At 31.0% G+C, this 115,343-nt stretch carries 112 protein-coding genes, 1 tRNA gene and 1 pseudogene (2 of these 114 running past the window's edge); 47 read left to right on the forward strand and 67 right to left on the reverse strand.

Going from position 1 to position 115,343, the window contains the following annotated elements:
* Window positions 1–1,543, reverse strand: the 5' portion of a protein-coding gene (locus FBF06_RS06630) for a heavy metal translocating P-type ATPase (protein WP_079460376.1). It extends 815 nt beyond the left edge of the window; the window shows 1,543 of its 2,358 coding nt (coding positions 1–1,543); it begins with the start codon at window positions 1,541–1,543; its stop codon lies beyond the left edge, outside the window.
* A gap of 108 nt (window positions 1,544–1,651) precedes the next feature.
* Here FBF06_RS06630 and rho point away from each other — a divergent pair, with 108 nt between their 5' ends.
* Complete coding sequence (gene rho, locus FBF06_RS06635) at window positions 1,652–2,950, forward strand: transcription termination factor Rho (RefSeq protein ID WP_002852852.1); 1,299 nt, start codon at window positions 1,652–1,654, stop codon at window positions 2,948–2,950.
* Between the two features lie 3 nt (window positions 2,951–2,953).
* A complete protein-coding gene (locus tag FBF06_RS06640) occupies window positions 2,954–4,483 on the forward strand; it encodes a DNA polymerase III subunit gamma/tau (RefSeq protein WP_052805599.1) in 1,530 nt (509 codons plus the stop codon).
* Here FBF06_RS06640 and FBF06_RS10040 read toward each other — a convergent pair.
* The 8 genes from FBF06_RS10040 to FBF06_RS06680 all read right to left on the reverse strand — a co-directional run bounded on the left by FBF06_RS10040 (window position 4,480) and on the right by FBF06_RS06680 (window position 9,983).
* Window positions 4,480–4,809 carry a DUF2165 family protein gene (locus FBF06_RS10040; RefSeq protein WP_074471058.1) on the reverse strand — a complete coding sequence of 110 codons (330 nt, stop codon included), beginning with the start codon at window positions 4,807–4,809 and terminating at the stop codon, window positions 4,480–4,482. The two genes, FBF06_RS06640 and FBF06_RS10040, sit on opposite strands and share 4 nt — an antisense overlap.
* 13 nt (window positions 4,810–4,822) lie before the next feature.
* Window positions 4,823–5,002, reverse strand: a complete 180-nt coding sequence (locus tag FBF06_RS10045) for a DUF2165 family protein (RefSeq protein WP_074471059.1) — start codon at window positions 5,000–5,002, stop codon at window positions 4,823–4,825.
* 71 nt (window positions 5,003–5,073) lie between these two features.
* Window positions 5,074–7,173, reverse strand: a complete 2,100-nt coding sequence (gene copA, locus FBF06_RS06655; RefSeq protein WP_052775081.1) for a copper-translocating P-type ATPase CopA — start codon at window positions 7,171–7,173, stop codon at window positions 5,074–5,076.
* Window positions 7,173–7,367 (reverse strand): cation transporter, encoded by a 195-nt coding sequence (locus tag FBF06_RS06660; protein WP_002852760.1) that lies wholly within the window; start codon window positions 7,365–7,367, stop codon window positions 7,173–7,175. The genes copA and FBF06_RS06660 overlap by 1 nt, the downstream gene beginning before the upstream one ends.
* The gene (czcD, locus tag FBF06_RS06665; protein ID WP_002873526.1) at window positions 7,357–8,307 is read right to left on the reverse strand and encodes a CDF family cation-efflux transporter CzcD; all 951 of its coding nucleotides are present in this window, start codon (window positions 8,305–8,307) and stop codon (window positions 7,357–7,359) included. Before czcD ends, FBF06_RS06660 begins: the two co-directional genes overlap by 11 nt.
* A 75-nt stretch (window positions 8,308–8,382) precedes the next feature.
* A complete protein-coding gene (locus tag FBF06_RS06670; protein ID WP_002831611.1) occupies window positions 8,383–8,646 on the reverse strand; it encodes a zf-TFIIB domain-containing protein in 264 nt (87 codons plus the stop codon).
* Between the two features lie 69 nt (window positions 8,647–8,715).
* Window positions 8,716–9,210 (reverse strand): threonine/serine exporter family protein, encoded by a 495-nt coding sequence (locus FBF06_RS06675; protein ID WP_002831613.1) that lies wholly within the window; start codon window positions 9,208–9,210, stop codon window positions 8,716–8,718.
* Entirely contained in the window at window positions 9,207–9,983 is a 777-nt protein-coding gene (locus FBF06_RS06680; RefSeq protein ID WP_002858457.1) for a threonine/serine exporter ThrE family protein, read from the reverse strand. The genes FBF06_RS06675 and FBF06_RS06680 overlap by 4 nt, the downstream gene beginning before the upstream one ends.
* 66 nt (window positions 9,984–10,049) lie before the next feature.
* On the opposite strand from FBF06_RS06680, the gene FBF06_RS06685 reads away from it, so the two are divergent.
* Complete coding sequence (locus FBF06_RS06685; protein ID WP_070317345.1) at window positions 10,050–10,976, forward strand: L-lactate dehydrogenase; 927 nt, start codon at window positions 10,050–10,052, stop codon at window positions 10,974–10,976.
* Here FBF06_RS06685 and FBF06_RS06690 read toward each other — a convergent pair.
* The 5 genes from FBF06_RS06690 to FBF06_RS06710 all read right to left on the reverse strand — a co-directional run bounded on the left by FBF06_RS06690 (window position 10,973) and on the right by FBF06_RS06710 (window position 14,667).
* Window positions 10,973–11,575 carry a DedA family protein gene (locus tag FBF06_RS06690; protein ID WP_002842592.1) on the reverse strand — a complete coding sequence of 201 codons (603 nt, stop codon included), beginning with the start codon at window positions 11,573–11,575 and terminating at the stop codon, window positions 10,973–10,975. The two genes, FBF06_RS06685 and FBF06_RS06690, sit on opposite strands and share 4 nt — an antisense overlap.
* Window positions 11,576–11,655: 80 nt before the next feature.
* Window positions 11,656–11,883 carry a hypothetical protein gene (locus FBF06_RS06695; protein WP_002822505.1) on the reverse strand — a complete coding sequence of 76 codons (228 nt, stop codon included), beginning with the start codon at window positions 11,881–11,883 and terminating at the stop codon, window positions 11,656–11,658.
* A 10-nt stretch (window positions 11,884–11,893) separates the two neighbouring features.
* Entirely contained in the window at window positions 11,894–13,312 is a 1,419-nt protein-coding gene (locus tag FBF06_RS06700; RefSeq protein ID WP_057040579.1) for a DUF3373 family protein, read from the reverse strand.
* Between the two features lie 155 nt (window positions 13,313–13,467).
* A complete protein-coding gene (locus FBF06_RS06705) occupies window positions 13,468–13,950 on the reverse strand; it encodes a peptidylprolyl isomerase (RefSeq protein WP_002822502.1) in 483 nt (160 codons plus the stop codon).
* 9 nt (window positions 13,951–13,959) lie between these two features.
* The gene (locus FBF06_RS06710; protein WP_002787769.1) at window positions 13,960–14,667 is read right to left on the reverse strand and encodes a YebC/PmpR family DNA-binding transcriptional regulator; all 708 of its coding nucleotides are present in this window, start codon (window positions 14,665–14,667) and stop codon (window positions 13,960–13,962) included.
* 108 nt (window positions 14,668–14,775) lie between these two features.
* Between FBF06_RS06710 and FBF06_RS06715 the strand changes: the two genes are divergently transcribed.
* Both FBF06_RS06715 and FBF06_RS06720 read left to right on the forward strand, forming a co-directional pair.
* Window positions 14,776–15,117 carry a multidrug efflux SMR transporter gene (locus FBF06_RS06715; protein ID WP_002777281.1) on the forward strand — a complete coding sequence of 114 codons (342 nt, stop codon included), beginning with the start codon at window positions 14,776–14,778 and terminating at the stop codon, window positions 15,115–15,117.
* A complete protein-coding gene (locus FBF06_RS06720) occupies window positions 15,117–15,425 on the forward strand; it encodes a multidrug efflux SMR transporter (RefSeq protein ID WP_002777309.1) in 309 nt (102 codons plus the stop codon). Before FBF06_RS06715 ends, FBF06_RS06720 begins: the two co-directional genes overlap by 1 nt.
* 17 nt (window positions 15,426–15,442) lie before the next feature.
* On the opposite strand, the gene argS is transcribed toward FBF06_RS06720, so the two are convergent.
* The 17 genes from argS to cetC all read right to left on the reverse strand — a co-directional run bounded on the left by argS (window position 15,443) and on the right by cetC (window position 32,975).
* The gene (gene argS, locus FBF06_RS06725; protein WP_002852838.1) at window positions 15,443–17,035 is read right to left on the reverse strand and encodes an arginine--tRNA ligase; all 1,593 of its coding nucleotides are present in this window, start codon (window positions 17,033–17,035) and stop codon (window positions 15,443–15,445) included.
* 11 nt (window positions 17,036–17,046) lie between these two features.
* Window positions 17,047–17,286: a twin-arginine translocase TatA/TatE family subunit gene (locus tag FBF06_RS06730; protein WP_002852866.1), complete on the reverse strand. Its 240-nt coding sequence runs from the start codon at window positions 17,284–17,286 to the stop codon at window positions 17,047–17,049.
* A 1-nt stretch (window position 17,287) separates the two neighbouring features.
* The gene (gene gmk, locus FBF06_RS06735; RefSeq protein WP_002860253.1) at window positions 17,288–17,911 is read right to left on the reverse strand and encodes a guanylate kinase; all 624 of its coding nucleotides are present in this window, start codon (window positions 17,909–17,911) and stop codon (window positions 17,288–17,290) included.
* Window positions 17,908–19,536: a highly acidic protein gene (locus tag FBF06_RS06740; protein ID WP_168977594.1), complete on the reverse strand. Its 1,629-nt coding sequence runs from the start codon at window positions 19,534–19,536 to the stop codon at window positions 17,908–17,910. Before FBF06_RS06740 ends, gmk begins: the two co-directional genes overlap by 4 nt.
* Before the next feature lie 56 nt (window positions 19,537–19,592).
* Window positions 19,593–20,360: a flagellar biosynthetic protein FliR gene (fliR, locus tag FBF06_RS06745; RefSeq protein WP_032591452.1), complete on the reverse strand. Its 768-nt coding sequence runs from the start codon at window positions 20,358–20,360 to the stop codon at window positions 19,593–19,595.
* On the reverse strand, window positions 20,347–20,982 hold the full coding sequence (locus FBF06_RS06750) for an ABC transporter ATP-binding protein (RefSeq protein WP_002852807.1): 636 nt from the start codon (window positions 20,980–20,982) through the stop codon (window positions 20,347–20,349). The genes fliR and FBF06_RS06750 overlap by 14 nt, the downstream gene beginning before the upstream one ends.
* A 12-nt stretch (window positions 20,983–20,994) precedes the next feature.
* Window positions 20,995–22,068: a translation elongation factor Ts gene (gene tsf, locus FBF06_RS06755; protein ID WP_002852901.1), complete on the reverse strand. Its 1,074-nt coding sequence runs from the start codon at window positions 22,066–22,068 to the stop codon at window positions 20,995–20,997.
* A complete protein-coding gene (rpsB, locus tag FBF06_RS06760; protein ID WP_052795922.1) occupies window positions 22,068–22,859 on the reverse strand; it encodes a 30S ribosomal protein S2 in 792 nt (263 codons plus the stop codon). The genes tsf and rpsB overlap by 1 nt, the downstream gene beginning before the upstream one ends.
* 115 nt (window positions 22,860–22,974) lie before the next feature.
* Window positions 22,975–24,138: a cyclopropane-fatty-acyl-phospholipid synthase family protein gene (locus tag FBF06_RS06765; protein WP_002852655.1), complete on the reverse strand. Its 1,164-nt coding sequence runs from the start codon at window positions 24,136–24,138 to the stop codon at window positions 22,975–22,977.
* Between the two features lie 127 nt (window positions 24,139–24,265).
* Window positions 24,266–25,390, reverse strand: coding sequence for a cytochrome c1 (locus tag FBF06_RS06770; RefSeq protein ID WP_168977595.1), 1,125 nt, complete (start codon window positions 25,388–25,390; stop codon window positions 24,266–24,268).
* On the reverse strand, window positions 25,387–26,637 hold the full coding sequence (locus FBF06_RS06775; protein ID WP_002852758.1) for a cytochrome bc complex cytochrome b subunit: 1,251 nt from the start codon (window positions 26,635–26,637) through the stop codon (window positions 25,387–25,389). The genes FBF06_RS06770 and FBF06_RS06775 overlap by 4 nt, the downstream gene beginning before the upstream one ends.
* Before the next feature lies 1 nt (window position 26,638).
* Entirely contained in the window at window positions 26,639–27,142 is a 504-nt protein-coding gene (gene petA / locus FBF06_RS06780) for a ubiquinol-cytochrome c reductase iron-sulfur subunit (protein WP_002852880.1), read from the reverse strand.
* 90 nt (window positions 27,143–27,232) lie between these two features.
* Window positions 27,233–28,519, reverse strand: a complete 1,287-nt coding sequence (locus tag FBF06_RS06785) for an arsenic transporter (RefSeq protein WP_168977596.1) — start codon at window positions 28,517–28,519, stop codon at window positions 27,233–27,235.
* Window positions 28,520–30,379 carry a tRNA uridine-5-carboxymethylaminomethyl(34) synthesis enzyme MnmG gene (gene mnmG, locus FBF06_RS06790; RefSeq protein ID WP_002854088.1) on the reverse strand — a complete coding sequence of 620 codons (1,860 nt, stop codon included), beginning with the start codon at window positions 30,377–30,379 and terminating at the stop codon, window positions 28,520–28,522.
* A gap of 87 nt (window positions 30,380–30,466) precedes the next feature.
* The gene (gene cetB, locus FBF06_RS06795; protein ID WP_002777340.1) at window positions 30,467–30,964 is read right to left on the reverse strand and encodes a bipartate energy taxis response protein CetB; all 498 of its coding nucleotides are present in this window, start codon (window positions 30,962–30,964) and stop codon (window positions 30,467–30,469) included.
* Between the two features lie 17 nt (window positions 30,965–30,981).
* Complete coding sequence (cetA, locus tag FBF06_RS06800) at window positions 30,982–32,361, reverse strand: bipartate energy taxis response protein CetA (protein ID WP_002859272.1); 1,380 nt, start codon at window positions 32,359–32,361, stop codon at window positions 30,982–30,984.
* 119 nt (window positions 32,362–32,480) lie between these two features.
* Window positions 32,481–32,975 carry an energy taxis response protein CetC gene (gene cetC / locus FBF06_RS06805; protein WP_002852821.1) on the reverse strand — a complete coding sequence of 165 codons (495 nt, stop codon included), beginning with the start codon at window positions 32,973–32,975 and terminating at the stop codon, window positions 32,481–32,483.
* Between the two features lie 268 nt (window positions 32,976–33,243).
* On the opposite strand from cetC, the gene FBF06_RS06810 reads away from it, so the two are divergent.
* Window positions 33,244–34,620 carry a cation:dicarboxylase symporter family transporter gene (locus tag FBF06_RS06810; RefSeq protein WP_002852850.1) on the forward strand — a complete coding sequence of 459 codons (1,377 nt, stop codon included), beginning with the start codon at window positions 33,244–33,246 and terminating at the stop codon, window positions 34,618–34,620.
* Here FBF06_RS06810 and FBF06_RS06815 read toward each other — a convergent pair.
* Window positions 34,617–35,423 carry an inverse autotransporter beta-barrel domain-containing protein gene (locus FBF06_RS06815; protein ID WP_002864547.1) on the reverse strand — a complete coding sequence of 269 codons (807 nt, stop codon included), beginning with the start codon at window positions 35,421–35,423 and terminating at the stop codon, window positions 34,617–34,619. The genes FBF06_RS06810 and FBF06_RS06815 overlap by 4 nt on opposite strands.
* Before the next feature lie 141 nt (window positions 35,424–35,564).
* Here FBF06_RS06815 and FBF06_RS06820 point away from each other — a divergent pair, with 141 nt between their 5' ends.
* A complete protein-coding gene (locus FBF06_RS06820; protein WP_002852729.1) occupies window positions 35,565–37,091 on the forward strand; it encodes an inorganic phosphate transporter in 1,527 nt (508 codons plus the stop codon).
* 7 nt (window positions 37,092–37,098) lie between these two features.
* Here the strand turns inward: FBF06_RS06820 and FBF06_RS06825 are convergent, their stop codons facing one another.
* From FBF06_RS06825 to gatB, 3 genes are read right to left on the reverse strand one after another with little or no spacing between them, the layout of a single operon-like run.
* A complete protein-coding gene (locus tag FBF06_RS06825; RefSeq protein WP_002859276.1) occupies window positions 37,099–38,277 on the reverse strand; it encodes a metal-dependent hydrolase in 1,179 nt (392 codons plus the stop codon).
* Between the two features lie 9 nt (window positions 38,278–38,286).
* Window positions 38,287–39,183 (reverse strand): NAD(P)H-dependent glycerol-3-phosphate dehydrogenase, encoded by an 897-nt coding sequence (locus FBF06_RS06830; RefSeq protein WP_002859277.1) that lies wholly within the window; start codon window positions 39,181–39,183, stop codon window positions 38,287–38,289.
* Window positions 39,180–40,598: an Asp-tRNA(Asn)/Glu-tRNA(Gln) amidotransferase subunit GatB gene (gene gatB / locus FBF06_RS06835; protein WP_002869634.1), complete on the reverse strand. Its 1,419-nt coding sequence runs from the start codon at window positions 40,596–40,598 to the stop codon at window positions 39,180–39,182. Before gatB ends, FBF06_RS06830 begins: the two co-directional genes overlap by 4 nt.
* Window positions 40,599–40,712: 114 nt before the next feature.
* Between gatB and luxS the strand changes: the two genes are divergently transcribed.
* From luxS to metF, 5 genes are all read left to right on the forward strand, one after another.
* Complete coding sequence (luxS, locus tag FBF06_RS06840; RefSeq protein ID WP_032583788.1) at window positions 40,713–41,207, forward strand: S-ribosylhomocysteine lyase; 495 nt, start codon at window positions 40,713–40,715, stop codon at window positions 41,205–41,207.
* Between the two features lie 310 nt (window positions 41,208–41,517).
* Window positions 41,518–42,510, forward strand: a complete 993-nt coding sequence (locus FBF06_RS06845; RefSeq protein WP_002858100.1) for an isopenicillin N synthase family oxygenase — start codon at window positions 41,518–41,520, stop codon at window positions 42,508–42,510.
* A gap of 10 nt (window positions 42,511–42,520) precedes the next feature.
* Window positions 42,521–43,291 carry a MetQ/NlpA family ABC transporter substrate-binding protein gene (locus tag FBF06_RS06850; protein WP_002855781.1) on the forward strand — a complete coding sequence of 257 codons (771 nt, stop codon included), beginning with the start codon at window positions 42,521–42,523 and terminating at the stop codon, window positions 43,289–43,291.
* 11 nt (window positions 43,292–43,302) lie between these two features.
* On the forward strand, window positions 43,303–45,567 hold the full coding sequence (gene metE, locus FBF06_RS06855; RefSeq protein ID WP_044277889.1) for a 5-methyltetrahydropteroyltriglutamate--homocysteine S-methyltransferase: 2,265 nt from the start codon (window positions 43,303–43,305) through the stop codon (window positions 45,565–45,567).
* A 9-nt stretch (window positions 45,568–45,576) separates the two neighbouring features.
* Window positions 45,577–46,425 carry a methylenetetrahydrofolate reductase [NAD(P)H] gene (gene metF / locus FBF06_RS06860; protein WP_032583796.1) on the forward strand — a complete coding sequence of 283 codons (849 nt, stop codon included), beginning with the start codon at window positions 45,577–45,579 and terminating at the stop codon, window positions 46,423–46,425.
* A gap of 21 nt (window positions 46,426–46,446) precedes the next feature.
* Here metF and FBF06_RS06865 read toward each other — a convergent pair whose 3' ends face one another.
* From FBF06_RS06865 to FBF06_RS06885, 5 genes are all read right to left on the reverse strand, one after another.
* Window positions 46,447–46,638 carry a hypothetical protein gene (locus tag FBF06_RS06865; protein ID WP_032583798.1) on the reverse strand — a complete coding sequence of 64 codons (192 nt, stop codon included), beginning with the start codon at window positions 46,636–46,638 and terminating at the stop codon, window positions 46,447–46,449.
* Entirely contained in the window at window positions 46,635–47,315 is a 681-nt protein-coding gene (locus FBF06_RS06870) for a F0F1 ATP synthase subunit A (protein ID WP_002852750.1), read from the reverse strand. The genes FBF06_RS06865 and FBF06_RS06870 overlap by 4 nt, the downstream gene beginning before the upstream one ends.
* 68 nt (window positions 47,316–47,383) lie before the next feature.
* Window positions 47,384–48,724, reverse strand: a complete 1,341-nt coding sequence (gene radA / locus FBF06_RS06875; protein ID WP_002852872.1) for a DNA repair protein RadA — start codon at window positions 48,722–48,724, stop codon at window positions 47,384–47,386.
* Complete coding sequence (ftsY, locus tag FBF06_RS06880) at window positions 48,724–49,590, reverse strand: signal recognition particle-docking protein FtsY (protein ID WP_002852840.1); 867 nt, start codon at window positions 49,588–49,590, stop codon at window positions 48,724–48,726. Before ftsY ends, radA begins: the two co-directional genes overlap by 1 nt.
* A complete protein-coding gene (locus FBF06_RS06885) occupies window positions 49,590–50,147 on the reverse strand; it encodes a TlpA disulfide reductase family protein (RefSeq protein ID WP_002852864.1) in 558 nt (185 codons plus the stop codon). The genes ftsY and FBF06_RS06885 overlap by 1 nt, the downstream gene beginning before the upstream one ends.
* An 82-nt stretch (window positions 50,148–50,229) precedes the next feature.
* Between FBF06_RS06885 and FBF06_RS06890 the strand changes: the two genes are divergently transcribed.
* The 4 genes from FBF06_RS06890 to FBF06_RS06905 are packed head-to-tail and all read left to right on the forward strand — an operon-like array spanning window position 50,230 to window position 54,155.
* A complete protein-coding gene (locus FBF06_RS06890; RefSeq protein ID WP_002860439.1) occupies window positions 50,230–50,856 on the forward strand; it encodes a 5-formyltetrahydrofolate cyclo-ligase in 627 nt (208 codons plus the stop codon).
* On the forward strand, window positions 50,777–52,330 hold the full coding sequence (gene rny / locus FBF06_RS06895; RefSeq protein WP_002852704.1) for a ribonuclease Y: 1,554 nt from the start codon (window positions 50,777–50,779) through the stop codon (window positions 52,328–52,330). Before FBF06_RS06890 ends, rny begins: the two co-directional genes overlap by 80 nt.
* 8 nt (window positions 52,331–52,338) lie before the next feature.
* Window positions 52,339–52,896 (forward strand): DedA family protein, encoded by a 558-nt coding sequence (locus tag FBF06_RS06900; RefSeq protein WP_002852823.1) that lies wholly within the window; start codon window positions 52,339–52,341, stop codon window positions 52,894–52,896.
* On the forward strand, window positions 52,896–54,155 hold the full coding sequence (locus tag FBF06_RS06905; RefSeq protein WP_002873165.1) for a ComEC/Rec2 family competence protein: 1,260 nt from the start codon (window positions 52,896–52,898) through the stop codon (window positions 54,153–54,155). Before FBF06_RS06900 ends, FBF06_RS06905 begins: the two co-directional genes overlap by 1 nt.
* Here FBF06_RS06905 and FBF06_RS06910 read toward each other — a convergent pair.
* From FBF06_RS06910 to FBF06_RS06920, 3 genes are read right to left on the reverse strand one after another with little or no spacing between them, the layout of a single operon-like run.
* Window positions 54,099–54,905: a YihY/virulence factor BrkB family protein gene (locus FBF06_RS06910; protein WP_002852725.1), complete on the reverse strand. Its 807-nt coding sequence runs from the start codon at window positions 54,903–54,905 to the stop codon at window positions 54,099–54,101. The genes FBF06_RS06905 and FBF06_RS06910 overlap by 57 nt on opposite strands.
* Before the next feature lie 3 nt (window positions 54,906–54,908).
* Window positions 54,909–56,291, reverse strand: a complete 1,383-nt coding sequence (locus FBF06_RS06915) for an FAD-linked oxidase C-terminal domain-containing protein (protein ID WP_002855885.1) — start codon at window positions 56,289–56,291, stop codon at window positions 54,909–54,911.
* 11 nt (window positions 56,292–56,302) lie between these two features.
* On the reverse strand, window positions 56,303–57,019 hold the full coding sequence (locus tag FBF06_RS06920; RefSeq protein ID WP_002914241.1) for a plasminogen-binding N-terminal domain-containing protein: 717 nt from the start codon (window positions 57,017–57,019) through the stop codon (window positions 56,303–56,305).
* Window positions 57,020–57,140: 121 nt separating this feature from the next.
* Here FBF06_RS06920 and FBF06_RS06925 point away from each other — a divergent pair, with 121 nt between their 5' ends.
* Window positions 57,141–58,301, forward strand: coding sequence for a M23 family metallopeptidase (locus FBF06_RS06925; RefSeq protein WP_168977597.1), 1,161 nt, complete (start codon window positions 57,141–57,143; stop codon window positions 58,299–58,301).
* Here the strand turns inward: FBF06_RS06925 and FBF06_RS06930 are convergent.
* From FBF06_RS06930 to FBF06_RS06945, 4 genes are read right to left on the reverse strand one after another with little or no spacing between them, the layout of a single operon-like run.
* Entirely contained in the window at window positions 58,298–58,501 is a 204-nt protein-coding gene (locus FBF06_RS06930) for a hypothetical protein (RefSeq protein WP_002859287.1), read from the reverse strand. The two genes, FBF06_RS06925 and FBF06_RS06930, sit on opposite strands and share 4 nt — an antisense overlap.
* Window position 58,502: 1 nt before the next feature.
* Window positions 58,503–59,183 carry a polyphenol oxidase family protein gene (locus tag FBF06_RS06935; RefSeq protein WP_002859288.1) on the reverse strand — a complete coding sequence of 227 codons (681 nt, stop codon included), beginning with the start codon at window positions 59,181–59,183 and terminating at the stop codon, window positions 58,503–58,505.
* Window positions 59,147–59,758 carry a riboflavin synthase gene (locus FBF06_RS06940; RefSeq protein ID WP_002859289.1) on the reverse strand — a complete coding sequence of 204 codons (612 nt, stop codon included), beginning with the start codon at window positions 59,756–59,758 and terminating at the stop codon, window positions 59,147–59,149. The genes FBF06_RS06935 and FBF06_RS06940 overlap by 37 nt, the downstream gene beginning before the upstream one ends.
* An 8-nt stretch (window positions 59,759–59,766) precedes the next feature.
* A complete protein-coding gene (locus FBF06_RS06945) occupies window positions 59,767–62,307 on the reverse strand; it encodes a hypothetical protein (protein ID WP_168977598.1) in 2,541 nt (846 codons plus the stop codon).
* 161 nt (window positions 62,308–62,468) lie between these two features.
* Between FBF06_RS06945 and groES the strand changes: the two genes are divergently transcribed.
* Both groES and groL read left to right on the forward strand, forming a co-directional pair.
* Window positions 62,469–62,729: a co-chaperone GroES gene (gene groES, locus FBF06_RS06950; RefSeq protein WP_002825273.1), complete on the forward strand. Its 261-nt coding sequence runs from the start codon at window positions 62,469–62,471 to the stop codon at window positions 62,727–62,729.
* A gap of 20 nt (window positions 62,730–62,749) precedes the next feature.
* On the forward strand, window positions 62,750–64,387 hold the full coding sequence (gene groL, locus FBF06_RS06955; protein ID WP_002860445.1) for a chaperonin GroEL: 1,638 nt from the start codon (window positions 62,750–62,752) through the stop codon (window positions 64,385–64,387).
* 42 nt (window positions 64,388–64,429) lie between these two features.
* Here the strand turns inward: groL and dccS are convergent, their stop codons facing one another.
* Both dccS and dccR read right to left on the reverse strand, forming a co-directional pair.
* Complete coding sequence (gene dccS / locus FBF06_RS06960) at window positions 64,430–65,620, reverse strand: two-component system sensor histidine kinase DccS (RefSeq protein WP_032586718.1); 1,191 nt, start codon at window positions 65,618–65,620, stop codon at window positions 64,430–64,432.
* The gene (dccR, locus tag FBF06_RS06965; RefSeq protein ID WP_002884392.1) at window positions 65,613–66,278 is read right to left on the reverse strand and encodes a two-component system response regulator DccR; all 666 of its coding nucleotides are present in this window, start codon (window positions 66,276–66,278) and stop codon (window positions 65,613–65,615) included. The genes dccS and dccR overlap by 8 nt, the downstream gene beginning before the upstream one ends.
* A gap of 147 nt (window positions 66,279–66,425) precedes the next feature.
* Here dccR and FBF06_RS06970 point away from each other — a divergent pair, with 147 nt between their 5' ends.
* A complete protein-coding gene (locus FBF06_RS06970; RefSeq protein WP_002859294.1) occupies window positions 66,426–67,025 on the forward strand; it encodes a bacteriohemerythrin in 600 nt (199 codons plus the stop codon).
* Window positions 67,026–67,035: 10 nt separating this feature from the next.
* The gene (locus tag FBF06_RS06975; RefSeq protein ID WP_002853192.1) at window positions 67,036–67,284 is read left to right on the forward strand and encodes a ribbon-helix-helix domain-containing protein; all 249 of its coding nucleotides are present in this window, start codon (window positions 67,036–67,038) and stop codon (window positions 67,282–67,284) included.
* A gap of 91 nt (window positions 67,285–67,375) precedes the next feature.
* Here the strand turns inward: FBF06_RS06975 and FBF06_RS06980 are convergent.
* The 4 genes from FBF06_RS06980 to htrA all read right to left on the reverse strand — a co-directional run bounded on the left by FBF06_RS06980 (window position 67,376) and on the right by htrA (window position 70,955).
* Window positions 67,376–67,450: transfer RNA gene (locus FBF06_RS06980), tRNA-Asn, on the reverse strand.
* 92 nt (window positions 67,451–67,542) lie between these two features.
* Entirely contained in the window at window positions 67,543–68,790 is a 1,248-nt protein-coding gene (locus FBF06_RS06985) for an ArsS family sensor histidine kinase (RefSeq protein ID WP_002853241.1), read from the reverse strand.
* Window positions 68,787–69,461, reverse strand: a complete 675-nt coding sequence (locus FBF06_RS06990; RefSeq protein ID WP_002853196.1) for a response regulator transcription factor — start codon at window positions 69,459–69,461, stop codon at window positions 68,787–68,789. Before FBF06_RS06990 ends, FBF06_RS06985 begins: the two co-directional genes overlap by 4 nt.
* Before the next feature lie 75 nt (window positions 69,462–69,536).
* A complete protein-coding gene (gene htrA / locus FBF06_RS06995) occupies window positions 69,537–70,955 on the reverse strand; it encodes a serine protease HtrA (protein WP_002860448.1) in 1,419 nt (472 codons plus the stop codon).
* A 199-nt stretch (window positions 70,956–71,154) separates the two neighbouring features.
* On the opposite strand from htrA, the gene FBF06_RS07000 reads away from it, so the two are divergent.
* Genes FBF06_RS07000 through FBF06_RS07035 form a run of 8 tightly spaced genes read left to right on the forward strand, consistent with a single transcriptional unit; the run spans window position 71,155 to window position 78,844 of the window.
* A complete protein-coding gene (locus tag FBF06_RS07000; RefSeq protein ID WP_052795923.1) occupies window positions 71,155–72,048 on the forward strand; it encodes a DnaJ family protein in 894 nt (297 codons plus the stop codon).
* Between the two features lie 15 nt (window positions 72,049–72,063).
* The gene (gene hspR, locus FBF06_RS07005) at window positions 72,064–72,438 is read left to right on the forward strand and encodes a heat shock transcriptional regulator HspR (RefSeq protein WP_002853230.1); all 375 of its coding nucleotides are present in this window, start codon (window positions 72,064–72,066) and stop codon (window positions 72,436–72,438) included.
* 6 nt (window positions 72,439–72,444) lie between these two features.
* Window positions 72,445–74,070 carry a cation:proton antiporter gene (locus FBF06_RS07010; protein WP_002859297.1) on the forward strand — a complete coding sequence of 542 codons (1,626 nt, stop codon included), beginning with the start codon at window positions 72,445–72,447 and terminating at the stop codon, window positions 74,068–74,070.
* A 9-nt stretch (window positions 74,071–74,079) separates the two neighbouring features.
* Window positions 74,080–74,412: a hypothetical protein gene (locus FBF06_RS07015; RefSeq protein ID WP_002867367.1), complete on the forward strand. Its 333-nt coding sequence runs from the start codon at window positions 74,080–74,082 to the stop codon at window positions 74,410–74,412.
* Window positions 74,409–75,029 (forward strand): HAD family hydrolase, encoded by a 621-nt coding sequence (locus FBF06_RS07020; protein WP_002853160.1) that lies wholly within the window; start codon window positions 74,409–74,411, stop codon window positions 75,027–75,029. Before FBF06_RS07015 ends, FBF06_RS07020 begins: the two co-directional genes overlap by 4 nt.
* Before the next feature lie 55 nt (window positions 75,030–75,084).
* Window positions 75,085–77,079, forward strand: coding sequence for a glycine--tRNA ligase subunit beta (gene glyS / locus FBF06_RS07025; RefSeq protein ID WP_002887855.1), 1,995 nt, complete (start codon window positions 75,085–75,087; stop codon window positions 77,077–77,079).
* Window positions 77,076–77,897 (forward strand): M23 family metallopeptidase, encoded by an 822-nt coding sequence (locus tag FBF06_RS07030; protein WP_070317207.1) that lies wholly within the window; start codon window positions 77,076–77,078, stop codon window positions 77,895–77,897. Before glyS ends, FBF06_RS07030 begins: the two co-directional genes overlap by 4 nt.
* Window positions 77,894–78,844 (forward strand): SAM-dependent methyltransferase, encoded by a 951-nt coding sequence (locus FBF06_RS07035; RefSeq protein ID WP_070318250.1) that lies wholly within the window; start codon window positions 77,894–77,896, stop codon window positions 78,842–78,844. Before FBF06_RS07030 ends, FBF06_RS07035 begins: the two co-directional genes overlap by 4 nt.
* Here FBF06_RS07035 and FBF06_RS07040 read toward each other — a convergent pair.
* Window positions 78,841–79,815, reverse strand: coding sequence for an exopolyphosphatase (locus FBF06_RS07040; RefSeq protein ID WP_071311293.1), 975 nt, complete (start codon window positions 79,813–79,815; stop codon window positions 78,841–78,843). The genes FBF06_RS07035 and FBF06_RS07040 overlap by 4 nt on opposite strands.
* A gap of 55 nt (window positions 79,816–79,870) precedes the next feature.
* Between FBF06_RS07040 and FBF06_RS07045 the strand changes: the two genes are divergently transcribed.
* On the forward strand, window positions 79,871–80,644 hold the full coding sequence (locus FBF06_RS07045; RefSeq protein ID WP_002868556.1) for a pyridoxine 5'-phosphate synthase: 774 nt from the start codon (window positions 79,871–79,873) through the stop codon (window positions 80,642–80,644).
* Complete coding sequence (gene pdxA / locus FBF06_RS07050; protein ID WP_168977599.1) at window positions 80,641–81,735, forward strand: 4-hydroxythreonine-4-phosphate dehydrogenase; 1,095 nt, start codon at window positions 80,641–80,643, stop codon at window positions 81,733–81,735. Before FBF06_RS07045 ends, pdxA begins: the two co-directional genes overlap by 4 nt.
* Here pdxA and FBF06_RS07055 read toward each other — a convergent pair.
* A pseudogene (locus tag FBF06_RS07055) lies at window positions 81,725–82,328 on the reverse strand (hypothetical protein). The gene pdxA and the pseudogene FBF06_RS07055 sit on opposite strands and share 11 nt — an antisense overlap.
* A 112-nt stretch (window positions 82,329–82,440) precedes the next feature.
* On the opposite strand from FBF06_RS07055, the gene FBF06_RS07060 reads away from it, so the two are divergent.
* From FBF06_RS07060 to FBF06_RS07075, 4 genes are all read left to right on the forward strand, one after another.
* Entirely contained in the window at window positions 82,441–83,640 is a 1,200-nt protein-coding gene (locus FBF06_RS07060; protein ID WP_002853994.1) for an MFS transporter, read from the forward strand.
* A gap of 55 nt (window positions 83,641–83,695) precedes the next feature.
* Window positions 83,696–84,016 carry an invasion antigen CiaC gene (gene ciaC, locus FBF06_RS07065; RefSeq protein WP_002853224.1) on the forward strand — a complete coding sequence of 107 codons (321 nt, stop codon included), beginning with the start codon at window positions 83,696–83,698 and terminating at the stop codon, window positions 84,014–84,016.
* A 183-nt stretch (window positions 84,017–84,199) separates the two neighbouring features.
* On the forward strand, window positions 84,200–85,222 hold the full coding sequence (gene hemE / locus FBF06_RS07070; protein WP_057036975.1) for a uroporphyrinogen decarboxylase: 1,023 nt from the start codon (window positions 84,200–84,202) through the stop codon (window positions 85,220–85,222).
* Entirely contained in the window at window positions 85,219–86,121 is a 903-nt protein-coding gene (locus FBF06_RS07075; RefSeq protein WP_002884374.1) for a radical SAM protein, read from the forward strand. Before hemE ends, FBF06_RS07075 begins: the two co-directional genes overlap by 4 nt.
* Here FBF06_RS07075 and FBF06_RS07080 read toward each other — a convergent pair.
* Genes FBF06_RS07080 through FBF06_RS07090 form a run of 3 tightly spaced genes read right to left on the reverse strand, consistent with a single transcriptional unit; the run spans window position 86,118 to window position 89,605 of the window.
* Entirely contained in the window at window positions 86,118–87,314 is a 1,197-nt protein-coding gene (locus FBF06_RS07080) for a hypothetical protein (protein ID WP_002854153.1), read from the reverse strand. The two genes, FBF06_RS07075 and FBF06_RS07080, sit on opposite strands and share 4 nt — an antisense overlap.
* A 1-nt stretch (window position 87,315) precedes the next feature.
* Window positions 87,316–89,118 carry an excinuclease ABC subunit UvrC gene (gene uvrC / locus FBF06_RS07085; RefSeq protein WP_002884371.1) on the reverse strand — a complete coding sequence of 601 codons (1,803 nt, stop codon included), beginning with the start codon at window positions 89,116–89,118 and terminating at the stop codon, window positions 87,316–87,318.
* Window positions 89,111–89,605: a hypothetical protein gene (locus FBF06_RS07090; RefSeq protein WP_002859309.1), complete on the reverse strand. Its 495-nt coding sequence runs from the start codon at window positions 89,603–89,605 to the stop codon at window positions 89,111–89,113. Before FBF06_RS07090 ends, uvrC begins: the two co-directional genes overlap by 8 nt.
* Before the next feature lie 138 nt (window positions 89,606–89,743).
* Between FBF06_RS07090 and guaA the strand changes: the two genes are divergently transcribed.
* From guaA to FBF06_RS07125, 7 genes are all read left to right on the forward strand, one after another.
* Window positions 89,744–91,279 carry a glutamine-hydrolyzing GMP synthase gene (gene guaA / locus FBF06_RS07095; protein ID WP_002859310.1) on the forward strand — a complete coding sequence of 512 codons (1,536 nt, stop codon included), beginning with the start codon at window positions 89,744–89,746 and terminating at the stop codon, window positions 91,277–91,279.
* Window positions 91,280–91,365: 86 nt separating this feature from the next.
* Window positions 91,366–92,826 carry a hypothetical protein gene (locus FBF06_RS07100; RefSeq protein WP_002875858.1) on the forward strand — a complete coding sequence of 487 codons (1,461 nt, stop codon included), beginning with the start codon at window positions 91,366–91,368 and terminating at the stop codon, window positions 92,824–92,826.
* Window positions 92,827–93,065: 239 nt separating this feature from the next.
* Window positions 93,066–94,316, forward strand: a complete 1,251-nt coding sequence (purD, locus tag FBF06_RS07105) for a phosphoribosylamine--glycine ligase (protein ID WP_002853212.1) — start codon at window positions 93,066–93,068, stop codon at window positions 94,314–94,316.
* Window positions 94,313–94,765, forward strand: coding sequence for an RDD family protein (locus tag FBF06_RS07110; RefSeq protein ID WP_002853161.1), 453 nt, complete (start codon window positions 94,313–94,315; stop codon window positions 94,763–94,765). Before purD ends, FBF06_RS07110 begins: the two co-directional genes overlap by 4 nt.
* Window positions 94,755–96,803, forward strand: a complete 2,049-nt coding sequence (locus tag FBF06_RS07115; RefSeq protein WP_002869655.1) for an LPS-assembly protein LptD — start codon at window positions 94,755–94,757, stop codon at window positions 96,801–96,803. The genes FBF06_RS07110 and FBF06_RS07115 overlap by 11 nt, the downstream gene beginning before the upstream one ends.
* Window positions 96,804–96,872: 69 nt before the next feature.
* Window positions 96,873–99,032 carry a polyribonucleotide nucleotidyltransferase gene (locus FBF06_RS07120; protein WP_069360718.1) on the forward strand — a complete coding sequence of 720 codons (2,160 nt, stop codon included), beginning with the start codon at window positions 96,873–96,875 and terminating at the stop codon, window positions 99,030–99,032.
* Complete coding sequence (locus tag FBF06_RS07125) at window positions 99,029–99,511, forward strand: DNA-deoxyinosine glycosylase (protein ID WP_168977600.1); 483 nt, start codon at window positions 99,029–99,031, stop codon at window positions 99,509–99,511. Before FBF06_RS07120 ends, FBF06_RS07125 begins: the two co-directional genes overlap by 4 nt.
* Before the next feature lie 42 nt (window positions 99,512–99,553).
* Here the strand turns inward: FBF06_RS07125 and FBF06_RS07130 are convergent, their stop codons facing one another.
* Window positions 99,554–100,216 carry a DUF4230 domain-containing protein gene (locus FBF06_RS07130; protein ID WP_002859315.1) on the reverse strand — a complete coding sequence of 221 codons (663 nt, stop codon included), beginning with the start codon at window positions 100,214–100,216 and terminating at the stop codon, window positions 99,554–99,556.
* A 17-nt stretch (window positions 100,217–100,233) separates the two neighbouring features.
* Window positions 100,234–101,418, reverse strand: coding sequence for an MFS transporter (locus FBF06_RS07135; protein WP_002878587.1), 1,185 nt, complete (start codon window positions 101,416–101,418; stop codon window positions 100,234–100,236).
* 53 nt (window positions 101,419–101,471) lie between these two features.
* Between FBF06_RS07135 and FBF06_RS07140 the strand changes: the two genes are divergently transcribed.
* Both FBF06_RS07140 and FBF06_RS07145 read left to right on the forward strand, forming a co-directional pair.
* Complete coding sequence (locus FBF06_RS07140; RefSeq protein WP_002853170.1) at window positions 101,472–101,927, forward strand: low molecular weight protein-tyrosine-phosphatase; 456 nt, start codon at window positions 101,472–101,474, stop codon at window positions 101,925–101,927.
* Between the two features lie 251 nt (window positions 101,928–102,178).
* Complete coding sequence (locus FBF06_RS07145; RefSeq protein ID WP_057036974.1) at window positions 102,179–103,453, forward strand: major outer membrane protein; 1,275 nt, start codon at window positions 102,179–102,181, stop codon at window positions 103,451–103,453.
* 115 nt (window positions 103,454–103,568) lie between these two features.
* Here the strand turns inward: FBF06_RS07145 and dnaJ are convergent, their stop codons facing one another.
* Window positions 103,569–104,690, reverse strand: a complete 1,122-nt coding sequence (gene dnaJ, locus FBF06_RS07150) for a molecular chaperone DnaJ (protein WP_002879671.1) — start codon at window positions 104,688–104,690, stop codon at window positions 103,569–103,571.
* Window positions 104,691–104,846: 156 nt separating this feature from the next.
* Here dnaJ and FBF06_RS07155 point away from each other — a divergent pair, with 156 nt between their 5' ends.
* The 3 genes from FBF06_RS07155 to recR are packed head-to-tail and all read left to right on the forward strand — an operon-like array spanning window position 104,847 to window position 107,322.
* Window positions 104,847–105,518, forward strand: coding sequence for a response regulator transcription factor (locus FBF06_RS07155; protein ID WP_002853168.1), 672 nt, complete (start codon window positions 104,847–104,849; stop codon window positions 105,516–105,518).
* On the forward strand, window positions 105,515–106,750 hold the full coding sequence (locus FBF06_RS07160; protein ID WP_002853970.1) for an ArsS family sensor histidine kinase: 1,236 nt from the start codon (window positions 105,515–105,517) through the stop codon (window positions 106,748–106,750). The genes FBF06_RS07155 and FBF06_RS07160 overlap by 4 nt, the downstream gene beginning before the upstream one ends.
* The gene (recR, locus tag FBF06_RS07165) at window positions 106,750–107,322 is read left to right on the forward strand and encodes a recombination mediator RecR (protein ID WP_002853446.1); all 573 of its coding nucleotides are present in this window, start codon (window positions 106,750–106,752) and stop codon (window positions 107,320–107,322) included. Before FBF06_RS07160 ends, recR begins: the two co-directional genes overlap by 1 nt.
* Here the strand turns inward: recR and FBF06_RS07170 are convergent.
* The 6 genes from FBF06_RS07170 to FBF06_RS07195 all read right to left on the reverse strand — a co-directional run.
* The gene (locus FBF06_RS07170) at window positions 107,319–107,855 is read right to left on the reverse strand and encodes a HyaD/HybD family hydrogenase maturation endopeptidase (RefSeq protein ID WP_002859319.1); all 537 of its coding nucleotides are present in this window, start codon (window positions 107,853–107,855) and stop codon (window positions 107,319–107,321) included. The two genes, recR and FBF06_RS07170, sit on opposite strands and share 4 nt — an antisense overlap.
* A complete protein-coding gene (gene cybH / locus FBF06_RS07175; RefSeq protein ID WP_002853700.1) occupies window positions 107,852–108,544 on the reverse strand; it encodes a Ni/Fe-hydrogenase, b-type cytochrome subunit in 693 nt (230 codons plus the stop codon). The genes FBF06_RS07170 and cybH overlap by 4 nt, the downstream gene beginning before the upstream one ends.
* A gap of 10 nt (window positions 108,545–108,554) precedes the next feature.
* Entirely contained in the window at window positions 108,555–110,270 is a 1,716-nt protein-coding gene (locus FBF06_RS07180; protein ID WP_168977601.1) for a nickel-dependent hydrogenase large subunit, read from the reverse strand.
* Between the two features lie 2 nt (window positions 110,271–110,272).
* A complete protein-coding gene (locus FBF06_RS07185) occupies window positions 110,273–111,412 on the reverse strand; it encodes a hydrogenase small subunit (protein WP_052805622.1) in 1,140 nt (379 codons plus the stop codon).
* Between the two features lie 119 nt (window positions 111,413–111,531).
* On the reverse strand, window positions 111,532–113,373 hold the full coding sequence (mnmC, locus tag FBF06_RS07190; protein ID WP_002853748.1) for a bifunctional tRNA (5-methylaminomethyl-2-thiouridine)(34)-methyltransferase MnmD/FAD-dependent 5-carboxymethylaminomethyl-2-thiouridine(34) oxidoreductase MnmC: 1,842 nt from the start codon (window positions 113,371–113,373) through the stop codon (window positions 111,532–111,534).
* On the reverse strand, window positions 113,370–115,343 hold the 3' portion of the coding sequence (locus FBF06_RS07195) for an N-acetylmuramoyl-L-alanine amidase (RefSeq protein WP_168977602.1). It continues 6 nt past the right edge of the window; 1,974 of the gene's 1,980 nt are visible here — the last part of the coding sequence; the start codon falls outside the window, past its right edge; the stop codon is at window positions 113,370–113,372. Before FBF06_RS07195 ends, mnmC begins: the two co-directional genes overlap by 4 nt.

Consider the following 115,343-nt stretch of genomic DNA (forward strand, 5'->3'; position numbering starts at 1 on the left):
CTAAAAAAACCTCTTTAAGTTCAAGCTCTATTTTGGTTAAAATACCCGTTTTATCAAATACCACGCAATCACATTTGCTTAAATCTTCTATCACACTAGAACTTTTAAACAAAATATGCTTTTTTAAAGCCCTACCTAAGGCCACAAGATTGCTCACTGGCGTTGCTAAAGCCAAAGCACAAGGACAAGCGATAATCAAAACTGCAATCGCATTGACTAAAGAAATTTCAAAACTTGCATCTTTATAAAAAAACCAAAAAGCAAAACAAATAAAAGCGATCAATAAAACCGTTCTAGAAAAATAAGCCAAAAGACTATTGACCAAACTTTCAAGTTTTGCTTTTTTAGAACTCGCAAGTTCTAAAAGCTGGATAATTTGACTGAGTTTTGAATCTTTGTAAAGCTTTGTTGCTTCATACTCCACACTTCCATCAAGCACTATACAAGCTGAAAAAATTTCATTTTCTTTTTGTATGAGTTTTGGAATACTTTCTCCATTTAAAGAAGAGGTATCCACACTCATTTCACCACTTTTACAAATCCCATCGATTAAAATTTTATCTCCAGTTTTAAGTAAAATTCTATCTCCTAAACAAACCTTTTGCACTTCTTTAGAAACAAATTCTTTACCATCAAAAACCAAAACTTCATTTTGCAAAAAATCATTAAGCCCATCTATGGTATCTAAAGCACGCTTTTTGCTAAACATCTCAAGATATTTACCTATAAATACAAAGCAAATTATCATCGCCACAGAGTCAAAATACACTTCCCCCACCCTAAAAAACATAGCCCATAAAGAATAAACATAAGCCAAACTCGCTCCGCTAATCACCAATACATCCATATTTAAACTATGCATTTTTAAAGTTTTAAAAGCGCTTTTATAAAAATGAGATCCCGTATAAAAAAGCACAGGAGAACAAAGGATAAATTCAGCAAAATTTAAAATATCCTTAGTGTCCTTATCCATACCGCTAAAAAATCCTGCGTATTTTGCCACTGCTATCCACATGATATTCATCACACAAGCTATAGCCACAACAAGCTTAGAATAAAATTCCCTTTTTAGTAAATCCGCTTTTTTTGAAGCCTTGCTCGCATCATAAGCACTCGCTTTATAGCCTATGCTTTCAATAAGTCTTAAAATTTGCACCAAAGAAATGCTTTGCTCATCAAAAACAATGCGTGCTTTATGGTTTAAATGATTAATATCAAGTTCTAAAATTCCTTCTTGTTTGGTTAAAATTTTCTCATTAAGCCACACACAAGCTGCGCATTCTATACCGTGTATCATGAGATAAATTTCACTAAATCCTTCTTTGGTTTTAGTGATAAACTCATCATAATTTTTCATTTCATTTTGAAAATTTACAGGGCTTAAAGTTTGATTTCCAAGCTTTTCATAAAACTCATCTAATCCACTTTCATGCAAAATTTCCCAAACGCTCTTGCAACCTTTACAACAAAAAAATTTACCCTTATACTCTATCATTTGGGCTTGTTTATAATCAAGTTTGCAATGTTCACATTTCATAATCATTCTTTAAAAAAATATTTTTTATAATTATAAACAAATTTGACAAAAAGTGCATTTTTTTATTAAAATCACATTTTACAAAAATTATTCTGCTAAATCTTACGAGGACTTATGGAAAAAGAAAAAAAACAACATCAAAGAACCCACGTTCCAGTGGAAGGTTATAAAATCGAAGAATTAAAATTATTAGATTTAGAAAATCTAGTTAAAATCGCCAATGAATGTGAAATCGAAAACCCAAGAGAATTTCGCCGCCAAGAACTTATTTTTGAAATTTTAAAAGCACAAACAAAAAAAGGCGGTTTTATACTTTTTACAGGGATTTTAGAAATTTCTTCCGAAGGTTATGGCTTTTTAAGAGGTATGGACTCTAATCTTAGCGATAGTGTTAATGACGCTTATGTTTCAAATTCACAAATTAAAAAATTTGCTCTGCGTGTAGGCGATATCGTTACAGGACAAGTTAGAGAACCAAAAGATCAAGAAAAATACTACGCTCTTTTAAAAATCGAAGCGATCAATTATCTGCCTTTACAAGAAGCCAAAGAAAGACCTTTGTTTGATAACTTAACCCCTATTTTTCCAACAGAAAAAATCAAACTCGAATACGATGCAATGAAGCTTACAGGTCGTGTTTTGGATCTTTTTACTCCTATAGGAAAAGGACAACGCGGGCTTATCGTTGCTCCACCACGCACAGGTAAAACAGAGCTTATGAAAGAACTTGCTACTGCTATTGCAAAAAACCACCCAGAAATGCATTTAATCGTACTTTTAGTCGATGAAAGGCCTGAAGAAGTTACCGATATGCAAAGATGTGTAAAAGGCGAAGTTTTTAGTTCTACTTTTGATTTACCTGCTTATAATCATGTGCGTGTAGCTGAACTCGTGATAGAAAAAGCCAAAAGAATGGTAGAAACAGGCAAAGATGTTATCATCTTGCTTGATAGTATCACAAGACTGGCACGTGCTTATAACACCGCAACTCCAAGCAGCGGAAAAGTCCTAAGCGGCGGGGTGGATGCTAATGCCCTACACAAACCAAAACGCTTCTTTGGTGCAGCTAGAAATATAGAAAATGGAGGCTCTTTAACTATAGTTGCTACAGCTTTAATTGATACAGGTTCAAGAATGGATGATGTGATTTTTGAAGAATTTAAAGGCACAGGAAATAGCGAAATAGTTCTTGATAGAAATATCGCCGATAGAAGAATTTATCCTGCGATTAATATCATCAAATCAGGAACAAGAAAAGAAGAATTACTCCAAGGCGTAGCAAATCTTCAAAAAATTTGGGCGATCCGTTCAGCGATTTCTCAAATGGATGATGTTGAAGCGTTGAAATTTTTATATTCTAAAATGCTTAAAACCAAAGACAATGTAGAACTTTTATCTATAATGAACGAGTAAAAAATGCTTCAAGCTTTAGCGATTAAATACAGACCAAAAACTTTTGATGAACTTATAGGACAAAAGACAGTTAGCGTAAGTTTAAAATACGCCCTAAATCATAATCGCTTAGCTCATGCTTATCTTTTTTCAGGACTTAGAGGAAGTGGAAAAACTTCAAGTGCTAGAATTTTTTCTCGTGCTTTAGTTTGCGAACAAGGACCAAGTGATACTCCATGTGGCACTTGCAAACACTGTCTTGCAGCACTTGAAGGCAAACATATAGACATTATAGAAATGGATGCTGCAAGCAACCGTGGGCTTGAAGATATACAAGCCTTAATCGAACAAACCAAATACACCCCTTCTATGGCAAGATTTAAAATTTTCATCATTGATGAAGTACATATGCTTACCCCACAGGCTGCAAATGCGCTTTTAAAAACCTTAGAAGAACCCCCAAGTTATGTTAAATTTATACTTGCAACCACAGATCCTTTAAAACTTCCAGCTACTGTGCTTTCAAGAACACAACATTTTCGCTTTAAACAAATTCCACAGAGTGAAATTTTAAATCATCTTAAAGAAATTTTACTTAAAGAAAATGTTAAATTTGAAGAAGAAGCTTTAAAATTTATAGCAAGAAGCGGCAATGGATCTTTAAGAGATACTTTAACCTTGCTTGATCAAGCCATTATTTTTTGTCAAAATGAAATCAGCATTAGTAAAATTACAGATATGTTAGGCTTTTTAGATCCTGAAAAAATCAAAGCCTTTTATCAGGCTATCTTAACAAAAGACAAGGAAAAAGTTTTTGCATACTTAGAAGAATTACAAGACTATGAAGCCTCAAGCGTGATTGATGAAATGCTTTTTTATTTAAAAGAAAGCTTTTTTGCAAAAAGTACGGAATTTTCTATTTTAATTTATGAAAGATTTTTCCGTATTTTATCAAAAGCTAAAAATATGCTTTGCGATGATGATAGCTTTACGCTTTGTGTTATGGCTTTTATGATGATGGAAGCAAGCCATTTAAAAGAAATTGATGCACAAATCCAAGAAATCAAACAAGAAAATATAACAAATATTACACCTAGGATCACACCTTCTCCTATCATACCTCATCTTGAGAAAAAAATAGAAAAAAATGCTTATGAAATCTTGCTTGATAGTATTTATGATAGGGATTTTGATCTTGCAGAATGCTTTAAACAAAGCACGAAATTTATTAGTTTTGAAAACAATACTTTAAATATAAACTCAAACGCACAAGGACAAAATCGCGATACGCTCAATAAAGGTTTTAAACTCATACAAGAACTTTTTAAAGCTAAATTTGGAGAAAATGCTAAAATTAATGTGCAAAAAGCACTAACAATTGATGAAAATAAGCTTCAATCCTTAACTCAAGAATTACCAAACAATGAAAATAAAAACATAGATATTCAAAGTTCTATTAATATGCTTAAAGAAGGGGCCAAAAAATTTGACCTACAAGAAGATCTTAAAGAGGCTCTTAAAGATTGTTTTGGAGAGCCTAGTATAGAAAATTAATCATCATTTTTAAGAGAGATGAAAATCAAAGCTAAAAACATATAAGTTACCAATCTTGTAGCATCAGGTAAACCGTTCCAAACCTTGCTCATCCACATTCCAAACCATTCTGCAGCAACTACTTGGAAGGCAAAAAACCATAAAATACAACAACAAGTTAAAGAAATAATCCCAAAAATCTTAGCATTATGAAAGCTTTGGGCATCTAAATTTCTAGCTTTAAACATATCATAAGCACCTTTTAGAGCTGTTAAGGTAATAAAAGTTTCAAAAAGAATAATTGCTATATAGCCTATATGATGAATCACAGGAGAAGTAATAGCCATATAAACTACAGCATTACCTAAATAAATCAGGCTTTGTATCCATACTCATCACATGCGAAACAAATTGGAAATTAGAATTGTAATCTGTCACATTTCCAAAAACCACTATACCTGCTAACGATACAACGGTAAGCAAAATAATAATTTTTGAAAATCTAATTATTTTGCTTATGCAAAAACATTTTTGTTGCATTTATACTCTTTTAATAATATATTTTAGTAATATTAATTATATATAATATATTATTAATAAAAATTAAATTTTTAAATTCTTTTAAGTCTTAAAGAATTAAGCACTACAGTAATAGAACTAAAACACATTGCAAGTGCTGCTATATGAGGACTTAAAGAGATAAAAGGTATAAATCCTGCCGCGATAGGAATGCAAAGCACATTATAAATAAAAGCCCAAAAAAGATTTAGCTTAATAATACCGCGTGTTTTTTTAGCAAGTTTAAAACATTTAAAAATCGCTGATAAATCATCTTTTATCAAGATAAAATCTCCTGTTTTTTTAGCAAGTTCATTTGCCTTTGAAAAACTCATACTCACACTTGCAGCAGATAAAGCCGCCGCATCATTGATCCCATCTCCTACAAAAAGAGTTTTTTTAAATTTTTGAATGATTTGTAGTTTTTCTTCACTCTTAAGCTGAGCGTGAAATTCGTCTATTTGTAATTCTTTGGCTATTTTTTCTACATTTTTTACATGATCGCCGCTTAAAATAAAAGTTTTAAGATTTTGCTTTTTTAAATTTAACACAAGCTCTTTGGCTCCATCTTTTAAAGCATTGCTTAACAAAACACCGCCTAAACACTTTTTATTCTTAGCAAAATACACCCTAACATATTCTTTAAAAGTATCAAAAAAGATATCACTTTCTTTTGTGTCAATTTCATTTTCGTGCAAAAACTGTGCATTGCCTACGAGATAATTATCATTATCTTCTTTGTATTTTATACCAGAACCCACAATCACTCTTCCCTCACCCTTTAAATCAAAAAAATGATCTTTATGTAAAGCCTTAGCTATAGGATGAGAGCTTAAACTTTCAATTTGACATAATTTATCAAAATCATCTTTAGAAAGATTGTGTTTAAAAATACTCAAATTTTCCTTTGTTAATGTACCCGTTTTATCAAAAAAAGCATACTTAACTAAGGCTAATTTTTCTAAAGCAGCAGGATTTTTAATAAGAATGAAATTTTTTGCCGCATTTGCACTTGCCACAACCAAAGCTATAGGCGTTGCAAGACCTAAAGCACAAGGACAAGAGATCAAAAGCACAGCACAAGAGTGTAAAAAAGCTGTATTTAAATCTGCTTTTAGCGCCCAAAAAACAAAAACTAAAAAAGCAAAAAATATTATACCCCCTACAAAGTATTTAGAAATTTGATCTGCTAAATTTGCCAAAGGACTTTTGATATTTCCTGCTTCAAAAACTAGATTTTTGATTTGTTCTAAAGTACTATCCATAGCCTTTTTATTTGCCTTAATCCTTAAAGCACCATTTAAAACCACTCCTCCTGCTTGAACTTCATCGCCTTCTTTTTTTAAAACAGGTAAAAACTCCCCATTTAAAAAACTCATATCAAGCTCTGCACTTCCTAAAAGCACCACTCCATCTGCGACAATGCTTTCTCCTTCTTTTACCAAAAGCACATCACCACTTTTGACAAAAGAACTTGGAATTTCTTTGATACTTTCATCTTCAAGCAAAATTTTTGTCTTTTTTGTGTCTATATTTTCTAAAATTCTTTGATAATCTTGTGCCTTAAATTTAGCCTTACTTTCAAGATATTTTCCTAAAAGCACAAAGGAAATAATCATCATTGCACCACTAAAATACAAATCTTCTTCTTTGAAAATTTGCAAATACACCAAAAAAGAATACACAAAAGCACTCAAAGTCCCCAAAGCTACAAGGGTATTCATATCTAAATTTTTGCTTTTAAAGCCTAAAAAAGCATGAGAAAAAAAGTCTCTCCCACAATAAAATATCCCAAAAAAACTCAAAGCCATTTGGATATTTTGAGAAAAAGAACTTTTAACAAACATTTCAAAATACATAATAATCACACTCAAAACTATACTTAAGAGCAAATTTTTTCTTAATTCTAAGTGTTTTTTTGCCTTGTATGCGTTCAAGCTTTGTTCATCTTCTAAAATTTCAAAGCCTAAATTTTGAATTTTTGCGATGATATCCTTGCGTTTTTCTTGATCTTCAAGTAAAAAAACCCCGCTAGAATTCACATAAGAAACACTAGCATCTTTAACACCATCAATTTTTTTACAAGCTCTTTCTATAGCATTAGAACAATTAACGCAAGTCATTTTGCCTATTTTTATACGCAATTCTTCCATTATAAACGCTCTACGATCTCGAAACCTAAATCTTGAAATTCTTTTGTAAAATTTGATACTTGATTTTCTTCTAAATTTAAACTTAAAATTTTTTGCTCCAAATCCACTTCTATATTTCCAAATTCATCTTCAAGAGAATTTTTGATCAAATTTACACAATTCATGCAATTAACATTTTTTACTTTAAATTTCATTTTCACTCCTTATAGGTTGTATGGTAATGTGCCCGATTTCAAATTCATGCAATAACTTATGAGATAAATCCTGAGATAGTTTTTCAAATTCCTTTAGATTGCAAACTCTTACTTTTAAATGCATAGAGGCTACTAGCATTTTATTAGTGATTTGAGTAATATGCAAATCCACTACTTCATCCACACTAGGATTTAAAAGCAAAACTTGTCTTACTTTTTCTATATCCACAGGAGAACTTTCAAGCAAGACATTAGCGCTTTGTTTAAGCAAGATAATCGCCCATCTTAAAAGCAAGATTGATAATACAATAGCTAAAATCGTATCTATATAAACAATACCGCTAAAATACACCACGATCCCACCTATAATAACCGCTAAAGAACCCAATAAATCGCTCATCATATGCAAAAAAGCGGACTTCATATTGACATTTTCTAAATTTGCACCCTTAAACATCATCAAAGCATTAATCCCATTTACCAAAAAGCCCAAAATAGCTACAATTATCATGGTTTTAGCGTCAATTTCTTTTGGATTGATAAATTTTTCTATAGCCTCATAAATGATAAATAAAGCCGATAAAATAATGGTTAAAGCATTGATAAAAGCCACTAAAACTTCAAGACGAAAATACCCAAAGGTCTTTTGATGATCTTGCCATTTTTCTACGGCTATAATGGCTAAAAAACTAAGAGCTAAGGCAAAAACATCAGAAAACATATGCAAAGTATCGCTTAAAAGTGCCAAAGAATTTGAAAGGATTGAATAAATAAATTGCACAAGCATCATAGAAAAAGTCATTAAAAGAGAAATTTTTAAAATCTTTTTATCCATACTCCTTGCATCAGCATGGGAATGATGATGTTCATGAGAATGTTCTTCGTGATTATGATGACAAGATTTGTTAGCTAAAGGCTCGTGTGATAAAAATTTATACATCTTATATCCTTTTTTGCTTGACATTTTAAGATATTAAGCTAAAAAGGATATAAATATTTGTTATTTTTATAAAAATTAAAAGTCAAAAAGCTCGCCTAGCCAACTTTCTTTCTTTTTCTTTTTATAATAGTCATTGTGCTGATGATAAGCTGAGTCATTATATCTTGACTCTTGTCTTGGAGCTTGGTTAAAATTTGCTGTATTAGGGACACTGCGTTCTATGATTTTGTCAAGCTCTCCACGATCAAGCCAAACGCCACGACACTTTGGACAATAATCAATCTCAACTCCACTCCTATCACTCATAACCAAATCTACATTACAAACTGGACATAACATACAATACCTTTTTTTAAATTTTTGACTTAAAATTATAAAAAGAAATATTAAACAAATTTACAACAAGTTTTAATGTTTTTTTGCATGTCTAGTCATCATAAAACTTTGTTCAAAAAATATAAGCAAGGTAACACTCACTCCTATAGCTAGAGCCAAAGTCACAGAAACAGTTGTAAAAAAATAATCAAAAAATTGAACTAAAAATTCAGACTTAGCCTTCAAATCATCACTGCGTATAAAAGAAATAAGATACAAAATCGCTTTATAAGCATAAATTCCAGGTATCATAGGAATAAGAGCAGGGAAAGCGATAATTTCAGCAGGAGTTTTGATGATTTTTGCTAAAACAATTCCTAAACATCCTATGCAAAATGAAGCAACAAAAGTTGCAATTGCTAAAGTTTGAAAATGAAAATATTCCACCAAGGTAAAACGAAGTCCATGTGCAATTGCCGCTAAAAGAGCAGATAAAATAAGGGTTTTTAAAGGTGGATTACAAGCATAAGCAAAGCCAAATCCCGCCACAGCAGCAAAAAACATATCTCTTAAAATAAATTCAATCATCTTAAAATCCCAAAATCCGAAATACTAAGCGTCATGTAAATTCCAAGTGCTATACAACAAATCAAAATAGCCACGCTGATAATACGGCTAAGCCCCATTAAAATATGATCTTTTAATATATCAATCACAGAATTTATAAAAAATACCCCTGGTATAAGATACAAGATACTAGAACCCAAAGCCACATCAGAAGTATTGGTATATCCCATATCCAGTCCAAAAAATACAAACCATGATGAGATAAAAGAACAAAGGATGTATTGAATTCTTAAATCAATCTTTGCTTTAGTTAAAATATATCTTAATAACAATCCCACAAAAGTTGCAAAAAATACTAAATTTCCAGCACCAAAATCACCACCAAAAAGCCTGCAAAAAGCCGAATTTGCCATAGAAACAAATAAAAGATTAAGCAAATAAGAATGCTTTTTTTGTTGAGAAATTTGCCCAAAAACGACTTTTGCTTTTTCAAGATCGTATTTGTGATCATATATAGCCCAGCTTAAAGCACTTAAATCAAAAATAAGTTTAAAATTAACATGGGCATGATGATTGGGTATAACATAAGTTCTTTGAATGGAGTTATCATCCATATCTACAACATTTAAAGTAATATGATGAAAAAAGAAATTGATATTTATCTCATAGCCATAAACCTCAGCTATTCTTCCTACGCATTTTGCCACCCTAGCTGTATAAGTTCCAGCACCTAGCAAAGTTTTAGTATATACGATTAAAAAATTAGTTAATCTTTGTATATCAGGTTTTTCCATATTTTAATAATCTTTGATTGAATTTGTTATAATTATAGCAAATTTTAAAATAAATAAGGAGAAAAAATGGCAAAAATCGGTATAGTTGGTTTAGGTTATGTAGGAGCTGCTAGTGCTTATAGCATAGTTACTCAAGGAATTTGTTCAGAACTTTACTTATATGATATAAGGCAAGACTTAGCTCTAGCTCATGCAAGAGATTTGGAAGATATGTCAGCCATTGATTTTTCTTATACAAAAATTTTTCATGTGCCAAATTTAGAAAATTTAGCTTCTTGCGATATTATCATTTTAGCTTTTAGAAAAGAAAGCTTAAAAGAATTACCTAGTCGCTTAGTAGAACTTCAAAACAATATCCTCGAACTTAAAGACATTGTCTTAACCTTAAAAAATGCTAATTTTAAAGGCAAATACATTGTCGCAACAAATCCAAATGACACCATAACTTACTACACTCAAGTATTAAGCCAATTACCTAAAAATCATGTTTTTGGTAGTGGAACAAATTTAGATAGTTCAAGACTTAAGAAATTTTTAGCCAAAGATTTAAACATAAATTCAAAAGATATTTTTGCTTGTATGATTGGCGAACATGGAGATTCTCAGTTTGCAGCACTTTCTAATGCAAGCGTTTTAGGACAAAATTTATTAAATTTTTATAAGCAAAAATTAGGCAAAGATTTAGACATACAAGAACTCGAAAAAGCCGTGATTAGCGAGGGATATTTCATCTATGAACGCAAAGGAAGAACAGAATTTGGCATAGGAACTTCTTGTGCAAATTTAGCCAAAGCCATCCTAGAAGATAGAAAAAGTTTACATCCTGTAAGTGTGGTTTTTGATGATATAGCTTTTTCAATGCCCGCTATCATAGGAAAAGATGGTATAGAAAAGGTTTTTGAATTAAAATTCAATGAAAAAGAAAAAATAAAATTAGAAAATTCAAAACAACAAATCAAAAACGCCATACAAAGCGTAAAAGATAAAATTTAAGCCTTTTTAAAAGGCTTTTTGATTTTAATATAAATTAAACTTGCTAAAATCACAAAAACAATTATAATAATTAAAATTTGAGTTAAATAAGTTTTAATCAACTCTTCATTTTGTCCTATATAATAACCCAAAAATACAAGTATAGCCACCCAAATAGCACTACCAAGTGCAGTAAAAAGTATAAAATTTACAAGTTTCATTTTTACCAAACCTGCAGGCATAGAGATGTACTGACGAATCCCTGGTAAAAGACGACAAGTAAAGGTTGAAAATTCCCCATGTTTGTTGAAAAATTCTTCAAATTTAGCAAATTTGGCTTCGTTTATACCAAAATACTTACCCCATTTTAATACAAAATTTTTACCCCAAAAAAAGCAAATATAATAATTAATCAAAGCCCCTAAAACAGAACCTAAAGTCCCACTAAGTATACAAAGAGTGATATCAAGTTCGCCTTTATGTGCCAAATATCCAGCAGGTATCATAACAACTTCACTTGGAAAAGGTATAAAACAACTCTCTAAGGTCATTAAGATAATAATACCCAAATACCCCCAAGCACTAGCCGTCTCAACAATAAAAGAAATGATTTCTTGCATATTAGCCTTATTTGAAGAAAATTTTAAAAAATTGTAGCTTAAAAGATTAAACAGTAAAAAGCGGTTTTACACCGCTTTTTTTATTTACCTGCAACTGAAACTTGATTTGGATTGTCCGCTGCACGAGCGATCATACACTCTTTTAAAACAGCAGCATCAGCTGGATCGCTAACTTTTTTATTAATCCAGCGTTCAACTTGTTTCATTGTTTTTGACTCTGGCTCTGGAGCTTCGTATTTTGCCATCAAACTTGCACAATCAGCCAAAGCAATGATAGGTAATAAACTTGCAAAAAGTATTTTTCTCATCTTTTGCTCCTTAGAATTTTACATTATACATTAACATGATATTATCAGCTCTTGATTTTTCTTTTTTAGCTCCCATTAATGGAATTCCACGATTTCCCCATTTGTTTTGGATATTGGTATAGCTTAAGCGTAAGAATTGATATCTGTCAAGTTGATAAATCACATAAAAATCATGAGCTGTTCCTCTTGTCATTCTTATATTAAGCGGATCATTGATACTTGGACGGCTCATAGTATACCAGTATCTACTTCCCCAGAAAAACTCATAACCTACTTTTAAAGCCTTGGTAAAATCATAGCGTCCGCCTACATGCACAGCATAACCATCTTCTTCATTGAATTTTAAATTATTTGCGAAACTACTGGCAGCAGGTATCCAGAAAGCATTAGCATTGCTTCCATTGTAGTATCCTAAAGAAGCAAACCAGTTAAAATTTGTTCCAAAAGCTTTGTAGTTTTCAAAATGGATATTTGCTATAGTAGCATCACCAAGATTTTTAACACCGGCACCACCAATTAAATTATTAATTATTGCTCCACCATCAATAGGAAGTGAAAAGTCGCTAATATAAGCTACATTAAGAAGTAATAAGTTATCCCCCATACCCTCTATAGGAAGTTCTCCTTCTACTGCAGCATAGTAAAGATTTGCATCAGCATCTTTTTGATCGCTCATCCAGTCTCTTACCTTACCCTCTTCATCCCATTGATAAGTTTTACCATAAGCTGCACGGATGGCTACCTTATGATCTTGTAAACTTTCAGGTTTATAAGTGATTACTGCTGCATCACCTAAAGCATTAATTGCTAAGGCTGGATAAGTGGATTGTCTTAAAGCATTGTTTCTAAGATTACTTCCTGGACCATCGGTTCCTGGCTGTCTTCCTATGGTTGCAATCCACTCAGGTGTGATATAGTAGTCAAGATAAGCTCTATCTACATAAAGTACAGGCCCACTTGTTCTTGTGTTTCTTCCTGCATCTAAGTCAAGTGGACTTCCACTCCAACCCATTTGAGACCAATTTTTAGCCATAGATAAACGACCATAGAATTTGGTTTTATCATTAATATCAGCATTCATATTTAAATGAAGCTCATTCATCCATTTGTTATTGGCACTATAATCTTGTCCGTCAACTTTATAGTTTGTATTTGAAACCGCTGTTGAAAACTCAAGTCCAAATTTAACCTTGCTCAAAGCTGCTTGAAATTCTGTTTCATCAGCTCTATCGTTAAGATCAGCAAGTTCAGCTTTTACAGCTTCATTTTGCTTAGCTTGAGCTTCCCTTTCTTTTCTGATTTCTGCAAGTTCAGCTTGAATTTGCGCAAGCTGTTTTTGAAGCTTGGTTATTTCATCATCTGTATTTTTAGCAAAAAGTGAAGATGAAAGAAGACAAGCACTTAAAATAAGTGAAAACTTAGTTTTCATAATCATAACTCCTTGTAATTTTGTTACATTTAGTAAATTAAAATTGTGATTATAGAAAAAAAAGTTTAAAAAAAAATTATACATTAATTATTTTTAGCTAGTCAAACTTATGACTAGCTTTGTAAATATTGTAGTTTCAAAAAAGTTTTAAAATTTTAAATTTTATCACAAATTTTTATGTCTAAAATTTTATCTCCTTGGCGTATAGAGTCTAAAACTTCCAAACTTTCTTCATCTTTTGGATCAATTTGCCCAAAAACAGTATGAACTCCATCTAAATGAGCTTGAGGGCTGTGACAAATAAAAAATTGAGAGCCACCCGTATCGCGTCCTGCGTGTGCCATAGATAAGGTTCCACGCTCATGTTTATGTTCTTGATCATCACATTCGCAAATGATTTCATATCCAGGCCCACCTACACCATTGCCGTGTGGACAACCTCCCTGTATGACAAAATTTGGGATCACACGATGAAAATTTAAATCTTTATAAAATCCCTCATTAGCCAAAGTAGCAAAATTACAAACCGTTTGCGGAGCCTCATCGCCAAAAAGTTTTAATTTCATTGTGCCTTTTTCAGTTTCTATAAGAGCAAATTTGTATTCATTTACTTTGCTTGTGTCGATTGTTTTTATCATTATTTCTCCTTAATCTATATTTGTATAAACAGCTTGAACATCATCATCATCTTCTAACTTATCTAAAAGTTTTTCTATATCGCTAAGCTGTTCTTCGCTAAAGCTTACAGGATTGTTTGGTATATACTCAAGTCCTGCTTTTTTAAGAACTAAACCCTTAGTCTCTATAGCAGAACTTAGCTCACCAAAGGCAGTATAATCACCGCTAATTACTAACTCTTCTTCATTTTGTTCTAATTCTTCAAGCCCTGCATCGATCAAATCAAGTTCTAATTCTTCTAAATCTCCTGCAAATTTTTCAAGATGAAAAACCGCTTTTCTAGTAAACATAAAGCCTAAAGATCCATTTTGTAAAACTTCTCCACCATTTTTGCTAAAAATGGCTTTAACATTAGCCACGGTGCGCGTAGGGTTATCGCTCATACATTCAACTATAACCAAAGCTCCATGTGCAGCTTTTCCTTCATAATGAATGTTTTTAATATCTGCGCTATCTTTTCCACTCGCACGCTTAATAGCCGCATCTATATTATCTTTTGGCATATTATTTGCTTTTGCTGTGGCTATAGCACTTCTTAATTTTGGATTCATATCAGGATCAGTGCCACCTTCTTTAGCAGCTACTTGTATGGCTTTAGCAAGCTTAGGAAAAAGCTTACTCATTTTATCCCATCTAGCCTCTTTAGAAGCTCTTCGGTATTCAAACGCTCGTCCCATAAATTCTCACTTTCTTTAAAGATTTTTAAACTTAAAAGTATAAACTAAAAAGGCTAATTAAAGCTTTAAATGGTATGATTTTACCATTTATTTTTAGGGAGAAGCTTTTTGAATATCGCAAAAAAAGAACTTTTTGTTGCTTGGTTTTTCTTGATTGCTGCTATTGTATTTGAAGTTTTAGGTACTAGTTTTTTAAAAATGGAAAATCAAATTTTAGGCTATATATTTATGGCTTTATTTATAGCTTTTTCTTATTTTTTTATGGGCAAGGCGATTAAAAAAATTCAAGTAGGCATAGCCTATGCCGTATGGGAACTTTTAGGGATTATTCTTATACTTTTAGTTTCTTTTATAGTTTTTAAAGAGAGTTTAACCTTAACTCAAATTTTAGGCATTGTTCTTTCTATCGTTGGAATTATCATGATTAATATAGGCGAGGTTAAAGAATAATGTATATTTTTATTATTGTTCTATCGGCATTGTTAGATATCGTAGCAAATTTATTGCTAAAAAAATCAGATGGTTTTAAGAATAAAATTTGGGGCTTAGCTGCGATTGTCAATGCTATACTTGCTTTTTTTCTACTTTCTTTTTCTTTAAAATATGTTCCTTTAAGCATAGCTTACTCAACTTGGGGTGCTATAGGCATCATAGGAACTTGTCTTGGTGGATGGATTTTATATAAAGAAAAATTAAACAAAATAGGAATTTTAGGTATCATTATCGTGATAATAGCAGTATTTTTACTAAACTATTAAAACAGCAAAATGCGGTTTTAATGTTCCATTTTGTTTTTTGCTTCAATACCCATTAAAGAAAATGCGGTTTTAATACTAAGAGCAACCAAAGAAAATAATTTAAGCAAATCATTTTCATTTGCAGAGCCTACAACTTTATTTTCATTGTAGAATTTATGAAAATTTGCAGCTAAATTTTTAAGATAATCAGGAATTTTTTGCAAAGCTCTAGCCTCAAAAGCATCGTTTAAAACAGCCTTTAAATTCAAAGCTTCAAAAAGCAAATTTACGCCATCTTGATTTAAACTTTGCAAATCAGCTTTCATTACATCATCGATTTTTTTACCAGCTTTAGCAAACACTTGATGAATTCTAGCGTGTGCATAGTTGATATAGTATACAGGATTAGAGCTATCTTCTTTTTGCAAATCACTAATATCAAATTCCAAATGAGTATCGCATTTTTTACTCAAAAAGATATAACGCAAAGCATCACTTCCTATCTCATCAACCACATCGCTCATCAAGATAAAATTTCCTGCTCTTTTACTCATTTTATAAGGTTCTCCATCTTTAAGTAGGGAAACCATTTGTGCTAAAATAATCTCAAGATTATTAGAGTCAAATCCCAAAAATTCCATCGCAGCTTTCATTCTAGGGATATAACCATGATGATCTGCTCCCCAGATATTAATACACTTTCCATAACCACGACTCATTTTATCTTTATGATAAACAATATCTGCTGCCAAATAAGTCCCGCGTCCATCTTCACGGATAATTACCCTATCTTTTTCATCGCCTTTTTGCGAAGAAGCAAGCCAAATTTTACCTTCTTGCTCGTAAATTCCTTTATGCTCTTTTAAAGATTCTAAAGTTGCATTTAAAGCATCATAATACGATCTTTCGCTTACATAGCTGTCAATTTTAATCTTTGCTTGTTCTAAATTTTGTTTAATCAAAACAAGCATTTTATCTTTTGCCCAATCAGCCAAACTAGGGATATTTTCTTCGCTAAAAAATTCTTTACCAAATTTTTCAAAAGCTTCTTTTGCTAAATCCGCTATATACTCGCCTTTATAATATTGCTCTGGATATTCAACATTTTCATGAAGTATATTTTCTTTCACACTTAGTAAAATAGAAAGCCCTAGTAAATAAATTTGATTACCCGCATCATTGACATAGTATTCTGTATCGAATTTATAGCCCAAATGTCTTGCAAGTCTTGTTAAGGTGTCTCCAAAAACAGCGCCTCTTGCATGTCCTATGTGTAAAGGCCCAGTAGGATTTGCACTCACATATTCAAGCAAAAAACTTTCTTGTTTTTTTTCTCCTTTAGTAAAATCATTTGGATTTGTTAAAGCCTGATTTGCAAGTTCATTTAAAAAAGTTTTGGAAATTCTAAAATTTAAATACCCATTTACAGCTTCAACTAATTCAAAACAATCATGATTTTGAAATTTGCTCGCTAAGTCGCTAGCGATCAACATAGGGGATTTTTTTAATTCCTTAGCCAGTGAAAAAGCCAAAGGGGTAGCAAAATGTGCTAAATTTTTATCCTTTGGATTTTCAAGCGCAAAATCACACTCTAAAATCTTTTTAATTTCATTAAAAATAATACTTTTCAAAAGACTAAACCTTAAGCTTTTTTTGTTTCGTCTATACTTGCATCAGCATTTGTATTATTAGTTGTGTTTTTGTTTTCTTCTATTTTTTGAGTATTTTTTGCTACTTCATCATCATTATTCATTTCATCTTTAAAAGTTTTAATACCTTTGCCTAAACCCTTTGCAAGTTCTGGAATTTTTTTTGCTCCAAAAAGCAATACAACAATCAATAAAATAATCAACCAATGACTTGGACTTGACCAACCACCCATTTTATTCTCCTTCATTCCAAATATTCTGAATTTGCCCTAGATTCTGCCCTTTGGTTCTAAATTTATGGGCGATTAAAATCGCTCGCAATGCTTCATAACTTTGCTTTAACTCATCGTTAATGATAAGATAATCATACTCGCTAAGCTCTTTCATTTCATCACTAGCGTTTTGTAATCTTTTTTCTAGTTGTATTATTGTATCAGTATTTCGCTTAATAAGTCTTTTTTTTAACTCATCTTTATTTTTTGTAGTAATAAAAACAGAAACAATCTTATCAGCCATTTTTTTTCTGGCTATTTTAAATCCTTGCACATCAATATCAAAAACAACTATTTTTCCATTATCTAAAGCATTTTGAGTGTGCTTTAAAGAAGTACCATAAAAATTTTCATGCACTCTAGCCCATTCTAAAAAATGATCACTATCTATACCTTTTTGAAATTCTTCATGGGATATAAAATGATAATGTATTCCATTTTTTTCACCCTCTCTTGGTTTGCGAGTTGTTGAAGAAATAGAAAAATAAAGCTCATCTTCAAATTCATCAAAAAGTTTTTTTAAAAGAGTTGATTTTCCAGCACCACTAGGACCTGAAATCAACAAAACAAAACCTTGCAATTTCAATCCTCTTTAAAACTAATGTTTATATTTATATTCATATTCATACCCTTAAGAGCAGCTTTTAAGGTATCATCTTTAATACTTGAAGTGATCGCTCCTACTATGCTTTGGCTAAGCTCATTAACTATCTCTTCGCTATTATCATCTTTAGTTACATCACTTACTATAGGCTCTTCATTTTTTTCTAAGATTTCCTCTCCAAGAGCTTCTTGTATATCACTTTCTTTCAATGTATCAAAATCACTTATATTTAAATTTGGCACAACCACTTCCTCTTCATTTGTTCCTAATTCTTTATCGTCTAAAATTGGTTCATCTTTAAAATCTTCTAAGACCTTGCTACTATTGTCACTATCAATACCATAATCAAGCTCATCAAGTTGAGCTAGTTCTTCTTTGATTTGATCTTGAGTACTCAAATTTGAAGCAAAATCATCTATTTCATCTTGAATATCTTCTTCCACAACAGGAGCAAACTCCTCTAAATTTTCCTCTGATTCTTCATTATATTTTGCTTGACCTAAAAATTCAGCATCCTCAGGAAGATCATCAAAATCCATTTCTTTTTCTTGCTCTTCAACCTCAGGAAGATCATCAAAATCGCTTATATTAGCTTGTAATTCTTTATTATCTTCTAAATCTTCATCATTTTTATCATCTAGCTCATCTAAACTAGGCTCAGTATCCAAAGCTGTATGTTCTTGGCTTAAGTCTTCTTTTTCACTTTCGCCATCTTCTAAAGTTAAATCTAAATCAATTTGAGTGTCTTCTTGAGTCTGTTCTTTAATTGTTTCTTGTTCTAAATTGTCATGTTCTAAATTTTGAGTTTCTAAAGTTTTGTTTGAATTATCATCTTGAGATTCGCTAAGCTCTTCTTGCATTTCTAATGTATTTGTTTTAGAATCGTCTAATAATTCTTGCTTTTCTATTTCTTCATTTTTATCATCTTCTTTGATTTCTAAATCTTCATCATTTTTATCATCTAGCTCATCTAAACTAGGCTCAGTATCCAAAGCTGTATGTTCTTGGCTTAAGTCTTCTTTTTCACTTTCGCCATCTTCTAAAGTTAAATCTAAATCAATTTGAGTGTCTTCTTGAGTCTGTTCTTTAATTGTTTCATGTTCTAAATTTTGAGTTTCTAAAGTTTTGTTTGCATTATCATCTTGAGCATCATCATCAAAACTCAAATCTTCCATTCCCTCTGAATTTATATCTAAAGAATTTTCATCAGGCAAATCATCTAAATTTAAATTATCTAAATCCAAGCTTATATCAGCATAAGGATTTTCATCATTGCTTAACATTGGCAAATCAATAGATGTATGCTTGTTCGCATCTTTATTATTAAGTAAATTTAAAAAATCTGTAGGTAAAAAAGGTTTTTGTAAAATTTGCGCATCTATATCTTCTACATTTTGATTTCGCGGGGCTAAAAAAATCAATCTATCGCATTTTTCTTTAAGAATTTTTAAAGGTGCTGGAGTATCACTATCTACAACAATCACATCATAATTACCCAAATTTTCACTATAAGCATTAAGTTCTTCAAAATCATAAGACATTTTTTTAGCACTAAGGCTTACAAGTCTTGAAACTACAGGGTTTTCATTTAAAAGTAAAATTTTCATCACTTTAATCCTTAAAAAATAATCGCTATTTTACGATAATTTCATTTATCCTTTCCTTAGGAGAAAAAAAGAGTTTGTATATGAGTAAAAAGTTCTAAAATTAAATTTTTAAAATATTGCATCATAACTAGTAAAATAGCAATCAAAACTACAAAACCTAGAGCTATCTTTATAGGATAGCCAATAACTAAAAGATTAAATTGTGGCATTGTTTTCATCAAAAGTCCAAAAATAACATCGGCTAAAAGTGAAATTCCAAGTATAGGAAAGCTCATAGCAAAACCTATGATGAAAATATTAAACATACCCATATTTAAATAATGCATTAAATTCTCATGCGGATAAAATCCACCTAAACTAATATAACCCAAAGAATGACTTAAAAACAAAAGCATTAAATGATGGCCATCAAAAGCAAGAAAAAACATCAAAGCAAGTAAATTTAAAATTTGAGATGTGATAGGCATACTCGTTCCAGAACTTGGATCTAATATACTTGCCATAGTAAATCCCATAGTAAAAGCAATCTGCTCACCTGCCATCATAATAATAGCAAAAATAATTTGAAGCATTAATCCTGCTATCATTCCAAAAATCACTTCACTAATAAGCTGTAAAACAAAAAAACTATCTAAATGCAAAGATTCTAATCTAGCCAAAGGATATAAATACATAGTCAAAAATAAAACTATAGTACTTTTTATCACCATAGGAATAGAATTATGTGAAAAAAAAGGAAAAAAAACTATAAGACCACTCATTCTAGCAAGAAGCAACATAAAAGTTACAACATTTTTATCACCTAAATAATTAACAAATTCCATTGGCGTTTATAGTATAAGTTTTATCACAAAAACTTGCAAGCTTGCTATCGTGAGTTACAAAAAATAAAGCTGCATCATTTTCTTTAACATAGGAAATTAAAAGCTCGATAACATTTTTAGCATTATCAAAATCCAAATTTCCAGTTGCTTCATCAGCAAAAATAATCTTTGGTTTTTTACAAAGCACACGTGCGATACTCACACGCTGTTGTTGTCCGCCGCTAAGCTTTCCTATTTTTTGATGTAAAAGCGTATCAATACCTAACCTTTTTAAAATTTTCTCATCTAAATCTTGACCCGATAAAACACTAGCAAGTTCGATATTTTCTAAAGCCGAAAAACCTTTAAAAAGATAATGTGTCTGAAAAATAATACCAAAATCATAACGGCGAATTTTTAATCTTTCGTTTTCATCTATCTGATAAAGACTAGAACCTTTAAAAAAAACTTCACCTTTTTTTGGAATCAATAAAGAAGAAAGTATATGCAAAAGAGTAGATTTACCACAACCGCTACTCCCTTGAATAGCAATGCAATCTTTGGTATTTAAAGTAAGATTTAAACCCTCAAAAAGCGGATAATCAAAACTATGGCTTAAATTTTCCGCTCTTAAGAGTTCCATTTTTAACCGTTTTTAAAGTTGTGCAGCAACTTCAGCCGCAAAATCTTCAGTTTTCTTTTCTAAACCTTCGCCAACTTCAAAGCAAATAAATTCAACAATTTTAATTTTTCCGCCAAATTCTTTTTCTTTTTCAGCAATTACTTGTTCTACAGTTTTTTTATCATCCATTACATAAAACTGACCCATTAAAGTAAGTTTGCTATCGAGTTGAGAATTATCAGCTATAAAACTATTCATTTTACCTGGAATGATATTATCCCAAATTTTTTCAGGTTTACCTTGAGCTTTAAGTTCTTCTTTGATTTTTTCTTCAGCTTCTTTTAAAATTGCATCGCTTAATTGTTTGCGACTTGCAAATTGAGGAATTTTATGTTCAGGTTTATTTGGATCTTTAAGTCTGCGTCTTTCTTCATTTTCTTTTTCAAGTTCAGCAACCAAAGCTTTGTATTCATTTTCAACAAAAGTCATATCCAAATCTTCATAACTTAAATAACTTGGTCTCATTGCTGCAATATGCATACAAATTTGTCTTAATAAATCTCTTGATTTTGAAGCTACTTCAGCACTATCACAAGCTGCAGCGATCACAACACCAACACGGCCATTTGTATGAATATAACCATTTACAACGCCGTTAGCACCTGCTTTTAAAGTTGCAAATCTTCTTACAACTAAGTTTTCTCCTATAGTTGCAATTTGACTTTTTAAATATTCTTCAAATTTTACACCATTAATCGTACTTGAGTGAAGCTCTTCCACACTTTGCAAGCTATTGCTTTGAATATGAGCTGTAGTATCTTTTGTTAAAGCGATAAACTGATCATTTTTTGCCACAAAATCTGTTTCGGAATTAATCTCACTTACAGTTGCGCTTGTAAAATCATCACTTACTTTTACACTTACTAAACCTTCTGCAGCAAGTCTATCTGCTTTTTTAGCAGCCTTACCTAAACCTTTTTCTCTTAAAAGTTGTACTGCTTTATCAAAATCTCCATTAGTTTCACTCAAAGCATTTTTACAATCCATCATCCCCGCGCCTGTACTTTCGCGGAGTTCTTTTACCATTGCAGCAGTAATTTCAGCCATTATTCTTGCTCCTCACCGAAGTCTTCTTCGCTCATCGCTTCATCTAAAACTTCTTTTTTCTCTTCATCGGTGATTTCTTTTTCTTCATTTGCTAAAGGTTCGCCATCTTGTTCTCTTAAAGCTTTTCCTTCATTAATCGCTTCAGCCATTTCTTGGCAGAAAAGTTGCACTGAACGAATTGCATCATCATTTCCTGGAATAGGATAAGTTACCAAGTCAGGATCGCAGTTTGTATCTAGTGGAGCTACAACAGGAATTCTTAATCTATTTGCTTCTTGAACAGCAATTTTTTCTTTTACTGTGTCAATAACAAAAATCATATCAGGTTGAGTTTTCATATAACGAATTCCACCTAAATAAGCTAATAATTTTTCTTTTTTTCTTGTAAGCATTAAAGCTTCTTTTTTAGTTAAAAGTTTAATACTTCCATCTTCTTCCATTTTTTCAATTACTTCTAATTTTCTAATTGATTGGCGAATGGTACCAAAATTTGTCATCATACCGCCAAGCCATCTATGATTTACATAAGGCATACCGCATTTTTCAGCGTATTCTTTAATCGCTCCACCTGCTTGTTTTTTTGTCCCGACAAAAAGTATAGTTTTTCCTTCGGCAGCAGCGTCACGAACGATATTATAGGTATATCTAAAATATCTTAAAGTTTTTTGTAAATCAATTACATAAATACCTTTTCTCTCGCCAAAAATGAATTTTTTCATCTTTGGATTCCAGCGTCTTGTTTGGTGTCCAAAATGCACACCGCATTCTAATAAATCTCTCATACTAACCATGAGTTTCTCCTTATAAATTTAGCTTTATTCCTCCACATCCCTTAATTTACACAAGCTAAAAAGGATTGATGCGTGTGAAATGAAGCTAAGATTTTATCAAATTTAAGTTTAGTTTTTACTTATATATGTAGTCCTTGGTAAGGCTTAGATTATTATTGATTTCTTTTGTGATTAAAAATTGAAACAAATCCACGCTTCCAACACGAAAAGCAGAGGCACAAGAACGAAGGTATAAATCCCACATTCTTATAAATTCTTCATCATATTTTTCCCTTACCTTGTCCAATACTTTGTTAAAATTTTCATCCCATAAATCTAAAGTTTTTGCATAGTGCATTCTTAAACTTTCTGCTAAAAGAAGATGAAAATCCCACTCACTCATAGCACTTACAACCTCTCTTAAAGAAGGTAAATATCCTCCTGGAAAAATATATTTATCTATCCAAGCATTTGTTTTTCCTTCAAACATGGCTAAAATAGAATGTAAAAGCATAGAACCTCCAGGTTTTAACACTTGTTTTACTTTCATGAAATAAAGTCCTAAATTCTCTTTGCCTACATGTTCAAACATACCCACAGAAACAACTTTATCAAAATAATTTTCAAATTCTAAATCTTGATAATTTTGAAGTCTTATTTCTATTTTATCTTCAAGACCAAGTTCTTTTACTCTTTCCTTAGCTTTTTTACACTGCTCCTCTGAAATAGTAATTCCAACAACCTTAACTCCATACTTTTGAGCCGCCATAATAGAAAGCCAACCCCAGCCACAACCTATATCTAAAAGCTTTTCTCCTTCTTTTAAATCAAGTTTTTTAAGAGTATGTTCTATTTTGTTAATTTGAGCTTCATAAAGAGTATTATTAGGCTCTTTAAAATAAGCGCAAGAATAGCTCATAGTATCATCAAGCCAAAGCTTATAAAAATCATTACCTATATCATAATGACTTTTGATATTTTTACTTTCCTGTTTTTGGGCTATTTTACTCAAGATATCCTCTGTATTTTTTAAAAAACGCTTATTTGAAAAATAATACAAAACTTTAGCTATTTCATCATAATCACCTTCTATTTCTAGTTTAGACTCCATATAATGTTTTGCAAAAACTAAACTCGTATCACTAAATAATTTTAAAAAAGGTATTTTTTCTTTGAAAATTAAAGAAAATTTAGCAGGCTGATTACCCACATGAAATTCTTCTTGATCCCAAAATACAATTCTAAAATTTCCATAATTCCATTTTGAAAGAATAAATTTAATCATTTGTTTTTCAAGCATGACATACTCCAACTAATAAAAATTATTATTTGATAGTATCTCTTAATTATGTTTAAAATTTGATAAAATTGAAGAAAAGATAGAATTTTTGCCACAGATATAAAATAGTGGCAAAAATTTTATAATACTAATGTAATTTAGACCAAACAGAACGCTTCCAACCTATAGCAAAAATACTTAAAATTACAAAGAATATCATTACATAAATTCCTGTAGTTTTTCTTTCTTCTTTTTTGCTATCACCCACTTGATCAATATAAGATACAACCTTAGCCTGTGCAGCTTCTGTTAAACCTACTCTTGGCATAGCGGTTCCTGGAAGAAGTTTTTGAGTATTATTAATAAAATCATGTAAATATTGCTCACCACGAGATCTTATCATCATAGAAAGATCAGGTGGAATAGAACCTAAATAAGTTTTTAAATCATTTTGATTTGATGGAGTAAAAAAGCTATCGTATTTCATATCATGACAACGTCCGCAAGCCTCAATAAAAGTTGCTTTATCTTTAGCAAATTTTATATCTTTTTCCATTAAAGCTGCTTTTTGAGCACTATTTTCCATTTTAGCATATTTTGCCTCAACATCTTTCTTAATAGTAGCATCTTCATTGGCTTCAAATTTAACACTCACATCTTTAAGATAAGCAATTACATTGGCTATATTTGCATTTGTAGCTTCTTCACTTTCTCCTGAAGTATCTTTATTGTAAGCTGTCATAATAAAAGCATCACCAAATTTATGATCTACTTTTAAAGCAAGCGCAGGATGCATAATCAAAGCTGCTAAAAATTTTTCATCAAAAATAGCACCAGCTGCACTAAGATCAGGCGGTATTACTCCCATAGAAGAATCAGTAATATTAGCTGCTATTCCATCTTCTTTTACACCATGACATGCAAAACAGTTATTTTCAAAAAATTCTTTACCTTTTTTTGCATCACCCTTAGCAAAATCGATCTTTGCAACATCTGCCCAAAGTGTTTCAACCTTGCTTAATTCTTCTTTTGCTTTTTCAAGTTCTTTGTTTGCACTCTCTATTCTTTTAGCATCTCCTGAAGCTTGCGCATCTTTTAGAGCTAATTCTTTAGCTTCAACTATACCTTTTGCAAAAGTAGTATCTTCAACAGCAAAATCAAAATTTGCAGGAGCAACATGAGGCTTCATCACTGAATGAGCATAAGGCTCTACCCCCCAATATACAAGTGCAGTAAAAACTACTACAACTAAAAATATTTTTATTTCTCTCATTGTTTAGCTCCTTTTCTCTCCATAATAGTAATAACCGGTAAAACTACAATAAGTAAAAGTAAAAATACTATAGAAGCGTAAAATCCTACCCAAGCATTTACACCTGTTGGAGGTAATTTTCCATAAACTGTTAAAACAATTAAATCGATAAGCAATATCCAAAACCAAATGAAAAATAAAGGTCTTTCATGAGCTGGTTTTACCACATCACTTCTATCAAGCCAAGGAAGCAAGAAGAAAATCACTTGAGCAATACCAAATGCAGCCAAACCTATATCAAAAGCTTTAATACCTGCAATATCAAAGAAAAATCCTCTTAAAACTTCATAACTCCATAAGAAATACCACTCAGGATAAATATGAGCTGGTGTTTTAAGCGCATTAGCTGGATCAAAATTAATTGGATCCATTGCAAATTCAAATTTAAAACAGACCAAATAAAAGAAGAAAATCATAAAAAAGCTTATATACATAAAATCTTTTGATAAAAATCCTGGCCAAAAAGGAATCACTTTAGAACCCTTTGTGTCACCTGCCATGTATTTTTCAGCCTCTAAATCAAAGTCAAGTTCTTCAGAAATTTCATTATTAACATGAGGAATTCTTAAAGAATAGAAGTGAAATGCTATAATAGCAATGATAACTATAGGAAGCAAGCACACATGAAGCATAAAAAATCTTGTTAAAGTTGGATCAGAAACCGCATAATCTCCACGAATCCAAATCACAAGCTCAGGGCCAATAAATGGTATCCCTCCAAAAAGATTAGTGATTACTTGAGCTGCCCAATAACTCATTTGTCCCCAAGGAAGCATATACCCACTAAAAGCTTCAGCAGAAAATACAACAAACAAAAGCATACCGCTAACCCAAATCATCTCACGACCTTTTTTATAAGAACCGTAATAAATTCCTGTTAGCATATGTATGTATATAATCAAAAATACAACAGAAGCGGCAACACCATGCATGTGACGCCAAAGCCATCCATAGTCCACCTCTTGCATAATAGTCTTATTCACACTATCAAAAGCAAGTGCAGTATCTGGTTTATAATACATCACAAGTAAAAGTCCTGTAACAAAAAGCACTGCAAAAAGAGTGGTTAAAATAACCCCCATTGCCCAAAGAAAGTTAATTTGCTTTGGTATCCAATACTTTACCATTAAAACATCAAGCAGTTTATGTACCGCAAGTCTTTGATCAAGCCAATCTACAAGACCATTAGCTTTTCTAATTTGTGCCATCTTAAGCCTCCGCTATCATTTTTTTATATTCAGGACCCTCTTCACCTAAAACAAGCTTGGTTCCATCAATTTTAAAAGGAGGAATTTCAAGAGGCTTTGGAGGAGGTCCAAAGACATTTTTTCCACTTGTGTCAAATTCTCCACCATGACAGGCGCATTTAAACAATTGCTCACTTGGTTGGTAAGCAGGTATACAACCCAAATGTGTACAAAGTCCTATAACCACAGTATAAGCTGCGTTATCTACCACAACATCACGTTTTTCATCTTTTGGCATACTCGCATCTTTTTTTAATATAAAAATAGGCTTTTTACGCCATTCTATAGTTCTAAGCTCTCCATCTTGCATTCCTGATAAATCTACTGTAGTAAAACCTGCAGCTTTAACACTTGGAAGCGGATCCCAAGTTTTTTTCATCGCAACAAGTGAGAAAACACCGCCTACAGCAGCTACGCTTCCAAATGCAAAGCCCATAAAGCTTCGTCTACTCTCAGATGTAGCCATAACTTGCTCCTTTCGATTTTATTTTTTAACCAAGTTAAAAGTTTATCGAAATTAAAATAAATTTTTTCTTTGTTTAACAAGTTTTGATATTTAGACAATAAGAGCAAAAAGAGAAAAAACAAGCACAGGTAAAGTTATCAAAAAGCCAAATTTACAATATTGCCAAAAAGAAATATTAATGCCTTTTCTAGCCAAAACTCCAAGCCAAAGCAAAGTTGCTAAAGAACCTATTGGCGTAAGTTTTGGACCTATATTTACACCTAAAAGATGTGCATAAATCATCAAAGAATCAAAAGAAAAATTCTCAAAATATTCTTTTAATGCCAAATCTCCGATTAAAACCATAGGCAAATTATTAAACACAGAAGATCCAAAAGCTGAAATCAAAGCCACACCAAAAATTCCACTCTTATCTTGCATCAAAAAAACATAGCTTTTAACCAAAATTTCACTCACACCTATTTTATGTAAAGCAAAAACCACCATATAAAGCCCAAAACTAAAAAGCAAAACTCCATAAGGTGCTTCAAAAAGAATTTTAATACTTTTTTTACCTTGAATTTTTAAAATAATAAGCCAAAAAATTCCCGCCCAAAGCAAAGCAAAAAAACTTATTTTAATATTAAAAATTTCACCTATAAAAAAACTGATAACAAAAAGAAATAAAAATACTATGCAAAGAAAAAACAATTTCAATGAAATTTGCTCTTTTTTGATTAATTTAAATTCAAGCCTTTTAGGTAAAACTCTCACATAAAGCACAAAAACCGTAACTATAGTAGAAAGCAAAACAAAAAAATTTGGCAAAAACATATTTTTAGCAAATTCTAAAAATTCTATCTTAAAATAATTTGCTGTGATGATATTGGTTAAATTTGAAATAACCAAAGCGTTTGAACTTGCATCACATAAAAAAGAAAGGCTAAGTAAAAAAGAACTTAAAATAAAAGCATGATTTTTACAATCTTTAAGAGTTGAAAATAAAGCTATAATAATAGGTGTAATGATTAAAATCGCTCCATCGTTAGCAAAAAATGCAGAAAGAAAAAATACAAAAATCAACAAAAATAACATCATTTTTTTTGTACTGATATAAATTTTTTCTTGATTTTTCTCTCTAGAAAAATACAAAATTTTACTCGCAATAAAATCAAAAAATCCCAAAGCTTCCAAGCTAAAAGAAAGGATAATCAACCCAACCAAAGTTAAAGAACTATCCCAAACCAAAGAAAAAACAAAACAAGCATCTTTAAAATCTACCAATTGAAAAATAAAAACAAAAAAAGCCCCCAAGCTAGAAAATACCCAAATAGGTAAATTCCATGGACGCCAAAAAAGTAAAACTAAAGTAGATAAAAAAATAAAAAAAGCAAGCATTTAAGCTTTTTTCTTTTGCATTTTGATATAAATTTGCAAAATATCCAACGCTGCAGGAGTGATTCCACTGATTTGACTTGCAGCAAAAATGGTTGGAGGTTTATGATGATTAAGCTTTTCTACAACCTCATTACTCAAACCACTTACACTTTTAAAATCAAAATTTTCAGGAATTTTAAGCTCACTAAGATTTTTCATTTTTTCTACTTGAGCTTTTTGCATACTAATGTAATGATAATACTTTGCCTCATTTAAAATCTCTCTTAAGGAGTAATGATCCATGGTTTCAAATATAGGGTCAAGTTTTTTTAATTTTTCTATATCAAAACTTGCTCTTGCAACAATTTTTTGAAGATTGACTATAGAAGAAATTTTATCTTCTCCTAAACTCTCTAAAAAAGCATTATTTTGGTTGTTAGGCGTAAATTCTTTAGAAAGTAAAAATTCAAGTCCTTTTTGAAGATTGTTTGCGATATTTTGTATATAAGTAAAATCTTGCTCGCTTAAAAGCCCTAAATCATAGCCATATTTTCCAAGTCTAAGTATAGCATTTTCTTCCCTTAAAAGCAGTCTAAATTCCGCTCTTGAAGTAAACATTCTATAAGGTTCTTTTGTGCCTTTTACTACCAAATCATCGATTAAAACTCCTATATAAGCTTCATCACGCCTTAAAATCAAAGGCTCTTTCATATCTATGCTTAAGCTTGCATTGATTCCCGCCATAAAGCCTTGTGCTGCAGCCTCTTCATAACCTGTAGTTCCATTAATCTGTCCTGCACAATAAAGATTTTTAATCTTTTTAAGTTCTAAAGTATGCTTAAGTTCAGTTGGCTCTATATAGTCATATTCTATAGCATAACCAAAACGGGTTATTTTAGCATTTTCAAAACCCTTTACAGAACGCAACATTTGAGTTTGTACTTCATAAGGTAAAGAAGTAGAAAAACCATTGATATAATACTCCGTCGCATCGATAGTTTGAGGCTCTATAAAAAGATGATGGCTTTCTTTGTCGCTAAAACGATTGATCTTATCTTCTATAGAAGGACAATACCTTGGCCCCACACCTTCAATCTGTCCTGTAAAAAGCGGAGCACGATAAAAATTATTCTTAATAATCTCATGTGTAGTTGTATTAGTGCGTGCGATATAACAAGGAAGTTGAGTAGGATTGAAATTTCTTGAACGAAAACTAAAAGCTTTAGGATTTACATCACCATCTTGAATTTCAAGCACGCTAAAATCAATGCTTTTTGCATCCACTCTTGGGCAAGTTCCTGTTTTTAAACGTCCCATTTTTAAACCCAAAGTTTGCAGATAATTTCCTAAATTTACCGAAGCAAGCTCCCCTACCCTTCCTGCTTGAAGTTTATTTTCACCTACGTGAATAAGTCCATTTAAAAAAGTTCCTGTTGTTAGGATGACTTTTTTGGCAAAATATATATTTTCTAAATTTGTTTTTACGCCTTTAACTTCATCATTTTCTACGATTAAAACACTCGCTTGTTCTTGAGAAATTTCTAAATTTGGAAGTTTTAAAAGTTTATTACGTGCAATGATACGGTATTTATCCATATCAATTTGTGCCCTACTTCCTTGAACGGCTACACCCTTACTTTCATTTAAAATGCGAAATTGTATCCCTGCTTCATCGGTGATTTCACCCATAAGACCACCCATGGCATCAAGTTCTTTTACCAAATGCCCTTTAGCAAGTCCACCTATGGCTGGATTACAACTTGCCGCTCCTATTTGCTCAATCAATGTAGTTAAAAGTAAGGTTTTTTTACCCATTCTAGCAGCAGCAGCACTTGCTTCAACACCTGCATGTCCACCACCTATAACAATGACATCAAACATATTTTGCCTTGAAAAATGTGAATTTTTAAAAGAAAGATTATATAATATTTAGACTTAAAACAAACTCGTTTTAAGTCTAACAAAAATTTATTTAGCTTCTTGAAGAGAAAAGATTAGCTCATTATAAGTTTTATCTGCATCTTTGCAGAAATTTTTAAGCATCTCAACACCCTTATTTAAGCCTTGTTGCTGTTCTGCTCTTAAAAGATCGCTATAAAGACTTTCTATTGTAGAAATAGCGCTTTTATTTGGCATACGACGAACGGAATAATAGCCTATGATATTATTATTAACATCTATTGATGGGGTTACATTTGCAAAAACCCAATAGTAATTGTTATCTTTGGTTTTATTTTTTACGTAAGCAAAAATTTCTTTGCCTTCTTTCATATAATCCCATAAATATTTAAAAACAGTTTTTGGCATCTCTTCATGTCTTACTATGTTATGAGGTTTATTTAAAACTTCACCCATGGTATAACCTGCATACTTTAAAAAATCATCATTTGCATAAACTATTTTACCTTTTAAATCTGTTTTAGAAGTAATTAAACTATCTTCTTGTAAAAAAATTTCTCTTGACATTTTCCCACCCTCTTAATTTATATTTTTAATTTTGCTAAGATTTCAGCACTTCTTTGCTCTAGTGATTTAATATCATTTACAATCGCATCATAAGCTTTTTGATCGATATAATCTTGACTTGATTCTTCTATTGCTTTTTTAGCGTTATCTTTTATAAATTCTTTAGCTAATTTTAACTCAGTTTCAGAACTAAGCTCATTAATAACACCTTGAGCTCTCTCATCTTGACAAAGATTAGAAATTGGATCTACACTTTCAAGATTGAAATTTTGAGCCCCATTTAAATTTAAATATATATTTGATTTATAAAGAATATGATCGATTTTAACCACAGACAAAATCAATCTCTTTGCAAAGGATCCAAAATTAACACCAAGAGCACTACTATTTTCTTCTAGACGTTTAAAAGCTTGAGAAAATTTATTAATTCTTTCTTCAGATTCACTAACAATGTTAAAAACTTGCTCACTGCCACTTTGGATATTTACAAAATCTTGTTGCATAGTCTGAATTGCAATAGAAATTTCGCTTGTAGATCTTTGAGTTCTTTCTGCTAACTTTCTAACTTCATCAGCCACAACCGCAAAGCCCCTACCATGCTCTCCTGCACGCGCAGCTTCAATAGCAGCATTTAAAGCTAGAAGATTGGTTTGATCGGCTATATCACGTATTACTTCAACCACTGAAGTGATATTTTGTGAATTAGCCACAAAAGTTTGTACTGTCTCCTTGCTCGAATTTACAACATCCATTAAAGAACCCATAGCACTTTGAAGAGAATCCACCTCTGAACCATTTTCTGTAGCTGTATGAGAAATGGCATCCACTGTATCATATACATTTTTCATCATGCTAATATCTTGATTTAATGAGCTAGAAATTTGAGACATGTCTTTATTTTGATTTCCAAGGCTTAAATCCATTAAAGTTCTTGATAAAGCATTTTTAAAAGTAGATCTTGCTGTCACTTCTATGTTTGCTAAAGCTTTATTTATAAATTCGATATTATGAGCAAAAATTCCTTTTAAACCTTCAGGCAAAGCCTTGCGATAAAATTCACCTTTTTGAGAACAAGAAATAGAAGTATTAATTTCCCTTAAGTAAGCTTCTAGCCCATCAATAGTATTGTTAAGATTATCTGCTATTTCGGCTAATTTTTTGCTTTTTGTTTTTACATAGATAATTCTATTGTCAAAATTTCCTTCTTTTAACTCTCTACAAAGAACCAAAAGTTTATCTATCATTATTTGCTCATCTTTGTGTTGTCTAAGCAAATAAATCATTAAAACAGCGATTAAAACAAAAATTATCGCTCCAACAAAAATATGAATAAAAATGACACCTAAAACACCGATAACACTTAGAAAAATAGTTGATAATAATCCATTTTTCACCATAAATTTACCCCTTTTATTGAAAATTTTTTGAAATCATAAATCAAAACAATACTTTAATAATATATTACTTTAATTTTTAGGCGAAAATTATACAATAAAAAAGATTAAATATATCTTATTTAGTTATTTTCTTGTAAGTTAAAAATAAGTTCATTATAAGTCATTTTATAAGAACTTACAATATCCATTAAAGCTGAAACTCCAGCATTAATGCCTGATTTTTGCTCTTTTTCAAGTAAAATTTTATAAACTTCTTCAATTATAGAAAGAGATTTTCTATTGGGTGCACGACGAACAGAATAATAATTGATGATATCTCCATTAGCATCAAATGAAGCACTTACATTTGCAAAAACCCAGTAAAAATTACCATCTTTGGATTTATTTTTCACAAATGCAAAAATTTCATCTCCTTTTTGAATATAATCCCAAAGACATTTAAATACAGTGCGTGGCATATCTTCATGTCTTACTATATTATGAGATTTATATAAAAGCTCATCGACTTTATAACCTGCGTATTTTAAAAAGTCATTATTGGCATAAATGATATTCCCCTTAAGATCTGTTTTGGAAGTAATTAAAGCATTTTCAGACAAAACTATTTCTTTCATAATTTAAAACATCCCAATAAAACAAATAAATCAAAAATAGAATTATTACCAATAATAAATAACAAAAAGCAAACTGAATTACAAAATTATAAAATTTTCAAAAATATTTTAAATTTTATAATGCAAATAATGAGAAATTTTGTAACGTTTATATAAAAAATTATCATATCATATAAAAGAAAGTATTTCTAGATTTGTTTTTTTGTTAAAATTTACGATACACATTGTTAAAATTATATTTTACAAAGATCAAAAGGAGTGAATAAACTTGGAAACTTTAAGTCAAACTTTAGCTGAAAGAAAACCGCCTTTATATAAACGTATTATAAAAAGTCTTGGATTTTGGGTGATTATAGGCATTATTACAGGTATTGTACTTGGCTATACAGATAAAGAATTAGCCATTGCTAGCAAACCAGGAGTTGATTATTTTATAGGTGCTTTAAAGGTTCTTATAGGCCCTATTATTTTTGTTACTTTGGTTTTGGGCATCATTAGTCTTGAAAGTTTAAAAAAAGTAGGTAGCATTGGTGCTAAAGCGGTTATTTACTTTGAAGTTGTAAGTACTTTAGCACTTGCTATAGGTATTTTTATGGCAAATGTTATGCAACCAGGCCATGGAATGAATCTTGATCCAAGTCAACTTGATACAAAAAGCGTTCAAAAATACATTTCTCAAACCACAGAAGTAAGTGCGAGCTCTGAGATTATGCATATTTTAAAAGATGCTATGCCTACTGATATTATCACACCTTTTACAGAAGGAAAAACCATACAAGTTTTAGTTATTGCTATAATTACTGCTTTGATTATTTCTTTAATGAGAATAGAAGACAAACAGGCAATTCAAAGAGTTTTTGAAGTGGTACAAAATTTTGTTTTTAAAATTCTACAAATCATTATGTATTTTAGTCCTATTGCCGCCTTTTCAGCAATGGCTGTACTCATAGCTCAATACGGAATTGGCTCTTTGATCAACTTAGCATATTTACTTTTAGTAATGCTGATTTCATGTCTTGTTTTTATATTTGGAATCTTAGGTCTGATTTGTTATTTTGCAAAAGTAAATATCTTCAAATTTATGAGATTTATCTCAAGAGAAGTATTGATCGTTTTTGCAACCAGTTCAAGCGAGTCTGCACTTGCTCCTTTAATGAGAAAACTAGAAAAAGCAGGACTTTCTAAAGCAACAGTCGGACTTGTTTTACCAACGGGATATAGTTTTAATCTTGATTGTACAAATATTTATCTAGCTATGAGCTTAATCTTTCTAGCACAAGCTTTCAATGTAAATTTAAGTTTAGCACACGAAATCAGTATTTTAATAGTATTAATGATAGCCTCAAAAGGTGCAGTAGGTGTAACTGGATCAGGTTTTATAGTGCTTGGAAGTACGCTTGCGGCTCTAGGAAATATGGAAATTTCAGAAGCAAATGCAACCTTAGCACAAGTTCTACCAGTAGCTGCTATAGGTGTTCTTTTAGGTGTTGATAAATTTATGTCTGAAATGAGAGCGGTTGGAAATCTTTGCGGAAATTCAGTAGCAGCTTTAATCGTTGCTATCTGGGATAAACAAATTGATTGGGAAAAATTCCGCTACGCTATGGACAATCCAGAAAAATTTCATAATGCTGGAATGAACTAATGAGTTCTTTGGAGGAAATCATATCGATTAACCTCCTCTAAAGTATTATCTTTTTTTCTAAATTGCTTTAAAAAACTTTCATTGAAATTAAAACTAAATCCAACTTGAACAACAGTATCATCAACAGTCTCTCTTGCACTATAATCACGACGCAATAAATTTAAACTAAATACACTATAAGGAGAGTAAGATACTTGATAATTAGTTTTATCATTATCCTTACTTATATCAAAAGCAAAAGCGGTATAAGTTGGAATTACAAAACTCATTCCAAGCTGTAATTTTTTTTCTGCTTCATTGGGTATATAATAATTACTATAAGCCTTTATAAATTTACTATAACCAAACTCTGTACCAAAGCTTTTAGTATCTTTTTGTTCTTTTTGTTTATCAATAAAACCATTAACTCCAAATAAAAAATCATCTTTTTCATAACGATTGATTAAACCCCCTGAGTAATTATAATTATCTTGAGCCACAAAAAGTTCTTTTTGAAAAAGCAAAGAATTATTCTCCCCCTCATAAAGAGAACTTAAATTTTTAACCTGCGCGTTTTCATTTTGAAAATCTAAATTCCCATCTGTTTTATCTATACCATTATTATTTTCTAAAGTTTTTGAAAGTAAGCTATCAAAAGTGCTTTTAAAATCCACATTCTCTTCTTGAATTTTTGGAGCTTCTTTGGTATTTTTATAATCAAAGTGCTCCCAAGAATTTTGATTATTATTTTTTGCTAAAGCCTCTGTAAGTTCATCGCCATTGAGTAAAGAAAACAATGCTATTATATAAAAAATACCTCTCATTATTCTTATATTCCTTATTATTTCTTATTTAAGTATTTATTATAAAAAAATAATATAAATAAAAATTCCACAAAGACTAAAAAATAAAATTAGCAATTTTAAAGTAAATAAGTGTATAATTAAAATAAAAAAGGGTTATTAATGCAAAAAGACAACCTCATAGCTTTTGTTATTTTTATTATCAGTACTATCGCATTTGTTATTTGGGGATTTGGTTATATTTCGCAACATCAATTGATTCTTTTTATTCTTGCTTCTATATTTGGCATTTTTATGGCATTTAATATAGGTGGAAATGATGTAGCCAATTCTTTTGGAACAAGCGTTGGCGCAAAAACAGTAACCATTAAACAAGCTTTAATTATAGCAGCTGTTTTTGAGCTAAGCGGGGCAATCTTCGCAGGCGCAGAAGTTACTAAGACCATACGCAGCGGTATTGTTATTTTTCCAAATTCTTTAGATCCTATGCTTTTTGTTATCATTATGCTTGCTGCACTTTTAAGCTCTGGGGTTTGGATTTTTATTGCAACCAAGAAAGGCTTACCTGTATCAACCACACACAGTATAGTTGGTGGGATTGTAGGTGCTAGCATTATGATGGGGCTTTTAAAATTTGATGGAATCCAAACACTCTCTATGGTTAAATGGAGTGAAATTTTAAGAATAGCTATTTCTTGGGTAGCTTCGCCTCTTTTAGGGGGTATTGTAGCTTATATTATTTATTCATATATTGATAAGAAAATTTTAAAACCATCAGAAAAACTAAATGATGATTTGAAAAATATCAAAAAAGAAAGAAAAAAATTCAAAGAAGAATATTTTTTAAATTTAAAAACAAAATCCCAAGAAGAACAAATCAAAGAACTTTCCGCTATAGCTTTGGATGAAGAAGAACAAGAAAATAATTTCTATAGAAATAAAATGAAGGAATTTAAGGATCAAGAAAAAGATATAGATATTTACTCTATTTTAAAAACTCATATGCCAATCATTGCTTGTATTGCTGCTGCTATCATTTCGGCAATGTTTTTATTTAAAGGTTTAAATAATGTTAGCACTTTGGATATTTTACAAAACTTTTGGATTATCGGAATTATAGGAACTATAAGTTATGTTGTAACATTTGCTATAGTCAAAATCGTTAAAAAAACAGAACTTAATAAAACTACTGATAGAATTTTCTCATGGTTTCAAATATTTACAGCCTCTAGTTTTGCATTTTCACACGGAGCCAATGATATAGCCAATGCTATAGGTCCTTTTGCAGCGATTTTAGATGTCTTAAAAAACGGCACAATTAACGCGACTTCTCCTGTACCTTTTGCTGCTTTAGCTATGTTTGGAGTTGCTCTAGTTGTAGGACTTTGGTTTTTAGGTAAAGAAGTGATTACTACAGTGGGTTCAAAACTTGCAACCATACGGCCTACTACTGGATTTTCTGCAGAACTTGGTGCAAGCATAGTTATACTCTTAGCTACACAATTTGGAATTCCTGTTAGCTCCACCCATATACTCATAGGTGCTATCTTGGGTATAGGAGTGTATAATAAAAACGCAAATTGGATTATGATGAAGCCTATAGGATTGGCTTGGATTATCACTTTACCAGCCGCTGGTATTATGGCAGCACTTGTATTTTTAGGATTTAAACTATCTTTAGGAATTTAAGTAAAGCTTATTTTTCTAAAATATTTTTTCCTTTAATTATATGCATCTTAATCTTTCCAAAAAGTTTATCCTCAGAATAAAGAGAACTTTTTGGAGCAAAAATTTCTTCATTCTCATCAAAAAGAACTAGATTAGCTTCTTTGCCAACTTCTATAACTCCACTATTTAAACCTAAAAATTCACTAGGATTTTTACTTGTAAATTGACAAAGCTCTTGCCAATTTAAAAATCCTTCTTTGATTAAAAAAGTATAACAAAGACTTATAAATTCGCATACGCTATGAATTCCAAAAGCCGCTTCATCAAAAGCTAAATCTTTTAAAGAAATTGATTTTGCACTATGCAGGGAGGTTAAAAAGCTAATCTTTCCTTCTTTTAAAGCCTCTCTTAAAGCCAAAACATCTTCTTTGCTTCTTAAAGGTGGCATAAGTTTCGCAGCCGTATTAAAATCTTCACAAGCACTATCATCTTTGATAAGATGATGAATGCTTACAAGTTTTAAATCCTTTTCATCTAATAATACTAAAGAATCTTTCAAACTTAAAAGATCAAAAATAACTTTATTTTTATAAAATTTAGCCAATTCTTTCATTTTAGCTATCTGGCTAGTTTCAGCGATTTTACTCATGCCTATAAGCCCTAGCTCAAAACTCATTTCACAATCATTCATCACTCCATTATCATCAAAATCCTTATCATAACAACGCACAAAAATTGGAGAGTCTTTCATAAAAGCATATTGTGAACTTACTTTTAAAGTATTTGCATCTAAAGAGCTGTCAAGCTCTAAAGCACAAGCACCTTTATTTAAAAGAGTGGCTAAATTTTTAAGCTTGCCGTTTGTATCCTTAACCCGCACACTTGAAAAAATTTGCATCTTTCTTTGAGCTAAATTTTGTAAAAATAAAGCAAAACTTTCTTCATCAAAATCCATGCAATCACGCAAAACTATACTAGAAATTCCTCCTTTTAGACACTCATTTTCTAAAAGCTCTAAATTAGCTAAAGAAAATTTATCGTTTTTTAAACTCACACACAAATCCACAAAAGATGGAAGTAAAGTCATACCTTTAGCATCTAAAATTTCTTCGCCTTGTAAATTAGAACCAATATTGGTAATTTTTCCTTCTTTAATCTCTATATCTTGTAAAGAATCTCCATAAATTTTTGCATTTTTAATTATCATGATTTTTCCTTAATCATTTTGCTTTAATAAATTCTGCGTTGCTTCTTGCACGCTTTTACCCTTAAAAATTGCCACTACTTCATTTACAATAGGTGTATAAATTCCTTTCATTTTTGCTAGTTTTTCTATAGCATAAGCAGTTTTTACACCTTCTGCTACTTCATTAAGTTCGGCTAAAATACTATCTAATTTTTGATTTTGCGCCAGTTTTAAACCCACTCTATAATTTCTTGATAAAACACTCGTTGCAGTTAAAAACAAATCCCCTGCCCCACTCAATCCTAAAAAAGTTTCTTCTTTAGTGCCAAAAAATTTACCAAAACGATGCATTTCTATAAGTCCTCTTGAAATCAGTGCTGCTCTTGCATTATTACCAAGTTTTAACCCATCACTAATCCCACTTGCAATTGCTAAAACATTCTTATAAGCACCACAAATTTCAGCACCACGAACATCATTATCAATATAAGTTTTAATAAAATCAGGGAAAAAACTTGCAAATTTTTTACAAAGCTCTTGATTTATCCCGCTAATCATCAAAGCAGTAGGAAGTTTTTGCATCACTTCAGCAGCAAAAGAAGGACCGCTTAAAACACAAAAATTTTCTTTTGGTACAAAATCTAAAAAAATTTCATCTAAAAATTGACAACTTTGATCTTCTATACCTTTTGAAGCAATTAAAATTTTTTGTCCCTTGTTGATGAAATTTTCTTTAAGCCAAGCACGCATCCCTTGAGAACTTAAAGCAAAAACAAGATATTCACATTCTAAAGCTTCTTTTATGCTAACAAAATCTTCTAAATCACGCTGATGCAAAGAACTGATAAAACAATTGTGATTTTCTTTTAAGGCTAGATGTAAAGCACTGCCCCATTTTCCCGCACCAATAACCGCTATACGCATCAACCAAGCTTTGTTTTTAAAATTTCATTTACTTTTGCAGGATTAAAAGCTCCTTTGCCTTCTTTCATGGTTTGACCTACAAAGAATCCAAAAAGCTTCTCTTTACCACTTTTATACTCTGCAACCTTATCGGCATTTGCATTTAAAATTTGTTCAATCACCGCTTCTATGGCTGAGTCATCACTTACTTGTTTAAGTCCTAGCTTTTCTATAGCTTCATCAATTTCCACGCTAGTATTTTCAAATACAAAAGCCAAAACATCTTTAGCCGCTTTTGCACTGATAGTGCCATCTTCTATGCGTTTAATTAAAACTCCAAGCTTTTGAGCATCTACGGGAGAATTTTCTATAGTCAATTCTCCTTTTAAAAGTCCCATAAGTTCAGTATTTAACCAATTTACACAAAGTTTAGGATTTAAATTTTGAGAAATAAGACTTTCAAAAAAACGACTCATTTCTAAAGAACTGATTAAAACCTCAGCATCACTTTCTTTTATACCAAGCTCGTCTATAAAGCGTGCTTTCTTCTCATCAGGAAGTTCAGGGATTTTAATATCCAAAAACTCATCTTTTAATAAAACAGGCAATAAATCAGGATCAGGAAAATAGCGATATTCTGCCGCTTCTTCTTTGCCACGCATACTTCTTGTAACTAAATTTGTCGTATCAAAAAGTCTAGTTTCTTGAACTACTTCTTGTTCGTAAGTTCCATCTTCCCAAGCCTCACTTTGTCTTTTTACCTCATATTCTATAGCTTTTTGGATAAAACGAAAAGAATTAAGATTTTTAATCTCTACTCTAGTATAAAGTTTTGTATCGCCCTTAGGTCTTATACTAACATTTGCATCGCATCTAAAACTTCCTTCTTGCATATTTGCATCTGAAATGTCTAAAAAGCGTATAATAGAATGAAGTTTTTTAAGATAAGCTACTGCCTCATCGCTACTTCTAAGCTCAGGTTCGCTGACAATCTCAAGCAAAGGAGTTCCTGCACGATTTAAGTCCACTTTAGAAAAATTATTTTCGTGGATATTTTTACCTGCATCTTCTTCTAAGTGTGCTCTTGTAATACCTATGCGTTTATTTTCACCCTTTACATTGATAAAAAGCTCACCCTTTTCTACTATAGGGATATCAAATTGTGAAATTTGATAGGCTTTAGGTAAATCTGGATAAAAATAATTCTTACGATTAAAAACACTTTTTTTATTAATTGTTGCATTGACAGCTTTTCCAAAAGCTATAGCTTTTTTTACAGCCTCTTCATTTAAAACAGGCAAAGCTCCTGGTAAGGCCAAACAAGCGGGACAAACATTGGTATTTGGAGCTTCTCCAAAAGAAGTTGCACATGAGCAAAAGATTTTTGTTTTTGTATTTAACTGAGTATGAACTTCAAGACCTATAACTACTTCAAACATAAAATTTCCTTGAATTTTTAAATGTTTTATTTTATCTTTTTTTCTTTTAGAAAGGCTTTAAATATTAACTTTAAATGCTATAATTCTTAGACAATTTATATTTAAGGAGTTAAAATGCCATTATTAGACAGCTTTAAAGTTGACCATACTAAAATGCCAGCTCCTGCTGTGCGTTTAGCTAAAGTTATGAAAACACCTAAGGGTGATGATATTAGCGTGTTTGATTTGCGTTTTTGCATACCAAATAAAGACATTATGAGCGAAAAAGGTACTCATACCTTAGAACATTTATTTGCAGGATTTATGAGAGATCATCTTAATTCAAATTCAGTTGAAATTATTGATATTTCACCTATGGGTTGTCGCACGGGTTTTTATATGAGTTTAATTGGAACACCTGATGAGAAAAGTATTGCAAAAGCTTGGGAAGCAGCCATGAAAGATGTTTTAAGCGTAAGCGATCAAAGCAAAATTCCTGAACTTAATATCTATCAATGCGGAACTTGTGCAATGCATTCTTTAGATGAAGCCAAACAAATTGCCCAAAAGGTTTTAAATCTAGGTATTAGCATAATGAATAACAAAGAATTAAAACTCGAGAATGCTTAAAAAGAATCTTTATTTTTTAAACGATTAAGCTTTAATTAATATATTTTTATATATGATTTTGAAATTTTATTATTTTAAAAGGAGAAAAAATGAAACTGATGTGCGAGATGTGTAGTATCTAGTGCGTCCTTTGGCTTAACATTATGTTTCCAAAGGTCCAAAAAGTGGATAAGGAGATATAATGTGTAAGAAAGTCAAAAAAGTTTATTTTTTCAAAATACTCATTTAAAATCTTAACTTACAAAAATTTCTCTAATAAAATTTAATTCAAAATATCTTCTTATCCTTAATTTTAATTTAAGGAGCAAAAATGAACTTACCTATACTTGATTTACAAGCTTATGAAAAAGATAAAAGCACTTTTCTTAAAAATTTAAGAGAAATTGCTTCTAAAATAGGTTTTTTTTATCTTATCAATACCAGTATAGATAAAAATTTAAACGAGAAATTATTCAAACTTGGCAAAGAATTTTTTAATCTTTCTAGAAGTTCGAAAGAGCTTATTTCTATGGTACATTCTCCTCAATTTAGAGGTTATACTAGCGAAGGTTTTGAATACACAGCAGGATCTAAGGATTATAGAGAACAACTGGATATAGGCACAGAAAGAGATGCTTTAAACTGGAATTTAAACTCACCCTTATGGCAAAGACTAGAAGGTCCTAATCTTTGGCCTAGTGAAATTCCAGAACTTAAAAAAACTTTCTTAACTTGGCACAAACAAACCAAAAAAGCTTGTTTAAAGCTTTTAAAAGCCTTCGCTCAAGCTCTTGATCTACCTAACAATGCTTTTGATAAACTTTATGGAGAAAATTCTTACGAACATTGTAAAATCATACATTATCCAAAAAGCTCAAAAAATATCACTCAAGGCGTAGGTTCACATAAAGATGGTGGGCTTATCACTTTTGTTTTTCAAGAAAAACAAAGCGGATTTGAAGCTTTTATAGATGGTAAATGGCTTAGTATACCCCCACTTGAAAATAGCGTTGTAGTTAATATAGGAGAATTTTTAGAACTAGCTACCAATGGCTATTTAAAAGCTACTATTCACCGCGTGAATTTAAGCCCAAAAGAACGCTTTAGCATAGCTTATTTTCTTGGAGTGCAGCTTGATAAGGATATACCTATTTTTAAGTTAAATCCAGAGCTTGCTAAAGAAAGTAAAGGTGTGGATACTGATCCTAAAAATCCACTTTTAAGAAATGTTGCAAGTAATTATTTTAAAAGAATGATACGCTCTCATCCTGATGTAGCAAGTATTTATCATAGTGATTTGATAGAAAAATTTAGTTTTGCATAAAGGAGAAAAAATGACTTTATTTACTAAAGCTTTTTGCGTCGCTACTCTTTTTACCGGTTTTGCATGGGCAAATGAAGAACTTAAAGTTGGCTCTTCTATAACACCTCATGCAGATATTTTAAGATTTATAAAATCAGCACTTCAAAAACAAGGTTATGATTTAAAAATTTATGAATTTAATGATGGGGTAATCCCTAATGTAATGGTTGAAAATGGTGAGTTAGATGCTAATTATTTTCAGCATGAACCTTATTTAAAAGAATTCAATCAAAGGCAAGGCACCCATCTTGTAAAAGTTGCCAGTATCCATATAGAACCTATGGCAGTGTATTCAAAAAAATATAAAGAATTTAACCCAGAGGAAGGACAAAGCATTTCTATACCCAATAATCCTACAAATGAAAGCCGTGCTTTACGCATTGTAGCAAGCAAAGGACTTATAGAAGTTAAGGATAATGAGCTCATCACTCCTTTAGATATCACTAAAAATCCTAAGAAGCTTAAATTTGTAGAGTTAAAAGACGCTCAACTTACAAGGAGTTTAAATGATGTAGATTATTCTCTTATTAATAGCAATTTTGCTATTTTAGCAGGTTTAAACCCTGTAAAAGATGGGCTTTATACAGAAAGTAAATATAGTGAATATGGCAATATCATCGCCGTTAAAGAAGGTAATGAAAACCTTCCTAAAATCAAAGCCCTAGTAAAGGCCTTGCAAAGCGATGAAGTTAAAAAATTTATAGAAGAAAAATATCAGGGTGCTTTAATCCCTACATTTTAAGGAGAACAAATATGAAAAATTCAATCATTTCTTACCCAAGAATAGGTGCAAATAGAGAATTAAAATTTGCTATTGAAAAATACTTTAAAAACCAAAGTTCAAAAGAGGAGCTTTTAAAAAGTGCTAAGGATTTAAGGATTAGACACTGGCAAGAAATTCAAAAAGCTGGCATTGATTTTATCCCTAGTAATGATTTTTCACTTTATGATAATGTCTTAGATGCAGCTGTGCTTTTTAATATTGTTCATACAAAGTATAAAAATTTAAATTTAGATGCTTTAGATGAATACTTTGCTCAAAGTCGAGGTTATCAAGGAGAAAATGGAGATGTTACAGCCTTAGCAATGAAAAAATGGTTCAATACAAATTATCATTATTTGGTGCCTGAGTGCGATAATGCTGATATTATAGCTTTAACAGGGGATAAAATTTTTAAAGAATATCTCGAAGCTAAAGAGCTTGGCATAGAAAGCAAGCCTGTTTTAATAGGCATTTTCACACTTTTTAAACTCATTGCCTTTAAAGATGAAAAAACTCAAAAACTCGCTAAAGAAAAGCTTTTAAACGCTTACATAGAGCTTTTTGATAAACTAAATGAACTTAAAGTGACATGGCTTGAACTTGATGAGCCTTATTTGGTTTATGATTTAAGCAAGGAAGATATCGCTTTGTTTGAAGAATTTTACCAAGAACTTTTAAATCACAAAAAAGATCTTAAAATTTTACTTCAAAGCTATTTTGGAGACTTAAGAGATATTTATCCTAAACTTTTAGAAAGCAAATTTGATGCTTTGGGTCTTGATTTTATCGAAGGTAAACAAAGCTTAGCCTTGGTTCAAAAATACGGCTTTGCTAAAGATAAAATCCTTTTTGCAGGTCTTATTAACGGCAAAAATATCTATGCTAATGATTATGCTAAAAGTCTAAAGCTTGTTAAAGAGCTTCAAAAATATACACAAAATATCGTCTTAAACACCTCTTGTTCGCTTTTGCATGTGCCTTATAGCACTGAATTTGAAAGCAAATTAGATTCAAACTATCTTAAACTTTTTGCCTTTGCTAAAGAAAAACTTCAAGAACTTAAAGATTTAAAAGAAATCTTAAATTCTAGCGAAGAAAATCCGCTCTTTAGAGCCAATCAAGAGCTTTTTAAAAATATCCCGGAGCGTTTAGATGAAAAAGTCAAAGCAAGGCTTAAGGCTTTAAAAAAAGAAGATTTTACCAGAACGCCTAGTTTTAAAGAACGCGCCTTAATCCAAAAAGAATTTTTAAAACTCCCTCTTTTACCAACCACAACCATAGGTTCCTTTCCTCAAAGTGCCGATGTAAGATCTAATCGCCTTGCCTTTAAGCAAGAAAAAATTTCAGCTCAAAACTACACTGAATTTAACCAACAAAAAATCAAAGAATGCATACAAATTCAAGAAGAAATAGGACTTGATGTTTTAGTGCATGGAGAATTTGAAAGAAATGATATGGTGGAGTATTTTGGAGAGAATCTAAAGGGCTTTTTATTTACTCAAAATGGTTGGGTGCAAAGCTATGGCACAAGGTGCGTTAAACCTCCTGTGATTTGGGGTGATGTATCACGCACAAAGCCTATCACCTTAGCTTGGTCTAAATTTGCACAAAGTTTAAGTCAAAAAATCGTAAAAGGTATGCTAACTGGACCTGTAACCATACTTAATTGGTCCTTTCCAAGAGAAGACATTAGTCTAAAAGAAAGCACTGAGCAAATTGCCTTAGCTATAAGAGATGAAGTATTAGATCTTGAAAATGCAGGTATAAAAATCATACAAATTGATGAAGCGGCTTTGCGTGAAAAACTGCCTTTAAGAAAAAGTGATTGGCATAGTGAGTATTTAAATTGGGCTATTCCTGCTTTTAATCTTGTGCATAGCGGGGTAAAAGCTAAAACTCAAATTCACACTCATATGTGTTATAGTGAATTTAGTGATATCTTAAAAGAAATTGACGCTATGGATGCTGATGTGATTTCTTTTGAAGCTTCAAGATCAAACTTAAGTCTTTTAGATACTCTAAAAGCTGTTCATTTTAAAACTGAAGTAGGGCCAGGAGTTTATGATATACATAGCCCTAGAGTTCCAAGCGTAGAAGAACTAAGTTTAACTATAGAAAAAATTTTAAACAAATTACCTAAAGAACAAATTTGGATCAATCCAGACTGTGGGCTTAAAACAAGAGCCTATGAAGAAGTCATAGGCTCTCTTAAAAATTTAGTTACGGCTACGCAAAAAATACGAAAACAATTATAAGGAGTTTTTATGTGCAATTTTTCTTTTGAAGTTTTTCCACCAAGAAAGGATGAAAATATCAAAAATCTTCATGCTATCTTAGATGATTTAGGGCAATTAAGCCCTAATTTTATCAGCGTAACCTTTGGCGCAGCAGGCTCTATTAACTCACAAAATACTTTAGAAGTTGCAAGCTTAATCCAGGAAGAATATCAAATTCCTAGCATAGTACATTTACCTTGCATCCATTCTAGTAAAGAAAAAATCACTCAGATACTTCAAAAATGCAAAGAAAAAAATCTTAATCAAATTCTTGCCCTAAGAGGCGATATATGTGAAAATTTAGAAAAAAGCAAAGATTTTTCTTATGCTAGTGATTTAATTTCTTTTATAAAAAAACAAGAATACTTTGAAATTTATGCCGCATGCTATCCTGAAAAACATAATGAATCTAAAAATTTCATCGAGGATATACACCATCTTAAAACTAAGGTAAATGCAGGAACAGATAAGCTCATTACTCAACTTTTTTACGATAATGAAGATTTTTATACTTTTAAACAAAATTGTGCTTTAGCAGGTATTGACATACCTATTTACGCAGGTATTATGCCTATTACTAACAAAAGACAGGTTTTAAAAATTTCTCAACTTTGCGGAGCTAAAATCCCTCCTAAATTTGTTAAAATTTTAGAAAAATATGAAAATAATGCTTTGGCTTTAGAAGATGCAGGTATCACGTATGCTTGCGATCAAATTGTCGATTTAATCACAAGTGGTGTAGATGGAATTCATCTTTATACTATGAATAAATCCAAAGCGGCTATTAAAATTTATGAAGCTGTAAAGCATTTGCTTAAAGAAGAGCTTCATGCTTAGAAAATAAACTATTTTTTGCTTTTATCTTAACTTATCTTCATTTTTTAGCTTATGGTTTTCTATAAGTAAAACAAAAATTAAAGATAAAAGCAAACCTGGTATAATACCCAAGCAAAGATAGAAAAAAGAATTATATTTAAAAAAGAAGAAAAGTGCACCAAAAAGCATTAAAGCTAAAGATACACCTTTAAAAAATTCTAAAATATAGATCAATGACCTTCCTCAACAACAGTTGCACCCGCTAAATATACATAAGTTAAAATCATAAAAATAAAAGCTTGTAAAAATGCCATAAAAGTTAAAAGCACATAAGCAGGAAGCGGAGCTATATAAGGAACTAAAGCTAAAATTACCATCAAAAATAAATCGTCACCTTTAATATTTCCAAACAAACGGAAGGACAAAGAAACCACACGAGAAAGATGAGAGACTATCTCTATAGGAAACATCAAAGGAGCTAAAAGTTTAATAGGTCCCATGAAATGAGCAAAATACTTTACAAAACCTTGTGCCCTAATACCCTCAAAATGATAATATACAAAAACTATAATAGCCAAGGACAAAGTCAAATTTAAACTTGCAGTTGGAGAGTGAAAACCAGGTATTATGCCTATAATATTACTAAAAAACACTATAATCCCCAAAGTTGCAACCAAAGGAAGATATTTTCTTGCACCTTTTTCACTTCCCATGGTATCTCTACCCATAGATAAAACTCCCTCTAAAAAAGCCTCACCTAAATTTTGCATACCGCGGGGAACAAGTTGCATAGAACGAGTAGCCATCATAGCCACTATAACAGCAATTAAAGCTACCAAACCTATGTGAAAAAAATAAGAAAAAGTATGACTTGCATCAAGCAAAGAGCTAAATAAAAATAAATCTTTCATGGTTTCCTCAAAAATTTTATTCTAAACTCGGAATTTTAGCAAAATCTTACTTATATTTTAATGAAAATTTACATCCATTCTAAAACTTGTGAAAGTTCTTTAGCAACAAAACACTTAAGCCCTATATCTTCCAAAGGCTTAGAAGGAACAATAGCATTTTTAAATTTTTGCATTTTAGCTTCTTTTAAACGCGTATCAAGGCTAAAAACCTCTCTAATTTCTCCATTTAAACTAAGTTCTCCTATAAAAATACTATCTTTACTCAAAGGGCGATTTTTAAAACTTGAAATAATAGCTGCAACCACAGCTAAATCCGCAGCAGTTTCACTTACTTTTACTCCGCCGCTAATATTTACAAATACATCATAATGCCCTAAAGGAATTTCAAGTTTTCTTTCAAGCAAAGCCAAAAGCATATCTAAGCGATTTTTTTCATACCCTGTAGCGCTGCGTTTTGGATAAGAACTTTCACACACTAAAGCTTGAACTTCTAAAACCAAAGCACGAGATCCTTCCATCACAACACCTAAAGCACTTCCTGAAATAGCCTTTCCACGAGTAAAAAAACGATTTGCCAAATCTTTTGCACTGATCAAACCCTTAGTAGTCATCTCAAAAATACCTACTTCATTCGTTCCACCAAAACGATTTTTAAAGCCTCTTAAAAGTCTAATTTCTTTAGTGGCATCTCCTTCAAAATAAAGCACCACATCCACCATATGTTCAAGAACCCTAGGTCCTGCTATAGCACCTTCTTTAGTAATGTGCCCTATGATAAAAGTACTGATATTATAAGCCTTGCTAACACGCATAAGTTCAAAAGTAATCTCACGCACCTGAGTGATGCTTCCTGCTGCTGAAGTGACTTTATTTGAATATAGAGTTTGTATAGAATCAATGATAAGAATACTATAATCCTTTTTGTGTAATTCTTCTAAAATATTTTCAAGGCAAAGTTCAGTAAGTAAAAATAAATTCGGAGTATTAGCCTCAAGGCGATCAGCTCTTAATTTAATCTGAGCTTTACTTTCTTCGCCACTGACATAAAGCACTTTTTTACCCTGTTTGGCTAAATTTGAAGCAATTTTTAACAAAAGCGTAGATTTTCCCACACCTGGACTTCCGCCTATAAGCACTAAAGAACCTTCAACAAGCCCTCCGCCTAAAACCAAATCAAGCTCATTATCATCTGTGCTGTATCTTGTAAAATGTTCTAATTCCACATCTTCAATACAAACAGCTTCACTTGTTTTCATACTAACTTGCGCAAGCTCTTTTAAAACTTTAATTTGCTCAGCTTTTAATTCTACAAAACTATCCCAAGCTCCACAATCAGGACATTTTCCAAGCCATTTGCTTTGTTGATTTCCACAAGCTTGACATTCAAAAAGTGCTTTATTTTTTGCCATTATTCAAAAATAGGATCTAATAAAGTATCTAAATAAGCACTTGCATTAAATTCTTGCAAATCCGTCATTTGCTCACCCACGCCTACATAAAAAATAGGAAGCTCAAGCTCTCTTGCTATACTAAAAAGTGCACCCCCTTTAGCTGTCCCATCAAGCTTTGTGATAATCACACCATCAAGTTTTACAAGCTCATTAAAAGCTTTAGCTTGTAAAATTCCAGCATTTCCCTGTGTTCCATCTAAAACTAAAATTTTTCTATGGGGTGCACCTTCTAAAGCTTTGTTTGAAATTCTCACAATTTTTTCAAGCTCATGGGCTAAATTTTTTTGATTTTGCAAACGCCCTGCTGTATCGATAATAACTCTATCAAAATCCTTTGCTTTTGCTTTAGAAATGGTATCAAAAGCAACCGCTGAAGGATCATGCCCTTGTGCAGTTAAAACTATATCTACATCCACTTTTTGCGCCCAAAGTTTTAATTGTTCAATCGCACCTGCTCTAAAAGTATCACACGCTCCTAAAATCACTTTTTGATTTTGGTTTTTATATAAATAAGCAAGTTTGGCAATACTTGTTGTTTTTCCTGCTCCATTTACTCCTAAAATAAGCTCTACAAAAGGTTTTTCTTGATTGGTTTCTTTTTTTTCATAAAGAAAATAAGAACCCATAACACGCTTTAAATCTTCTTTTTTTACTTCATTTTGAGGTGGTAAATAATAAATTATCTCTTCAACTATTTCATAACTTACATCTGCTTCAAGCAAAATTTCTTCAAGCAAATCTTTGGTTATCTTTTTATTCTCTCCTTTAATCCCAACAATATTTTCAAGAGTTTTTGCAAGTCCTTTTTTAAAAAAATTAAACATTAAAGTATAGCCTTTTGTATATCAATTTCTAGCATTTCTTCAGGAATAAGCCCTAAATACTGATTAATCAATTTAGAATGCTTGTTGTAAAGAAACATGGTAGGAATTCCATTTACCCCACCTAAAGCTTTAGCTAAAAGATAGTTATTTTCACCATTAGCGACTTTATAAGATATTTTATGCTGTTCTATAAATTTTTGAATCTCATCGTTAGATTTATCTTCTAATAAAACCCCAACTATATTAAAATCATTATTATACTTTTCTTGTAATTTATTAAGATGAGGGATTTCAGCAATGCAAGGGGTACACCAAGTGGTAAAAAATACAAACAAAGTTGCCTTATCTTCATCGTTGAAATTTAAAACGGCATTTTCTTTTTTAATTGAAATTGATCCTCCATCAATCAAATTAAGTTTAAAATTCATATCATCACTTTGATTTATACTTGCCTCGGTGCTTAAATTTACATCATTTTGCTGCTTTTCTTTATCATTGCTACAAGCAACAAACAAACAAGATATTGCCACTAGTAAAAGTATTTTTTTAATCTTCATTATTTATCAATCCTTTATTCTTCTTTATAAAAATGCTAAAATTATAACATACATAAGATAATATTTTTTTAAAGGCATATTAATGGAAAAAACAGATTTTAGGGCATTGCAAAAAATACGCCTTTTCAAACATTCAAAACTAAATTTCAAACAAGATTATAAAATATTTAAAGAATGTCTTAAAATAATAAAACTATTTAAAGCTAAAAATATTTTAATTTTTATTCCTTTGCATTATGAACCAAACTTAATAAAATTTCGCCATATTCTTAATAAAAATTACAAACTTTTTGTTCCATTTATGCAAGATAAAAGTTTAAAAATTGTAAAATTAAGATTGCCTTTTATTAAAAAAAGGTTTGGGGTTTTAGAGCCTATAGATTCTTTTTTTAAAGCAAAAATTGATTTAGCTATTGTGCCTGTAATTGGCGTCGATAAAAATTTAAAAAGAATAGGACATGGGCAAGGTTTTTATGATAGATTTTTTGAAAATTTAAATTACAAACCTCATATAATATTTGTCCAAAGTATAGATGCTTTAAGTCAAAATAATCTAACACAAAAGCATGATATTTCAGGAAAATTATACATAAACCCTTATAAAAAATATTACAAGAAAGAAAGAAAAAATGATAGAATCACTTATCGCACTTATAGCCGCTATAGTCGGACTCGGTATAGGATATTTAGTTGCAAAAAAAATCAATGATGCCAAATATGAAATTTTCGTAGAACAAGCCAAAGCTAAAGCCAAAGCTATAGAATACGAAGCGGAGCTTATTTTAAAAGATGCAAAAAATTCAATTCTTAATGCAGAATTAGAAGTTAAAAAAAAATACGAAGAAAAAACTCACAAAATTCAAAAAGATTTTAATCAAAAATTTGATGATCTTTCTAAAAAAGAACAAAAACTTCAGCAAGAAGAAGAAAAACTAAAAGAAGATAAAGAATACCTTTGCAAGTCACAAAGACACATTCAAAACTTACAATCTGATGTTGATAAATTAAAAAATAAATATCAAGAAAAACTTGACGATGTTTTAAAAATTTTAGAACATTCGACAGGACTTACACAAAATGAAGCCAAAGAAATCATTCTTAAAAAAGTAGAAGAAAATTCTCGCGAGCAAATTGCACATATAGTAAGAAAATATGAAGAAGAAGCAAAAAATGAAGCTAAAAGAAAAGCTAATTTCATCATTGCTCAAGCTACTTCTCGTTTTGCAGGTGAATTTGCAGCTGAAAGACTTATCAATGTTATTAACATTAAAAACGATGAACTTAAAGGACGTATCATTGGTAAAGAAGGGCGCAATGTTAAAACCTTGGAAATGGTTTTAGGTGTTGATATTATCATCGATGATACACCAGGTGCTATTATAGTAAGTTGTTTTAATCTTTATCGCCGTGCTATTGCTACAAAAGTTATAGAACTTTTAGTTGAAGATGGCAGAATTCAACCCGCGCGCATAGAAGAAATTCACGAAAAAGTGTGTAAAGAATTTGATAGTGCCATTCTAGAAGAAGGCGAAACCATAGTTATGGATCTAGGTTTAAATAAAATACACCCTGAAATTGTAAAACTCATAGGAAAACTCAAATACCGAGCAAGCTATGGACAAAACGCTTTAGCACATTCTTTGGAAGTGGCTCACCTTGCAGGAATCATTGCTGCTGAGTGTGGTGGAGATGAGAATTTAGCACGTCGTGCGGGAATTTTACATGATATAGGAAAAGCATTAACCCATGATTTTGAAGGATCTCATGTGGATTTAGGTGCAGAACTTTGCAAACGCTACAAAGAGCATCCTGTAGTAATCAATGCTATTTACGCACATCATGGACACGAAGAAGCTACAAGCATAGAATCAGCAGCTGTTTGTGCAGCAGATACTTTAAGTGCTGCACGACCTGGAGCTAGAAGAGAAGTGTTAGAAGCTTTCTTAAAAAGAGTCAGTGAGCTAGAAGATATCGCTAAAAGTAAAGAAGGAATTAAAAATGCCTATGCAATCAATGCCGGAAGAGAAATTCGCGTCATAGCCAATGCTCAGCTTGTTAATGATGATGAAAGTGTACTTTTAGCTAAGGAAATAGCAGCTGAAATTCAAGAAAAAATGCAATATCCTGGTGAAATTAAAGTCAATGTTATACGTGAACTTAGAGCTGTAGAATACGCTAAATAAGGTTTATTATGCAAGATATGATTGATACTTTAATAAAATATGGTTATATTGTTTTATTCTTTTACTCTTTAGGGGGCGGGATGGTTGGAATTTTAGCTGCAGGAGTTTTAAGTTCTCAAGGAAAAATGGATCTTAGTTTTTGCATTGCTCTTGCTTTTATTGCTAATACCATAGGTTCAACTTTGCTTTTTATACTTGGAAAATATTACAAAAAAGACATTATGCCTTATTTTAAAAAACACCGACGCAAGATAGCCCTTGCTATGATAAAAACAAAACAACATGGAATTATTTTACTTGTAACTCAAAAATTTATTTATGGTTTAAAAACTTTCATTCCCATAGCTGCAGGTATGGCAAAATATAATTTTATTAAATTTTTTATTATCAATACTCTAGCTAGTTTGGCATGGGCTATTGTTCTAGGTTTTGCTGCTTATACTTTTGGGTATGTTATTGAAGCAATTTTTGATAAACTGAGTTTATATCCTTATGCTGCTCCTTTATTTTTATTATTTTTAGCCGGAATAATTTGGCTTTATTTAAGTAAATTTTCTAAAAAATAATGTCTCTATGGAATTCTTTTTCTTACTCTTTTAAAGAATTTCATTATTTATTTTTCTCTGTTGTTGTTATTTTTATTTTTAATATCCTTTTAGAATATAATAATTTTTTAAACTTTAAAAACCAAAAACATTACCTTATAGACAACGCTCTATTAACGCACCAATATATAAAATATAATAAAAAAAATAAAAAATACTGGGTTTTAAAGTTACAAACTGAAAACTTCACTTTTTATACTACAAGTTTTAAGGATTTAAATTTAAGCAAGAATCAATTTTTAAGCCTTAGAATTATCACCCATAATATTAACTTTAAAGACTATCTGAGTAAAAGTTTTTACGCACCTTCTTATGATTTTGAAAAATTAAAAGAAAAAGAATACAATCCCATTATATCTTACTTCTTAAATCAACATACAAATGAAAAGATTAAAGAATTTTATGGTGCTTTATTTTTTGCACTGCCCATATCTTTAGAGCTTAGAAACGATGTAAATTACTACGGTATAGCACACCTTATAGCAATTAGCGGTTATCACATAGGCTTACTTTTTAGTTTAATTTTCTTTATTTTAGCTCCAATTTATAGTTTTTTCCAAAAAAGATATTTTCCTTATAGAAATTTACGTTTAGATTTAAGTATTTTAATTTTTGCACTACTTTTAGCTTATGCTTGTTTAATAGGATTTGTCCCTTCTTTTGTGCGCTCCTTGATTATGGCTTTTTGGGTTTTTTATCTATTGTGTAAAAATATAAAAATCATTAATTTCGTTACGCTTTTTTGTAGTATTTTATTGTGCATTTCTCTTTACCCTAGACTTTTATTTAGTATTGGATTTTTATTTTCTATTTTAGGTGTTTTTTATATTTTTTTATATATGCATCATTTTGCAAATAAATTTAATAATCTTATAAATATTATTTTGCTTAATATTTGGACTTTTTTTGCTATGGTTTTACCTGTGCTTTATTTTTTTCCACTTATAAGCTACCAACAAATTTTAGGTATTATTTTGAGTGGAATTTTTGTAATATTTTATCCTTTAGTATTATTTTTGCATCTTATAAACTATGGAGATTTGCTCAATTTTATCTTAGATGAATTTTTTAAATTTAAAATTTATGGAACTAATATCCATATCCCATTTTGGATTTTTATAAGTTATCTTATTGCTTCTTTAATCTCTGTGCGATTTAAATATCTAGCTTTTCTTTGTATTTTTGCGAATTTTATTCCCTTCATTATGATTGTGATTTAGAAAATAATAGAGTTTAAGCCCAAAAAGATAAATAATCCAAGAAATATAAATCCAAATAAAAAAGAATAAAATAGTAGAAAAAGATCCATAAACGCTAGCGTATGTTTTATTATATACCACGTAATATACAAATAAATTTTTTCCTATATACCAAATAGTACCCGCTCCAAAAGATACTAAAGCTAAACTTTTAAGAGTTCCCTTATGAACAGAACTTGAATAAGATATAAAAAATAAACCCCAAATAATTACAAAGGGTAAAATTTCAAAAAAATTAAACCCTATTTTATAATCATCTAAAGTTTGTTGGATAAAACCTGAAATATAAAAACTAAGCCCAAGCCCCAAAGGAACAAGAGTTAAAAGAGTCCAATAAGAACTAATACTTTGCCAAAGTCCTTTAGGTTCATTTTTAGTAATGCGATTGATTACAAAATCATAGCCTGAAAAAAAAGCTAAAGAAGTAAATGCCATAGCAATAAGACCTACAATACCCAAATTTACACTATTTTTTAAAAAAGTATCGATGTAGGTAGCAACAACATCTTGTTGCGTTGGTATTAAAAAAGCAAAAATTACTTGCTTTGCTTTTTCATAATAAGCTTTAAAACTGGAAATTTGCGTAAAAACAGAAAAACATACAAATAAAATAGGTATTAAAGATAATACAGTATAAAAACTAAGCGCTGCTGCATAATTTAAAATTTCCTTATCACGCAAATTTAGTAAAATAGTAAAAAAATTTTTCACCTTCTAAAGTCCCATTTTAAAAGGATTTAGTATATTATTTGGATCAAAAGCTTTTTTAATATTTCTCATTAAATTCATTTCGGCTTCAGAAAAAGCTAAATTCATAAAAGGTGCCTTAGAGAGTCCGATACCATGCTCTCCGCTTAAAGTTCCTCCAAGTTTCACTGTTAATTTAAAAATCTCTTCCACAGCTTCATAGCCTTTTTTCACCTGCTCTTTATCATTTTTATCAGGAACCATAACATTAGTATGCACATTTCCATCCCCTGTATGTCCAAAACAAGGAATTTTAAAACCATATTTTTTAGAAATCTCATCTATACCTTCAAGCAAAGTAGGTAGTTTAGAACGCGGAACTGTAATATCTTCATTAAGTTTTAAAGTTCCATACATGGCAATGCTTTGAGAACAATTTCTTCTAGCAAACCAAATATCTGCGGTTTCTTGTTCATCTTTTGCTATTTTAAATTCGCTAGCGCCAGCTTCTAAAAAATAATATTCTAAATTTCTTAAATCCTCATCAATAGCCTCTTTAACATTACCATCCACATCAGCAATCAAAATAGCTCCAGCTTCTATAGGCAAACCTTTATTAAATTTGCTCTCAACCGCTCTAATGCTAAGATTGTCTAAAAATTCCATAGATACAGGACTTACACCGCTAGCAAGACTTTTGTAAACCGCATTCATAGCACTTTTTACACTTGGAAAAATAGCAAAAGCAGTTTTTTTAAATTTAGGCAAAGGTATTAATTTTAAAGTAAGCTCACTTAAAACTGCCAAAGAACCTTCACTAGCGATTAAAATTCCTGCCAAATTATAACCTGCTACATCTTTAATAGTGCGTTTCCCTGCACGAATGATTTCTCCGCTAGGCAAAACAGCCCTTAAAGCCATCACATAATCTTTTGTAATGCCATATTTTGCAGCTCTCATTCCCCCAGCATTTTCGCTTACATTACCCCCTAAGCTTGAATACTCCATGCTAGCAGGGTCAGGTGGGTAAAAAAGTCCATATTTAGCCACTTCTTTTTGTAAATGTATATTAATAACCCCAGGTTGCACAACAGCCACTAAATTTTCAAGATCAATTTCTAAAATTTTATTCATATGCTTTTCAAAAGCAAGCACCACCCCGCCATTAACAGCTAAAGCTCCTCCTGTAAAACCAGATCCTGAGCCTCGAGGTATGACTATGATATTATTTTCATTGCAAAATTTTAAAATTTGAGCAATATCTTCTTCATTTCTTGGAAAAAGAACCCCATCAGGTAAATAATGTTTTTTTGTCGCATCATAGCTATAAGCTCTTTTGTGAATTTCATCAAAATAAGCGTTTTCTTCTCCTAAAAATCGTTTAAAATATTGTTCAAATTCTTTTTTCATGTTTATTGCACCTAAGGAAGATTAATCAAAGCATCATAATACCTATAATAATTTCCTATTTCTTGAGAGTTAAAATCAAAAAAATTACTTTTATATCCACCTATACGAGAATAAAAAGGAACCTGAACGCTAGTTGGCTTGCTTATAGGCACTTCATAAAGCTTATTAAAATCTTGACAATCCACAACTTCTGCATGATTTTCCAAAGCCACAACCAAAATGCCGACCGCATTATCATCACAAAATTGCCTAAAATCTGAACGCTTAGGAGAAAGAGTAGCCGTTCTAATTAATTGTGCTCCAAAAATATCAATATGGGTAAAATATATCTGCGGAAATTCTCTAACAAGTTCATTATAAGTTTGTTCATCAGGAGCAATTACCAATCCTCTATCATAAAGAAAATTTAAAACAACCTCATCACCTACTTTAGGTAAAACATTTGGTAAAGGCAAAGCATCTTGCTTAAGAGCTGAAAAAACACTAAATTCTAATTTTGCCAAACCATTTTTTTTATCTATAACACTTGCTCTAGCGATGATACTTTGCGAATTGCTAAAATGTTGCACTACTACGCCACTTGAATAAAGTTTTATATCATCACTATCTTTAATATAACCATAAATATCATCAACTTTTACAAGTTCACTTTTTATAGGTTTTAAATCAAATCCAACCGCAAAGAGGCTAAGGTTTAAAGCTAAAAAACACACTATAGTTTTAAACAAATTTGCTCCTTAAATAAAAATTTATAGAATTATAATCCTTTTTTGTTAAGCAATTGTAAGAAAAATAAAGTAAAATATAGCTTTCAAATTTCAAAATTCTTTTAAAAATTAAGGTTATCTCATGAAAAAATTATTGCTTTTATTTATTTTTGTTGTTCAAAGTTTTGCAGCTTTAAGTGTTGAAGAGCTAACTTGGGATAATGGAGATACCTTGCTTAAATTCTTACAAAGAAATTCCATACCTATGTCGCTTTATTATGGACTTGATAGAGAAGATCAAGAACTTGCTTCTGATATAGCCTATAAAATAAAATATCAAGTTTTAAAAGATGAAAACAACAACATAGAACAAGTTTTAATTCCAATTAGTGATGATTTACAAATTCATATCTATAAAGATAAAGATAGACAATACACTCTTGCTTTTACTCCTGTATCTTATCAAAAAGAAGATAGAATTTTACATTTAACCATTAAAAGCTCTGCTTATCAAGATGTCTATGAAGAAAGTGGTAGCAGTACTTTAGCTCGTGCTATGGTTCGTGCTTTTCGAGGAAGTATAAATTTTCGCAATATCCAAAAAGGTGATGAAGTAACCCTATATTATGAACAAAAAAGACGCATGGGTAAACTTTGGGGTGATATAAATATAAAAATGGCAATGGTAGAAATCAATAAAAGCGCTAGAGAAGTCTTTTCTTATAATGATATATTCTATGATCGTGATGGCAAAGAATTAGAATCTTTTTTACTTACAAAACCTGTGAATTACACTAGAATTTCTTCTCCTTTTACAACAGCAAGATATCATCCTATATTAAAACGCTATCGTGCCCATCTTGGTATAGACTATGCTGCACCTACTGGAACTCCTGTGAAAAGTGCTGGCAAAGGAATAGTAACCTTTATAGGCACAAAAGGTGGTTATGGAAATGTAATTCAAATCAAGCATGACTCAGGTTATATGACTTTATATGCTCATCTTAGTCGTTTTGCAAAAATTAAAAACGGACAAAAGGTAAATCAAGGACAAGTAATTGCATATGTTGGTTCAACAGGTATGAGCACAGGGCCTCATTTGCATTTTGGAGTATATTTAAATAATAAAGCTATAAATCCTGCATCTGTTGTAAAAATCGCCAAATCAGAACTTAGTGGAAAAGCAAAAGAGAATTTTAAACATATCATAGCTGGATACGAGCAGGTTGTTAAAGAAGCCCTAGTCTCGAATCAACCTAATCCCCCAAAAGAAGAAGATTTTGAAAACTATATAGAATTTTAATTACTCAACAACGCTTTATCTTTTGCATTGATTAAAGAATTTAGAAGAGTTGCAAGCTCTTCTTTTTCTTTTTCACTAATTTCACAAAAATCTGCATCAATTAATTGTTTCACCAAAGCTTCATTTAACAAATCCCCATCGCCAAATTCTCTAGCTTTTTGAATGATTTTTAACACTCTTAAATCTTTTCTTTCATACATTTTAATCCTTTAAATAAACCACGCTCACAAAACGCTTAGGCGTTTTATCGCGACGATAAGAAAAAAAACTCTCATCATCAAAACTACAAATTCCACAATCTTTAATATTTTCAATGCCTAAATTTTGAGCTTGAAATTTTACCAAGGCTTTTAAATCAAGTTTATTATCTTGAACAAATTCTTTAAATTCTTTTTTAGCAAATTCTAAAATTTCTCCATCTATTTCATAATTTTTAGCACAAATTCCAGGTAAAATAAAAAGATGAAATTTATTCTTATCTAAATGTGAATTTTGCATAGTAATTTGATCAACGCATTCTTTTAGGATATTTTCAAAGCTTCCTTTTCTACCTGAATGCAAAGCTGCTATAATGCCACTTTCATGATATAAGATCAAAGGCAGACAATCCGCACTTAAGACACAAAGAGCAGTATTTTTTTCTTTACTTATAAGTCCATCACAACTGAGATTTTTTAAATTTTCATCATAAATGATAACTTTATGAGAGTGAATTTGATCCATAAAAACACATTTTTCAATATCTTTAAAACCTAAATGAGAAAATAAATTCTCATTATGAATTTTAGCCCTAAAAACATTATAATCCTTATCAAAAGCACAAAAAATACCGACTTTATCATTTTCTAATAAAGATAAGAAATTCTTTCCACTTCTTCCCATGATAATCCTTTGTTTTTACCTTGTAATTGTGCATAAATATAACGAGCAAGCAAATCGCTTTCTATATTTATTTTTCTACCTACTTGATAGTCCTTAAAAAGCGTTTCTTTAAAAGTAATAGGAATAATAGTAAGCCTAATACCATTTTTTAAAATTTCATTGATAGTAAGGCTTACCCCATCAACAGCTATACTTCCTTTTTCTGCCATAAATTTCATAGCTTCTTTAGGTAAAGTTATATGAAAATCCACTCCATTTTCATCCTTTTGAATCTTTTCAAGTATACCAATAAAATCAATATGCCCTTGCATAAGATGTCCATCGATTCTATCGCCATATCTTAAAGCAGGTTCTATATGAACTTTATCTTTTAAATTCTCTATAGCTATATGAGTGCGACTTTCGCGAGAAAGTTCCACTTCAAAACCTCCCTCATAAAGTTTTGTCACACTCAAACAAGCCCCATTTACAGCTATACTATCGCCAAGATTTGGACGATGCTTAGCTGTTAAACTTAAAGTATTGTTTTGATAAGATTGAACTTTGGCAATTTCTCTTATGAGTCCATTAAACATTTTTTACCTTAGAAAATCTTATTTAATAATTTATTTACCGCTTTATCCACTTTATTGCCTGTATTTTTAGCACCATTACTCACGCCGCCACCTACTACATTTTTAATAGAATTTAAAACACTTCCTGCATTTAAATTTACTTTAGGATTTTCTGTAGTTCCTGTAATACTTCCTTTAAAATTAGCTCTATCGAGTTTAATATCAAAAGGCAAATTTAAAGCTCCACTTTTAGAATTTAAAGCTCCTGATTGTACTAAAATATAAGAACGATCTGCTTGCATATTAAGATCAAGCTTGATATTTTCTTTTTTAATCAAAGCTTTAGCATTAGCAGTACGATAAACATCATCTGTAATATCTTTTAATGTTAAAATTTTTAAAGCATTGGTAATAAGATTTGGTTTTAATTTACCCTCTTTCATATCCAAATTAACCTCGCCTTCTTCGCTTAAAAGATTGTAATTTGCCTTCATGTCCGCCTTACCTTGATAAATATCCATAAAATCCAAACCCTGAGCTAGACTACTTAAATCCACTCCGTTTAAATCAGCAAGCAAAAGGTTATCTTTAAATGTGCTTTGAAGTTTTCCTTCAAATAAATTTGGACTATTTACAACAAAATTTAAACTCTTATCAAAACCTACCTTTCCATTAAATTCTGCCTTACCTTTAAGTTTTCTATCTAACAAAAAGCCTAGTTTTGAAAAATCATTTATCTTTAAATTAAAATCCGAATTTAAAAGCATCTTACTTATATCAAAACTTCCTTGTAGTTTTGTAAGATCAGCTAAAGATGAATTTAAAACAGAATCAAATTGAGCGATATTGTTTTTAAAATTAATTTTGGTATTTAAATCATAACTTGTATTGTTTGGAAAATTTTTATTTAAAATTTTACTTAAAGTTGCAGCATTTAAAATGCCTTTAGCCTCTAAATTTGCTTTACCATTAAGGTTGTTAAAATCGATATTATCTAAATTAACTTTTGCATTAACAACCCCACTGGCATAATTTGGCATACCTGCTATAACAAAAAGTTTAGATAAATCAAGTTTATCAATGTTCAAATCAAGTTTTTTACCATTTGAATCAGCTTTGATTACGCCATCTGCCAAATTTGCATTTGCATTTAAATTTTGTATTTGAGTACCTATAATATGAGCTTTTGCATTAAGATCTGCCTTACCTTGTAATTTTTGTCCCGCTATAGCACTAAACTGAGACAAATCATCAATAAAAGCATTTAAATCTGTATTTAACTCACTATTTTTTAAATTATAAGTTCCTTGAAGTTTTTTGATATTAAGTAAATTTGAAGCAAGTAAAGCATTGTAAGAAATATTACTATTTTTTGCATTTGCTTTAGCATCAAGACTAAAAATTGTATTTGGAAGTTCTATTTTAGCAATTTTTTTAAGCTCATTGGTGTTAATCTTTGCATTGTTTATTTTTGCTTCAAGATCGAAATTAGAAAAATCCAAATCTGCATTTAGAAGTTTAGCATTTAAATTTCCAGAAACCAAAGCTCCGTATCCTGCAAGAGCTAATAATTTTTCCAAACTTGCTTCATTAATATCTGCAAAAATTTTATTATGTTTCAAACTTGCCTTTACCTCTCCACCAAGTCCGATAACTTGAGCATTTAAACTTGATAAGGCATTATTTACAACACTTGTTTCGCCTATCACGCCCAAACTACCATTTAATCTAGTTTTTGTAAGTTTTTCAAGCTTTGCAAGAGAAGGAATATTTAAATTAAAATCAGTACTTAAAATATTCTTACTCATATCATAAAGAGTTTTTTGGGTTTGTAAGTTAAGATAATCATTGTAAATTTTACTTACAGCATAAATCTTATCTTCTTTAACATTGGCTAAAATTTCTGCTTTAGGATTAGAATTTAAAGGCAAGTCTAAAGAAAAATCTTTTTTTATCGCCTCGTAGTTTATATAGCTTGTATCAAGTTTTATGATAATATTTCCATCAGGTTTTAAATTCTGTGCTGAAATTTTTGCCTGAGCATTTAAAAAACCTTTAGCATAACTAGGATAAGATAAAAGATGAAGTATTTCTTCTATCTTAAGATTTTTTGCATCTAAATTTAAAGCGATAGGGCTGTAATTATACATTCTCGCATTTAAAAATACATTTGAACCTAGTAAGTAACCCCTTCCATCTAAAGTAAAATCACTTGCCTTGCCTTGAATTTTACCGCCAAAAGAAAGGTTTTGATTTAAATTTAAACCTAAATTTTTAGCATAATTTTGCTTTAAAGAAATAAGATAGTCAAGATCAAATCCAAGCTTAAAAGGACTCAAAGCTCCCTTGAGATTGAAATCTGCCATATTTGCAATATTTGCTTGCAGTTCAAGACTTGAAAAACGCAAATTAAAACGCGTGATATTTACATCTAATCCCGCATTTTCTTTAATCTTTTTTTGTGCTATATTTGCCACTATATTATTACCAAAACTTGTAAAAAGTATGGTACAAAGAGCGATTAAAAGCACAACAACAAAAGCTACAATGCCATAAAAAATCTTTTTCATTTTTATCCTTTAGTTTATTTTATAAAATAACTTTAGTCTATAAAACTAAACTTTTATAAATATTTTAATTTAAAGTATTGACAAAATTCATTTTTTATAGTATGATATTATCACTCTAAATTAAAGAGTGCTAAAATCAATATTTTTAAGGATGGACAAAAATGAATTTTCAACCTTTAGGAAAGCGTGTTCTAGTTAAACGCGTAGAAGAAACTAAAACAACAGCCTCAGGCATAATTATACCAGATAATGCTAAAGAAAAGCCTTTAATGGGTGAAGTAGTAGCAGTAAGTAAAGAAATCACTGATATTGCAAATGGTGATAAAATCGTGTTTGCTAAATACGGTGGAACAGAAATTAAACTTGATAATAATGAATATTTAGTTTTAAATTTAGATGATATCTTAGGAATTTTAAAATAATTTATAAAAAAGGATAAAAAATGGCAAAAGAAATTATTTTTTCAGATGAAGCAAGAAATAAACTTTACGAGGGCGTTAAAAAACTTAATGACGCAGTAAAAGTAACTATGGGGCCAAGAGGACGCAATGTTTTAATCCAAAAAAGCTTTGGTGCTCCAAGCATTACTAAAGATGGCGTAAGTGTTGCTAAAGAAGTAGAGCTTAAAGATAGTCTTGAAAATATGGGTGCTTCACTCGTAAGAGAAGTAGCGAGTAAAACAGCTGATCAAGCAGGCGATGGAACAACTACTGCAACGGTTTTAGCTCATGCAATTTTCAAAGAAGGTTTAAGAAATATCACAGCAGGTGCAAATCCTATCGAGGTAAAACGCGGTATGGATAAAGCTTGCGAAGCTATAGTAGCAGAACTTAAAAAACTTTCTCGCGAAGTAAAAGATAAAAAAGAAATTGCACAAGTTGCTACAATCTCAGCCAACTCTGATGAAAAAATCGGAAATTTAATCGCTGATGCTATGGAAAAAGTGGGCAAAGATGGTGTTATCACTGTTGAAGAGGCAAAATCAATCAATGATGAATTAAATGTAGTTGAAGGTATGCAATTTGACAGAGGTTATTTAAGCCCTTATTTTATCACTAATGCAGAAAAAATGACAGTAGAGCTTTCAAGCCCTTATATCCTGCTTTTTGATAAAAAAATTGCAAATTTAAAAGATTTATTACCGGTTTTAGAACAAATTCAAAAAACAGGCAAACCACTTTTAATTATCGCTGAAGATATTGAAGGCGAAGCGCTTGCAACTTTGGTTGTAAATAAACTTCGCGGTGTTCTTAATATTTCAGCAGTAAAAGCTCCAGGTTTTGGCGATAGAAGAAAAGCTATGCTTGAAGATATAGCGATTTTAACAGGTGGAGAAGTGATTTCTGAAGAACTTGGAAGAACTCTTGAAAGTGCGACTATACAAGATCTTGGACAAGCTTCTAGTGTAATCATCGATAAAGACAATACAACCATAGTAAATGGTGCAGGCGAAAAAGCAAATATCGATGCAAGAGTCAATCAAATCAAAGCACAAATTGCTGAAACAACTTCAGATTATGACAGAGAAAAATTACAAGAAAGACTTGCAAAATTAAGTGGTGGTGTTGCAGTTATTAAAGTAGGTGCAGCAACTGAAACTGAAATGAAAGAGAAAAAAGATCGTGTTGATGATGCTTTAAGCGCTACTAAAGCAGCAGTTGAAGAAGGTATAGTAATCGGTGGTGGTGCAGCGCTTATCAAAGCAAAAGCTAAAATCAAACTTGATCTACAGGGTGATGAAGCAATTGGCGCAGCTATCGTTGAAAGAGCTTTAAGAGCACCTTTAAGACAAATTGCTGAAAATGCAGGATTTGATGCAGGTGTGGTTGTAAATAGCGTAGAAAATGCTAAAGATGAAAACACAGGATTTGATGCTGCAAAAGGTGAATATGTTAATATGCTTGAAAGTGGAATTATCGATCCTGTTAAAGTAGAAAGAGTAGCTTTACTCAATGCAGTTTCTGTAGCTAGTATGCTTTTAACCACAGAAGCAACAATTAGTGAAATTAAAGAAGATAAGCCTACTATGCCAGATATGAGCGGTATGGGAGGAATGGGTGGCATGGGCGGAATGATGTAATATCTGCTCTAACCTCTTATCAGCAAGGATTTTCCTTGCTGATTACCAATTTAATTTAAAAACACTCCCTTGATTTTCTACAGATTCGCAAATAATCTTAATATCATTATCATCACAAACTTTTTTTACCAAAGAAAGCCCTATACCAAATCCTCCTTGATCGGTATTAAATCTTGTATATCTATCAAAAATATGATTTAAATTTGACTTTGAAATTCCACAACCTGTATCCGCAATACTTAAAAAATTGGCTTTTAAAATTATAGAAATTACTCCACCTTTTTTATTGTATTTAATAGCATTGCTTATAAGATTATCAATCAATTTAGAAATTTGACTTTTAGGAGCAAAAATATTTGCTTGATTTAAATCAAGCTTTAGTGTAATTTTTTTTTGCTCAAAAAATACTTTAAAATATTCCAATCTTTCTTCAAGTAGTATTCTTAAATCAAATTTTTGTTTTTCTGTTTCTAAGGTATTAGGGAAATTATAAAAAACAAGATCAGAGTACACTTGAGACAAACTTTTTGCAGCAAGCTTAATCCTTGTAAATTTAGTATTATCTCCTAAATTTTGATGCTCAAGTTGTTCTATACTCATCAAAATAACACTTAATGGGGTATTGAGTTCATGAGTTGAATCTTTAATAAAACGATTTAGTGTGCTGATTTTATCCTCCAAAGGCTTTAGAGCAATTTTTACTAAAATATAAGATATTAAACCCAATATGCAAAAAGCCATAATAGCAAAACTAAAAACTTTCGTTCTAATCCAAAAAAGATCTTTGCCAACATCTTCACCCTGTATTAAAATTTGCAAACCATCGTTAGTATTTACTTCTTCATTGCTAGCATGTCTTAAAAAATAATGATCTGCACTCATAGGAGCAAGGAAAAAAACCTTATTATCACAAATACCTCTACCTTTAAGCTCTATCTTTGCCTTTCTTAAATCAAAATCTATATTACTAAAAACAATCTTTTTAGCATCAAATATAGCAAATTTTAGTGCTGTGCTTTGAGCAATATTTTTTGCACTTATATCTATAGGGGTAAAACGAGAATTTAAGATGCTTATAACAATGTTTCTATGATTTTCTCTCAAAGTGGTACCCTTTAAAACAACTAATTCTTCATATAATTTTTGATACCATAATGCAAAAAAAATAGTTAAAAAAATACCTGTAGTTGTTAGGTAGATTAATAAAATTTGCCTAATGACTTTTTTAGCCATAGCAATATCCCCTGCCTCTTTGATTTATAATTTTTTCTTTTCCTAAAATTTTACGTAAATTTTTCACATAAGCCCTTAAACTTAGCTCACTAGGCTCCTCATCATAATCCCAGAGTTCTTCAAAAATTCTCTCTGTACTTAAAAAGTTGTTTTTATTTTTAAGTAATAAAGACAAAAGTTTAATCTCTTTACTCGGCAAAGCCAAAGCTTTATTATTATGATAAAGAATTTGTGTAGTAAATTCGAACCTAAGTCCATCCCCTAAATCTTCAAAATCTTCATTTTTATGTGAAAAAGCTCTTTTAAGCAAAGCTTTAACCCTGATAGATAACTCGGCAAGTTCAAAAGGTTTTTTTATATAATCATCACAACCTGCGTCAAAGCCTTGTTTTAAATCGTTTGTTGTGTTTAAAGAAGTCATGAAAATTGCTGGAGTTTGCTTTCCGCTTTTTCTTAATTCTTTAAGTAATGAAAATCCATCTCCTAAAGGAACTTTTACATCTAAAATCCAAAGATCAAAATATCTTTCATAAGCCATATCTAAAGCTTCTTGCGCATTATCGCATAAAAATACTTCATATCCCTCATCGTTTAAAAACTCTTCAATGATCTCACTCAAGCTCAAATCATCTTCTAAAAGTAAAATTTTAGCAGCCATAATTTAAATCTTTCTAACTTCAAATCTCTTAAATATATATCATTGTATCAAAATTCTTATCAATTATTTAATAAAATTTCATTTTTATTTAATTTATTTTTATCTATAATCCTTTCATACAAATAAATTTTTCCTTAAGGAGTTAAAATGCTTCCAAAATGGGATAACAGCTATAGTGTGCACAATGCTAAAATTGATGAGCAGCATAAAAAGCTTTTTAAACTTGCTGCAAAAGTTGAAGTTGTATCAGATAGATCTGTAAGTAAAAATGAAGTCAAAGAACTTTTGGCTGAATTTTTTAATTATATGAAAGATCACTTTAATGATGAAGAAAAATACATGCAGCTAATAGGCTATCCAAATTTAGAAGAACATCGAAAAATACATAAAGAAATCATCCAAACCATGATTAATTTAATCAAAGATATCAAATCAACCAATGATCTTAAAGAAAAACTTTATATAGTGGCTAAAAAGTGGCTTTTAGAACACATACTATATGAAGACATGAAAGTTGAAAAATGGAGAAGTTCTTCTTTGTCTACAGATGATGGTGGCGATGTTAGCTTTGAAGCAGCAGAAGATGAAGATAATGAGCATCCACAATTTTATCTTTATACCTGTAATTGTCCTGGTAAAATTCACGATGTTCCTTATAGCATTCATCAAAAAATAGAATTACAAGGTCATAAATTTACTTGTAAAACTTGTAAACAAGCTATAAAATTTTACAAAAAATATTCTTAAGGAGGATAAAATGAAACGCAATGTAAAAACTTATTCTTTTAGAATGCCTTTAGAGCTTAAGGAGCGTTTGGATAATTTAAGTAAAAATCTTTCTAAACCAAAATCAACCATAGTAAAAGAAGCTATAGAGGCTTATCTTAATGAAGTTGAAGATTTTTCTTTTGCTGTTAATGCCCTAGAAGAACTTAAAGATGGGGATTATCAAAAGGCAAGTAAAAAAATAGATAAAATTGTCAAAAATCTTAAACAAACAAAATAAAAAACTTTATCACAATTTTTTTTGTGATAAAGACTTATTAATTTTTTATATTAAAATACATTTATGAATATTAAAAATGGAGTTAAAAAAGTGGCTCCGGATGTAGGATTCGAACCTACGACCAATCGGTTAACAGCCGACTACTCTACCGCTGAGCTAATCCGGAATATTTAAAAGTAAAATGTGATTATAGTGAAATTAAAAAACTTTGTCAAGGGTTTTTTCACAAAAATGCATTTTTTATGTAAAAAAATTAATTTACTCCTTAACAATAACACTTTTTAAATTTCTAAAATAAAACAAATTTACCCCATCTTCATATAAATAATCAAGCTTCATTCCATGTGTTTCTAAAATAGTATTTACAATATAAAGCCCTAATCCAAAACTTGATTTTTGTTTTGATCCTTGAGTAAAAGCTTGAGTATAGTATTCTAAAGTATTGTTAAGCTCAGGACCACGATTTTTAAAACAAATATAATCATCTATAATATCAATTTGCACAAACCCATCTTCAGAATGTTTAATACCATTATCTATCATATTTTTAATCGCCGTAGTAAAAAGTTTAAAATCCACATTTACAAAAAAACTTTCTTCCATAAAAATACGTATATTGCTATCATCTCGCATTGCAATTTCTTTGGCTTCATCTAAAACATCTAAAATATTGTATTTTTTTCTATTTATAAAAGCAGCCCCTGAAGTAATTTGCTCAATAGCAGCAAATTCATTAATTAAAATTTCAAGTCTAGTAAAAACCCCATTTAAGCGCTCTTTATATTTATTATCTTCTATCATTTCTAAAGTTAAGAGCCCTTTAGTAATAGGAGTTTTGAGTTCATGCATAATATTTCTTAAAAAAAACTGACGAGATTGGTTTAACTTTCGAATTTGAACAATAGCTTGATAAAAAGCTTCACTTACTTGTGAAATTTCATCCACCCCAGTGCTTACATCTTCTATATCACCAAGCTTTCCTTGGGCAAATTTATCAATTTGTTTTTTAAGTCTTTTAAGTGGTTTTAATTTTTTAAATATATAAATATAAAGCAATACAAGAATACAAATCACAGCTACAGCTATAGCTTTGATAATAAAATACCTATAGGTTTGATAATCTTGATCCTTATAAAGATAAACCTTTCCATCATAAATAATATTTAAATACACCTGTCTATTATAAGAAATAATCTCGATTAAGCCATTGTTAACCTCAACCCTAGCTAAAACATCACCTCTAAAAAGAATTTTACGGATCTGCTTTGCTTCTGTTATCTCATCCATTTTATTATAATTTTTTGTCTGCTCTTCAAATTCTTTTTCACTGATAACTCCTGCAAAATTTAAGAGCCTTGCATTAGCTATCAAAGAATATTTTGTGTTTAATTCTCTAGTATAATTTTGCTGATCATATTCTATAAGCCACAAAAAGCCAAGTATAACACTAACCCCAGCAAAAATAAAAATAAAAGTTATAGTATAAAAAATCGAAGATTTATTCATTGAGTAAGCTTATAACCTATTCCACGTATAGAGTGAATATATTTTGGAGTTTTTGGATCATCTCCCATCTTTTGACGAATTCTACTGATAATAACGTCTATACTTTTATTGCTAGAATCCTCGCTAATAGAAGAACAATTATAAACAAGCTCTTCACGACTTACCACTCCACCCTCTTTTTTAATCAAATAGCTTAAAATATCAAATTCAGCATTAGTTAAAGTAAGCTCTTGTCCTTTCATGGTAATAATATGCTTATATTGATCATAAACAAGATCTTTTACACTTTTTGCTATGGCGCTTTTTGTATTTGAAATACGTCTTAAATGACTTTTAATGCGTGCTTGTAATTCTTTTGGATTATAAGGTTTTGGTAGGTAATCATCTGCTCCAAGCTCTAAAGCATTAACCTTATCTGTAATATCATGTCTTGCGCTTGAAACAATAATAGGCGTATCATACTTTTTACGAATCTCTTCACACACTTCAAGCCCATCAAGCCCTGGCAAAGAAAGGTCTAAAATGATAAGCTGATATTCTTTTAATGCAAGCTTAGAAAGACCTATATAAGGTTCATGAGCTATATCAACTTTCATATCAAATTTTTCCAAATATTCAGCTGTAATTTCTGCTAATTCTAAATCATCTTCTATCATAAGAATATTTGTCATAGTTTTCCTTTATTTTAAACTTAATTTTAATTTTAAACTAAAATTTATAACGAAAGGAAAATCCTTCCGTTATTTTTATTTAAGCACAAGCAAAGTCGCAAAACCATTGCGATATACCCAAACTTTGGTAAATTCTTTTTTATTAACTTGTTTTAAAGCTTGTTCTAAATCTTTTAAATTTTTAATTTCACTTTGTCCAACACCTATGATAATATCACCCTCTTGGAAACCAGAATTTTTTCCTTTGCTCTTTTCTTTAACACTATCAACCAAAACACCATTAACATCTTTTGGAATTTGCAAACGATCCTTAAGTCTTGGATCTAAATTTCTCAAACTCAAACCATCAATCAAATCGCTTTGTACGCCTTTAGGATTTTCTTTTTCACCTTTAAGAATAAAACTTGCTTGCTTATTTTCTCCATCTCTTTCGTAACTTAATGAAATTTTTTGACCAATCTCTAAAGTTCCTATATAATTTTTAAGATCAATAGGACTTTTTATAACCTTATCATTAACTTTAGTAACTAAATCTCCACGCTTAAGCCCTGCTTCATCAGCACTTGAACCTTTTTGAACATCAGTGATTAAAGCTCCTTCTTGATTTTTGTAAGCTTTTTTAGTATCACCTTGCAAAGCTAAAATAGTCACACCTAAAAATCCTCTATCAATCTTGCCTTTTTCAATAAGTTTTTTAGCTATATCTTTAACCATATTTGAAGGTATGGCAAAACCTATGCCGTTATTTCCACCACCACGAGAAAGAATAGCTGAATTAATACCTACTAAATATCCGCGACTATCCACCAAAGCTCCACCTGAATTTCCTGGATTGATAGAAGCATCTGTTTGTATAAAATTTTCATATTGATTTAAACCTATATTGTCTTTATTTAAAGCAGATATTATCCCACTTGTAACACTAAAACCAACTCCAAAAGGATTTCCAAGTGCAAAAACAACATCTCCTTCCATTAAATCATCAGAATTTGTAAAAGTAATAGCTGAAAGATTATTAGCCTCTATTTTTATAACAGCCAAATCTGTTTTTGGATCTTTACCTATAAGTTTTGCTTTATATTCTATGTCGCTTCCTGGTAAATTCACTGTAATCGTATCAGCATCATCTACAACGTGATTATTTGTTACTATATAACCATCTTTTGAAATAATCACCCCTGATCCCAAAGAACTCACCACTTCTTTATCATTTTTTCCTTTTCTTTGAGGAAAATCAAAATCAAAAAATTGTTTAAAATAAGGATCATTAAAAAAATCATCCAAAGGGCTTGGACGATTTGCTCTTGTAATAGTTTTTGAGGTGGAAATATTAACCACTGATTTTTTTGCATCTTTAATAGAATCATGATAAGAAAGCACTGCATTTCCAGCAGCAGGATTCACACGATTAGCCGTTGCAGTCGATTCGTTAAAATTAATACTTGCAGCAAATAAAGCACTTGCTAAACTTAATGATAAAAAAATCTTTTTCATTTCATTTCCTTTTGTTCTTAAAGATAAATTATCTCGTAAAATATTTTACTGTCTTCATAGTATAAAACCGAAAATTTACAAAATTGTAAATAAAACCTTGAGTGATAAAAATTTATAAAACTTGATTGACTTAGGCTAAAGTTTATGTTATAATTTAATCCTCTATATAATCAAGTAAAAATTTTTAAGGAAATATAACATGAATAGTTTATACGAAACTCTTGGAGTTAGCAAAAACGCTAGTGCAGATGAAATAAAAAAAGCTTACCGTCGCCTAGCTAGAAAATATCATCCTGATATCAACAAAGAAAAAGGTGCTGAAGAAAAATTTAAAGAAATTAATGCTGCTTATGAAATTTTAAGTGACGAAAAAAAACGAGCTCAGTATGACCAATACGGCGATTCTATGTTTGGTGGACAAAGTTTTCATGATTTTTCAAGAAATACTGGTGGGGTAAATTTGGACGATATTTTAAAAGATCTCTTTGGAGGAGGCTTTGGTGGACGCTCAAGAGGGGGTTTTAACGGCTTTTCTTCAAAAGGCTTTAGCAGTGGTTTTGGAGGATTTGAAGGTTTTGAAGAAGAAAATTTAGACAGCAATCTAGAGCTTCACATTCCTTTCGAAAAAGCTGTTAAAGGCGGGGAACATAGTTTTAATTTTCAAGGCGAAACCATTAAATTTAAAATTCCACACGGTATAAAAGAAGGTGAGAAACTAAGAATTCGCTCTAAAGGAAAACAAAGCAGAAATGGAGCTAGAGGCGATTTAATCATTATTGTAAAAATAGAAGAAAGTCCTATTTACACAAGAGAAGATGATGATTTATATCAAAAGGTTGATATTTCTTTAAAAACTGCACTTTTTGGCGGAAAAATAAATATAAAAACACTCAAAGAAGGCAAGGAAGAAGCAACAATTAACATAACGCCTAATTCAAAAAATAACCAAAAAATTCGTTTAAAAGGTTATGGTGTGCAAAATAGAAAAAGTGATATTTATGGGGATATGTATTTGATTTTAAATGTTGTTTTGCCAAATTTAGATACCCTTGATGAAAAATTTATAGAACTCTTAAAAGAAAAATTACCTTAAAGAAAGGAATAAAATATGGAACAGCATTATGATGAACCTGTATATTTAATCAGTGTTGTGGCTAAAGTTTTAAGCATACATCCACAAACCTTAAGGCAATACGAAAGAGAAGGATTGATAGAGCCAAGTAGAACCGATGGCAAAATAAGACTTTATTCTCAAAGAGATATTGACCGTATTAAACTTATATTGCGTTTAACAAGAGACATGGGAATCAATCTTGCTGGAGTAGATGTTATCTTAAAATTGAAAAACCAACTTCACGAATTTGAAAATTTAATTGATGAACTACGCTTAGAATTAAGCAAACAACAAGATAAAGAAGCGGCTAGTAAAGCCGTTGTTAAGCATAAAAATAGCTTTGATTTGATTTTTTATGAGAAAAAATAAAAAATAATGGATAATTTTTTAGAAATTTTTTTAATCACCGTTGCTATAGCTATAGTTTTAAATGTCATATTTAAAAAATTTGAAATTCCAACTATCATTGGATATATAGCTGCTGGAGAAATCATTTCTGAAATTTATCATTTAAGTGGCAAAGGCGAAATCACCCATATAGCCGAATTTGGTATAGTGTTTTTAATGTTTACCATAGGGCTTGAATTTTCTTTTAAGCATTTAATGGCAATGAAACAAGAAGTTTTTTTAAACGGCTCTTTGCAGATGCTTACTTGTGGCTTTGTTTTTATGTTACTTGCTATAGGAATTTTAGGACTTGGAGATAAAAGCGCTACTATAGTAGGCTTTGCACTAGCGCTTTCTTCAACCGCAGTGGTGCTTAAAATTTTAAATGATAATGGCGATATCAATGAGCAATATGGTAGAAAAGCATTGGGAATTTTGCTTTTTCAAGATATAGCCGTTATTCCTTTGCTTTTGCTTGTAGATATTTTTTCATCCAACAATCAAAACATAGAAAAACTCCTTTTTACCACTTTAATTTCAGCACTTATTTTAATCACTTTATTATTTTTCATAGGTAAATATCTAGTGGATAGAATTTTTAGACTCATTATCCACACTTCTTCTCAGGAAATTTTTATTAGTACTGTTTTATTTATGGTTATTGGAGCAAGTTTTTTAGCAAATTATTTTGGATTTTCTTATTCTTTGGGTGCTTTTATAGCAGGTGCTTTGATAGCAGAAACAAAATATAAACACAAAATAGAAGCGGACTTGATCCCATTTAGAGATTTGCTTTTAGGGCTTTTTTTCATAACTGTAGGCATGCAAATTCAACTTGATGTAGTGGCACAAAATTGGTTTTTAATCATAGTTTTAACCCTTCTTGTAATGGCTTTAAAATTTGGCATAGTTTTTGGCTTTTTATTTCTTTACACCAAAAAAAGAGTAGCGCTTAAAACAGCTTTTGCCATAGCTCAAATTGGCGAATTCGCCCTAGCAATTTTTTCTCTTTTACAAGCAAAAAATATGCTTGATATCAAAACTTCACAAATTTTAATTGTTGTTTCTATTTTAACCATGATTATCACGCCTTTTATTTTAAACAATATAAGAAAAATTACCAATGTTGTAGAAGATATAGCACTTAATACCAACGCTGTGCAAAATATTGACAGCAATATCAAGCTGAAAAATCATCTTGTTGTTTTTGGCTATGGACGCTTAGGACAAGAAGTCGTACAAAAAATCAAAAACACAGGCGTACCTTATCTTGTTTTAGAAAGTGATTTAAATTTAGTAGAACTTGGAGTTAGTCGAGGTGAAAATGTCGTTTTTGCCAATGCTGCTCAAGAAGAAACCTTAAAAATTGCCAATATAGAAGAATGTGCCGTAGCTATTATCACAGTTACAAATGAAGCTAAACTTGAAATTTTATGTCAAGTGCTAGCTAATTATCCAAAACCTATAGACACCATCATTCATGTAAATGGAACTTTAAAAAAGATGCTTTTTTCTAGCATAGATGAAAATATACGCATCATTCGCTCTGAAAAAGTAATCGCTAGAAATTTAGTTCAAGAAGCGCTAGAATGCCGCATTCACAAAAATACCTAAGGAAGAATTTTGACAAAAAATGAAGAAAAAGCCTTACGCGTAAAATACCTAAGAAATCTTGAAAAATTTTTCAATGGCGCTATATCTGCACTTAAAAAAGAAGATTTTGATAAAACTAAATTTGAAGAAAGAATGTTAAAAAATGCTAAATTTTTTGAAAAAAATCCCGCGGTAAATCTTAACTCAACCTATGCAAAAAATCTTGAATTTTTTGTCAATGCTTGTTTAGATTTTTCCAAAGAAAAAAACGAGCTTTTAAATCTTGCCAATGCTTTAGATAAGCAAAAAAAACAAGGTGAGAAAAAAGAAAAACATAAAAATTATTTAAAGGATTATGAATGATTAATGTATTTTTTGATATGGATGGAACTTTAATCGATAGTGCAAATGCCATTTCTTGTGCAGTCAATGAAATAAGACAGGATTTAAACCTAGCCCCACTTTCAAGAGAAATCATTATGCAAACCATCAATACTCCCAATATTGACTGGGCAAAAGAACTTTACAATATAGAAAATTTCCATCATTCTAGTTTTAAAGAAGGCTATGAAAAATATTTTGTCAAGCACTATGAACAAAGCGTGGTGCTTTTTGAAGGAGTAAAAGAACTTTTAGAATTTTTAAAAAGCAAAAATTGTTTTTTAGCTATTGCTACTAACGCCCCGCAAAGCTCACTTTCAAACATACTTAAAAAACACGATATCATTCCTTATTTTGATAAAATTTTAGGCGTAAGTTTAGGCATAGAACCCAAACCTCATCCTATGATGCTAGAGCTTTTAAAAAGCGAGGCTCCATATAAAACAAGCGTTTTTATAGGAGATAGTCAAAAAGATAAAGAATGTGCTAAAAATGCTAATTTGCCTTATTTTCATGCCAAATGGTATCAAAAAAATTTAAAAGAAAATGAATTTAGCAACGCTAGTGAACTTAAAGGCTTTTTGCAAAAGTATTTATAAGTTTTTTAATGAAATTTTAGTTAAAATTAGAAATAAATTTTAAAAAGAGTAAATTATGAGTGAATTATTAATAGAAATTGGTACAGAAGAATTACCTGCTATTCCTTTGCTAAAAGAATTAGCTAATATAGAAAAAAAATGGAGCAATGTTTTAGAAGAATACCGCTTGGTAAGTGATTTTAAATTTTATTATACTCCGCGTCGTTTAGTTTTTTTTCATGAAAATTTTGCAGACAAACAAGAAGATAGCTTTGCTGAATTTATAGGAGCACCTAAAAATGTTGCTTATAAAGATGGAGTTTTAACTCCTGCGGGACAAAGCTTCCTGCAAAAAGCAAGGATCAGTGAAAATGAACTCTCTTTTAAAGAAATCAAAGGCAAGGAAGTTTTGTACCATCAAAAAGCTATTAAAGGTTTGCAAAGTCAAGAAATTTTAGGAGAAATGGTAGAAAAATTTCTAAAAAGTCTTAGTTTTGGCAAAAGTATGCGCTGGGGTGCAAATTCTTTTGAATTCATCCGTGCGATCCGTTCTATAGCTTGCATTTTAAATGATGAACTTGTTAATTTTCAAAGCTATGGAGTAAAAAGTACTAAAAAAACTTTCATTCACAGAAGCGTAAGTTATGATTTGCAAGATTTTAACAATGCAAAAGAATATTTTGAACTACTAGAAAAAAACTATATCATCCTTGATCCAATCAAAAGAAAGGAAAAAATACTTGAGCAATTTAAACTCATAGAAAGTCAAAAAAATATACAAATTGGAGAAGATGAAGAGCTTTTAGCTGAAGTAGTTGCTATCACAGAATATCCTAATGCACTTTTAGGAAGTTTTGAAGAAGAATTTTTAGAAATTCCTAGCGAAGTAATCATCACTTCAATGAGAGAAAATCAACGTTATTTTGCAGTTTTTAACGATAAAGGCTTAAGTAATCATTTTATAGTAGTAAGTAATGCAGTATGTAAGGATTATTCAAAAATCATACATGGAAATGAAAGAGTTTTGCGTGCAAGACTTAGCGATGCAATGTTTTTTTATCAAAATGATTTACAAAATGGCTTAAAACCCGAAAAACTTGCCAAAATGACCTATCTTGAAGGTTTAGGCACAATGCAAGATAAAAGTTTAAGAGAGATTAAAATTGCTGAAATTTTATGTCAAATGCTCCATAATGATAAAATCGAAAATATCAGCACAGCACTAAAATACGCCAAAGCAGACTTAGCCACACAAATGGTTTATGAATTTACTGATTTGCAAGGCATTATGGGAAGTTATTATGCGCAAAAAATGGGCTTAGATTATCAAATTTGCTTAGCCATCAAAGAACAATATCTTCCTAATTCCGAACAAGCTCCACTTCCAAGTACAGAATTTTCAAGCATAGTAGCCCTTGCAAACAAGCTTGATACCCTTATAGGACTTTTTAGCATAGGAAAAATTCCAAGCGGAACAAAGGATCCTTATGCCTTAAGAAGAGCTGCCAATGGGATCATTAAAATTGCTTTAAATTTAAATAAAGAATTTGATATCCAAATTTTATTAGAAAAACTTTCAAATCATTATAAAAGCTTTGATATGCAAATTTTAAAAGATTTTATTTTTGAAAGACTTTATACTTTTTATACAGTCAATGCTTCTTTTGTAAAAGCGGTTTTAAGCTCACAAAATACAGATCTTATCCATATCAATCAAAGCGTAAATGCTCTTATAAAACTTAGCAAAAAAGATAATTTTAATGAAAATTTTGCAACCTTTAAAAGACTAGCCAATATCGCTACTAAAAATCCTCATAAAGTTGATGAAAGTCTTTTTGTTCAAGAAGCAGAAAGTAAACTTTACAAAGCTTTTCAAGAAAAAACTAAAGCCAACTCTTTACAAGAAAAACTTGAAAATCTTTTTGCACTTAAGCCTTTTATTGATGAGTTTTTTAATCAAGTGATGATTAATGCTGAAGATGAAAAACTTAAAAATAATCGCCAAGCTTTGGTTTATGAAATTTATGCGGAGTTTTTAAAAATCGCCGATCTTAAAGAGTTAAGCTTATGAAAGCCTTATGGCTTTTTTTAAGCCTTACTCTTTGGCTTTTTGGAGCTCAAAATTTAGAACTCATCAAAGGTCAAGCTTTATTTTTGGAGCTAGATAAGAAAGATTTTTTATCTTTAAAAAATAATGGTAAAAATATTCCCACTTTTACACATCCTAAAAATCAAGAAAAAGTTCTAGCTATTTTTTCCTTACCTTACAAAAATCCCCCGCAAAATACAAAACTTATCGCATTTTATAAAGATAAAAAAGAAGAAATTTTCATAAAAACTTTAGAAGGTAATTATAAAAGTGAAAAATTGCAAGTTGAAAACAAAAAGATTTTTCCACCAAAAACCATACAAGAACGCATCACTAAAGAATTAAAAGAAGCCAATGCGATTTATAATTCTTATACTCCAAAAGCTTTATTTAACGGTGCTTTTAATATACCTTTAAATTCTTTTATCACAAGTGATTTTGGCAAAGCAAGAACTTTTAATGAAAAAGTAGCAAGTTATCATAGCGGAACGGACTTTAGAGCTGCCACAGGAACACCTATTTATGCAGCCAATTCAGGTGTAGTAAAAATTGCAAAAGATCGTTATTTCGCAGGAAATTCAGTAGTCATTGATCATGGTTTTGGAATTTATTCACAATATTATCATCTTTCTAAAATTGATGTTAAAGTAGGACAAAAGATAAAAAAAGGTGAACTTATAGGACTTAGTGGGGCTACAGGTAGGGTAAGTGGGCCGCATTTGCATTTTGGAATTTTAGCTGGAGGCAAACAAGTTGATCCTTTGGATTTTGTATCCAAATTTAATGCTATTTTTCAATGAAATTTAGTGACTTTTTCCATGCTTGGCTCCATGAAAGCTATTATAAAAATGCTGTAAGTATAGGAAAAAACGGAGATTTTTTTACTGCTGTAAGCGCAGGAAATCTTTTTGGCGCACTTTTAGCCAAGCATTTTTTAAATTTAATAGATAAAAAAATTTTACAACTCCCTTTAGAACTTGTAGAAATAGGCGCTAATGAAGGATATTTAAGTCGTGATTTTTTAGCCGCTTTGCTTGAATTAAGACCTGAAATTTTTTCTCAAATTTCTTTTTTCGTCATAGAACCGCATGAAAAATTAAGAACTTTACAAAAAAAGACTTTAAAAGGAGTGGAATTTACTCACAAAAATAGTCTTAAAGAATGCCATTTTAAGAACGCTTTTTTCTTTTGCAATGAACTTTTTGATAGTTTTGCTTGCGAACTTATAGATCATGATAAAATGGCATTTGTAGAAAATTTTAAACTTATTTTTAAAAATATGGATGAAAATTTAATCACAAAATGCAAAGCTTTAAATCTTAAAAAAGGTGAACTCAGTTTAGAGCTTGAAAATTTTTTTAAAGATTTAAACCAAACTTGTGAGAGATTTATATTTGCGGGATTTGACTATGGAACTTTAAATCCACAAAGTTTTAGCTTAAGAATCTATCAAAAGCACGAAGTTTTTAGCCCTTTTGAAGTATCTTTAAAAGATTTTTTCGGCAAAAGCGATCTAACTTATAATGTCAATTTTACTCATCTTCAAAAACTCATCAAAGAATATGATTTTAAACCTTTAGCTTTTAAAAAACAAAGTCTTGCTTTAATGGATTTTGGTTTTGAAGATTTATTAGAATACACAAAAAATAAAAACATTAAAACTTACGAAAGTTTTTTATCTCAAGCTAAAATTTTATTTTTTAATTTTGATGAAAAATTTCATTTTTTCGAATTTCAAAAAAACTAAAATTTTATATTTTTCATACTCGCTAAACAAACCCCCTCCCTTAAACCCTCATCAATGACTAGAAGTTTATGTTTATCAAACAAAGCATAAAACAGCAAACAACCTGCACTCAAATAATTTTTTCTCATCGCGCCTACTTCTTTTATAGCCTTTTTTTCTTCCATATAAAAAAGTTTAATAGCATAATTTAAAAAATCCTTATGGTAAAGTTTTTTGCCATTTACTCTACTTGCTTCATACTTTTCATAGCTTATATTTTGTTTTAATGCGCTAAGTGTAGTAGGAACTCCGGAATTTAAAACCACCGTTTTAACTCCTAAAGAACGAAGTTCCTTTTTAATCATAGCCACCTCATCAAAAGCCCTAAAAGCTAAATGCTTTAAATAGGGATTTGCAATTAAAAAATGGATTTTAAGTTTTTTATCTTTAATATTTATGATAAATTTAGAATATTTTTTTATTAATTTTTTATAAGAAATACAAGATTTATAATAAGAATGGTAATTTTTTTCATAAAAACTAATAATACCAAAATCAAAACTTTTAAAACTTTTTCCAAAAGAAAGCTCACAAGAAGCCCCTCCTAAATCACAATACGCAAACTCTCCCCAAATTTTAAGCCTTCTTAAACCTGATTGCATACCTAAAACACTGATCTTAGCTTCACTTTTGGCATCTATAAGCTTAAAATCAATCCCAAATTCTTTTTTTAAATGGGCAAAAATTTCATTTGTATTGCTTGCCTTTCTAAAAGCTGCAGTCGCTACAGCTCTCGCTTTGCTTAAATCTTGCTCTTTAGCTAAAATACTCAAAGTATTTTTTAATCTTTGTATGGCTTCTTTAGAAATTTCTCCACTTTGATTTAGATTTTTCGCTGCCCCAATAACAAATTCATATTCTTTTAATTTATTTAATTTTTCATCCATTTGTACTGCTCTTAAAGTATTTGAACCAAGATCTATACCTAACATGACTTTCCTTATTTGATTTTATAGTATAATAGCAAAAAAGTTCTAAAGGAAAAATATGCTTTTAGGTGTAAATATCGATCATATTGCAGTGTTAAGACAAGCTAGAATGGTAAATGATCCTGATCTTTTAGAAGCTGCTTTTATAGTAGCTAGACACGGAGATCAAATCACTTTGCATGTAAGAGAAGATCGCCGTCATGCTCAGGATTTTGACTTGGAAAATATTATAAAATTTTGCAAAAGCCCTATCAATTTAGAATGTGCTTTAAATGATGAAATTTTAAATTTAGCTCTTAAACTCAAACCTCACCGCGTTACTTTAGTGCCTGAAAAAAGAGAAGAGCTTACTACAGAAGGGGGGCTTTGTTTAAATCATGCTAAATTAAGACAAAGCATAGAAAAACTTCAAAATGCAAACATTGAAGTTTCACTTTTTATTAATCCTAGTTTAGAAGATATAGAAAAATCAAAAATTTTAAAAGCCCAATTCATAGAGCTTCATACAGGACATTATGCGAATTTGCACAACGCACTTTTTAGTAATATCTCTCATACTGCTTTTGCCTTAAAAGAACTCAATCAAGATAAAAAAACCTTGCAAGCTCAATTTGAAAAAGAATTACAAAATTTAGAACTCTGTGCCAAAAAAGGCCTAGAACTTGGCTTAAAAGTAGCCGCGGGACATGGTTTAAATTACAAAAATGTAAAACCCGTAGTAAAAATTAAAGAAATTTGCGAGCTAAATATAGGACAAAGCATTGTAGCAAGATCTGTATTTACAGGACTTCAAAACGCTATTTTGGAAATGAAAGAACTTATTAAAAGATGAAAAAACTAGCCATTAGTATAGGCGATATAAACGGCATAGGACTTGAAATTTTAGTGCGTTCTCATGAAGAACTAAGCAAAATCTGCACACCTTTTTATTTTATCCACGAAAGCTTGCTTGATAAAGCTTCAAAACTTTTAAATTTAAAACTTTTTAATGCAAAAATCGTAGCTTTTAAAGATGGAAAAGACTATGAGTTTAATTTTGTAAAAAAAGAAAATTCTCTTGAAATTTACTCTTTCTACCTTCCTTTAGGCTTTAAAGTGGATGAAAATTTTGAAATCAAAGCCGGAGAAATAGATACAAAAAGTGGACTTTATGGTTTTTTAAGTTTTAAGGCGGCAAGTTATTTTGTCTATGAAAAACACGCCCATGCCTTGCTTACTCTACCTATACACAAAAAAGCTTGGGAAGATGCAGGATTTAAATACAAAGGACACACCGATGCTTTAAGGGATTTTTTTAAAAAAAATGCCATTATGATGTTAGGTTGCAAAGAACTTTTTGTAGGGCTTTTTAGCGAACATATACCTTTAGCTAAGGTGAGTAAAAAAATCACTTTTAAAAATTTAAGTATCTTTTTAAAAGATTTTTACAAAGAAACACATTTTAAAAAAATGGGGCTTTTAGGTTTTAATCCTCACGCTGGAGATTATGGAGTTATAGGTGGAGAAGAAGAAAAGATCATGGAAAAAGCTATAGCCTTTGTTAATGCCTTTTTACACTCTAAAAAAGATGAAAAATTTTTCAAAAAAGCCTTAAAAGATGAAAATTTACAAAAAGAATTGCTTTTAAATTTTAAAGGCAAGGGCGTTTATCTACCCTATCCTTTAGTGGCTGATACAGCTTTTACTAAGACTGGTTTAAAAAACTGCAATCGTTTAGTGGCTATGTATCACGATCTTGCCCTTGCTCCTTTAAAGGCCTTGTATTTTGATAAAAGCATCAATGTAAGTTTAAATTTACCTATCATACGCGTTAGCGTTGATCATGGCACGGCCTTTGATAAGGCCTATAAAAATGCTAAAATCAACGCTAAAAGTTATTTTGAAGCGGCTAAATTTGCAATCAATTTACATTCTAAAGCTTAAATTTAGCCCTAGAATCAATCAAATCTTCTTTAGCTAAGCTGTCTATAAAATCTTGCAAATCTTTATTGGTATTTAAACTTTGAGTGAGTAAATTTTCATATTTATCAACTTTATTTTTAAAAATTTGCTCTAAAACTTCTTTAGTCTTTGTATCTTTTTTTGCTCTTTGCATAAGTTCTAATAAAACCTTAATATAAGCTTCTTGCATGCAATCACTTGCATTGAGTAAAGATAAAATAGGATTTTCCCCTGCTTTTGTATTTTGCATATTTTTTATACAAATTTTTCTTTCTTTAAGCATCTTTTTTGAAATGGCTTTAAAATCTTTTTTCATCTTTTTATCTGCTTTTTTTTGAAATATTTTGATATAAACTACTATAGATGTTATCTACTAAAGCAAGTTTTTTATTATCAAATTCATTACGCACACCAATTTTATTGCATATCATAAGTTCATCATCACTTTTGCCATCATATTTGATTTTAGAGCAATCAAAACTAGGTTTTACTTCATCTTTATAAATAAGCTCATCAAAACTCAAAGCCCCTAAACTCGCCAAACTTAAACCAAGCAATAAAATAATTTTTTTCATTATTTACCTTTAAAATTTTTATTTTATTTTAACAAAAATATTTTGAATTTTTTAAGGAAATTAAGCCTTTATTTTATTATAATGCGTTTTTATTTTTTATAAGGAACTTAAAATGCAAAATTACAAAAAAGCTCTTTTTGCACTAGCTCTTAGTGCTTTTTGTATGGGCGTAACTGAATTTGTTATGGCAGGAGTTTTGGTTGATGTTGAAGCGTATTTTAGCGTAGATGCAAAAACCGCGGGCTATCTTACAACCTTATATGCTATAGGTGTTGTTATAGGTGCTCCTCTTATCACCATACCTTTAAGTCGTTTTCATAGACATACACAACTTTTAATCAATCTTGGAATTTTTGCTTTAGCAAATTTCATCATCTTTTTTAGCCAAAATTTCTATCTTACTGCTTTTGCACGCTTTATAGCAGGAACACAACATGGGGTATTTTTTGTCATTGCCACCTTAGCTGTAAGTGCTATAACTCCAGATGATAAAAAATCAAGTGCTCTAGCTATAATGGTCACAGGGCTTACTGTAGCCTTAGTTACTGGAGTGCCGCTTGGAACTTTTATAGGGCATTATTTTGGCTTTAAATTTATCTTTTTACTCATTTTTATCATTACAAGTCTAGCATTTTTTGGAGTATGGCATATGATGCCCAAAAATTTACATCCTAGCCCAACCAGTCTTAAAAATCTAATCCCTGCTTTTTCTCATCAAAATTTGTTAAAAACTTATACTATAACCATTTGTAGTTGTGGGGCTCAATTTGTTCTTTATACTTATTTGCAAAAAATACTTGTAGAAATAAGCGGTTTTAAAGTCCAAGATACAGCTTATATCTTGCTTTTATATGGAATTTGTGCAATTTGTGGGAATTTATGGGGCGGAAAAATAGTAGATAAAAAAGGTGCTATTTTTTCTTTGCGTCTTATTTTAAGCATACAAGTTCTAGTATTTTTAAGTGTATTTCTCACCATGCATTCTAAAATTTTAATCATTTTTAGCGTAGCTTTGATAGGATTTTTTGCCTTTTCAACCATACCTGCACTAAAAATGCTTAGCATTACTAAAGCTAAACGCCATACTTATAAAGTCATAGACAGTACAGTAAGTGTGAATGAAGCAGCTTTTAATGTAGGCATAGCTTTAGCAAGTTTTTTAGGTGGGATTGTTTTAGCAAGATTGGGTATAGAATTTAATGCTTTATTTTCAGCACTTTTTGTAAGCCCTGCTTTGATTTTTGCCTTGCTTTTTGCCAAAGATAAATTAAATTATAAAAAATTTCAAAGAAAAAGTTTTACAAAGGTATAAATTGGAATAGAAATTGCTTGCTTATTTAATGTAAAGTTAAATAAAGGAGGAGAAAATGGTAGTAGATAATACTCAAAAAACATCAAATGCTATCTTTAGCACCACAACTAAAGTTAAAGAAAAAAATACTTCGGCAGATGAATTTCAAGCCACATTAAATGAAGTAAAAAACAAAGAAGAAAAGGAAGATAAAAAAACAAACTCAAGCAAATTTACTAACGAAGACATTGATCTTGGTGCTGTTAGAGAAGATTTTAGATCTTATGCTTGGCAAAAAATGAGAGAAGATCAATACAAAAAAAATGAGGAGACTTTGCTAAATAAGCTTTTTACTACAATTGACGCAGGAAATGCCACAAACAATACAAAGGCTTAATATACAAATCAATCAAAACTCAAACTACATAAACGAGAATTCCAATAATTCTCGTAAAATTTCTAATAACTCTGGATAAAATGAAAAAATTTATTATTTCCTCTATATGAAGAAAATATAGAAAAATTGACCAATTTAATTTATCAAATTCTGTTATAATTTTGCTAAAAACAAAGGAAAATAATGATTTTTATCGATGCTTGCTTTAAAAAACCTACACCCTACACCCCTATTTGGATGATGCGTCAAGCAGGAAGGTATTTGCCAGAATATATGGAAGTAAGAAAACAAGCGGGTGATTTTCTCTCTTTATGCAAAGACTATAAAAAAGCTTCTAAAGTTTCTTTACAGCCTATTGATATTTTAGATGTAGATGCAGCAATCATTTTTTCAGATATCTTAGTTGTTCCTCTTGAAATGGGTATGAATTTACGTTTTGAAAAAGGAGAAGGGCCTGTTTTTGATAATCCTATTTCAACCCTAGAAGATTTAGAAAAACTTGACGATCAAAATGCACATAAAAAATTAAATTATGTCTATGATGCCTTAAAGCTTACAAGAGAAAAATTATCTCAAAACAAGGCTTTAATAGGATTTTGCGGAAGCCCTTGGACTATAGCTACCTATATGATAGAAGGAAGTGGAAGTAAAAATTATGCAAAGTGTAAAAAAATGCTTTATCAAAACCCAGAACTTTTACATAAAATTCTAAACAAACTAACTCAAGTTTTAAAACTTTATTTAGAAGAGCAAATTAAAGCAGGTGCTAATGCTATACAAATTTTTGATAGCTGGGCAAGTGCTTTAGAATATGATAAGTTTTTTGAATTCTCTTTTAATTATATGCTTGAAATTTCAAATTTTATTAAAAGCAAATACCCAAATATACCTGTAATTTTATTCCCTAAAGGCATTAGCGGTTATTTGGATAGAATCGATGGTAATTTTGATGTTTTTGGAGTTGATTGGAGCACTCCGCTTGATTTAGCACGTGATAAACTATCGCACAAATACACTCTTCAAGGCAACATGGAACCTTGTAGACTTTATGATAAAAATGCCATCAAAGAAGGAGCTGGAAAAATACTAAAAACCATGCAAAATAAAGCTCATATTTTCAACTTAGGACATGGGATCTTGCCTGATATTCCTGTTGAAAATGCAAAATATTTTATCAAGCTTGTACAAGAAAGTTCAGCTAAATGAAAATACTCTTTGGTCCTGTTAGCTCAAGGCGTTTTGGAAGATCTTTGGGTATAGATTTAAGCCCTAATAAAAAACAATGCAATTTTGATTGTGTTTATTGCGAGCTTGATCCAAAAAAAGCCCAAGAAAAACAGGATGAAATTATCAGCATAGATAAAATTATCTCCGAAGTTAAAGTTATGCTTGAAAAAAATGTTGAATTTGATTTTCTTACCCTTACTGCCAACGGAGAGCCTAGTCTTTATCCTTATTTAAATGAGCTTATTTTATCTTTACGCAGCATTGCTAAAGATAAAAAATTGCTTATTTTAAGCAATGGTACAGCTGTATTAGATGAAGACAAATTTAATGCTTTGCTAAAACTAGATGTGGTCAAATTTAGCCTAGATAGTGCAGTTGCTAAAACTTTTTATCGTATTGATAGAGCTTTAAAAAACATTGACTTAGAAAAAATGATAGAAAAAATGGCAGATTTTAGAGCTAGGTTTAATGGAGATTTGATTATGGAAATTCTAGTTGTTAAAGATCTTAATGACAACGAAGAAGAATTTAAAGCGCTCAATCAAGCTTTAAAAAAAATCATGCCTTTAAGGGTTGATCTAAGCACCATAGATAGACCTCCTGCTTATGCTGTTAAAAAAGTAAGCGAAGAAAAACTTTTAGAACTTTCTAAACTTATAGATTCTACTCCTGTACTCTTAGCCAAAAGACATTATGAAGGTGAAAAACTAAGCTTCAATGAAGAAGAATTATTAAAAATGCTTCATTTGCGCTCACAAAGCGAAATAGACATTGAAGTGAAATTTGATAAACAATCCAAAACTCTCTTAAATCAACTTATCAAAGAAAAAAAGGTAAAAATTCTCGATTTAGCTGGAGTTAAATTTTATAAAGTTTAAGCCTTTGGCAAATACTTTCTAAGTAAAGTTATAAGATCATTTCTACTTACATCACTTAAAACTTCGCTCACACAATCAAAATCCCTAACTTTTTCCTTTGAAAAAAAGATGATATGGCTTTGCGGATGCTGTTTTTTATAAGCACTTAGCAAATTTCTCATTTGCTCAAGATCAAATTTAATTAATTCATAATCAAGTAAAATCAAACGATAAGTCTCCTTGCTTAATTCTTGTTTTAATTGACTAAAAGAATTTATACATATATTTTTATCACATTGTTTTTCTATTATATTAAAAAACAAGGTTGCATCAAAATCATTTTGTTTAAAAAGCAATACATTATTTTGATAAGGGGTTTTAAATTTTAAAGTGCAAACCTTATCAAGCTTGTTTTGCAAAATATTTTCAAGATCTTTTTTTTCAAAAGGTAAAGTTAAAAAATACTCATAATGTGTATTTTTATGCCGACCCATCACTATAAAATCATAATTTTTCTTTACATTTTTATTGAAAATTTTATCCTTGATAAAAATCAAATGAAAGTCATTAACATCAAAACTTAAATTTTTAAAACAAGTGCTTTCTATGCCAAAATACGAAAGTAAATTTGCAAGTAAAAAATTCTCAAGCTCATCATTATTAACTATGGCCACACTTGCTTCAAATTGCAAAACCTTTCCATGAGATGTTCCTATAATGCTTTTATGATGCTCTAAAGCCTCATTTAATTCTAATCTAATTTGATCTTTTTGAGAATTTAAGGCATTTAAAATCAAAGAATTAATTTCTTTATTATACCCTTCATTTAAGCAACGCATTGCATTAGATATATTTACAAGCTGATATAAATTTTCCTCCAATAAATGCAAATATCTATCTTTTTCATGGGATATTTTAGTTAAATTTTGGCTCGTAGTTTCAAATTTTTCCTTTAACAAATCAAGTGCACTATCAACATCAATCTTTTTTTGAAAATTTAAAAAATCATTTTGCATGCAAAAAATTTTTTGATATATTTTGTTTATATTTCTATTTTGCCTAAAAGCAAAAATAAAAAGTGTTAAAGATAAAACAAAAATGCTAGAAAACATACCTATTTTCAGTTGTTCAGTAACACTATCAAGCTTTGAGATATCAATACTTAAATACGCTAAAATTAGATTAAAAATAAAAATTATCCCTGCTAATATCAAATCAATTTTCCTTTATCTTTTGCGCCGCTTTCCTGCCTACAAGCATTGTAAGATCTTTAAAATCAGCCTTATATATAGATTCAAAATTTCCATAATACGCTAAAAGTTTTTGTATAACCCCTGAACTAAGTCCTAAATTTGCAAGCTTAGAACTTTTCAAGTCCTGTTTTTTCTTAGTATTTTGATGAAAGCTAATAGCAAAACGGTGTGCTTCATCTCTTAATTTCTGTAAGAATTGTAGTTTTTTATCGTTAATACTTAGACTAAATTCTCCTTTTAAGGAATGAATTTTATCCTTAGCACCTCCTTTAGCTCTATGTGCTTTTGCATCGATTTTTTCTTTTGAAATAGCTAAAATATCGACATTTGCCCCACTACTTACAATGATTTCTTTAGCCAAATCAAGCAAAGCCTTTCCCCCATCTATAAGCCATAAATCAGGAGGAGGTATTTTATCAAAGTCCAAAGCCCTACGCGTTAAAACTTCACGCATTTGATCATAGTCATTTTTATGTTTTAAATGAAATTTTCTATATTTTGACTTATCCCAAGAATTTATTCTATAAGTTACCATAGCTCCAACATTTGCCACGCCTTGCAAATGAGAATTGTCAAAAATTTCTATATCATTTGGTAAATTTTCAAGCTCAAAATAAAACTTTAATTCTTTTTGTATAGTAAAATCATGATTTTTTTGCTCTTTTTCTATATTTAAAAGGGCATTTTGAAAAGCCAAATCACAAATTCTTCTTTTTTCTCCTATTTTAGGGATTTTAATACTGATTTTTTTATCAAACCTTTGGCTTAAAATTTCTTCTAAAAGCACTCTATCTTCAAATTCTTCATAAACATAAATAACATTTGCAAGCAAAGGAATATCCATGCTAAAATTTTCTAAAATCAGTTGCTTATAAATTTCATTTTTATCCCATTGTATATCATTTTTTATAGGAGTAATCTTAGAATTTGCACTGATAATTTTTCCATTTTGCACCACAAAACGCAAGGTTGAAAGCACGGAATTTTTAAAAGCTAAAGCAAATACTTCAAAATCTTCTAATTTTGCAATATCTATTTCAACCTTAACTTCCAAATCTTTAATCATTGCAATCTGATCTCTTACTTTAGCTGCTTCTTCGTAATTTTCATTTTGTGCTAAAACAAGCATTTGTTTTTCTAAGTTTTTAAGCAAAACACTAGGATTTAAAAGTGCGTGTATAGCCTCATCTAAAATTTCAAGGTATTTTTCTTTGCTGATGAGTTTATCACAAGGCGCAAGACAACGAGAAATTTGATAAAAAATACAAGGGGATTTACAACTTGCTTTTTGCTTTAAAGGATAGTATAAATAAAGCGCATCTAAAAGCTCTCTAGCGCCTTTAAAAAAAGGGCCAAAATATTTAATTTTGCTTTTTTTTACTAATTTTCTAGTGATCTCAAAGCGTGGAAATTCTTCTTCAAAATCCACATAAATATAAGGATAAGTTTTATCATCTCTTAGCAAAATATTATATTTTGGATGCAGTTGTTTGATAAAAGAATTTTCTAAAATCAAAGCATCAGCCTCTGAATTAGTAGCAATAAATTCCAAATGCACTGTTTCTTCAATCATTTTTTGAATTCTTAAAGAATTTCTTGGATTTGCATGTAAATTTGGAGTAAAGGCAAAATAAGATTTGACACGATTTTTAAGATTTTTAGCCTTGCCTACATATAAAAGCTTTCCTTCTTGATTGAAGTATTGATAAACGCCAGTACTATTAGGAAGAGTTTTTAACTCATTTTCTAAATTCTCTTTAGTCAAGATTAGAACCTTTTTTTATAAGCTCTCTTAAATCTTCAAATTTCTTAAATAATTTTTTATCTTTAAAGCAATTTTTAAATTCACCCTTAGAAAGCTCCAAATAAGAATTTTTAGAGAGTTTTTCATCATTTTTGTTTTTATTTGCCGCATAAGTGTATTTTTGAGAAAAGATTTTTATATCTTTTATATCAACAAATCCACTTAAAGGATATTTCTGTCCATATGCTTTTATGAGAAATTTAATATAAATTTTGCTATCATCATGATTTAATTCTTGATAAGCTGCTGGATGTAAGGTTATTATATTTAAAATATGATTTTTTACATAAATTTTAGCAATCAAACGTTGCTTAGCAAGCGGAAAAGAACTTAAAAAATCTTTGCAAAAAAATAAGGTTTTTAAAGGCTTATAATGAGGTTTATCCATCAATTCATTAATAACAGCACTAGCATTTTTAGTCATCTTAATATTATTTCTTTTTCCCATAAGATGATTTTAGCATTTCTTTTCTTAATTTTCTTCTGTGCTTGCGGATATAAAGGCAACCCTCAATACACAAGCTATGAACAAAATGGTTCAGTAAAAACCATTAAAAAATACGAACAATTACATAGGTGGTAAATAATGAAAAAAGCAGATATTTTAGTTTTAGACTTTGGCTCTCAATACACTCAGCTTATAGCAAGACGCTTAAGGGAACAAGGAGTTTATGCAGAAATTTTACCTTTTAATGTAAGCTTAGCTGATATTAAGGCGAAAGAACCAAAAGGTATTATTTTAAGCGGAGGTCCAGCAAGTGTATATGCAACTGATGCGTATTTTTGCGATAAAGGTATATTTGACTTAAATCTACCTGTTCTTGGAATTTGTTATGGTATGCAGCTTATGGCACATCATTACAAAGCTACAGTAGCACCTGCAGGACATAAAGAATACGGCAAAGCAAACATAGAAATTAAAAAAGATAACGCTTTATTTAAAAATCTTCCAAAAAAACAAACCGTTTGGATGAGTCATTCTGATAAAGTAGAAAATTTACCTCAAGGTTTTGAAGTTTTAGCCACAAGTGAAAATAGCCCTTTTTGTGTTTTTGGAAACGAAGATAAGAAATTCTTTGCTCTACAATTTCACCCAGAAGTACAACACAGCGAATTTGGCAAAAATATCTTAAAAAATTTTGCTAAATATGCTTGCAATTGTGAAAGTGTTTGGAATATGGGTTCTTTTGCAAAAACTCAAGCAGAAAAAATCCGTGAAGAAGTAGGCAATGATAAAGTGCTTTGTGCTGTAAGTGGCGGAGTAGATAGTAGCGTAGTTGCTGCACTTTTAGCTAGCGCTATAAAAGAGCAAGTTATAGTAGTTTTTGTAGATAATGGACTTTTAAGAAGTGGAGAAAAAGAACAAGTTGAATTTATGTTTAAAAACACTTTAGGCATCGATCTCATCAGCATTGATGCAAGTGAAATTTTCTTAAGTCGCTTAGCTAATGTCACAGATCCTGAACAAAAAAGAAAAATCATAGGAAATACCTTTATAGAAGTTTTTGAAGAAGAAGCAAAAAAACATAAAGATGTAAAATATCTTGCCCAAGGCACACTTTATACTGATATCATAGAAAGTTCTGTTGTAGGTGCAAGCAAAACCATTAAAAGCCATCATAATGTAGGGGGCTTACCTGAAAAAATGAATCTTAAACTCATAGAGCCTTTAAAAGAAATTTTTAAAGATGAAGTGCGTGCCTTAGGACTTGAGCTTGGACTTAGCAAAGAAGTAGTTTATCGTCATCCTTTCCCTGGGCCAGGTCTTGCTATACGCATTATGGGAGAAGTAAATCGCGCTAGCTTAGAACTATTACGCAAGGCTGATGTAATTTTACTTGAGGAACTTAAAAGTACAGGTTGGTATGATAAAACTTGGCAAGCATTTTGCGTACTTTTAAATGTTAAAAGCGTTGGAGTTATGGGGGATAACCGCACTTATGATAATGCAGTTTGTATACGCGTTGTAGATGCAAGTGATGGTATGACAGCTACCTTCTCGCATTTACCTTACGAAATTTTAGAAAACATAAGTCGCCGTATCATCAATGAAGTAGAAGGTATAAATCGCGTTGTTTATGATATCTCAAGCAAACCACCTGCAACTATAGAATGGGAATAATCCATTTTTTTCTAGCTCTTATTTTTAATATAAAATTTTTATAAAAATAAGGCTAGAATTTATTTAAGAAATTTCAAGGAAGAAATATGCATGGAAAAATAGCTATTTATATGGATTCTACAGGACGTGGAACCGTTACAAACTCAGCAAATACCTTTTTTGACTTTAATCGCCAAATTTGGAATGATAAAAAAAGTATGCCAAGTGTTGGTATGCTTGTGGAATTTAGAACTCTTTCTAGCGAAAAAAAAGCAGAAGACGGCAAACTCGTTCAAACAAGCAAAACCATAACAGGTATAAAACCTTCAAAATTTCAAGAATTCAAAGAAGGGGATTTTATCACTGAGCATGATTTTTGGAAAACTGATAATGATGATGAATTAGAAGACTTGCAAAACTCAAGAAGAAGTGCTTATATAACAGAACTCTATAGAACAACAGACTTTGACACTATAGAAAAAATTCCTCTTTCTTTTACTATACCTCAAGCTATACAAAAATATTTTGCCCATGAAATTTTATCCGTAGAAACGCTTCAAGCCAATCTACAAGATGAAAAGGAAATTCCTTGTATACTTGATTATCTTATACTTAAAAGATTTTTATTTAAAGCTTATGATACTTTAATTTTTATGGATAATAGCATAGACCAAACCCAATTTAGCGCATTAAAAAGCATCATGATGCATTTAGAGAATTCATACAAGCAAATGATGGCTGATCAAAAACCAAATATCACTAAAATTTTTAACGAAACTTTTTTATCTTTGCAGTGTCATTACCAAGCTTTAGTAGCCACCATAGATACAAGAAACAATCGTCTAGCCTCACTTGAAGCACAAATGAAAACTTTACAATCTGAAATAAATCTTAAAAGCAATGCGACCGATGCAGACCCTGAAAAACTTAAAGCACGACAAGAAAGATTGGCTAAACTACAAAAAGAAGCAGAATACTACAGAACAACACTAAAAAGACTTGATGCTATAAGGGAAGATTTTTATAAGAAAAATTACAATATTTTCGAAAATGCTTTTAAACTTTCACGAGAAAAGCTCTTTAAAAAAATTGTCACAGGTTTAAATCTATGCGCAACCATAATGGATGTCAAAATTTGGCACTTATCTTTAAAATCATCAGGGGTTAAAAATTCTTATTTTACTATGAGTAATATAGAAAATTCTTTCTGTTCTCTTTCTTTTGCAGAACATTACTTAAGTCGCTTAAATAAATCCGCTCTAAATCCTTTTGATCAAAAACTTTTAGTGTATATTCAAAAAATCACAAAAGAACAAAGAAAAAAATTTTTAGTTGTCACATCGGATTTAGATTTATTATGCAAATTAAAAATTGAAAACTTTTCACAAAATCCGTATTATTTAGTAAAATACGCACCTAAAAAAGTAAATTATCAATCTTTAATGCGTGATAACACCTTTGATATAGTCTATATTGATGAAAAACATGTTTGGGAAAATGTTGCCGATATTATTTTACAAGGAAAGCATTTTGACAAATCAGGAAAAACCAAATTTAAACTGATTTAAGACATAGAAATTTAAGCTAAATTAAGTTATAATTTCCTTGCCTAAACAGTTTGTAGTATTTAAAGTGATCCAACACATTTTTATTAACTGCGATTGTGTGATTTACCGTGTTCTGTGGCATCGTTTGAGCTTTGAAAAAAGCGAGAAGTTGCAGCCTTTAAAAATTACCTAGCGGTTTTCTTTGACTTTTTGGGGTCAATCTTTGTTAAACGGCTGTTTGGGTTTAAAAGGAGATATAAATGAAAATAATGATTTTGGGTAGTGGTGCAAGAGAATATTCTATTGCTTTAGCCTTAAGAAGAGTAGACAAAAATTTAGAGTTTTATTTTGCTCCTGGAAATGGCGCTACCGAAAGTCTTGGAACAAATTTAAACCTAAAAGATCCAGTAGTTTTAGCAACCTATGCAAAAGAAAAAGGTTTTGATCTTTGTATAGTAGGAAGTGAAAGTTTTTTAGCTGAAGGGGTTGTAGATATTTTTAAACAACAAGGACTTGCTATTTTTGGGCCAAGTAAAGCTGCTGCAATGCTTGAAACCTCAAAATCTTTTATGAAAAGCTTTCTTAAAAAATACCGTATCAAAACAGCCAAATTTTTAAACACAAATGACATTGAAAAAGCAAAAAATTTTATATATAGTTTAACCCCTCCTATAGTAGTAAAAGCCGATGGACTTTGCGCAGGAAAAGGTGTTATCATAGCTAAAACTCATGAAGAAGCCATAGAAGAAACAGCTAAAATGCTGAGCGGAGAAAGCTTTGGAGATGCTGGAAAACTCGTTGTAATTGAAGAATTTTTAGATGGTTATGAATTAAGCATTTTTGCAGTATGTGATGGCAATGATTTTGTTTTACTTCCTGCAGCACAAGATCACAAAAAATTACTCGATAATGATCAAGGGCCAAATACTGGTGGAATGGGTGCTTACGCTCCTAGCTCTTTGGCGAATGAAAGCTTGCTTAGAAAAGTTCAAAAAGATATTATTTTACCAACTTTAGCAGGTATGAAAAAAGAAGGAGCGGAATTTTGTGGTGTTTTATTTATAGGTGCTATGATCGTTGGAAATAAACCTTACGTATTAGAATTTAACGTTCGCTTTGGCGATCCTGAATGTGAAGTTTTAATGCCTTTAATCGAAGATCCTTTAGAGCTTATTTTAGCTGCTACTCAAAGACGCTTAAGACACTCAAAAATCAAAATCAAAAAAGAATTTGCAGTAGGGGTTGTATGCGCAAGTGAAAACTATCCTTACAAAAGTTCACCAAAAAGTGAAATTACTGTAAATAACATTCCTGAAAACTCTCATATTTCTTATGCTGGAGTAAGCCTAGAAGATGGCAAATTAATGGCTGATGGTGGAAGAGTTTTAGTTTGCGTTGGCACAGGAAAAAGTATAGAAGAAGCGCAAAAAAATGCTTATAAACTTTGTGATAATGTAAATTTCAAAGGAAAACAATACAGAAAAGACATCGCTCATCAGGTTCTGAAATGAAAGAAAATTTACAAGACCGCTTAGAGCGTGAAAATCTAAAAATAGCAAGTTTTGGAAAAAGAGTTCTAGCTTTTTTAATCGATGATATGGTTATTTCTTTGATTGTGTTTATCATTTTTTATGATCGTCTAATCCAAGCAAAAGATTTATTTGAAACAACTCAAATTGTAGGAAATTTTTACCTTGGCTTCATCTTGCTTCATTTTAGTTATCAAGCAATTTTTACTTATCTTTATGGGGCAAGTTTGGGAAAAATATTATGCAAAATTATCATCTTGGATGAAAATCTTCTTGATAAACCCAATCTCATTCAAAGTTGCATCAGGTCTGCCGTAAGACAAGTTAGTGCTATGGCGTTTATGCTTGGATTTGCTTGGGCTTTAAGCAATGATTTACGCAAAGCTTGGGAGGATTATCTAGCAAGGACAATAGTAGTCGATGTGGCGTAAATTTTCCCTATTGCTAGGAACTAGCATAGCTTTAAATGCAGCACAAGTTGATATTTACGCTCTTGATGCAAAAAAAGAAGGTGATATTCTTACTGCGAACAATGATGTTATTATTTTTTCTGATTTTTATTTCATCACTGCCAATAAAGCAATTTACAATGAAAAAACCGGAGATGTTGAGCTTTTTGGCGATGTTAACATCCTAAGGGGACAAAACGAAAGATCACATTCTGATTATGCTAAAATCAACCTAAATTCCAATCAAGCCGATTTTAGTAATTTTTTCTTTTCCAATAACAATCTTGAAGTATGGTTTCAAAGCAAAACAAGCCATCTAAATGATAAAGTCTTTGAAAGCAAAGTTTCAGCAGTTTCAAGCTGCAATGTTGAAGATCCTGATTGGGAAATTCGTTTTTCAAAAGGCTGGCTTAACCGGGAAACCAATTTTGTTCATCTTTACAATGCAAGATTATATGTTAAAAATACCCCAGTTTTTTATCTACCTTATTTTGGATTTAGCGCTGATACTCATAGACAAAGCGGGCTTTTAATCCCAAAAATCGTTTTAAAAAGTAGCGAAGGCTTATACTATGAACAACCTATTTATATAGCCACTCAAGAAAATTGGGATTTAGAACTTGATCCACAAATTCGAACAAACCGTGGTTTTGGACTTTATTCTACTTTAAGATTTCTTGATTCTCCATATTCAACAGGAGAATTAAATTTTGGTGCTTTTAGGGAAAATAGCTCCTATTTTCACGATGAAAATTTGAAAAATCAAACCCACTATGGAATAGAACTAAAATACTCAAGAGATGATTTAATCAAATCTTTACTCAGTGATAATTTTCAAGAAGGTCTATGGATAGATGCAACCTATCTCAACGATGTGGATTATTTAAATTTAGGAAGTAGGGATTATCGAGATCTTAACTCGCTTGTAACCTCCAAAATCAATTATTTTTTAGCTGATGAAAACAATTTTTACGGAGCTTATGCAAGATATTATATCGACACATCTAAACTTAGCAACAATACAACCTTACAAGAATATCCAAGCTTTCAATATCATAGATTTTTAAATAACCTTTTTGATGAACGCTTGCGTTATTCATTTGATGCTTCATTTCATAATTTTTACCGACCTGCTGGTTCTTATGCAAATGAGCTAAATTTAGACTTGCCTATCTCGTATCACAACGCTTTTTTTGGAGACTTTTTACACTTTACTTTTACAGAAAGATTTTATGCTTCTTTTGTAAATTATAGCAACAATCCCGAAAGAAACCATGAGCATTATTTCAGAAACACTCATGATTTTAATCTCTACACCGATCTTTCAAAAGCTTATGAAAATTTCTTTCATACTTTAAATTTAGGGGTGAATTACGTTTTACCAGGAGCAAAATCAGGTAAAATCACGCAAGATTATCTTGAAGAATACGACAAAGAAAACGAGCATACAAGTCTTTATGCTGTGCAATATTTCTATAACAACGAAGGACAAAAAAAACTCAAACACAGAATTTCGCTTGACTATCTCAATAAACAAAATGAATTCTATGAACTTGAAAATCTTTTAACTTATTATTTTAATGAAAACATCAATCTCAACAGCGAAGTGCTTTACTCTTATGAACAAAGTCGCTTTACCAATGTCATCAGCCAAATAGAAGTCAATACAAATTCAAAATTTAATTGGATGTTTTCTCATGCTTATCAAAACGATGAGTATGGAAAATATAGCTTTATTGGTACAAGAGCAAATTATATTGCCACACCTAATTACAATTTATTTGGTGGAATTTGGTTTGATACTCAAAGAGCTCATGCAAACATGTGGGAACTTGGCTATACCTACCAAAGAAAATGTTGGAACTATTCTTTAATGTATAGAGAAAGAATCGATCCACAACTCACAAGTGGTGGTATCACAGCTAAAAATCAAAGCGGAGTTTATTTTATTTTCAACTTCTATCCTTTAGGAGGAGTAAAATACGATTTCTCTTTAGCAGAAAGTGAAAACAAAATTTAAAAAGGATGAAATTTGCTAAATATTTTAAAAAATTTTACGAATTTATTATCTGGTAAAAAAGGGAAAATAATGCAATACAGCATAGAAATTAACAAAAATACAGAAATATTTAATATAGACAAAGTCGCCAAACAAGCTGCCGGTGCTGTTTTAATGAGACAAGGCAAAAGCGTTGTTCTAGCTACAGTTGCAAGAGAAGAAAAACAAGTTGAAGAAGATTTTTTACCTCTAACCGTCCAATACATCGAAAAAGCTTATGCCGCAGGAAAAATCCCTGGTGGTTATGTCAAAAGAGAAACCAAGCCAAGCGATGCAGAAACCTTAACAGCACGCATTATTGATAGAAGCTTACGCCCTCTTTTTCCAAAAGGCTATGCTTATCCGACTCAAATCGTTGTGATGGTTCTCTCAGCTGATCCTAAAGTAGATTTGCAAGTAATGAGCTTAAATGCCGCAAGCGTGGCACTTTATCTTAGTGATATACCTATGAAAGCTCCAGTATGTGGTGTGCGTATAGGAAAGATAGATGGAAATTTCATACTCAATCCAAACAATGAAGAGCTTCAAAATAGCACCCTAGATCTCTATGTAGCAGGTGTAAAAGATGAGCTTTTGATGATAGAAATGAGAGCCTTACCTGATCAAAAAGAAAATGAAATCTTTATCGAAGCTCCTTATGCTGATGTTTTAACTCAAACCACTTCACAAAATATGAATGAACTTAGCGAAGATGAAATTTTAGAAGCTCTAAATTTAGCTCAAAAAGCTATATTAAATGGTTCAAATGCTTATGAAGAAGCCTTTAGCAAACACGAAAAAAATTCTCAAATCGAACTAAAAAATGAGATTGAATATCCTGAAATTTTAGCTTTTATAGAAAATAATTTCCAAAAACAAATCAAAGAAGCCATCAACCAAATGGCAAAAAGCGAAAGAGCAAGCGAACTAAATAAAATCGCTAAAGAAATTTCAAATCTTGAAATCGCTAAAGAGTGGAGCGAAGAAAGTGTCTTAAATACCTTAGCTAAAGTCAAACGCAAACTTATTCGTGAGCAAATTTTAAATGAAGGCAAAAGAGCTGATGGTAGAAGTTTAAACGAAGTGCGTCCTATTAATATAGAAACCAACATCTTACCAAACGCTCATGGTTCTTGTCTTTTCACTCGTGGACAAACTCAAGCCCTAGTGGTTGCAACCTTAGGCGGAGAAAACGATGCTCAAATGATAGACTTGCTTACAGAAAAAAATCCTATAAGCGAACGCTTTATGGTAAATTATAATTTTCCAGGTTTTTCAGTAGGCGAAGCAAGTCCTATCAAAGCTCCAGGAAGAAGAGAACTAGGACATGGAAATTTAGCCAAAAGAGCACTTTATCCAAGTGTAGATGAAAACTATCCTTATGTAATCCGCTTAGTCAGTGAAATTTTAGAAAGCAATGGCTCAAGTTCTATGGCAACGGTTTGCGGCGGATCTTTAGCCTTAAAAGCAGCAGGAGTGCCAAGCTTAAAACTTGTTGCAGGAGTAGCCATGGGGCTTATCTTTGAAGATAACAAGTATGCTGTTTTAACAGATATCATGGGACTTGAAGATCATGATGGGGATATGGACTTTAAAGTAGCAGGAAGCAAAGACGGCGTTACTGCTCTTCAAATGGATATAAAACTAGGTGGAATCGATCAAGAAATACTAAAACAAGCTTTATACCAAGCCAAAGAAGGAAGAATTCACATTCTAAATATCATGGAAGAAGCCGCCAAAGAAATCATAGTCAATGAAGAAGTTTTACCTAAACTTGAGCTTTTTAGCGTTGATCCTTCAAAAATCGTTGATATCATAGGACAAGCCGGAAAAACCATCAAAGAAATCGTAGAAAAATTTGGCGTTTCTATAGACTTAGATCGCGAAAAAGGTGAAGTAAAAATAGCAGGTAGTCAAAACGAACAAATCAAAGCCGCAAAAGACTACATCATAAACATCACAAGCTCTCAAAAAGGAACTAAAAAAGGCCCTAAAGACAAAGATATATCAGGCTTTGAACTTGGGCAAGAATTTCAAGGTATTGTTAAAAAAATCGCTCCTTTTGGAGTCTTTGTGGAACTTAAAAATGGTGTTGATGGTTTATTGCATAGTTCAAAAAGCAAGCATCTTAATTTAAGCGAAAACCAAAGCTTAAAAGTTAAAATCAGCGAAATTAAAAACGGAAAAATTTCTGTGGATTTGTGTGAGTGAGCGAATTTCTAACTCATCCTTTTGAGCCTTTTTTTGACAAAGATTCTAAAATCTTAATTTTAGGATCTTTTCCTTCGGTAAAATCAAGACAAGATGGCTTTTATTATCAACACCCAAGAAATCGTTTTTGGCCTATACTAGAAACACTTTTTGATGTAAGATTAGAAAATATCACAGAACAACAAGCCTTTTTAAGAAAAAAACATATCGCTCTTTGGGATGTACTTCAAAGTTGCAAGATAAAAAATTCAGATGATAAAACTGTAAGTTATGCAAAAGCCAATGATTTAAGCCCGATCCTTTCTCAAACCAAAATCCAAGCCATTTTTACTACTGGACAAAGTGCTTATAAATTTTTTATTAAATTCCACCCTCGCTTAAAAGCCATAGCCCTACCCTCAACTTCTCCTGCAAATTTAAATTTTTCTTTTGAACAGCTTTTGCAAAACTATGAAATAATCAAAAAATTTACAAAATAACAAACTAAGCATTACCCCCCCCCAAGTAAAACAAGAAAAAAGCTAGTTAATATCTAGCTTTTGCGTGTTATCCTTGAATTCAAATTCCACTCTCTTAGCTCCAAAACCTTTAGCAATAGCTTCTAAAGTATCCTTAGCACTTTTATGAATTTTGCTTTCTAAATTTTGGATAAGATTTAAAGACAAGTCTTTAACCTCATCTTTGGCTTCTTTTATGAGTTTGTTTTTATCACTTTCGCTAAAACTAATCCCCGTACTATTGATAGAATCAGGCAGTAAAAAAGGTAAAAATTTAGCATTTTTTTCATCATAAAATTTCATATCTATGATGCTGTGTTTGTATCTACACTCTGGCATGATGATCTTATAAGCATCGTCCCCTAAAGGCAAAATATCAAAGTTTTTATCCCTTAAATCATACAAGAAAGTGATCTCAAATTCAAAAATCAAAGCAATCTGTCTTTCACTCAAAGACCATCCTAAAAGATTTTTCCAAATTCCATTAAAAGCGCTATCTTTTTTAGTGACAATCTCTTTACTAAAAACTTGAAAAACACTTAATTCTCCTATGGATTTAAGCTGCATGATATCGCTAAAACTTTGCGTGCTTTTTTCTTCTATTTTAGGGCTTTTATACTGCCTAAAAAGCACTACAAACAAAAGTACAAGTAAAATCATCACTAAAACAAATAAAATCATTTCCATTTTAAACCTTTCTAAATTTATAAACCTTGATTTGAAAAGATATATTTTTTCTCAAACGCTAAGAAAATAAAAGCATTAATGATAAAAATCAAACACACAAAAGTAAAAACAAATTCCACGCTAAAATGTGAAGCCATAATCCCTCCGCCAAAAGCTCCACAAAAATTTCCCAAAAATTGACAAGTTTGATTAAAACCAAAAATCACACTTAAATTTTTAGCACTCACACTTTTTTTAAGCAAGGCATTCACACAAGGCAAAAGCCCTCCAAGTCCTACACCTATAAGTAAACGCACGAAAATAAGCGTATAAACATTACTTACTACAGCCTGCAAATAAAAGCAAATTCCACAAAATATCAAAGCTCCAAAAATAATCTTACTAGGCCCTATCTTATCGGCGATTTTTCCAAGTTTTGGTGCGAAAAAAAGATTGCTAATCCCACTTGCAGCCACTACTATACCCGCCCAAAGAGCCAAATTTCCACCTTGATGAATTTGCTCAACATAGATACTTAAAATCGGCATCACTCCAAAAGTACCAAATTGTATCACAAAAGTAGTGATAAAAAGAACGATAATAAGGGTTTTGTTTTCTTTCACTTTTTGAGTATTTTTCTTCGCCTCTTTTTGAATTTTTCTCTCATGGATGAAAAAATAAATCGTCACAAAAGAACAAGCGATCAAAAAAGCCACCATATCAAAAACCGTACTAATACTAAAAAATTCAGCCACAAAGCCACCAAACAAAGGCCCAAGCAAACTTCCACTTATAGAAGCCGTAGAAAGAGTTCCTAAAGCATAAGCCACTTTTTCTTTAGGTGCTATCACAGCGATAAACACAACAGCAGCAGAAGTAAAACCTGAAATTATCCCTGTTAAACCCCGCACAAAAACTACTTCTAAAGCACTATGAGCAAAGCTAAGCCATAAGGTTAAAACCGACATCCCAAAACTTGCACGAAGAAGCATATTTTTATAACCATACTTTGCACCCAAAAAAGCCCACAAAGGTGAAAAAACAGCCATAAAAAGTGGAGTGATCCCAAAAGCAAGCCCTGAGTAAAACGCTATTTCACTCGTATCAACATGTCCTAGTTCTTTGATATAAAAAGGCAAAATCGGAGCGATTTGACTAAGCCCCATACTTGTGGTAAAAACACCAAACCAACACACAAGCAAAGTTCTATTGAAATTTTCCATGGATTTATTGTATGATATTTTTTATAATTTTTAATTAAAACTCAAGGATAAAAATGAAAAAAATACTCTTTATATGCTTAGGCAATATATGCCGTTCGCCTATGGCAGAATTTATCATGAAAGATCTTGTCAAAAAAGCAAATTTAGAAAAAGAATTTTTTATAAGCAGTGCTGGAACTTCAGGAGAACACGATGGAGAAGGTATGCACTATGGCACCAAAAACAAACTTGCTCAACTTAACATAGAACACAAAAACTTCACAAGCAAAAAACTCACTCAAAAGCTTTGCGATGAAAGCGATTTTTTAATCACCATGGACAATTCTAACTTCAAAAATGTTTTAAAAAACTTCACCAACACCCAAAACAAAGTTTTAAAAATCACTGATTTTAGTCCTAGTCTAAACTACGATGAAGTCCCTGATCCTTGGTATAGCGGGAATTTTGATGAAACTTATAAAATTTTATCCCTAGCTTGTAAAAATTTACTTGTTTTTTTATCAAAATAATTTAAAACAACTATATATTACTTCTCGTTTACTTTTTAGGCTTATACTTCTAAACGAACCGAAAAACATTCATAAGAAAAACTCCTTAAAATTACACGCCTAGCTTAAATCCCTTTAGCTAGGCTTTTCTTTAGATGTTTTTATCCTTCGGATTTAAAATTTTTACTATTTTAAGTGCTTCTTAAGAAAAAACTCCAAATTTATGTGCTACAATTACAATGTTTTATTAATTTTTGACAAGGAGAATTCTCATGAAACTAGTTAAACTTAGTTTAGTTGCAGCTCTTGCTGCAGGTGCTTTTTCAGCAGCTAACGCTACTCCACTTGAAGAAGCGATCAAAGATGTTGATGTATCAGGTGTATTAAGATACAGATACGATACAGGTAATTTTGATAAAAATTTCGTTAACAACTCAAATTTAAACAACAACAAACAAGATCACAAATATAGAGCACAAGTTAACTTCAGTGCTGCTATAGCTGATAACTTCAAAGCTTTCATTCAGTTTGACTACAACGCTGTTGATGGTGGCACTGGTGTTAATAACGTAAAAAATGCCGAAAAAGGACTTTTTGTTCGTCAATTATACTTAACTTATACAAATGAAGATGTTGCTACAAGTGTAATCGCTGGTAAACAACAATTAAACCTTATCTGGACGGATAACGCTATTGATGGTTTAGTTGGCACAGGTGTTAAAGTAGTAAATAACAGCATCGATGGTTTAACTCTAGCTGCTTTTGCTGCAGATAGCTTCATGGCTGCAGAGCAAGGTGCAGATTTATTAGGACATAGTAATATTTCAACAACATCAAATCAAGCTCCTTTTAAAGTAGATTCAGTAGGAAATCTTTACGGTGCTGCTGCTGTAGGTTCTTATGATATCGCTGGCGGACAATTCAACCCACAATTATGGTTAGCTTATTGGGATCAAGTAGCATTCTTCTATGCTGTAGATGCAGCTTATAGTACAACTATCTTTGATGGAATCAACTGGACACTTGAAGGTGCTTACTTAGGAAATAGCCTTGATAGCGAACTTGATGATAAAACACACGCTAATGGCAATTTATTTGCTTTAAAAGGTAGCATTGAAGTAAATGGTTGGGATGCTAGCCTTGGTGGTTTATACTACGGTGATAAAGAAAAAGCTTCTACAGTTGTAATCGAAGATCAAGGTAATCTTGGTTCTTTACTTGCAGGTGAGGAAATTTTCTATACTACTGGTTCAAGACTAAATGGTGATACTGGTAGAAATATCTTCGGTTATGTAACTGGTGGATATACTTTCAACGAAACAGTTCGCGTTGGTGCTGACTTCGTATATGGTGGAACAAAAACAGAAGCTGCTAGTCATTTAGGTGGTGGTAAAAAACTTGAAGCTGTTGCAAGAGTAGATTACAAATACTCTCCAAAACTTAACTTCTCAGCATTCTATTCTTATGTGAACCTAGATCAAGGCGTAAACACTAATGAAAGTGCTGATCATAGCACTGTAAGACTTCAAGCTCTTTACAAATTCTAAGAAGCTTTCAAGTCTAACTTCAAGGGCGGGGTTTTGCTCCGCCTTTTTTTATGCCTGATTTTTAAAACTTAAATTTATATAAAAAATTTTCCCAAGCTAAAACGCTTTAGGAAAATTAAGACTTAAACCAATTAGTGATTTTTTCAAAAAGCCCTTTTTGCTCTTGATGCATACCATCTTTGATGCCAAAACTTTCACTTAGTTTTTCTAAAAGTTCTTTTTGTTCATCGTTTAAAGAAGTTGGAAATTTGATAGAAATTTGAACGATTTGATTTCCTATGCGAGAACTATGAACATCTTTTACCCCTTCTTTTTCAAGTACAAATCTTTGTCCATCTTTAGCACCCTTTGGTAAATTTAAAGTCGCTTCACCGCGTATGGTAGGTACTTTTATACTTTGTCCTAAGATAGCCTGGGTAAAAAACACTGGAAATTCTATATATATATCATCATCATCTCTTATAAAAGTATCGTCTTCAGCAGCGATGATCTTAACATACATATCCCCTCTAGTGCCATTTTTTAAGATATTGCCTTTAGCATTGACACGAAGTTTCATACCTGTATCTACACCTTCTGGGATATTAAGCTCGACACTATCTTTGCTTTCATTATAACCCAAACCTTTACAATCGCTACATTTTTCACTAGCCTTTTCTCCAATTCCTTGACAATCAGGGCAAGTTTGTGCAAAAGTGATAAAACCTTGAGAAACCCCAACCTGTCCTCTACCTTGACACTTTGGACAAGTTTGAAGCTTTCCATCTTTAGCCCCTGTTCCATTACAAGTTTTACAAGAGCATTTATAAGTAAAGTCTATATTTTTCTTACAACCAAAAACCGCTTCTTTAAAACTTAATTTTAAATTAACGATAAAATCTGAAGGGATTTTCTCATCATTTGAACTTTTTCTACGACGCGATGAGCCAAAGCCTTCTCCAAAAAAACTAGAAAATATATCTCCTAAATCCTCAAAACCACCAAAACCTGAGCTACCAGAACCAAATCCACCGCCTTTTAAAGCATCTTTTCCGTATCTATCATAAATAGCTCGCTTTTCATCATTGCTTAAAACTTCATAGGCTTCATTAACAAGCTTGAATTTATCTTCTGCTTCTTTATCACCTTGGTTTCTATCAGGATGATATTTTAAAGCCATTTTTCTATAGGCTTTTTTTATGGTTTCTTTATCAGCATTTTGCGTGATTTCAAGAATTTCATAATAACTTATTTCCACATTATTCCTTTAAAAAATTTAAAATTTTACTAGAATTTTAATTTTAAAAATTCAAAAATATAATTTTAGCAAAAATAAAATCAATAATTTATCAAATTTTAAATAAAATTATGTAAAGATTTTAAAGACTACATAAAAATTTACAAGGACACTAGAATGATTAATGTGTTGATGATAGAAGATGATCCTGACTTTGCACAATTATTATCTGAATATTTAGCGCAATTTAATATTAAAATCACAAATTTTGAAAATCCTAAAAGTGCTTTAAATGTGGGTATTCAAGGCTATGATTGTCTGATTTTAGATTTAACTTTACCTGGAATTGATGGTCTTGAAGTTTGTAGAGAAATCCGACAAAAAAGCAATATTCCTATTATCATCTCATCAGCTAGAGGTGACTTAAGCGATAAAGTTGTGGGGCTTCAAATCGGTGCTGATGATTATCTACCAAAGCCTTACGATCCAAAAGAAATGTATGCAAGGATTATGAGTCTTATTCGTCGCACAAAAAGAGTTGAACACACTAATAATGAAAATATTAACTCTGCTTTCAAAATTGATGAAAGAAGACATGAGATCACCTATGAAGATAAAGTTTTAACACTTACTCCTGCTGAATTTGAAATTTTAGAATACCTTATCCAACAACACGGATATAGTGTTTCAAGAGAACAGCTTGTAAGTCGCTGTAAAAATCTAAAAGATAAAGATTCTAAAAGCCTTGATGTTATCATCGGTCGCTTAAGGGTAAAAATAGGAGATAGTTCAAAATCTCCAAAACATATTTTTTCTGTTAGAGGTATAGGATATAAACTGATAGGATGACAAAAAATTATTCTATTCATACCAAACTGATTATTTTATTTGTTGTTACTTTTTTCTTGGTTTGTGTGCTTTTTATCGTTCTTTTAAAAATAGAAGGGAATACCTATAATGAAGAAGAAAGTTTAAAACAAGAAAATCTTATAAAAAATTTACTCATCTCCTATGAAAACACTTCAGGTGTTGAAATAGGAGCTTATCTTGGAAACAGCGGTTTTAACGCTGTACAAAATCCCAATCTTGTAAAAGCTATAAGAAATAATGGACAATCACTTTTTAAAGCAGGCGGAGAGCTTTGTACTCTTTCTTCTTTAAAATATCATAGCAATCTTTATTTTGATGTTCAATGTAAAGATTTTGATGGCTTGTATGAAGAAAATACTAGTGATAGGGTTTATAATCTTTTATTGATAGGATTTTTCTCTTTTTCTTTGTTGGTTGTTTTTATGTATTTTTCTGTATTAAAATCCTTAGAACCTTTAAAAAAATTAAGAAGACAAGTTGCCGAAGTTGCAAATTGGGAACAACCTGATTTTCTAGACTATCAAGAAGATGAAGTAGGCAAGATCGCCTTTGAATTTCAAAAAGCTTTCAAGAAAAACCAAGAATTAATCCAATCAAGACAACTTTTCCTAAGAACAATCATGCATGAGTTAAAAACCCCTATAGGAAAAGGGAGAATCATTTCTGAAATGATCAAAGAAGACAGACAAAAAGAAAGACTTATCGCTATATTTTTACGCATGGATTCTTTGATCAATGAATTTGCCAAAATCGAAAATTTATTTTCAAAAAACTACAACTTACACTTTAAACCTAGTCGTTTTAGCACTATACTTGAAGAAGCTAAAGAACACCTTATGATAGATGATTTTAATAAAGTTGTAAAAGTCGATATAAGATATGACGCTTTAATCAATGTTGATATGGAAATTTTCTCTGTAATTTTAAAAAATCTTATCGATAATGCCTTAAAATACTCAAACAATGGTACTTGTGAGCTTTTTTGTTGTAAAGAATGTTTTACCATTAAAAATCCAGGCAAACCTTTAGCAGAGCCTATAGAGCATTATCTTGAAGCTTTTACAAGAGAAAAACACAATCAAGTCAAAGGTATGGGACTAGGACTTTATATAGTTTCAGAGGTATGTAAACTGCATAATTTTGATTTGATTTATTTTTATGATGATGGAAAGCATTGCTTTAAAATTTTCTTTGGAGATAAAGAAAAATAATGGTAAAAGGCCTGGAAAAATTCAATGAACTTGTTGAAAGTTTTGCAAATTTACCTACCATAGGAAAAAAAACCGCCATAAGGCTTGCTTATCACCTTTGCATAAATAATCAAATCGATGGTATGAAACTCGCACACAATATAGAAAATGCTATCCGCTTTATAAAACCTTGTGAGCAATGCGGTGCTTTAAGCGAAAATGAGCTTTGCGAAATTTGTAGCGATGAAGAAAGAAATAAAAACATTTTATGTATAGTTGAAAGCCCAAAAGATATATTAACACTCGAAGAGAGTCAAAGTTACAATGGGCTATATTTTGTTTTAGATGAGTTAAATGAAGAAAAACTTGAAAAACTAAAGCAAATCATACTTAAGCTAAATATCTCTGAGCTCATTTTTGCATTGACACATAGCATTAATTCTGATGCAACTATCTTTTTTATAGAGGATAAATTTAAAGGCTTAAACCTAACTTTTAGTAAAATCGCTCAAGGAATTCCAAGTGGTGTAAATTTAGAAAATGTGGATTTAATCTCTTTAAATAAAGCTATGAATTTTAGAACAAAAATTTAGTAATTTTTATAAGAAATATCGGCTAATTCTTGCAAAGAAAAATCCGCAATCTTTTCATAAGCAAAACCTTCCTTGCTTAAAAAATCAAGTAAAGTTTTTTCCATGATTTTAGCTCCTTGTATAAGCTCATCTGAAAGCTTAAAACTCATCGCTTCAATACGCTTTGGCACACAAGCTAAGATGTGTGTTTTAGGCAAATCTCCTGCAAGTTCCATGTATTGTAAGGTTTGAAGCATTTCTATTTCATGGGCACTTCCACTCCAGCTAATTTTATTAGGCATAGCATCATAAGGAAAGAAAAATACATCTCCTATACTCGCACCTTGCGCTTCTATACAGTCTAAAACGATAAGTCTATCGTATCGAGCGATGATATAGCTAAGCTGCAAAGCCAAAGTTCCACCATCAACAAAATCTAAAGTAAATTCAGAATGAGTGAATTTGTAGTTTTTTTCAAGTTGTTTGCAAAGATGAACGCCTAAGCCTTCATCCGCAAACATGATATTACCTATTCCAAGGACTAAGAATTTCAATGCTTTTCTTCTTTTACAAATTTATATCCGCTAATAATAGCATCCATAGCACCATCTTTACCTTTTACTGCGTTAAAAATCGCCATGTAAATATGTACTGGCACAAAAATCATAATTACCCACATCAAAATTCTATGATAAGTTCTTACATCGGCCAAACCGCCCATTGCAGCTTCAAGCGGTCTTAAAATATGATATAAAAGCCCACCTAAGCCCTCATGGTAAGTATGAGTATAAAGAATAAGCCCTGTAAGAATGATACCTAATATCACAAGATAAAAGAAAAAATAAGTTACAAATTGCAAAGGATTATAAACCCCTTTTAAATGCGGATGTTTTCCTAAGAAAATGTAAAATTTTACTTGTTCTATCCATAATTTGATATTAAAAATATCCCATACACTTCTGCGTTCTTTTGCGCTTACCTTATCGCAGAAAAACAAATATACTTTAAAAATAATACAAGCGATTAAAACAAAACCCACCGCTTGATGTACTAAGCGGTATTTTGCTTGCATAAAATTTACGGGTTCACCGTTACTAATAGGGCTTTGGAACACATAGGAAAGATAATACCCTGTGCCAATAAGAATCACTATAGCAATAGCTCTTACCCAGTGCGTTAAACGCAAACCTATGCTAAATTCATATTCAGCTTTTCTTTGCAATTTTTCTTCTTTGTTTTGCATGAAAGCCTCCTTATAAATTGACATTCACTTTATATTCACTTAGATTATTGCCCTTAGTATCCATTACATGCACCGCACAAGCAATACAAGGATCATAAGAGTGAATTTTTCTAATGATTTCAAGTGGTTGTTTTACATCAGCGATTTTAAGTCCTATCAAACATTGCTCATAACTTCCACCTACGCCATTTGCGTCTTTTGGACTTGCATTCCAAGTAGAAGGCACCACAGCTTGCCAATTTTCAATAACACCATTTTTAATTCTACACCAATGGCTTAATGTTCCGCGTGGCACATGCCCCATATAGCGTCCTTTGTATTCTTTAGAATTATCGATCACATAAGGAGCACAAGTACTCTGGTCTACTTTTAAATTTTCAACTAAATTATTAAACGCTTTTAAAGCATTATTTGCAACGATTTTTGCTTCAATACAACGAGCAGCTGTTCTTCCAAGTGTACTAAATACAGCATTTAAAGGAAGTCCTGTTTCTTTTAAGAACTCATCTACTACAGGAACAACATTTTGATTACCTTTAGCATAATTTACAACGATATTTGCTAAAGGTCCTACTTGCATAGGGTTTCCTTCATAGCGTGGAGCTTTAATCCAACTATATTTACCCTTAGTATCAAACACTTTAGAATGAACATTATTTCCATGATGATCTACGCTTTCCCCATCTACAAGTCCTGTATAATTTGGATTTGTTTTGCCGTCATAAGGATGTAAAGGTTCATTGTCTGCATACCAAGAATGAGTTGCCTCTTCAGTAATCTTATCTTCTTCTACTTCATAAACCTTGCTTAAATCTCCATTTTTGATAATACCACTTTCAAAAAGCCATTCATCTCTTCCGATTTGGAATTCTTTAAAGGTATAAAGATTATTTACCCCTATATCATTTAAAACACTTGCTTCATGTGCATAAGCTTTTCCTGCCATCACAAGATCAGGATAATACGCACGATTAACAAAGTCTTGCACTTCTTGGAATTTAACCATATATTCACCCATTCTTGCAGGATCGAGTAAATCCATAACGCAAGTTACACCACCAACGGTTAAGCTTTGTGGATGTGGATTTTTAGCTCCAAAAATCGCCATACATTGAGCAATGATTCTTTGAATTCTTAAACATTCTAGATAGTGAGAAAGAACGATTAAATTTTGCTCAGGATTTAAACGATAAGTTGGATGACCATAGTACGCATTAGCAAAAGGTCCTAAATTTCCTTTATCTACAAAAGTTTTAAGTCTTTGTTGCACTTCAAGAAGTTTATCCGCACCTGTTGCATAAGGATTTGAAGTGTATTTAAAAGCTTCATCGCTTGCTTTTTTAACATCAGCACTTAAAGCACTTACCACATCAGCCCAATCAAGCCCATGAAGTTGATAAAAATGCACAATATGATCGTGTAAAAATAAAGCCGCATTCATTAAAGTTCTTGTTAAAAGCGCATTTAAAGGCGGAGTAATACCTAAAGCATTTTCAACAGCAACTATACCTGCTTTATAATGTGAAAAAGTACAAACTCCGCAAATTCTTTGCGTCATAAAACCCGCATCTCTTGGATCACGCCCTTTTACTATGGTTTCAATACCACGCCACAAAGTAGAGCCCGCATAAGCTTCTTTTACCACATTGTTATCATCAACAACAACTTCAACTCTTAAATGCCCTTCAATTCTTGTAATAGGATCTACGATTATTTTTTGACTCATTTTTATTCCTTATCTTTTTGCATGGAAGATATAACTGCGTGTGCTGCTATAGCAACGCCTGTGAGTGTAAGCACACCTATACCGATTTTATCTGAAACACTATCCGCACCCAAACCAAAAACAGTATCAAATTTACGACTAGCCATAGGCTCTTCAAAAGGTCCCATAGTATCCCAAAAATTAGGCTCAGAACAACCTATACAACCATGCCCTGCTTGAATAGGCCAAGAAGTGTGCTGGTTAAATCTCTCTCTTGAGCAGTTATTAAAAGTATAAGGCCCTTTACAACCTACTTTATAAAGACAAAAACCTTGTTTTGCTCCTTCATCCCCAAAAGCATGTACAAATTCACCTGCATCAAAATGTCCGCGTCTTTCACAAAGATCATGAATTCTTAAACCATAAGCCCATTTTGGTCTATTATACACATCAAGTGCTGGTAACTCACCAAATAATAAATAATGAAGCACATTACCCACTATATTTTTTTCACTTGGAGGACAGCCTGGAACATTGATCACAGTTTTACTTGTTACTTTGCTTAAAGGCTGCGCGTTGCTAGGATTTGGTCTTGCGGCTTGAATTCCTCCAAAGCTAGAACAGGTTCCTATAGCAAAAATCGCCAAAGCATTTTCACTTGCCATTTTTGAAAGTTCATAGCCTGTTTTTCCATGTGCACCTATGGTTAAAAAATGCTCCGTATCACCCATAGGGATACCACCTTCAACCATTAAAATGTATTTATTTTTATGCTTTTGAATGGCATTTTCTAAATTTTCTTCAGCTTGCCAACCTGCTGCAGCCATCACTGTTTCGTGATATTCTAAAGAAATATAATCAAAAATCAAACTATCAATCGTTGGAGTATCACTTCTTAACAAACTCTCACTACAGCCTGTACACTCAGCCATATGAAGCCACACAACAGGAAGCCTATCAGCAAGCTCAGCAGCTTTTGCCACCATAGGAGTAAAACTCGCTGGCAAAGCCAAAAATGCCGTCATAGCACCTGCCCATTTCATAAAATCCCTTCTAGAAAAACCTGACTTTTCTAATGCTTTTGTAATATTATCATTGTCTTTCAAAGAAGGAAGCTTTTCAAGAGTCGATAAACGCGACTCTATTTGATGATAATCAATCATTATATTTCCTTTGTAACATGAAATTTATTCTCTATAATAATAAAATAAAGGAAGTTAAAATAAAGTTAAAAACTTACTATCATAAGCAAATATTAGCATCACTCTTAATTAAAGCTTAATCATAAGCCTTTTTTAAGTTTGCGAATCAAAAATCTTGCAGGATGAATAGCGTGGATGTATTTTTTTTCTAAACACAAGGGTTCATTATTTATCAATGCACACAAATACCTTGCCGCTAAAACACTTGTACTAAAACCCCTTGACCCATGAGCAAAATTAAAATACAAATTACAAGACATTTTAGCTGGTTTTTGCTCCTTATTTTTTGTCCATAATAAAGCTTTATATTCTTCTTTATAAAACGCTTCATCATAAGCATTTCCAACTATCATAAAGCGATCACTCGAATAAGATCTAAAACCTACTTTAGAACCTATGATTTCTAATTTTGTATTTTTATCCATAAAATCGGCTATATTTTCTATATTTTGTTTATCATCTTCTTCTTTTGATTCTAAACTTGCATTAAGCCTATCATAACTTGCACCAATTACTTGCAAATCATCTTTTACAGGGCAAATATAAGCCTTAGAAGATAAAGGAAATGGGGTATCTAAAAAAGGTTTTAGATGTGTAACTTGACCTCTTACTTTGCTTAATTTCATCTCATCATAAAAAACAAAATCTTTTGTATCTGCACCCATAGCATAAATCAAAACCGCATAATCGCTTTTAACAACATCATTTTTAAATTTTAAACTAAAACACCCATTTTCAAATTTATAAGCTTGAAATTCATGATTAAAATATATACAAGCTTTGCTTTTTTCAAAAAGATTTTTAACCAATTTTTTTGGAAAAATCACTCCACCCTCTTCTAAAAAAGCTTGATTTTTTGAAATTTTAAACAAAACATTTTCTCTTTGCGTGTCAAATCTTTCTTGCATTAAATCATTATGTGCAAACTCCACCACACCCTTAAATTCTAAATCTAAAATTTGTCTATAAAAACGACTTGCCTCTATAAAAGAAAGCTCTGAAAACTCCCCTAAATTTACCTTAGGCTTTAAGATTAAAGAGCTTAAAATTCCACTTTCATTTCCACTTGCACCCTTGCCTAATTCTAAATATTTTTCAAAAACATCTATCTCAAAACCCCTTAAACTAAGTTCATAAGCTAAAACAGCGCTTGATATACCCGCACCAATAATAGCTACTTTTTTATTTTTTAAAGATGAAAATGTTCTTGAAAAATACGCTTCTTTGTCTTTAAACTCAAGCTCATTTTCCAAATAAGCTTTAATCATTTCTCTTTTTCTAAAACCTTTGGTTTTTTCTACTCTAAAACCATATTTTTTTAATTTTTTTTGCAAAAAACTTGCCGAAGAAAAGGTGCAAATTTGTGTATTTTTTTTAGAAAGCCTTGCCACTTCAAAGATTAAATTTTCATCAAACATTTGCGAGTTTTTATTTGGAGAAAATCCATCTAAATACCAAACATCAGCTTTAAAATTCAATTCTTTTAAAACAGCTATATCTTCAAAAACAAGATCTAAAAAACAATCTTCAAAATAAAAACGATAAATTCCTTCTTTAGCCTTAGGATAAAATTTTAAAAATTGTTCTAAAAGCTCTTTAAACTCTTCATAAAATCCTAGTTTTTGATAAATTTCTCTTAATTGTTCTTTTTCGATATAAAAAGCTTCTATACTGATATAAAAAAGTTTTTTAGGACGCTTAGAAGGAGTAGTTTCTAAAAAGCGTTTCAAAGTAAGAAAAAAATTTAAACCTATACCAAAACCACTCTCTGCGATAATGAAATTTTCTTGATTTTTCCATTCAAAAGAATGAGTGTAAACAAATTTGCTTTCATTTAAGCCATCTTTGGAATTAAAATAAAAATCATCAAAATCCAAAGAAAAAGGAGTATTATCCTTAAAAATTAGCTTAGCTTTTTTCATCGGTTATTATAAAAATAACTCTCAACTCCATCGGCAATACCCTTAACCAATAAATCTTGAAAAGCTTTATTGGCGATTCTTTTGCCTTCATTTGGATGTGTAATATAGCCAATTTCAATCAAAATTGCAGGCATTTGCGCACCTACTAAAACCCAAAAAGGTGCTTCTCTTACACCGCCATCTACAATTTTATACTTTTTGCGTGTTTGAGTGAGTATATTTTTTTGTACATCAATGGCTAGTTTATTTGAAGCAACGATTTTTTCACGATTTAAGAAATTTAAAATACTTTGTTTTGAGAAATAATTAATCTCTTCAAAATCCCCTTGATTTTCTTTTTCTGCTGCCTTTTTACTTCTTTCACTTCTTGCAGGACTTAAAAAGAAAGTTTCCACGCCTTCGCTACTTTTGGCTTTTGTGGCATTTGGTGCTGCGTTAGCATGTATAGAAATAAACAAATCCGCTCTTTTATCATTGGCATATTTGGTTCTATCACGAAGATTAATAAATTTATCCGAACTTCTAGTATAAAGCACTTTATAACCGCGTTTTTTAAGTTCATTTCCAAGTTTTAAAGCCGTACTTAAAACTATATCTTTTTCTTTTAAACTTCCTTTTTTATCACTTAAAGCACCGCTATCTTTTCCACCATGCCCCGCATCGATAACTATAAGTTTTCCTGATTTGTATCTCGTACTTAAGGTTTTATTAAAACTTTGAGTTGCTTTTTTATCTACATTTTGACTTGAAGTTTGCGCATGAAAACCTAAAGTGAGATTTTTATTATCCAACTTTTTTAAAAGTTTAAATTCTTTAGGAGCACTCAAAACCACACGAACAATTTTTGGATTATATTGCGTAACGACAATTGTATTTTGTCCAAAGGTAAAGCTTTTTCTATTACCTTCTAACACACCTTTAAAACTTACAACATATCGGAATTTTTGATCTTTGGTATCAAATACTGCTATTTCTTTTTCATCTAAATCATCGCTTAAATTTAACACCACAGCATTAGAAATTTTATCCACATCTAAAACATATAAAGGTTCTTGATTTTCTTTTTCATTATTGGTTTTTTTATCTTGTTTTTTTGTTTCTAAAACTTTGGTTTTAATTTCTGCTTTTTGATCTTGCTTTTTCTCTGAAATTTTACTAACTTGCTCAGTCTTTTTTTGGCTAGTAGTTTCTTTTGAAAAAATTATTTTTTCTTCTTTAAAAGATATATCAATAGGAATTTTTTCTTTAGCATAAACCACTATGCGTATGGTTTTGGGATTAAATTGTGAAATCACTAAACGATAGTCATCAAATTTAAACTCTTTTTTACCCCCTTCTAAAACCCCATCAAAATCACTAATAAAACGATAGTTTCCTTTTTCGTCTAAAGCAAAACTTTTTAATTGATCCTTATCCAAATCTGCATTTAGTTCAAACTCTACACCTTGGTTTGTTTTACTTGACTTTAAAACATAAATTTTATCATCGCTTTTTGCTTTAGAAACGATACTGCTCTTTGGTGCTTGCGAAGTTTTAGAATTTGTTTTTTCTGTATTTTTTATTTGTTCGTTAGATGATTTTTTTTCATTTTTTTGAACTGTTTTTATAGGTTCAAAAGTTGTTTTTTCAGTGTCTTGAGAAATATTTTGAACCTTAATATCTTTAATAACAGCCTTTCTTAAAGCATTAATACTTGCTTCACTTATACCACTTTCTTTTAACTCATTAGCATATGACTTGTCATCTAAATTTAAAGCATTTGAACTGATGATCAATCTTTTTAAAATTTCAATTTTAGTTTTTTCATCTTCATGAATAACACTTTGTATATAAAGGCTTTTGAGCTGATGGTGAAATTTTACTTGCACTTCACTTTTAGAACCGATAAAATTTTTATCAAAATTTGCAAGTTCATTTTCATAAGCTCCAAAAAGAGTTGTGAAAGCAAATACTAAAAATACAAAAATTTT

The organism is Campylobacter sp. CFSAN093227 (assembly GCF_012897855.1).
GTDB classification, from domain to species: domain Bacteria; phylum Campylobacterota; class Campylobacteria; order Campylobacterales; family Campylobacteraceae; genus Campylobacter_D; species Campylobacter_D jejuni.

What these genes read in the sequence shown, in the direction of transcription:
- FBF06_RS06675 (WP_002831613.1), bottom strand. Translation starts at nt 9,210, where the DNA reads ATGATTGAATTTATTTTAAGAGATATGTTTTTTGCTGCTGTGGCGGGA.
- FBF06_RS06685 (WP_070317345.1), top strand. Translation starts at nt 10,050, where the DNA reads ATGGCAAAAATCGGTATAGTTGGTTTAGGTTATGTAGGAGCTGCTAGT.
- FBF06_RS07180 (WP_168977601.1), bottom strand. Translation starts at nt 110,270, where the DNA reads ATGAGTCAAAAAATAATCGTAGATCCTATTACAAGAATTGAAGGGCAT.
- dccR (WP_002884392.1), bottom strand. Translation starts at nt 66,278, where the DNA reads ATGGCTGCTAAAATTTTACTTTTAGAAGATGATTTGAGCTTGAGTGAG.
- FBF06_RS07185 (WP_052805622.1), bottom strand. Translation starts at nt 111,412, where the DNA reads ATGATTGATTATCATCAAATAGAGTCGCGTTTATCGACTCTTGAAAAG.
- FBF06_RS06670 (WP_002831611.1), bottom strand. Translation starts at nt 8,646, where the DNA reads ATGTTATGTCCAGTTTGTAATGTAGATTTGGTTATGAGTGATAGGAGT.
- FBF06_RS06770 (WP_168977595.1), bottom strand. Translation starts at nt 25,390, where the DNA reads ATGAGAGAAATAAAAATATTTTTAGTTGTAGTAGTTTTTACTGCACTT.
- FBF06_RS07000 (WP_052795923.1), top strand. Translation starts at nt 71,155, where the DNA reads ATGAATAGTTTATACGAAACTCTTGGAGTTAGCAAAAACGCTAGTGCA.
- recR (WP_002853446.1), top strand. Translation starts at nt 106,750, where the DNA reads ATGGTAAAAGGCCTGGAAAAATTCAATGAACTTGTTGAAAGTTTTGCA.
- FBF06_RS06695 (WP_002822505.1), bottom strand. Translation starts at nt 11,883, where the DNA reads ATGAGAAAAATACTTTTTGCAAGTTTATTACCTATCATTGCTTTGGCT.
- gatB (WP_002869634.1), bottom strand. Translation starts at nt 40,598, where the DNA reads ATGTTTGAAGTAGTTATAGGTCTTGAAGTTCATACTCAGTTAAATACA.
- FBF06_RS10045 (WP_074471059.1), bottom strand. Translation starts at nt 5,002, where the DNA reads ATGCAACAAAAATGTTTTTGCATAAGCAAAATAATTAGATTTTCAAAA.
- petA (WP_002852880.1), bottom strand. Translation starts at nt 27,142, where the DNA reads ATGGCTACATCTGAGAGTAGACGAAGCTTTATGGGCTTTGCATTTGGA.
- luxS (WP_032583788.1), top strand. Translation starts at nt 40,713, where the DNA reads ATGCCATTATTAGACAGCTTTAAAGTTGACCATACTAAAATGCCAGCT.
- pdxA (WP_168977599.1), top strand. Translation starts at nt 80,641, where the DNA reads ATGAAAAAACTAGCCATTAGTATAGGCGATATAAACGGCATAGGACTT.
- FBF06_RS06885 (WP_002852864.1), bottom strand. Translation starts at nt 50,147, where the DNA reads ATGAAGATTAAAAAAATACTTTTACTAGTGGCAATATCTTGTTTGTTT.
- FBF06_RS07060 (WP_002853994.1), top strand. Translation starts at nt 82,441, where the DNA reads ATGCAAAATTACAAAAAAGCTCTTTTTGCACTAGCTCTTAGTGCTTTT.
- FBF06_RS06890 (WP_002860439.1), top strand. Translation starts at nt 50,230, where the DNA reads ATGGAAAAAACAGATTTTAGGGCATTGCAAAAAATACGCCTTTTCAAA.
- tsf (WP_002852901.1), bottom strand. Translation starts at nt 22,068, where the DNA reads ATGGCTGAAATTACTGCTGCAATGGTAAAAGAACTCCGCGAAAGTACA.
- radA (WP_002852872.1), bottom strand. Translation starts at nt 48,724, where the DNA reads ATGGCAAAAAATAAAGCACTTTTTGAATGTCAAGCTTGTGGAAATCAA.
- FBF06_RS07120 (WP_069360718.1), top strand. Translation starts at nt 96,873, where the DNA reads ATGCAATACAGCATAGAAATTAACAAAAATACAGAAATATTTAATATA.
- FBF06_RS06915 (WP_002855885.1), bottom strand. Translation starts at nt 56,291, where the DNA reads ATGAAAAAAGAATTTGAACAATATTTTAAACGATTTTTAGGAGAAGAA.
- cybH (WP_002853700.1), bottom strand. Translation starts at nt 108,544, where the DNA reads ATGCAAAACAAAGAAGAAAAATTGCAAAGAAAAGCTGAATATGAATTT.
- rho (WP_002852852.1), top strand. Translation starts at nt 1,652, where the DNA reads ATGGAAAAAGAAAAAAAACAACATCAAAGAACCCACGTTCCAGTGGAA.
- FBF06_RS07010 (WP_002859297.1), top strand. Translation starts at nt 72,445, where the DNA reads ATGGATAATTTTTTAGAAATTTTTTTAATCACCGTTGCTATAGCTATA.
- dccS (WP_032586718.1), bottom strand. Translation starts at nt 65,620, where the DNA reads ATGGCTAAAAAAGTCATTAGGCAAATTTTATTAATCTACCTAACAACT.
- FBF06_RS07160 (WP_002853970.1), top strand. Translation starts at nt 105,515, where the DNA reads ATGACAAAAAATTATTCTATTCATACCAAACTGATTATTTTATTTGTT.
- FBF06_RS06900 (WP_002852823.1), top strand. Translation starts at nt 52,339, where the DNA reads ATGCAAGATATGATTGATACTTTAATAAAATATGGTTATATTGTTTTA.
- FBF06_RS06765 (WP_002852655.1), bottom strand. Translation starts at nt 24,138, where the DNA reads ATGCTTGAAAAACAAATGATTAAATTTATTCTTTCAAAATGGAATTAT.
- FBF06_RS06660 (WP_002852760.1), bottom strand. Translation starts at nt 7,367, where the DNA reads ATGAAATTTAAAGTAAAAAATGTTAATTGCATGAATTGTGTAAATTTG.
- hspR (WP_002853230.1), top strand. Translation starts at nt 72,064, where the DNA reads ATGGAACAGCATTATGATGAACCTGTATATTTAATCAGTGTTGTGGCT.
- FBF06_RS07030 (WP_070317207.1), top strand. Translation starts at nt 77,076, where the DNA reads ATGAAAGCCTTATGGCTTTTTTTAAGCCTTACTCTTTGGCTTTTTGGA.
- hemE (WP_057036975.1), top strand. Translation starts at nt 84,200, where the DNA reads ATGATTTTTATCGATGCTTGCTTTAAAAAACCTACACCCTACACCCCT.
- FBF06_RS06990 (WP_002853196.1), bottom strand. Translation starts at nt 69,461, where the DNA reads ATGACAAATATTCTTATGATAGAAGATGATTTAGAATTAGCAGAAATT.
- FBF06_RS06730 (WP_002852866.1), bottom strand. Translation starts at nt 17,286, where the DNA reads ATGGGTGGTTGGTCAAGTCCAAGTCATTGGTTGATTATTTTATTGATT.
- FBF06_RS06845 (WP_002858100.1), top strand. Translation starts at nt 41,518, where the DNA reads ATGAACTTACCTATACTTGATTTACAAGCTTATGAAAAAGATAAAAGC.
- FBF06_RS06680 (WP_002858457.1), bottom strand. Translation starts at nt 9,983, where the DNA reads ATGGAAAAACCTGATATACAAAGATTAACTAATTTTTTAATCGTATAT.
- FBF06_RS06825 (WP_002859276.1), bottom strand. Translation starts at nt 38,277, where the DNA reads ATGATAATTAAAAATGCAAAAATTTATGGAGATTCTTTACAAGATATA.
- FBF06_RS06930 (WP_002859287.1), bottom strand. Translation starts at nt 58,501, where the DNA reads ATGTATGAAAGAAAAGATTTAAGAGTGTTAAAAATCATTCAAAAAGCT.
- copA (WP_052775081.1), bottom strand. Translation starts at nt 7,173, where the DNA reads ATGGAAGAATTGCGTATAAAAATAGGCAAAATGACTTGCGTTAATTGT.
- cetC (WP_002852821.1), bottom strand. Translation starts at nt 32,975, where the DNA reads ATGAAAGAAATAGTTTTGTCTGAAAATGCTTTAATTACTTCCAAAACA.
- FBF06_RS06690 (WP_002842592.1), bottom strand. Translation starts at nt 11,575, where the DNA reads ATGCAAGAAATCATTTCTTTTATTGTTGAGACGGCTAGTGCTTGGGGG.
- FBF06_RS06820 (WP_002852729.1), top strand. Translation starts at nt 35,565, where the DNA reads ATGCAAAAAGACAACCTCATAGCTTTTGTTATTTTTATTATCAGTACT.
- FBF06_RS07115 (WP_002869655.1), top strand. Translation starts at nt 94,755, where the DNA reads ATGTGGCGTAAATTTTCCCTATTGCTAGGAACTAGCATAGCTTTAAAT.
- FBF06_RS07045 (WP_002868556.1), top strand. Translation starts at nt 79,871, where the DNA reads ATGCTTTTAGGTGTAAATATCGATCATATTGCAGTGTTAAGACAAGCT.
- FBF06_RS06750 (WP_002852807.1), bottom strand. Translation starts at nt 20,982, where the DNA reads ATGGAACTCTTAAGAGCGGAAAATTTAAGCCATAGTTTTGATTATCCG.
- FBF06_RS07100 (WP_002875858.1), top strand. Translation starts at nt 91,366, where the DNA reads ATGCATGGAAAAATAGCTATTTATATGGATTCTACAGGACGTGGAACC.
- FBF06_RS06935 (WP_002859288.1), bottom strand. Translation starts at nt 59,183, where the DNA reads ATGGGAAGAAGTGGAAAGAATTTCTTATCTTTATTAGAAAATGATAAA.
- metE (WP_044277889.1), top strand. Translation starts at nt 43,303, where the DNA reads ATGAAAAATTCAATCATTTCTTACCCAAGAATAGGTGCAAATAGAGAA.
- purD (WP_002853212.1), top strand. Translation starts at nt 93,066, where the DNA reads ATGAAAATAATGATTTTGGGTAGTGGTGCAAGAGAATATTCTATTGCT.
- metF (WP_032583796.1), top strand. Translation starts at nt 45,577, where the DNA reads ATGTGCAATTTTTCTTTTGAAGTTTTTCCACCAAGAAAGGATGAAAAT.
- FBF06_RS06985 (WP_002853241.1), bottom strand. Translation starts at nt 68,790, where the DNA reads ATGAATAAATCTTCGATTTTTTATACTATAACTTTTATTTTTATTTTT.
- FBF06_RS07040 (WP_071311293.1), bottom strand. Translation starts at nt 79,815, where the DNA reads ATGTTAGGTATAGATCTTGGTTCAAATACTTTAAGAGCAGTACAAATG.
- mnmG (WP_002854088.1), bottom strand. Translation starts at nt 30,379, where the DNA reads ATGTTTGATGTCATTGTTATAGGTGGTGGACATGCAGGTGTTGAAGCA.
- FBF06_RS06700 (WP_057040579.1), bottom strand. Translation starts at nt 13,312, where the DNA reads ATGAAAACTAAGTTTTCACTTATTTTAAGTGCTTGTCTTCTTTCATCT.
- FBF06_RS06975 (WP_002853192.1), top strand. Translation starts at nt 67,036, where the DNA reads ATGAAACGCAATGTAAAAACTTATTCTTTTAGAATGCCTTTAGAGCTT.
- rpsB (WP_052795922.1), bottom strand. Translation starts at nt 22,859, where the DNA reads ATGGTTAGTATGAGAGATTTATTAGAATGCGGTGTGCATTTTGGACAC.
- FBF06_RS07155 (WP_002853168.1), top strand. Translation starts at nt 104,847, where the DNA reads ATGATTAATGTGTTGATGATAGAAGATGATCCTGACTTTGCACAATTA.
- rny (WP_002852704.1), top strand. Translation starts at nt 50,777, where the DNA reads ATGATAGAATCACTTATCGCACTTATAGCCGCTATAGTCGGACTCGGT.
- FBF06_RS06945 (WP_168977598.1), bottom strand. Translation starts at nt 62,307, where the DNA reads ATGAAAAAGATTTTTTATGGCATTGTAGCTTTTGTTGTTGTGCTTTTA.
- FBF06_RS06705 (WP_002822502.1), bottom strand. Translation starts at nt 13,950, where the DNA reads ATGATAAAAACAATCGACACAAGCAAAGTAAATGAATACAAATTTGCT.
- groL (WP_002860445.1), top strand. Translation starts at nt 62,750, where the DNA reads ATGGCAAAAGAAATTATTTTTTCAGATGAAGCAAGAAATAAACTTTAC.
- fliR (WP_032591452.1), bottom strand. Translation starts at nt 20,360, where the DNA reads ATGGAATTTGTTAATTATTTAGGTGATAAAAATGTTGTAACTTTTATG.
- FBF06_RS07020 (WP_002853160.1), top strand. Translation starts at nt 74,409, where the DNA reads ATGATTAATGTATTTTTTGATATGGATGGAACTTTAATCGATAGTGCA.
- FBF06_RS06925 (WP_168977597.1), top strand. Translation starts at nt 57,141, where the DNA reads ATGAAAAAATTATTGCTTTTATTTATTTTTGTTGTTCAAAGTTTTGCA.
- FBF06_RS06815 (WP_002864547.1), bottom strand. Translation starts at nt 35,423, where the DNA reads ATGAGAGGTATTTTTTATATAATAGCATTGTTTTCTTTACTCAATGGC.
- FBF06_RS06940 (WP_002859289.1), bottom strand. Translation starts at nt 59,758, where the DNA reads ATGTTTAATGGACTCATAAGAGAAATTGCCAAAGTTCAATCTTATCAA.
- FBF06_RS06720 (WP_002777309.1), top strand. Translation starts at nt 15,117, where the DNA reads ATGTATATTTTTATTATTGTTCTATCGGCATTGTTAGATATCGTAGCA.
- groES (WP_002825273.1), top strand. Translation starts at nt 62,469, where the DNA reads ATGAATTTTCAACCTTTAGGAAAGCGTGTTCTAGTTAAACGCGTAGAA.
- glyS (WP_002887855.1), top strand. Translation starts at nt 75,085, where the DNA reads ATGAGTGAATTATTAATAGAAATTGGTACAGAAGAATTACCTGCTATT.
- FBF06_RS06775 (WP_002852758.1), bottom strand. Translation starts at nt 26,637, where the DNA reads ATGGCACAAATTAGAAAAGCTAATGGTCTTGTAGATTGGCTTGATCAA.
- ftsY (WP_002852840.1), bottom strand. Translation starts at nt 49,590, where the DNA reads ATGTTTAATTTTTTTAAAAAAGGACTTGCAAAAACTCTTGAAAATATT.
- FBF06_RS07140 (WP_002853170.1), top strand. Translation starts at nt 101,472, where the DNA reads ATGAAAAAAATACTCTTTATATGCTTAGGCAATATATGCCGTTCGCCT.
- FBF06_RS06870 (WP_002852750.1), bottom strand. Translation starts at nt 47,315, where the DNA reads ATGAAAGATTTATTTTTATTTAGCTCTTTGCTTGATGCAAGTCATACT.
- FBF06_RS06785 (WP_168977596.1), bottom strand. Translation starts at nt 28,519, where the DNA reads ATGCTTGCTTTTTTTATTTTTTTATCTACTTTAGTTTTACTTTTTTGG.
- FBF06_RS07110 (WP_002853161.1), top strand. Translation starts at nt 94,313, where the DNA reads ATGAAAGAAAATTTACAAGACCGCTTAGAGCGTGAAAATCTAAAAATA.
- FBF06_RS07035 (WP_070318250.1), top strand. Translation starts at nt 77,894, where the DNA reads ATGAAATTTAGTGACTTTTTCCATGCTTGGCTCCATGAAAGCTATTAT.
- guaA (WP_002859310.1), top strand. Translation starts at nt 89,744, where the DNA reads ATGAAAAAAGCAGATATTTTAGTTTTAGACTTTGGCTCTCAATACACT.
- FBF06_RS06970 (WP_002859294.1), top strand. Translation starts at nt 66,426, where the DNA reads ATGCTTCCAAAATGGGATAACAGCTATAGTGTGCACAATGCTAAAATT.
- cetB (WP_002777340.1), bottom strand. Translation starts at nt 30,964, where the DNA reads ATGTCAAGAGAAATTTTTTTACAAGAAGATAGTTTAATTACTTCTAAA.
- ciaC (WP_002853224.1), top strand. Translation starts at nt 83,696, where the DNA reads ATGGTAGTAGATAATACTCAAAAAACATCAAATGCTATCTTTAGCACC.
- htrA (WP_002860448.1), bottom strand. Translation starts at nt 70,955, where the DNA reads ATGAAAAAGATTTTTTTATCATTAAGTTTAGCAAGTGCTTTATTTGCT.
- FBF06_RS06850 (WP_002855781.1), top strand. Translation starts at nt 42,521, where the DNA reads ATGACTTTATTTACTAAAGCTTTTTGCGTCGCTACTCTTTTTACCGGT.
- cetA (WP_002859272.1), bottom strand. Translation starts at nt 32,361, where the DNA reads ATGGTGAAAAATGGATTATTATCAACTATTTTTCTAAGTGTTATCGGT.
- FBF06_RS07075 (WP_002884374.1), top strand. Translation starts at nt 85,219, where the DNA reads ATGAAAATACTCTTTGGTCCTGTTAGCTCAAGGCGTTTTGGAAGATCT.
- FBF06_RS07090 (WP_002859309.1), bottom strand. Translation starts at nt 89,605, where the DNA reads ATGGGAAAAAGAAATAATATTAAGATGACTAAAAATGCTAGTGCTGTT.
- mnmC (WP_002853748.1), bottom strand. Translation starts at nt 113,373, where the DNA reads ATGAAAAAAGCTAAGCTAATTTTTAAGGATAATACTCCTTTTTCTTTG.
- FBF06_RS10040 (WP_074471058.1), bottom strand. Translation starts at nt 4,809, where the DNA reads ATGGCTATTACTTCTCCTGTGATTCATCATATAGGCTATATAGCAATT.
- FBF06_RS06905 (WP_002873165.1), top strand. Translation starts at nt 52,896, where the DNA reads ATGTCTCTATGGAATTCTTTTTCTTACTCTTTTAAAGAATTTCATTAT.
- FBF06_RS06710 (WP_002787769.1), bottom strand. Translation starts at nt 14,667, where the DNA reads ATGGGACGAGCGTTTGAATACCGAAGAGCTTCTAAAGAGGCTAGATGG.
- FBF06_RS07145 (WP_057036974.1), top strand. Translation starts at nt 102,179, where the DNA reads ATGAAACTAGTTAAACTTAGTTTAGTTGCAGCTCTTGCTGCAGGTGCT.
- FBF06_RS06640 (WP_052805599.1), top strand. Translation starts at nt 2,954, where the DNA reads ATGCTTCAAGCTTTAGCGATTAAATACAGACCAAAAACTTTTGATGAA.
- FBF06_RS07130 (WP_002859315.1), bottom strand. Translation starts at nt 100,216, where the DNA reads ATGGAAATGATTTTATTTGTTTTAGTGATGATTTTACTTGTACTTTTG.
- FBF06_RS06740 (WP_168977594.1), bottom strand. Translation starts at nt 19,536, where the DNA reads ATGAAAATTTTACTTTTAAATGAAAACCCTGTAGTTTCAAGACTTGTA.
- czcD (WP_002873526.1), bottom strand. Translation starts at nt 8,307, where the DNA reads ATGTATAAATTTTTATCACACGAGCCTTTAGCTAACAAATCTTGTCAT.
- FBF06_RS07135 (WP_002878587.1), bottom strand. Translation starts at nt 101,418, where the DNA reads ATGGAAAATTTCAATAGAACTTTGCTTGTGTGTTGGTTTGGTGTTTTT.